Source organism: Fontimonas sp. FW305-C-3 (assembly GCF_058783185.1).
Map to the genome: position 1 here is coordinate 746,825 of NZ_JBYSYK010000002.1, position 111,191 is coordinate 858,015.

Sequence of the window (111,191 nt, forward strand, 5' to 3'; positions counted from 1 at the left end):
GCCAGCCGCCTCGCTGCATCGGGCAACGCCAGCCGCCTCGCTGCATCGGGCTACGACAGCCGCCTCGCTGCATCGGGCAACGACAGCCGCCTCGCTGCATCGGGCAACGCCAGCCGCCTCGCTGCATCGGGCAACGACAGCCGCCTCGCTGCATCGGGGGCCAAGTCCACCGTTATCTCCGCAGGCCGCGGCAGCCATGCATCGGCGGCTGAAGGTGGCGCGATCGCCCTTGCCTGGTGGGATCACAACGCAGATCGTCCGCGAGTCTCCGTGGCCTACGTCGGCGAGAACGGCATCAAGCCGAACGTCGCGTACTGCCTCGATGGCGACGGCAAGTTCTTGGAGGTCCGCTAATGAGCGCCCTCGCCTGCCGAGTCACCTCTGACGAAGCCGCCCACGACGCCGCTGTCATGGCGCACGAGGTCAAGGCCAAATCGGCAATGTCGGACTACGGCCACGACGCCCGTCACAAGGCGCTCGACAGGGCGCTGGACAAGAACGGCGAGAACATCGTGGCCGATGCGCTGAGCGAAGACGTGTCGCGCGGTGACTGCGCATTGATCGCGCATCACATCCGCAACGGTAACGCTTTCGACCTCGCGTACCTGATGCGCCGCATCCTGATCAGCTCGCTTGGCGACAGCCTTGACGATTCGACCGAAGCAATCGCGCTCGACATGGCGGGCGACGCATGACCGCCGCCCTTGCCTAGCTATTCCGCACGCCGGAAGGCATCGCTCTCGTCGCCATCGTCCTGTTCTGCATCGCTTACGTGATCGTCGCGCTGATCTGCGGCAACCGTCGCTGCGGCTGCAGCGGGGATCGCGTGGAGTGCGATGCGATCGGCACTGACCTTGTAGACCAAATTCGCCGTAACGGAGGTGCGTGATGGTCCGCAAAATTCATTTAGGAGAGATTTCGATGAATCTTCAATTTAAGTCCAAGGAGGCATTGATAGACGCATTGAATGCCCGCCGGAAGTGGGCTGTTGCACTCGATGCCAAGAACTCCGCACAGCACATGCGCGCCGAGGCTGCATTCCTTGGCGCCTTCCGCAAGGCCTGCAGCGCAGCATCCAAGTGGTCATACAAGACAGCCAAAGATCACTTCTTCCAGTTGGACTTCAGAAAACATGACCGGCCGCAGTGCCCCGAGCCTCTGGCTCCGATGATCGATCGCTTCATAGAGACGATCCAGCGCGATGGCCGAACCCGTTACACGATCACCTCTGACGGGACGTTCCATCGCATTCATCACCTGCTGACTCATGACGAGAAGGCAAAGCCGACTGTTTGCGATTAGCCCATGCCCCCGCTCAGCTACCGCCCCCACTTCCCCGCCGGCACCCGCGGGATCGACGCGCATCTGCACTTGCGCCCCGGATACCGGCTGACCCTTCCGCGCTTCGGCTTCCTCGCCGTGCGCAACCGTGACAAGTCGCCGCCGCCGATGGCGGCATAGATCAGGAGATTCAGATGAGTGCAGTCGCAACTATTCAGGCACAGCCTGCAGGCCCGTCACTGACGTCCAGGTTCGGTAATCGCTACGGCGTGGACCCGACGAAGGTTCTCGCCACGCTACGCGCAACCTGCTTCAACGTGCGCGGTGTCGAGGTCACCAACGAGCAGATGATGGCTCTGCTGATCGTTGCCGACCAGTACAAGCTGAATCCGTTCACGAAGGAAATCTTCGCCTTTCCGGACAAGGGCGGGATCGTTCCAGTCGTCGGCGTAGATGGCTGGTCGCGGATCATCAATGAGCACGCCCAGTTCGACGGCCTTGATTTCGAGACGGACCCCGAAGGCACGTACTGCACCTGCATCATCCATCGCAAGGACCGGGCGCATCCGATCAAAGTCACGGAGTACATGGCCGAGGTCAAGCGGCAGACCCAGCCGTGGCAATCGCACCCGCGCCGCATGCTGCGTCACAAGACACTGATCCAGTGCGCCCGCATCGCGTTCGGCTTCGCTGGCATCTACGACGAGGACGAGGCGCAGCGGATCATCGAAGCTGATGCCGCGCCCCTTGATGCGAAGGCCGAAAAGGAAGAACGCAAGACGCTGACTCAGGCGATTCTCGCGCACGCCGATTCGATCAAGGCCATCAAGGATGGCATTGCCAGAGGCGATCTGTCGCGGGCCTCCGAAGCCTGGGCCGAACTCGACATGGAAGAACAGCAATCTCTGTGGGTCGCTCCGACGAAGGGCGGGCCGTTCACCACGCAGGAACGCGAGGTGATGAAGACCAGCGAGTTCCGACTGGCTAACGGCAACATCGAAACGGCTGTCGTCGTGGAGGCTCAGTAATGGCTCGCGGCGTAAACAAGGTCATCTTGATCGGCAACCTCGGCAAAGACCCCGAGACACGCTCCTTCCCCAGTGGCGGCAGTGTCACGAACGCCACGCTGGCGACTTCCGATTCCTGGAAGGACAAGGACGGCCAGCAGCAGGAACGTACCGAATGGCACTCGCTCGTGTTCCACAACCGGCTGGGCGAGATCGCCGCGCAGTACCTGCGCAAGGGCAGCAAGGTCTACATCGAGGGGTCGATCCGCACCCGCAAGTGGCAGGACAAGGCGACCGGCGCGGACAAGTACACGACCGAGATCCATGTCAACGAAATGCAGATGCTTGACGGCAAGCAGGACGGCGGTTCGCCGTCACGCGCTGCGCCTGCCGCAGCGGCAGATGCTCCGTTCGACGATTCGGACATTGGGTTCTGACCAGTGACCGCCCGCCTCATCTCCGACGCCCTCACTGGCTCTGAATCACGCGAAGTCTGCGATGCGTTCCTGCACGCAGCAGAGCGATTGGACGAGTCAGGCAACGTCGCTTAGTTCGTCCGCGACTTTCGGATCGCGATCGATCTGGCCGAGCGACTGGCGGGGATGGAGGTGGGTTCATTCGAGCGGCGCGTACTGGTTCGTCGGAGAGATGACCAGATCGCGCCTTACATGAGATTGATGGAGCAAGCCGCATGAAAAAGCAAATCGAGACGCCGCATATCGAAGGCGTGCTGGCTGACGTAAATCTGAACATGGTTGATCGCATCGCCTTGGTCTGCGCCAAGCGTGATGTTCGCTACTACCTCGAAGGCGTGGCGATTCAGCCCCATCCTCTGGGCGCCGCGGTCATCGGAACCGATGGGCATCGGATGATCGTTGGCATCGACAAGAAGGGCAAATGCACCGAGTCAATGATCATCGGTGTAGCGCGCAGCTCCTTCAAGAAGATCGGCGAGTCTGATCGGATGCTTGTCACGGAAGCGCCGTTTCAGGACAGCCACTATCTCGCGCTGCACCGTTCGGACCTGACCAAGCAGATCATTGCCACTCAGCTTGCTCCGCGCATCGTCGGGAAGTTCCCAGACTGGCAGAAGGTGATTTGCCCGGAGCAGATCGCTGCGTCGACCAAGATGTTTCTGAATCCCGCCTATCTGGCAGACATGACCAAGGCGCTGAGTTTCGGCAAGTACAACGGCGTGCGAGTCTGGTCGTCGCGCGCAAGTGACACCGCAGAGGAAGGCTCGGGGTCTATCTACATGATGCCGGGCGGATCACAGCCCGATGGCGTCGAGATGATTGGCCTCGTGATGCCGATGCGTGACATCGCTACCGCCAAGCTGCCCGAGTGGGCCTACATGGGTAACGGCAAGAAAGCCGCCGCCGAGCCAGAGCGGAAAGCCGCATGAATTGCCCGAACTGCAACCTACCCATCACCGGCCCGTCCCTCCCCGTAGACGGCGAACCGTTCCACCTCTCCTGCGCCGAATCGCTCCTGCGCGAGATCAAGGAAGTGCCGCAGCAGGAGGTGTTGGGGCTGGATGATCTTTTGGAGATGAGTCATGTCTGAGAACGCACACGACCTGATGCGTCGAGCGCTGTACGAGGCCAAGGAGTTCAACCGCGCCGCTGACAACTCTGCAGGCACGATGGCTCAGTTACTCGAAGGCCGTCTGCGCCATGTGCCGAGCCATCTGCTGGCGAAGCTCAAGCGCGAACTGCGCGACTTCAACATCCATGCCGGAGCGTGGAAGCCATGAGCAAGAAACGCGAACGGCGCCAGGCTCGGCGCATCAAGGAAAAGTTCAAGCGGGGAGCGATGTGAATGTGGCTTCACGTTCCATCGCCAACATCAGCCTGTGCTCCGGAGTCGCCATGCTCGACGAAGGTGCGCGAGCTGCATTCGACCTACTCGGATTCGACTTTCGCACTGTCTGCTACGTCGAAAGGGAAATCCCTGCAGCCAGCCAGCTTGTCACGCTTATGGAAGCGGGCCTCATCGACTCAGCGCCTATCTGGTCTGACCTTGTCACCTTCAGAGGCGCAGATTGGCGCGGACGCGTGGATTGCATCACTGCCGGTTTCCCCTGCCAGCCGCATAGCGTTGCCGGGAAAGGCAAAGGCCTCGAAGACGATCGCTGGATATGGCCCGACATCGTTCGGATCATTCGCGATGTGGGACCCGAGTTCGTCATCTTGGAGAACGTCCCAGGCCTCGCTTCTACAGGAGGACTCGATGCCTGCATCGGCGATCTTGCCTCGCTGGGGTTCGCTGCGGAATGGGCGTGCCTATCCGCGGCAGCCGTTGGCGCTTCGCATCAGCGCGAGCGGCTGTTCATCGTGGGCTACGCCGGACTGCAACACGGCGACTTACAGCAACGGGCGATTCGGACAGAACATTGGCGAGCAGGCCGCGACCTGGCCGACCCCAACCGCGGTGAATCGCGTCCGCGACGAAGAGACGATGCAGAAATGCGCGGACTTCCGGAAGCGCAACGCGAACCAGAACACGGTGCCTCTGTACCTGGCGGAGGTTGTAGCAATGTGGCCGACGCCGGCGGCACGCGACATGAAGGGCGCGAATTCGGAGCAGCACTGCATGGTCACTGGGGGGCAGGAAGCACATGGATCAGCTAGCCAACTTCGTGGCCTATTCGCCCCAGGCCCAGACGATCCACGGTGGGCAGCAATCCTCGAACGATGGCCCTGGCTCGCCCCGGCGACTGAACCCGGCGTTCGGATGCTGGTTGATGGGCATTCCCTGCTGGTGGACACATCCCGAACTGAGCAGCTTCGCGCAATCGGAAATGGCGTTGTACCGCTCTGCGCTGCGGCAGCAATTGTTGAACTTGTGCGGAGACTCGCAAATGGATGAAGCCGCATGACCCCCACTCACCGCGCCGACCTCGAAACCGCCCTAGACGTAATGGACGCGCTGATCCGCGAGCGAGGCGGTCACACGAAGCAGAGCCGGGCTGCTTTCCTTCGCGGCATTCGATTGGTACGCGAAACCCCACCCGGCTTCCGTCGCCTGCGCTCTGACTTTGCAACGAGTGCTCCGACGCCGCAGATGGAGATTGAGGCATGACCGACCTATCCGCAAAGGTAGCGATGAATCTGGAGATGCATTGCCACTACTGCTGCAAGTCGTCGAATGATGTTCCGGCGATGGTTCGCAGCGAGGAAGGCGTCTGCATCTGCAATGAGTGCGTCGGCGTCTGCGAGGACATCATGCTCGCTGGGAAGCATCCGTGTCGCGCAGTCGAAATGGCCTCCCTGATTGCAGAGCAGGCGAAGCGGATTGGGGAGTTGGAGCGGGCTATGTCTGACGTGCTGCCCGGCCCCTACTACATGGACCCGCCAGACGGCGGCGATGTCACGATCATCGAGCAGCTGTCGCGCATGGCGAAGGATGCGGCGCGGTGGCGAGCCCTTGAGTTACGCACCAATGTGGAATCGTTTTCAGCAGATGGCAGATGGGTCCTATTAGTCCGGCTGCCGTGGGCGCATTCGTTTATTGCCGCTATCGACGCCGCCCTCTCTGCCGTGCAGGCGAAGGAGAAGGGGGAATGAGCGCTGCATTCAGCCCTTGTCGCACTTACCGCTATTCGCTGACCCGCTGGTGGGCCGGCAGCGCGCGCGTTCCCGGCATCGATGTGATGTTCATTGGCCTCAATCCGAGCACGGCGGACGAGACGAACGATGACCCGACCATTCGGCGTTGCATCGGCTTCGCTAAGTCCTGGGGATTTAGCGGACTGGTGATGACAAACCTGTTCGCATTGCGCGCAACTGATCCAAAGGAAATGAAGCGCGCCGCCGACCCTGTTGGCAGCGAGAACGATGAAACGCTTATGAAGCTGTCGGCATGCTGCGGGCTCGTCGTTGCAGCATGGGGCGCGCATGGCGAACACCTTGGCCGCGCTGCCGCAGTGCGCTCGATGATTCCGCGCCTGCACTACCTCAAACTGACAAAGGACGGCCATCCGTCGCACCCGCTGTATCTGAAAGGCGATCTGACTCCGCAGCTTTGGATGCCCCCAGCCGCCCTCCAGAGCCATCAATCCACCGGAGAGGGGAAGGTATGAGCGGCGCAACAGTTGAAGTGAAATGTAGGTGCGGCGTGATGTTCACGGCTCGCGTTGCCGACCGTAAGCGTGGCTGGGCGAGGTCATGTAGCAAGTCCTGCGCCGCATCAAAGCGAGAGAAGCGCTTGAACCGTGGCCGTGTATGGGAGCAGTCCGGCTATGGCTACAAGGACAGCCTTCACAACTATGCCGCCACCGAAAGCGAAGCCGGCTGGGACGGCCATAAGGGAGTTTTCTGAGATGACCAACCCCACCCATGCCCCGGATGCGGATGTTGTGGCAAGGATGTCTGATATCGATGCCAGAGACATCCTGATCGACCACAACCGCTGGCGGCGCGGTGATGACACGGCGCAGCGAGGCGATCCTGCGCGTGTCGGGCGCGCTATCGACACGGCCATCACCGCGCTTTCCACCATCGCCCACCAGTCCGCAGAGCTTGAGCGGATGCGGGAGAGGGTGAAGGTTCTGGAAGGAGCGTTGCGCGGCATCCTGCCTCTGGCCGAGAACGATCATTGCGGCGGTCCCGACACAGGGGCATTGCTCGAAGCCGCCCGTGCCGCCCTCAACCCCGTGCAGAAGGGGGAAGGGTGATGAGCGCCCCAACGTCTGTCGAAAGGATTTACATCGATGGCGTCGATCAGGACCGGGAGTTCTGCCTGCGCTGCGGCTCCACGTTTCTTGATACCGGCTGGGAATGCACCGAATGCGACTACGACAACCGGCCTCACTACTTTCGCGCCCCACCCCAACCACCGACCGCCACCCGCAATGATGAGGGAGAAGTGAGATGAATCTGATCAACAAGCTGAATCTGTGCTGGCGCATTCTGCGTCGCCCGACCGGCGACCTGTATGCGCACGCTGAGCGCGAGCTACCGAAGTCCCAGGCAGCAGACGACATGCAGTTCGACATGAACCGCTGCGTGCTGGAGCTTATCCATGTGTTCTCGACGCAGGGCCACAGCGGATTTAGTGCCAGCTACGCAACGTCGCAGATCGAGAAACTTCTGCGCTACGAACCGCTGGGGCCGCTACTCGGCACCGATGACGAATGGGTCGAGGTCGGACACGGCATCTTCCAGAACAACCGTTGCGGCCGTGTGTTCAAAGAGAACGGCCAAGCCTATGACATCGACGGCAAGGTCTTCCGGGGCGCGGATGGCGCCGGATACACGAATTCCGACAGCCGCGTCAACGTCACATTCCCGTACACGCCTCACACAGAATACGTCGAGGTCGCCCCATGACCCACTCCACCGAGGACGTGGTGAAGGCTCTGGAGCGGGCGATTCGAGAGAACGAGCGAATGATTCGGGCCGGCGCCTGCGCGACTGATCATCGTGAGAGCTTGTGCGTTGCTGACCTCGCCACCCTGCGCGAACTGCGCGAGGCGCTGGCGAAGGGGCCGTTGAAGCGCATCAACCTTACAAACGACTCTGGGGATGTAGTTGGTCATCTGAGCATCCCCTATGGAGTGCACGTCTACGCCCTCACCACGAAGGATTTGCCGGAGCAGAGCGATGCTACCAAAACCAACTAAATGCACGCCGATGGGCGAGTACCGTTGTCAGGTTCCGATGCCGCTGAATGGCCGCACACAAGGAATTGACTACTGCATTGCAGACATCGTCGCTGCGCTCAATGCAGCGAACCTCAAGACCGTAGCTTCATGCTGCGGGCACGGCGACGAATCCCTTGCAGTGATCAGCTTGGAGGACGGCAGGCAGCTGCAAGTTTCCGGACACAAACCGACGCAGGAGCAGAGCGATGTTGTTCTTTGAAGATAAATGCCGGCAGGCACAGAGTATTCTGGAAGTTGTTCAGCTTGCTGGTGAACATCTGCGGGACATTGCCCAAAGAGGATTTGGCGCCATCTTTCCGGCGGCGGTTCGCGATGTCGCAATTCAGTTGGAGTCGGCCACGGCCAGACACCTTCCCAGTGTTCGGGAAGCACTCGGACCGTGGTTGCATGCCGGCGGCAAGCCGTTTGAGTTTGACCCCCCTCTTTCTATTCGAACGACTCACAAGTTGAAGGTCTGGCCGAAGTATTACAACGACTTAGTCGAAGGTCGCAAGCCATATGAAATCCGCCAGAACGACCGGGACTTCAAAGTCGGTGATCGATTGCACCTGTGTGAGTGGTGCCCAGAGGTCAAGATTTTTAGCGGCAGAGAGCATTACCGACAGATCGTATACATGACCGATGGTGGGAGTTGGGGCCTGCCGGAAAGCATGTGCGTTCTCGGGCTCGATCCGTTCTACGCGAGGTATGTGCCGCAGCACGGGGCGATCAAGGTGCAGAGCGATGGGCAGCGTGAATTGAAAACCCTGCCCGGATTCGATTCGCTCCCCGACGATTTTGAAACCGGCGACTACTAAGGAGCAGAGCGATGGATAGTGTTGAGAAGGTGATCGCGGATGGAATGCAGCTTTGCCGAGGTTACGACCAGATTGGTGCTGGGCATGCAGCGCAGCCTGTCCGCGATCTAATGAATCGCCTTGCCGCTATCGCAGCCGCGCAGGGGGAGGTGGTGAGGGACTGCAATTCAGAGCGCCTTGCTTCGCGGATTCGTCAGATCGCCCTGCAAGTGGAGCGCGCAGATCACTCGCTGGAGCTGTATCGCATTGCGGACGATCTGCCAAAGACTGTCCCTGCAACCACGGTGTTCTGCGTTCCGGTCGAGCATGAAGGTCGCATTGTGTACGACCACTCGGACAAGCCAATTCCGATGGCCTGCAACTTCAAGCTCTACACCCACCCTGCGCCCGCTGTCGGCGTGCCGGATGCGCTGAAGGCGATTGCAGCCGAGCGCCGCCGGCAGATCGAAACGAAGGGCTGGACGCCGGAGCATGACGACGCGCACCCGAGTGGCGAGATTGCCGCGTTTGCTGCCGTCTATGCGATGCCGCCAGCAGCCCGCGAATGGCCGGCGAAAGAGACGGGCTATGGTAAGACGTTCGCTGAAGCAATGACGCCGCTTGGCTGGGTGCCGAAGTTCAGCGACGACCGCCGCCGTGAGCTGGTCAAGGCCGGCGCATTGATCGTCGCCGAGATCGAGCGGCTGGGCCGGGAAGCCGCCTCCCCCACCCCTCAGCAGGTGCGCAAGGAGGGGGATGGGTCATGAGCAATTCCATCCGCAGCGCGATGAGCGACATCGAAGATCAGATCGCCGCCAATCAGATGAACGCCGCCCAGGTCTTTACCGCCATGAGGCAGCTTGTTCGTCGGCAGGCGGCTATTCCAGCAGCGAAGTCGCCCAGCGATGGCGCGGGTGACGAGGACAGCTACAACCGGGGCTGGAACGATTACCGCGCAGCCATGCTCTCAGCAGCGCCTGCGCAGGGGAAGGTCTAATGAAAGTATCCCGCAGAGAATTTATGAAATTGGCCTTGGGCGCGGCTGCGGCAGCGGCATTGCCAGCCCCATTGGCCGAGTCCGCATCGCTCATGGACTTTACCGTCGAAGGATTCTGCGCGCCTTTAGCCACACAGGGGCCGTGGGATCACATCGCGGTTTCAAGGATCAACGGCGGGTTCAAGTTCTACGTCAACGCTGTAGAGGTTGTCGAATCCCACCGGCTGATCAGAAACTACGCGCCGACTCTGCTAAGGGAAGCGGTCAACTATCTCCCCCAGCTTGTTGGTGTCGATATTGCCGAATGCGAAGAATTCCTTGTTGATTCTTACAGAATCACAAGTGAAGTGGCGCGGGCGCCGGAGGCAATGCTGACTCAAATGCTGCCTCACACGCCAACCAATCTATTCAACGGATTCATAAGCGATGTCAATGTCGAAACATTCGCTAAGTATCCAGGGCTTTTTGTCGAACCGGATTGTCCTTGGCCTGCGCAGGGGAAGGAGGGGTAGATGACCGAATTCAATCCGCCAGAACTCTGGGACGCGCAGAAGATCGCCGGTTACATCGGCGTGTCGACGAAGACCGTTCTAAATCACCGAGTCCACCAGCAGGGGTTCCCGCCGCCAGTCGCAGCAGGCGGTCGGCGTAAGCTCTGGCTCGCGCAAGACGTTGTGCGCTACCTCACCCGCCGCGCAGCCTAGATGCCAACTCTGTCGCGGTCGGGTTGTAATAGGTCAGCAGCTCGGACAGATTCGAGTGGCCGACCATGCGCGCCAGATCGCGGACGTCGAGAATACGGGCCAGGCGCGTGATTGCCTCGTGTCGCGTGTCGTGGAACGTGTATTGCCCGCCCACTTCGCGGCGCATCTTGCGGAACAGAGCGTCCAGCTGAGCGCCGTTCATCGGGAACGGGACGGCCTTGTCCAGAGAGTCGAGGATCGACACAGCACGCTCAGTCAGCGGAACGTCCCTCCCCGGCCCCGTCTTGCTCTTGTCGATCCTGACGAAGTGCTGCGAGAGGAAGATGCGATCGCCGCGCAGCGCCAGGATTTCCCCGGCGCGCATCCCTGTTTCCAGCGCGAAGTCGAAAGCCGCGGCGACGATCTGAGAGCGCGTCTGCGGTTTGATTCCCCGAACGTAGCCCCACCGCTTGAACAAAGCGTCAGCATCGGCCTCGCTGATGCGCATGATCCGAGGCGCAGGCGCAGCAGGCCGGCGTACATCCCGCATTGGATTGGAGCGCACCCAGCGCCACTCGCGGCGGGCATGCTCGAATACCGACGACAGCAGGCCCATCTCGCGCAGCACGGAGCCGGGCTTGACGGCCTTGAGCCGAGTGTCGCGCCAGTCGGCCAGATCAGTTGCCGTGATCGTGCTCATCGGCTGATGAGCGCATTCAATCTCGCGGGCGATCTTGAGCAGGCGCACTTCCTCCCATTGCCTGCCGCGCTTCGATGGCGTTACTTCCTTGGCGTACTTCTTCAGCCCTTCGGCCAGCGTGTCAGACGAGACAGAGCCGCCCCGGATCTCGTCTTCACGGCGCTTGGCCCATACCTGGGCCGCTGTCTTGGTGTTGAAGCTGGCAGATTCCCGCTTGCCCCTGACGACGACTTCAGCGCGCCAGCGGTCCCCGCGTTTCCTGTACGTCGCCATGCTTGGCGTACCCTTGGCGTAGTCAGACAGGCGGGATTAGGCCATGAGCGGGAACAGGCGGGCTACAGCCGGTGCCGCCGATCCCCGCCAACCCCCTGAGTTATCCCGATATTTACCGCTAACGGATGTGTGCGGGAGCAGGCGGGGAACTAGGGGTGGTGCCGGAGGTGGGACTCGAACCCACACGCTTTTAAGGGCGGCGGATTTTGAGTCCGCTGCGTCTACCAATTCCACCACTCCGGCGCAGGACGCGCATTATATAGAGCGCCCGCCGACCCGCCAGTCCGGTGGAATCGATAGCCGCCAATCAGATGCGGAAATCGACGCGCAGGCCAGCGAAATAGCCCGAAATCTGCGCCGAGTTCTGCGCGCGGAACATCGTGCCGCCGCCACCGAGACGCAGTTCGACCGCATCGCTGGTGTAGACCGGCACTTCGAGATTGACGCCGAAGCTGACGCCGCTGAGGGTTTCCGACCCGGTCGCGGTTTCCAGCTTGGTCTGCGCAACGCCGATCGCCGCGCCGACCTCGAACAGGTCGAACAGCACGCCGGTCGGCACCAGATAGGCGCCGTAGAATTCTTCGGTGCTGTATTCGTCGGCTTCGAGATCGCTGGTGTCGTCGGTGCCGGCACCGATGTGGACTTCGAACCCGATCTTCTGGAACAGGCGCACGCCGAGGCGGGCGCGGACCATGCTGGAATCGAAATCCTCACCGCCGAATTCGGTCTTCAGGCTGTCCTTGCTGAACTTCGCCTGGGTCCAGACGTAGTCGGTGCCGACATACAGTTCCCAGGGATCGGACTCGTCCGCGGCGGTATCGGCTGGCGCCTCCTCGGATTCGGCCACTTCGGAGACGGCTTCAACCTCGACGGTCTCCTCGACCACCACGGCCTCGGCGGTCGCAGCATCGGCAGGCACTTCTTCGGCAACCGCCGCTGCGGCTTCCGCGGCGCCAGCTTCGGCTTCAGCCGTCGCTTCGGCAGTGGCCTCGGCAGCCGCTTCAGCGCCTTCGGTAGCGGCCTCGGCGGCTGCATCGGTGGCTGCATCGGCAGCTTCGGTCGCCCCGGCGGCTGCCGCATCGCCGGCTTCAGCCGTCGCGTCGGCGGCTTCGCCCGCGGCGTCCGCGGCCGCGGGTTCTTCGGTGCCGAAACCGGGCGTTGCCGCGGCCTCGTCCTGGGCTGCAACCGGGCCTGCGGCCAACATCAAAAGGATCAAAACGCCGAGCTTCTTCATATACATCCCCCAATCTCCGGCACGGTAGTCTGCGCAGTCATCGCTGCTTGAGCTGCACGGTAATTTGTTGATCGGTGCAAACGCAACACATCGGGCGGATGTTCGTCGATTTTGACCCTCAAATCCACCGAGATCGCTTCATCCCGCGGCCAAGCCGGTATAGTGCGGGCGCGCCGCGCCCGGACCCTGATCGACCTTCCTGATCGACTCCATGCTCCCTCCCATCCAGTACTGCAACGCCTGTGGCCAGACGGTCGAGCACCGGATTCCGGCGGGCGATCACCTGCCGCGCCATGTGTGCCCGTCCTGCGGCCACATCCAGTACCAGAATCCCAAGGTCATCGTCGGCGTCATTCCCGAGTGGCAAGACGGCCGCATTCTCATGTGCAAGCGCAATATCGAGCCGCGCCTGGGCCTGTGGACCTTCCCGGCCGGCTTCCTCGAGCAGGGCGAGACCACCGCCGCCGGCGCCGCGCGCGAGGCCGAGGAGGAGTCGCTGGCAAAGGTCGAGGTCGGCCAGCTGCTGATGGTCATCAGCGTGCCCTACGTCAGTCAGGTCTACATGGTCCATTGCGGACGCCTGCAGTCGGCCGAATTCGGCCCGACGCCGGAAAGCTCGGAGGTCCGCCTGATGCGCGAGGACGAGATTCCCTGGGACGAAATCGCCTTCCCGACGATCTTCCACAGCCTCAAGCAGTTCTTCGCCGACCGCAGCGCCGGCCAGTTCCAGACCCATGCGATGGACCTGAGCTTCCGCCCGCGCCGACCAGCGGCAGCTGATGCCGTCTGAATGCGTGAAGACTTTTGGGTGGCGCTTCCATAAAATGCGCCCTCGTTTTACCGGACTGGCTTAGAGAACCATGACTTTTGTCGTCACCGAAAACTGCATCAAGTGCAAGTACACCGATTGCGTGGAAGTCTGTCCGGTGGATTGCTTTCACGAAGGTCCGAATTTTCTGGTGATTGATCCGGAAGAATGCATCGACTGCACGCTGTGCGAGCCGGAATGCCCGGCCGAGGCGATTTTTGCGGAAGACGATCTGCCGGAAGCCCAGGCGCAGTTCAAGGAACTCAACGCCGAGCTGACCAAGCTGTGGCCGGTCATCACCGAGCGCAAGGACGCAGTCGAAGGCGCCAAGGAGTGGGACGGCAAGCCGGGCAAGCTGGACCTGCTCGAACGCTAGGCGGCTGCGGCATCGAATACGGCGCGGCACCTGTCATGGGTGCCGCGCTTTTTTGTGGGCTCAGGGAATGTCCGGCAACGGCACCCAGCGCAGCGCCGGGTCGTCGATCAAGGGCAGATACAGCGCAGCGCGGACCGGGCGCTGGTCCAGGCGCCGCATGATCGCGCAGTAGTTCGCCAGCTGCGGCGCGTATCTCTGCTGCTCCTGCGCGACGAAGCCAGCCAGATCGGCACCCTCATGGCTGCTGGTCTTGAAGTCGACGATCCAGCGTATTCCGTCGGCATCGACAAAGGTCCGGTCCAGCACATGGCGGCGCGCCTGGCCGTCGACGATGACGCTCAGCGCCAGCTCGCTCGCCGCTTCGCTGTGCAGCGGATCGAACAGCCAGCGGCCGCGCTCGTCGCCAATCGTGTGCTGCAGCGCGCGCACCACGCGTTCTGCAGCCGCCGCGCTGCGCGCTTCCGGCACGCCTTCGCGCAGCAGATCCTCGGCAATCGCGCCGCTCATCTGCATGCAGCGCGCCGCATCCCAGCCGGCGACACCGGTCTGCGCCAGCGCCTCGACCCAGCGGTGATAGACGACGCCGATGCAGCGCGCCGTCTCGCCGGACCAGTCGAAACGCAGTTCCTCGTTGGCAACCGCGCGCAACGGCGCTGGCGGCGGCAGTCCGGCTTCGCGCTCGGGCGCCTGCCAGTCCTGCAGCCGGCGCAGCGGCGGCGCCTCGAGGCCGGTTTCCGCGGTGATTGCCGGCGTGACCGCTGCCGGCGGCGGCGCGAGACCCGCGAACTCGGCTTCGACCGCCGGCCACAGGCGCGCGAGCAGGCTGCGCGACGGCGGCAGCTGCAGCTGATTCTCCTTCGTGCTCGCGCGCACGGACGCGAACAGGTGCAACTGCTGGCGCGCACGCGTTGCCGCGACGTACAGCAGGCGGCCATCTTCATAGGCCTGCTTCTCGGCCTCGATGCTGCGAACGAATTCGAAGCAGGCATCGGCCTCGTCGCCGCGCGCCTGCACCGGCGCCAGCAGCAGACGGTTCTCGCCCTGCACGTCGGTCAGGTGCGCCCAGACGATCGGCGGCCGGTCGTCCGAACGCGTGCCGCGGCCGAGCGCCGGCACGATGACGACATCGAATTCGAGCCCCTTGGATTTGTGGATCGTCATCAGGCTGACGACGCTGTCGTCGCCCTGCTCCGGCGCCGCCTTGAGCTTGCCGAGCGCGAGATCGAGCTGCGTCAGGTCGTCGAGCAAGGCGCCCGGCGCGATGTTCTGCAGGCACTCGAAGAACGTCGCGGCATCGGCCAGCGCAGTGGGCTGATCGACGCAGGCAGGGCCGCCAAGCGCCAGCCACACGGCTTCGACCCAGCGCCGCAGCGGCTCGCGCCCCTGCACTGCGTAAGCCCGCTCGATGACCGCGAGCGGCACGGCGAGGCGTTGTTGCGCATCGGCGCTCAGCCGCTGCAGGCGCTGCGGATCGCGCAGCGCGGCCAGCAGGCTCTGCTGGCGCGGCAGTTGATCGCACAGCACATTCAGGTCGGCCAGCTTGAGTCCGCACCACGGCGCGCGCAGCACGGCGAGCCAGGCGCTGCGCTCGAGCGGCTGCAGCAGCGCGCGGGTCAGCGCGCGCAGGTCGGCGATCACCGGGCGCTGCGCCAGCGCCTCGATGTCGACCGCGCGATAAGCGATCCCGGCCGCGCGCAGCGCCGGTGCGATCACGTCGAGATGACCGCGGCCGCGTACCAGCACGGCGATGCGGCTCGATGGCTGCGCCTGTCGCCGCTGCCGGACGATCTCGACGACCTGCTGCGCCTCGTCGGCCGCCGACGCATCGATCTGCGCATGCAGCGTCACCGCCGGCCCGTCGTCCGCGCAGCGCGTCGCAATCGCCTCGCTGTACGGCACTGCGCTGCGATTGAGATCGGCCTGTGCGGGAAACACCTGGGCAAAGTGATCGTTGACCCAGTCGACGATGCCGGCCTGCGAACGGAAGTTGCACTTCAGGCTCAGCGGCGTCAGTTGCAGATCGCCGATGCCGTCGCGCTGCGCCCGCAGGAACAGCCCGACATCGGCCTCGCGGAAACGGTAAATGCTCTGCATCGGATCGCCGACGACGAACAGCGTGCGGCTGCCGTCATCGACCCAGCCCGCCGTCAGCTGCAGCAGCAGCCGCCACTGCAATTCCGAAGTGTCCTGGAATTCGTCGATCAGCAGATGGCGGATTTGATAATCGAGGCGCAGCGCGAGCTCGCTGGGATCGCTGGCACCGCCCAGCGCGACGATCGCTTGCGCAGCGATCTCGGCGAAATCGACGGCGCCGTGCTCGGCGAACACCAGGCGCAGATGCGCGGCGGCGAGCAGCAGCGTATCGAGCAGCGCTTCGAGCACCGCCCACTGCGCATCGGCGTACTGCGGCGATGGCAGCAGGCGCAACGACTGCAAACGCGCGAGCAAACCAGGCTCGGCGGCAAGACGCTCGATCAACGCCAGATGCGCTTCCTTGCGCTGCGCGTGCTCGCCCTTGCCCGCTGGAAAGCCATTGTTCTTGGTGACGCTGGCGCGCCAGTCGTCGTCGGCCTTGAGCACCAGCTGCACCAGTGCCTGCCATTGCGGCAGTGCCGCCGGCAGCGGCAGGGGCCAGCCGCCGCGGCTCAGCTGCTGCAGCGGATGCGCCGGATCTTCCGGGCAGAGATTGACCGCGGCCCAGGCCGCCGATTCGATCCATTGTTCGGCGAGCGCCGCGGGCACCGCCTGCGACAGCTGCGCAAGCGCATCGCGGACGACCCAGTCGAGCGTGGCTTCAAGCACCGCGCGCGGTCGCTCGGCGCGACGGTCGCGGGTGACGAGACCCAGCCATTGATCGCGACGGCCGAGCAGGCCGACCAGCTGCGCCTCCAGCAGATCGGCGCGATTGTCGAAATGCTGCAGCACGCGGCGCACCGCGGCGGCATGTTCGCCTTCGCTCTCCAGCGTCGCCAGCACCGCGCGCGCGGCCTCGCGATACAGCGGCTCGGCGGCATCGGTGACCTCGACGCGGCCACCGAAGCCGGCGGTCAACGGCGACTGCTGGGTGATCTGCGCGCACAGCGCATCGATGGTCAGCACGCGCAGACGCTGCGGGCTGTCCTGCAAACGCCAGCCGCGTTCGCGCGAGCGGCGCAGCACGGCGCCGGCCAGCGTCCAGGTCTGGCGCGCGTGCGGCTCCGCGGGCTCCGGTCCGTCGGCCGCGCAGATCGCGACATAGACGCGGTGGCGCATCTCGGCCGCGGCCTTGCGCGTGAAGGTCATCGCGACGACTTCTTCGGGCTCGTCGGCCGTCGCCAGCAGGACCAGCAGGCGCTGGGTCAGCAGCTCGGTCTTGCCCGACCCGGCCGGCGCCTGAATGATGAAGCTGCTCCGCGGATCGAGGGCGGCGCGGCGCTCGGCGGCATCCGCGATGGGCGCAAGCTCGCTCATGGCGAGGCCTCCGCGAACTCGTCGTCGCCATCGTCGGCGGCGGTGTCGGCCACTTCGTTGATGCGGCAAGCGGCCTGCAGATGACAGTCGCGGCAGGACTGCTGCACATTCTTCGGCGTGACGCTGGCGAGGCCGCGCGCGACTTCGCCGGCGAGCGTTTCCAGCCGGCCGCGCCATTGGCCCAGCAGCGCATTCCAGTTCTCGACATCGCGCATGTCGCGATGCTGTGCGAGGGACTTCAGCCCCGGCGCGAGATCCTCCCGCGCGGCAACGCCCTCGAAGCCGAGCCGGCCGGCATCGAGATAGGCAAAGCTCACCGCATCGACGTCCGGCTGCAGCAGCCCATACAGCAGCAGCTGCGGCTCCTCCGGCCGGCCATCGGCCCACGGCGCCTTCTTGCGCGCACCGGACTTGTAGTCGAGCACCAGATGGCCGCCGCCTTCGATGCGATCGATGCGATCCGCGCGCAGGCTCAGCAGGATGTCGCCGAACGCGAACGGCGTCCGCATTGGCGGGGCATCGTCATCCGGACTCGCGCCTTCGAGCTGGACCACCGTGAACGGCACGCGCTGCGCCTCCAGCGCCAACCACTCGAGAATGCGCGCGCTCAGGCGCTGAGCCTCAAGCTGCTGGAAGGCCGGCGTCAGCCGCTGCGGCGCACGCTGCGCCAACTCCTGCACGGTCTGTTCGACGCAAGCCTGCACCCGTGCCGCCAAGGTTTCCGCATCGAGTGCGACCAGACCCGCGTGGTCTTTCAGTTCGCGCCACAGCCGTTCCAGCGCGCGATGCAGCAGGTGGCCGCGATCCGGCAGGCTCGGCCCGTAGCCAGGATCAGGCCAGCGTTGAGCGCCGAGCCGATGCGTCGCGTTGGCGCGGAACGGGCAACGCGCCTGGTCGCCGATCAGGCGTGCGCCACCCGGCACGGCAATCGTTCTATCCGGCGGCGGTGCATAGGCATCCGCCAACTTGATCAGACTGCCGCTCCGTGCACTTCGCAGCCATGACTGCGGCAAGGCCGGTACGGCGTCGACCGTCTCCTCGACGATGTCGGCGATCAGCGGACTCGCCTGCAACGTCTGATCGCCATCGGTAGCCGGCCAGCTGAAAGTCACCTGCGGCGCGGCGCGGCGCCATTGCTCCGTGCAGCGTTGCGCCCATTCGAGTTCCTGCGCCGTCGATGCGTGCGGCATCGCCAGGCTGCGCTGCAGCGCGAACGGAATGAAGGGATTCGGCCGGCCGGTCGGCGGCCAGTGCTGGTCGTCGAGACCGAGCACCCACAAGGCATCGAAGTCCATGCCTTTGGCTTCCAGCGCGCCGAGCACCTGCACCTTGACCGGCGGCGTCTGCGGCTGGAAGACCCGCCGCGAAACCAGCTGCTGCAGTTGCATCAGCGCACCGGAAGCCGGCACCTTGCCCAACACGCGGCCGACGCGACCCAGCTCGTGCAGCAGCTCGCGCCAGACTTCGAGCGCCTGGTATTCGGCGCTGTCGAGCGTGCGCGGCCCCGGCCAGGCTGCCGCGCCGAGCCAATGATTGAAGCGCTCGGCCCAGGTGCCCGCGTCGGTGCGGTCGCGTTGCGCACTCGCCGACGCGAGGCGATCCAGCTGCGCGACCAGCGCGGGATGGCGCCAAGCACGCTGACGCAGCACTGCTACACCGATCTGCCAGTCGGCCTCTTCGCGCAGCTGCCGATCGACGTCGGCGCGGGCGAGCACATCGTCCGCGCTGTCGCCCCAGTACGGCGTGCACAGCAGCGCCGTCGCGCGATCCAGACTCAACCCGCTGACGACCAGCCGCAGCAGATCGAGCGCGGCGGCGACGATGCCGACCTCGCCCAGGCCCTGACCGAGGCTGAGGTTGTAGGGCCGCTCCTGCGCGCTGCCGGCGAGCGCGTCGCGTTGCGGACAGAGGATTTCGTCGAACACTCGCAACAGATCGGCACGCCGCGCACCGAGATCCGGAACGATGACGCCGATCCGCGCATCGGGCCGCGCCAGTGCCGTCGCACGCAGCCACTGCGCCGCCGCGCGCAACTCCTGCTCGGCGCTGGCGGCCGCGACGCGCCGGCACTGTGCGACATGCTGTGTCGCCTGCCAGATCACGGCCTCGCTGCCCGCGGCCGCGAGCGCGGCAACCAGGGCCGCAAGATGCGGAGGCGGCTGCTCGAAGCCGGCCAGCACGACCAGCCGCGGCGCCTTCAGTGCACCCGCGGCCAGTTGCTCGATCACCAACTGCCAGACATCGCCGGCATCCAGGCGCCGCAGTTTGCGCAGGCGTTCGCGGTAGCTGCGCGCCCATTGATTGAAGCGTTCGACGTCCGGCGTGGCGGCCTCCAGCGGCAGCTTCAGCCCGTAATCCTGAGCCAGCTTCCAGGCCTCGGCCGCCTGCCTTGCGGCATCGGCTTCGCGCAGCAACGGCGAATCGGTCCGCGCCTCGGCGACAACGATGCGCCACAGCAGATCCGTCTCGGCCGGGCTCAGACTGCCGGCGGCCGGCGGCGCGCTGAAAGCCTGCTGAGTCGCCGCGCGCGCGGCCAGTTCACGGATGAAGACTTCCGCGGTCGTCATCGACACCGCGGCCCAGGCCGTCACGCCGCGTTGCGCCTGCCAGTCTGCGTAGCGTTCCTGCTGATAGGTCGCCAGACGCGGGCTGGCGCACAGCACGACGCAGTCCGCCGGCAGGGTGGCGGGCAGTGCGGCGAAGCGCTCGAACAGGGCGCTCGAATCTGTGGCCGGAAAGTTCATCGAGGCGCTAGTTTCAATCATTCTTGGCTCATAATCCGAGCCCACCATCCGCCGTTAGCCGCGACACCGGTCCTGCATGATCGCCTGGCAGTCTTTTGTCTTCCTGTTCCTGCTGCCAGCCACGGACCTCGCCCTGCGCCTGTGCGGGCTGTCCGGCTGGCTGGTCGCCGCGGTCGATCTCGGCGTCCTGCTGGTACTGAGCGTGCAGCTGCCGCGGCGGCTCGACGCACGGCCCGGCGCCTTCGATCCCGCTGCGCTGGCGCGCGCAATCGCGGCCTGCGCGCTGCTGCTGCTGGCCTGGTACCTGCTGCGCGTCTCCGGCTACAACTTCGGCGCCTACGGCGAGAACATCTACGACCTGCATTACGTCGCCAGCCTGGTGCGCAGCGACAGCTGGCCGGCGGCGGACCTGTGGAATCCGGGTGCGCGGGTCGATCACTACTACTACTTCGGCTTCTACGTCGTCGCGTTCTACACGCGCCTGCTCGGCCTGGAGATCGGCCAGGGCTACGTGCTGCTGTTGCTGCTGATTCCGCTCGTCGTGTTCGCCAATTTCTGGGCCGTGCTGCGCGGGCCTTTCGTGCTGCGCGCACTCGCGGCGTTCACCGCGACGTTCCCGGCCACCGGGCTGTCGGCGGTGATTGCCGGCCATTTCGTCGAGATCGCCGGCCACCTGCGCGGCATGTCGCATGTACGGCTGACCGAGTGGACCAATGTCGCGCCGCCTTCGGGATTTCTGGCCGACGTCATCCGCGGCTATGCCTATCCGGTCGAAGGGCTCGCACACATCCTCGGTTCGCTCGGCGATCTGCACCCGCCGGTGTTCACCTTCCTGCTGCTGGCGCTGGTGCTGTCCGCCCTGCTCGGATCGGCGGAGCACGGCGACGACGAACCCTTGCCGCGCTTCGGCCGCCTGATCGCCGGCAGTGCGATTCCACTGTCCTTCGTCATCAATCCCTGGACGCTGCCCTGCTTCGGCGTGCTCGGTCTGTATGCGCTGTCGCGGCCGCTGGCACTTCGGTCGGCCGCCTGGGTGCTGCTGGGCGCCGTGGCGACGCTGTCGCTGCTGAGCCCGATGCTGATGCAGCTGCAGCTGCAGACCGGCTCGGTCGGACTGCGCTGGCTCAGTGCGGATCAGCGTTCCACGTTGGCGCTGCTGCTGACCGTGTGGGGCCCCTTGTTCGCGCTGACCGCCTTGCTGATGCTCGGCGCCGGGGTGCGGGTGCGCTGGGTGCTCGTGCTGTGGTTTGTCGCGATGGTCGTCGGTCTGGAAGTCCTGCTGCTCGACGATCCGTATGGCGATCGTTACGAGCGTTTCAATGGCGTGCTCAAGGTCGGCAGTTTCGCCCTCGCCGGCTGGACTGCGGTCCTGCTCCACCAGGCCAGCCGCAGCAATCGGCGCTGGCTGTATCCGGTCGTGCTGGCGCCGCTGCTGTGTCTCGCCGCGGCGCAGCTGTGGGACTCGATCCTGCCGTCGGTGCGCAAGCCCTCCGCCGAGCGCAACTGGACGCTGCAGCCGCAAGGCATGCTGCCGGAAGCCGAACAGCGCGAGATGTATACGGCGTTAAGCCTGCGCTGCGCCGGCACGACGCTGGAGCATCAGACTTCGCAGGCCTACAGCCAGATTCCGCTGGTTTCCACGCTGCTCGGCTGGCCCACGCTCAGCGGCTGGACTTCGCACCTGAGCCAGATCGGTGCCTGGAGCCCGGCAGCGCAGGCGCGCTTCAAACAGGGCCAGCAGTGGTTCGCCAATCCGCAGACCGCGACGCTGCTCGCGGCCGGCGTGCGTTATGTGCTGATCGACAGCGGCCTGGGCTGGGACGAGGCCACGCTGCAACGTCACAGCGCGACGCTGACGCCGCTGTTCCAGTTCGTCCGCCTGGGCGGCGGCGACGGCATACCCGTCAGCGGTTATTTTTCCTGGAACGCGCCCTGCTCCGGCGAGCCTTCCTGACTGACCCGCTGCTCGACCAGATACAGGGGGCGCTGCTTAGACTCGCCGTAGATGCGGCCGACGTACTCGCCGATGATGCCCAGGCATAGCAGCTGCACGCCGCCGATGAACAGGATGCTGGTCACCAGCGTCGGGAAGCCGGCGACCGGATCGCCATGGATCAGCGTCTTGACGACGATGACGATCGCGAACAGGAAAGCGATGACCGAGACGATGAGGCCCATGTAGGTCGCGATGCGCAGCGGCGCCGTGGAGAACGACGTGATGCCGTCGATCGCGAGATTCATCAGCTTGAGGAAATTGAACTTCGACGCGCCGCCGCGCCGCGGATCGCGGTCGTAGAGCAGCTCGGCACTGGGGAAACCGACCCAGGCGAAAATGCCCTTCATGAAACGATGCGACTCGCGCAGCGTATTGACCGCCTGCACCGCGCGCGCCGACATCACGCGATAGTCGCCGGTGTCCGAAGGAATCTGGAACTCCGGATTGAGCGCGCTCATCAGCCGGTAGAACAGATGGGCGAAGAATTTCTTCTGCCAGGTTTCGCCGCGCCGCACATGGCGCCGCGCGTAGACGACGTCGTAACCCTCGCGCGCCTTGGCGAGCAGGTCGGGGATCAGTTCGGGCGGGTCCTGCAGATCGGCGTCGATGACGACGACCCAGTCGGCCCGCGCGTGATCGAGGCCGGCGGTCATTGCCGCTTCCTTGCCGAAATTGCGTGACAGCTTGATGGCGGTGACGCGCGGGTCGCCGAGCGCCATCGCGGCAACCACGGAGTGGCTGCGGTCGCGGCTGCCGTCATCGACGAACACGAAACGGAATGCGTAGTCCGGCGTCGCGTCGGCAACCGCCGTCAGCCGCTGCCAGAGCTTGGGCAGCACCGCTTCCTCGTTGTAGACCGGGACGACGACGCAGACGGTCGGCGGGCTACTGGTTCTGGAATGCGACATATTTTGCGTAGAGGAAATTGAAGATGAAGACCAGCAGGGTCGCCAGCAGCTGCGCCAGCAGATAGTTCAGGTCCAGCGCCAGCAACAGCGTCATCAGCAGCAGATTGAGCACCACCGACACGGCACCGCCGGCAAGGAACAGCGGCAGGGACCGCCGGTGGGCAACGGTACTGACGAAGGTCAGGTGGTAATGCGCGACATAATTGAACAGCATCCCGCAGACCGCGCCAAGCGTGGAGCCCGCCAGGGCCGGCAGGCGCAGCCACTCGACCGTCGCGTACAACACGGCAAAGTGCAGCGCCGTGCCGACGCCGCTCAGGGCACCGAACAGCAGAATCTGCAGCCATAGCCGGCCCTGACGCCCGCTTTGGCCCGGCGGTTGCGCTGAAGCTTGCAAGAGAGTGCTCAAGTTCGTCGCTGAAAGTCTGATTTTGCACGTAAACTTCGCGCTGCCGGGCAGGTTTCCTGTCCACCCGTCACGCAATATCGTCGCCACCGCATCCAGCAGGTTCGCGTTGAATACCACCGCACTCGTCACGCTTTACGGCATCAGCTTCCTGCTCATCGCCGGTCACGTCAGCAAACAACTGCAGCCTGCGCCTGGCCTGGCGCAGCCGGCGCTGGGCCGCTGGCAGATCCTCGCCTGGCTCGCGATCGGCATCGCGATGCGCCTGCCGAGCCTGTGGGATACCGGCTTTCACTACGATACCGGAACCTACAAGAGCTGGGCGATCACGGCGTCGGATCCGGCGAATCTGCTCGGCGTCTACAGCGACGGCCACTATACCGATCATCCCCCGCTGTTCATGTTCGTGCTCGCCGCGATCGGTGCGATTGCGCGCGGGCTGAGCTGGGAAACCTCGACGCATTTCACGGCGCTGATCAAGCTGCCGATGCTGCTCGCGGACATCGCGAGCGCCTGGATGCTGCTGCGCATCCTGCAGCGCGAGGGCTCGCCGTGGCGCGCCCTGGGACTCGCGAGCCTTTACTGGCTCAACCCCGCACTGATCTTCATCAGCTCGCTGTGGGGGCAGACCGACAGCCTGCTGTGCCTGCTGATGCTGCTGGCCTGGGATGCCTGGACCCGCGCGCGGCTGCCGCTCGCGGCGGCCATGCTCGCGCTGGCCGTTGCCTTCAAGCCGCAGGGGGCGGTCTACGCCGGCTTGTTCCTGCTGGCGATCCTCGTCGAACTGCGTCCGCGCCTGGCATTGATTGCCATCGCCTGCGGCTGCGCGGTCTATGCCGCGGTGGTGTTGCCGTTTGCTTGGTCGCATCCGCCGGAATGGCTGCTCGCGCTGTACATCGGCTCCGGCGCGGCAACCGACCCCAACTACATCACGGTCAACGCCTACAACATCTGGGCCCTGTTCGGACTCAACTGGCAGACCGAAGTCGGCAGCCTGCTCGGCTTGCGCACGCAGAGCTGGGCGATCGCGCTCACGGTCGTACTGCTCGCCGCACTGGCGCTGCTGACGGGTTGGCGCCTGCGCAATCAGGCCGATCCGGCAAAGCGCGGCAGCCACATCGCCTGGGCTTTCGTGCTGGCAACGATCGCGTTCTTCATGTTCGCGCCGAAGATGCATGAGCGCTACATCTTCATGCTGATCCCGTTCACGCTGCTGCTCGCGCCGCTACGTGCACGCATACCGCTGATGCTGATCTGGACGATCGCGGCGCTCGCCAACATCGCCTACGTCTACGTCTATTACATCGATCTGAAGTCGATCGCGCCGCATGACACGGCGTTCATCCGCATCAGTTCCGCATTCAATCTGATCGCGACGCTGCTGACGCTGATCTACTGGCTGGCGCCGGAATGGCTGGCGCGTGTCGGCGCCGGCCTGTCCGCGCGCTGGCCGCAGTGGAAGGAGCCCGAGCTGCCGGCGGGCGACCGCTGGAGCCGGCGTCACACGCTGGCCTTGATCGGCCTGACCTCGGCGGCACTCGGCATCGGCCTGTATCGGCTCGGCGCGATCGAGTATCCGGTGCACGGCATTGTCGGCGACGGCTTCACGGTCGAATACCAGTACAACGAACCGGTCGATGCGCGCTTCATGGTTCTGTACGCCGGCGAAAAAGCCAACGTCAACACGCCGGCCAAACTGAGCCTGCAGCGCGAAGACAACGGCAACTGGGTCGATCTCATCGCCGAACGCGAATTCAACGACTTCTATCACCTCTACGACATCAAGCTCGACAACCCTGGCCTGTCGACGCGCTACCGCTTCCGCACCAGCGGCAAGGACTGGCGCATCAACGAACTCGGCCTGCTCGGGCTCGATGGCGCCGCGCTGCTGCCGGCCCAGGTCGTCAACGTCGATGCGCCGCAAGCCGCGGAACAGCCCCTGGAGCCGGCCGACTACAGCGCGCTGACCGACGAGCCGGCGAACTGGCTGCATGGTCGCGGCTACATGGGCGGCACCTACTTCGACGAGATCTATCACCCGCGCACCGGCTACGAGTTCGTCCACAAGATCCGCCTCTACGACCACACCCATCCGCCGCTCGGCAAGTGGCCGATCATGGCCAGCATCGAAGCCTTCGGCATGACGCCGTTCGGCTGGCGCGTCTCGAGCGTGATCGCCTCGGCGCTGACGGTCGGCGTGCTGGCCTGGGGCGGCTGGCTGGTCGCCGGCAGCCTTGGCGGCCTGCTGCTCGCGGGCGGACTCGGCCTGTTCGAATTTTCACGCTTCACGATCGGCCGCTACGGCACCATCGACGGCTGGCTCGGCCTGTACCTGCTGCTGAGCTTCCTGTTCATGTGGCGCGTCTTCATCCGCAGCGCGCATGCCGACTGGCGCGACGGCTGGAAACTGTCGCCCGGCCTGCTCGCCGCCGGCGGCTTTCTCGGCGCCGCCATCGCGGTGAAATGGAGCGCGTTCTACGGCGGCATCGGCGTCTTCCTGCTGTTTGCGGCCAGCCTGCTCAGCACGCGCGCGGCTACGCCATCGGCCTGGCTGCGCAGCAACGCGCCACGAATGACCGGCGCCGCGCTGGCCTTCGGCCTGCTGCCCGCAGTGGTCTACTGGCTGAGCTATCTGCCGTTCATGCGCTGCATGGAAGGCTCGCCGGCCCTGTGGAGCGGGCAAGGCTGGCATGAGTTCATCAAGTCGCAGAAGTACATCTACAACTATCACTCGCAGCTGACGGACTCGCATCCGTTCGCCTCGGCGTTCTGGACCTGGCCGCTGACGCTCAAGCCGCTGTGGATCTTCACCGGCGAAGGCGAGCCGCGCACCGCGATCTCGATCCTCGGCAATCCGCTGATCTGGTGGGGCGGCCTGCTCGCGATCGTGCTCGTGAGCTGGCGCAATCTGCGCAGCAACTCACGCGCAGAGCTGGCACTGCTGATCGCCTGGGCTGCGCTGTTCCTGCCGTGGGCGATGGTCAGCCGCGCTGCCTTCATCTACCACTATTACCCCGCTGCGCTGATCCTGATTTTGCTGCTGACCCGCGAGCTGATGCAGTGGTCGCAGACCCCGCGCCTGCGCGACCTGCCGCTGTATACGCTGCTGTTCGCCGGCGCCCTGTTCAGCTGGTTCTACCCGACGATCTCGGGTCAGCCGGCGCCGTTGGCCTGGTTCGAATCGCTGCGCTGGCTGCCGACCTGGTGGATGCTCTGATTTATTAAGTTATTTTTAATCAATGACTTGAGTTTCATATTTCGAGTGACCTCCGAGGAACTTCACAGACACTCTGGCCGAGCCGCCAGCGCAAAACCTGCTTTTTGTTAGGCGTGACATCCGGGCCAGGATGATGAAGTAGCTCCATCAGTCCACACAGAGACGAGGAGATACGGATATGGACAGCGGTCATCTTGCTGGCACCCGAAACGCGGAGTCCCCGATCCACGGCCATTGGCAGGTCAATGCAGCGGCCGCCGATCGCCGCCTGATCGAACCGCTGACCGATCGCGAGCGGCATTTCCTCGACTGTCTGGCGCATGGCTCGTCGAACAAGGAAATCGCCCGCAAGCTGTGCGTCTCCGAGAACACGGTGAAATTTCACCTCAAGAACGTGTACTCGAAGTTCGCGGTGAAAACACGCATGCAGGCCGTCAGCGCGGCGCTGGAGCTGGGCATGCTGAAGTCGGACGACATCCGCGGCTTCGGTCCTGAAGGGCTGCCGTCGTGAAGAAGCGCTGGCTGGCCAGTTATCCGCCGGGCATGCCGGAGAGCATCGCGACACCGCGCCATCACAGCCTCGGCGAGCTGATGACGGAAGCCTGCGTCACGCACGCCGACCGCATCGCCCTGGTCGGCGGCGCGCATACCCTGAGCTATGCGCAGCTCGATCGTCTCAGCGAACGGTTGGCGGCCTTCCTCGCGGTGGACCTCAGCCTCGCCGCCGGCGAGCGCGTCGCGCTGATGATGCCGAACCTGCTCGCCTACCCGATCGGCATCGGTGGCGTGCTGCGGGCCGGCTGCGTGATCGTCAACGTCAATCCGCTGTACACGCCGCGCGAACTCAAGCACCAGCTGCGCGACTCCGGGGCGCGCGCGATCATCGTCGCGGAGCCCTTCCTGGCGACGGTCAATGCGGTGCTTGCCGATACCGCAGTCGATACCGTCATCAGCGTGCCGATGGAAGGCCTGCCGCAGATCGGGCGCGACAGCTACGACCACAGCGGTGCGACGACGCTGAACACCGCGCTGTCGACCCAGAGCCTGCTGCCTGCGCGAAAGCAGCGTCACAGCGACACCGCCATCCTGCAATACACCGGCGGCACGACCGGCCCCTCCAAGGGCGCTGAACTGACGCACGGCAACATGCTGTCGAACATCGAACAGTTCACGACCTGGCTCGGCAACGCGGCGCAACCGGGACGCGAGGTGGTCATCACCGCGTTGCCGATCTATCACATCTTCGCGTTGATGGTGAACCTGCTCAGCTTCATCCGCCTGGGCGGCAGGAACGTGCTGATCGCCAACGCGCGCGATCTGCCGGCGATGGTGCAGACCCTGCGCCAGGAAGGCTTCAGCATGATCACCGGCGTCAACACGCTGTTCAACGGCCTGCTCAGCACGCCGGGCTTCGCCGATCTGGATTTCGGTCAACTGCGCCTGGCGATGGGTGGCGGCGCCGCGGTGCAGCCGGCGGTTGCAAGACGCTGGGCGGAAGTCACCGGTAAAAAACTGGTCGAAGGCTATGGCCTGTCGGAGACCTCGCCGGTGCTGACGGTGAATCGCATCGACGTCGACGAGTTCCGCCCCGGCATCGGCCTGCCGCTGCCGTCGACCGAGATTTCGATCCGCGACGACAACGGCCGCGAAGTCGCATCCGGCGAAGCCGGCGAACTCTGCGCACGCGGTCCGCAGGTCATGCGCGGTTACTGGAACAAGCCGGAAGAAAATCTGCAGGCCTTCACGACCGACGGCTTTTTCCGCACCGGCGACATGGCGATGCAGGACGACGACGGCTACTTCCACATCGTCGATCGCAAGAAGGACATGGTGCTGGTGTCGGGCTTCAACGTTTATCCGAACGAGATCGAAGCCGTGTGCGCCGAGCATCCGGACGTCCTCGAATCGGCCTGCATCGGCGTCCCGGACGAAAAAAGCGGCGAAGCGGTGAAGGTATTCGTCGTCAAGCGCAATGCGGCGCTGACCGAACAGGGGCTGATGGAACATTGTCGGCAGAACCTCACGGCCTACAAGGTTCCACGCCATATCGAGTTCCTGTCTGAACTGCCGAAGTCTCCGGTCGGCAAGATTCTCCGTCGCGAATTGCGCAGCTAGCTCGCGGAGCAAGCCATGAAGTACGACTACGACTACCTGATCGTCGGATCAGGTTTCGGCGGGAGCGTGTCCGCTTTCCGCCTCAGCGAGAAGGGCTACAAGGTTGCTGTCGTCGAGCAGGGCCGGCGCTGGACGCCGGACAATCTGCCGGCGACGAACTGGAAGTTCTGGGACTACCTGTGGCAGCCGCTGCTCGGCTTGCGCGGCTTTCTGAGCCTGCGCCTGTTCCGCCACGTGATGATCTTGCACGGTAACGCAGTCGGCGGCGGCTCGATCACCTATGCGCAGACCTTGCTGGTGCCGCCGAAGTCGGTCTGGCACGACGGCAGTTGGACCGGCCTCGACGATTGGGATGCCCGCATGCCGGCGCACTACGAGACGGCCAAGCGCATGCTCGGCGTCACGCAGAACCGCCGGCCGGGCCCGGCCGATGCGCGCCTGAAACAGATGGCCGAAGCCGTCGGCGTGGCGGACAGCTTCTACTACACCGACGTCGGCGTGTTCTTCGGCAAGGACGGCGACAAGCCCGGCACGGCTTATCCGGACCCCTATTTCGACGGCGAAGGTCCGGCGCGCAAATCCTGCATGGCCTGCGGCGGCTGCATGGTCGGCTGCCGGCACGGCGCGAAGAACTCGCTCGACCAGAATTATCTGTATCTCGCCGAGAAGCGCGGCGCCGAAGTTCGCGCGCAGACGCGCGTCGTCGATGTACGTCCGCTCAATGGACGCAGCGATGGCGCCGATGGCTACGAAATCTTCACCGAGCCGACGTTCGCGCGCCTATTGCGGCAGCGCACGCGGATCACCGCGCGCAACGTGATCTTCGCCGCCTCTTCGCTCGGTACACAGGAACTGCTGTTCCGCCTGAAGACTGGCGGTTCGCTGCCGAACATCTCCGATGAACTCGGCAAGCGCGTGCGCACCAATGCCGAATCGATCCTTGGCGTGCGCTATCCGGGCTCGACCGCCGACATGTCCAAGGGCATCGCGATCGGCTCGGGCATCTACATCGACGAGCACACGCACATCGAGGCGGTGCGCTATCCGCAGGGCTCGAACCTGATGAAGGGCCTGTTCACCGTGCTGACCGGCGGCCGTCCCGGTCCGTCGCGCATCGCCAGCTGGCTGCTGGCGATCCTCAAGCTGTTCGTCACGCGGCCGCTGGCGACGATCCGCAATGCGCTGCCCTATCGCTGGTCCAGCGAGACGGTGATCTTCCTGGTCATGCAGACGCTCGAAGGCCATCTCAACATGCGCTGGACGCGGCCCTGGTACTGGCCGTTCGGCAAGACGCTGACGACGCATGGCGAGCGCATTCCAACCTTCATTCCGGAGGCCAATGCCTTCACCGAAAAGGCCGCCAAAGCCACCGGCGGCATCGGCCTGAGCACGATCACCGAGATCCTCTTCAACGTGCCGATGACCGCGCATTGCATGGGCGGCTGCGCAATGGGCGCATCGGCCGACCATGGCGTCATCGATGCGCAGAACCGTGTCTTCAACTATCAAAACCTCTACGTCGTCGACGGCTCGATGCTCGCCGCCAATCTCGGCGTCAACCCGAGCCTGACCATCACCGCGCTCGCAGAACGCGCGATGTCCTTCATCCCCGCGGCGGATTCATGCCGCGCCCCGATACCCCCATCGGAGTTCCCGTATGAGCAAGAAGTCCCCGAGTGCAAGCGCCAAGAAGACGGCGGTGAAAAAGGCCGTGCGCAAACCGAGCACCGGCAAATCCGCCAGACCCAAGCCGGCGCCCGCCGCCGCCATTGCCGCAGCCGGCGAAGACATCGCCGCCAAGGCGGTGCGCGGCGCGCTTGGCGATCTGGCCAAGTCCGGCTGGACCCTGCGCGGCGCCGATCCGGCCTACATGAAGAAGATCAAGAAGGCGGTCGACTTTGCGCTCGACAAGTATTTCCGCGTCGACAATCGCGGCTGGGAGCGTCTGCCCGAGGGACCCTGCCTGGTCATCGGCATCCACTCGGGCACCTGGTTGACGATGGATGCCTGGTCCTTGGTCTTCTCTTGGTGGCGCCAGTTCGGCGAGACGCGCCTGCTGCACGGCACCGCGCACGACGCCCTGATGGCGATGCCCGGCCTCGGCCCCTTCTTCAAGAAGGTCGGCGTGATCCCGGCCTCGCGCGAAACGGTGACTGCGGCACTGGCGGCCGGCAACAGCGTCGTCGTCTGGCCGGGTGGCGAACTCGATGCGATGCGTAGCTGGAGGAAGCGCCACGAAGTCCATTTCGGCGGACGCCGCGGCTTCGTCAAGCAAGCCATCCTGTCCGGCGTACCGATCGTGCCGGTCGCGACGGTCGGCGGCACTGAGACCGTATTCGTGCTGTCGGAAGGCCGCTGGCTCGCCAAGGTGCTCGGCTTCAAGCGCTTCCTGCGCGCGGACACTGTGCCGATCGTCGCTGGCTTCCCGTTCGGCATCTGGCCCGAAGTACTGCCGACGCATGTGCCGCTGCCTTCCAAGATCACCAACGAGTTTCTTGAGCCCATCCACGTCGACAGGAATCCGGCACGCGCCAAGGACGACGCCTACGTCAACGAGATTTACGAACTCGTGCAACAACGCATCACCGAAGGTGTCGCCAGGCTGGCTGGCCAGAGACGGCTACCGATCATCGGCTGAACATGCAGACCACCGCCCCTTCCGCCGCGCAACGTCTGTCGATACTGGACGCCAGCTTCCTGAGCATGGAAACCCGCGATACGCCGATGCATGTCGGCGCATTGCAGATTTTCTCGCTGCCGAAGAAGGCGCCGGCAGACTTCGTCAAGTCGATCGTCCAGCGCTATCGCACACCCGGCGCTCTGGCCGCACCGTGGAACCTGAAGCTGGCGGCAGTTCCGCTGGCCCGCCTGCTGCCGGCAATGCAGGAGGCGGACGACGTCGACTTTCACTATCACGTTCGACACTCTGCACTGCCAGATCCGGGCGGTGAACGCGAGCTGGGCGAGCTGATCTCGCACCTGCACAGCCAGCCGCTTGATCGCACGCGACCGCTATGGACCTGTCACATCATCGAGGGTCTGCACGACAATCAGTTTGCGATCTACATCAAGATCCACCACGCACTGACCGATGGGGTAAAGGGGGCACGGATGATCTGCGCCTGCCTCGGCGAGAAGGCCAGCGCCATGCTGGCACCCCCGTGGGAGCGGCGCGAAAGCGCAGCGAAGCCGGCACCAGAGAGCGAGCAGGAAAAGGCTCGTTCCAGGCCACTGAGCTGGGCCAAGGACATGCCACGTGCGTTCAAGCCATTGTTCGTGCGTAAATCCGGCGCGACTGCGGTGACTCGCCCGTTTGAAGCGCCCTACTCCGTGCTGCTCAATGGCCGGGTCACTGGTGCCCGGCGCATCGCGACCCAGCAACTGGAACTCGCTGACGTCAAGCGCGTCGCGAAGCTTGCAGGCGTGTCGGTCAACGACGTGTTTCTCGCGGTCTGCAGTGCGGCGCTACGACGCCACCTGCTCGCCAACGATGCCTTGCCCGAAACCAGTCTCACCGCCGGCGTACCGATGAACATGCGCAGCACAGGCGATCATGGCGGCAACGCCGTTGGCTTCCTGTGGGCGGCTTTGGGCACCGAAATCGCCGATCCGCGCGAGCGGATCAGAGGCATCCGCGCATCGATGGCCGCCTGGAAGGAACACTTGAACTCGCTGCCGCCGGCTGCGCGCCTTCCATTCGCCACCCTTGCCTTCGTGCCTGCCGTTGCCGTTCTCGTCTCCGGACTCGGCGCCAGCATCAAGCCGCCGATGAACGTTGTGATCTCCAATGTGCCAGGGCCGGACCGACCACTCTACCTGGGGAAAGCCCGGATGGAGGCGCTGTATCCGATCTCAATTCCGATCCAGGGCCTCGCGCTCAACATCACTTGCGTCAGTTACGCCGGCAAGCTCAATGTCGGCTTCACCGGCAGCCGCGATCGTCTGCCGAGCCTGCAACGCATCGCGGTTTACGCCAGTGAAGCGCTCACTGAGCTGGAGCAGGTTTTCGCCCATCCACCATAAACACTAAGATTCCGGCTCCGCGGGGGATCGGTCGAGCGATGACAGCGATGCGCAAGCGTGCAGCCAGCCTCATTGAAGCCAAGCTCTATCCGGGCATTGGCACAGGGCAGCCCCTGCGCCGCGCGCAACTCGACCCTCCGCCGGCACTCGCCGATGGCAGTGCTGGCGTGGCACTAATCTGCGCCCCCGCTGGCTACGGAAAGTCCGTGGTGATGGCGCGCTGGCACGAGGCCTTGATGGCCGACGGCGTCCATTGCGCCTGGCTGTCGCTCGACCCCGACGACAACGACACCGCACGTTTCCTGCGTTACCTCGTCGCGGCCTTCCAGAACATCCATGGCGATATCGGCCACGACGTGCTGGCGCAGCTGACCGGCTCACGCGACAGCATCATGCCTCTGCTCGAATCGCTGGCCGCCGATCTGGGTCGTGTCGCCAGTCGCGCCATCCTGTTTATCGACGATCTGCATTTCGTCGAGCAGCCGGAGGTGCTCGAAGTCCTGCACTGGCTGATCAACTACTCGCCGCGCCAGCTGCAGTACGTACTCGGCAGCCGTCTGGCGCCGAAGCTGCAGCTCGGTGGTCTGCGTGTGCGGCGCCGGCTGCTGGAGCTCGGCGTTCGCGATCTCGAATTCAGCGCCGAGGAAGCCCATCAGTTCTTCGAGATCCGCCTCGGCGAGGCGCTGTCGGCCGACGACATCCGGCAGCTGATGGAGAAAACCGAGGGCTGGCCTGCCGCGCTCGAACTGGTCGCCGCCGCGCTGCAGACGCCGACCCGGCGCAGCGCACTGATCGAACAGCTGACCGGCACCGACGTCAGCGTCGTCGACTACCTCGGCGAAGTCGTGCTGGCCGGGCTCGACGAGGAGCTGCGCAGCTTCGTCGAGCGCATCGCGCAGTTCGATCGCGTCAATGCCGCGCTCGCGGCGCGCGTCAGCAACGCACCCGATGCGGCGCGGCTGCTCGCGGAACTGCAGGCGCGCAACCTGTTCCTGATTCCGCTCGACCGCCACGGCGAGTGGTTCCGCTTCCATCATCTGGTCGGGCATTTCTTCCGCGAGCACGCGCGTCGCACCGCGCCGTCGGAGAGCCAGTCGACCCTGATTGCCGGCGCTCACTGGTTGTTCGAGCACGGCTACGTCGAAGAAGCCATCAATGGCGCGCTGCGCGCAAAAGCCTGGGCGCTGGCTGCGGACTGGGTCGCCGCTACGGTCGAGGAAATGATCCACCGGCGCGGTTACCACCAGACGCTGATGCACTGGATGCAGGAATTGCCGGAAGAATGGGTCGACCAGTTTCCGACGATCCGCATCAACTACGCATTCACGCTGGCCTTCGATCCGCGCCAGCGCGAAGTCGAGGCGCAGCTGCACCGGCTCGGCAAGATCGTCGAGCGTCTCGAGAAGGCGAAGCGGCCGGACCTGCAGGCGATTGCCGGCATTCGTTGCGCGATGGAACTGCAGGTCGCGATCTCACATGCGCTGCGCGACGAAGGCATGGTCGCGCGCGAACGCGCGCAGGCCTGGGTCGAACACTGGCCCGACGCGCCCGCGGTGCAGAAGGGGCATATCGCCAACGCGCTCGCCTTCGGCCACAAGACCGCCAGCGATCTGGCGACCGGCCTCGCCGTCGCCGCGCAAGGCCGGCAATGGCACGAGCAGGCCGAGGGTTACTACGGACTCGCCTGGAACGTCTTCGTCGAAGCGATGCTGAACCTGAAACGCGGCGACTACCGCGAAGCGCGCCAGGTCTGCCAGTCCGGTCTCGACATGATCGAGCGTCAGCTCAACGGCCATCGCGGCCATACCAGCCTCTTGCATACGGCGCTCGCGGCGGTGGCCTATGAATTCGACGAACCGGATCAAGCGCAGGCGCATATCGAGCAGGCCATGCACAGCGTCCAGGATTACGGACCGGCCGACGCCGTGATCCTCGCCTACCTGACGCGTGCGCGCCTGCAGATGCTGCAGCACGATGCAAGCTCGGCCTACGCCATCCTGCAAGAAGGCCAGACGCTCGGCCGCCGCCGCGAACTGCCGCGCGTCGTCGTCACGCTGGCAACCGAAGAATGCACCTGGCTCGGCCGTCAGGGACGCTATGACGAAGCGCGCGAGGTTGCGCACCGTTGCGGCATCCTCGGCGAAACCGGCGGCAACATGTCCGGCCTGATTGCCGACAAGGCCTCACGCATCGCCGTGCGCATCGGCCTGCGCGACAGTCCCGAACAGGCCTTGCAGGCGCTGACGCCGGCGATCGAACACAGCGCGTCGCTTGGCCTGCATCATCGCTGGGCGGAGCTGCTCGGGCTCAAGGCGGTGGCGCACAAACTCAACGGCGATCTCGCCCAGGCGCTGGCCTGTCTCAATGAAGCGCTGCTGATCGCGGCACCGCGCCAGTATCTGCGCACCTACCTCGACGAAGGCGAAGCGCTGGGGCCTCTGTTCGAACAGATGGTCGCCGCGGCGGACCGATTCAGCGAGGCCGCGCCGTTCGCACGCCGCCTGCATCGCGCGCATCAGAAGCGGGCACAGACCGCGACTGCGGATGCAGCGCAGGGAAGCCCGGCGGCGGAAACATTCGGTGAACTGACGCGGCGCGAGATCAGCCTGCTCAAGCATCTGGAGTCGGGAATGAGCAATCGCGAGATCGCCGAGTCGATCTTCATCTCCGAAGGCACCCTGCGCTGGCACCTGCACAACATCTACGGCAAGTTGGGCACCAAGAATCGCTCCGGAGCGCTGGTCAAGGCGCGGGCGCTGAAATTGCTCTGAGACGAAAGCCAGCGCCGGATGCCGTCCACAAAAAAACCCGTCACGAAGACGGGCTTTTTTGTGAACCTTGTCGCTGAACGGCGTTGCGTACCGTGTCAGTGTCCAGAATCGCGATGGTGGAGCGAAAGGGGATCGAACCCTCGACCTCTGCATTGCGAACGCAGCGCTCTCCCAGCTGAGCTACCGCCCCACGCGAGGAAGCGTATTCTACGCAAAGGCCTAAAAAACGCCAGCGGCGCGCTACCCGGCAGCCGACAAGACTTGAGGATTCCCCCATGCAAGCACTTCATATCCCGATGCCGGTTCGCCGCCATGCCGCAAGCGCCTTCGCTGCCGGGCTGGCGCTGCTGCTGGCAGCCCCGCAGGCCTTCGCCGTCCGCTATCAGCAGGCGCCGCTGTATGTACCCGGGGAAGTGCTGGTGCAATATCGCTCCGGCGCCGAAGCCGCGCAGGCAAAGAGCAGGCAGCTCAGCCTGGGCCTCGCCAAGAAGCGCGACCTGCGCGACGGCCGCACGCAGTTGCTCAAGCTGCCGGCGATCAGCGACATGCGCTCGATGCTTGCCTTGCTGCAGGCCGATCCGACAGTCGCTTTTGCCGAACCCAATTACCTCCGCCACACCCGTGCGCGGCGCAATCCGAACGACCCGCTCTTCCCCGTCCAGTGGGGTCTGCGCAGCACCGGCCAGCCCAACTTCGTCGAGACCGAGCCGGGGCAGCCGGGCTTCGGCAGCATCCCCGGCGCGGACATGAACATGCTCGCCGCCTGGGACGCCGATGACAACGGGACCTTCGAGCGCGTCGGCAACCGCAATGTGATTGTCGCCATCATCGACGACGCGTTCGACCTGACCCACCCGGATCTGGCCGCAAACTTCGTCCAGGGCCGCGATCTGGTCAACGACGATAACGATCCCAGCTACGACGACGACAAGCTGGACCACGGCACCCTCGTCGCGGGCAGCCTGGGCGCCGTCGGCGACAACGGCATCGGCATTGCCGGCATCGTCTGGAACGCGAGCATGATGCCGCTGCGCATCGGCGACATCAACAGCGACGGTGACGCCGAGCTCAGCAGCGCCGCGATTCTCGACGCCTACGACTACGCGCTGGAAAACGGCGCGCAGATCGTCAACGCGAGCTACGGCGGCCCGAGCTTCCTGAACTCCGAACTGCAGGCACTCACCCGCTTGCGCGACGCCGGCATCCTGTTCGTCACCTCGGCCGGCAACTTCAATTCCAATCTCGACTATTCCGTCGCTGCCTATCCGGCGAACTACGACTTGTCGAACATCGTCTCCGTCGCGGCGACCAATCGTCAGGACAATATCGCCAGCTTCAGCCAATACGGTCCATTGAGCACCGATGTCGCGGCACCAGGCCTGCAGATCGTCACGACCGCCATTGACGGCGAGTACGTGACCGGAGAAACCTGCAACGAGGAAAACGGCAGCTGCGGCGTCAATGGCACCTCATTCTCCGCGCCCCACGTTGCCGGCATTGCCGCGCTGCTCAAGGCGGCATATCCGAATGCCGACTACCGCGAACTCAAGGCTCGCCTGATCGAAGGCGCCGAACCCGGCGCGGCGGACGGCGACGCCGAGAACCTCAGCGCCGGTGGCCGCGTCGATGCCGCGAACAGCCTGGCGCTGACGCCGCGGCCGTCGCTGGTCATCAACAAGTTGCGCCTGCTCGATGATGGCAACGAGCGTCTGGACCCGGGCGAGACGCTGGAGATCGAAGTCACCCTCGAAAATCTCTGGCTCGCCGCGACCAATGTCGAGGCCGAGCTGATCGCGCCGTCGATCATCGACATCGTCGATGGCAGCGCCGAGATCACCAGCATCGCGAAGGGCGGCACGGCAACCGTACGTTTCACGATCCAGGTCGGCAACCCAGCAACGGCTTATAGCGATCTGCCCTTCGCAGTACGCCTGACGGCGGATGGCGGCTACCTGGCACGCCGGCCGTTCCAGCTCGAACTGGCGCAGCTGGAGCTCAACAGCAGCGTCGACGAAACCCTGTCGACCGGCCTGCACGACGAGTTCCACACCTACCACGTCAATATCGACAGCCCGCCGCGGCGCGGCGAGCGCCTGGTCATCCGCACCGATGCGGCTGATGAGGAAGGCGTCGATATCGATCTACTCGTCAAATATGCGCGCCCTGCCGAATACGACATCGATCTGGGCGCCAATCCGGACGATGCTCCGACCTTCTACGTCGACGAGGACGCCCTGGTCAGCGCCGACGAAGGCGGCGACGAGTTCATCAGCATCGACAACCCGAAGGTCGGCACTTACTACATCACCGTCGTCAATTTCGGCCTGACCGAGTCGCTGGAGTATTCGGTGTCGGCCGATCTTGAAGAGGGCGGCAGTGGCGACGGTGGTGGTGGCGGGCCGTTCAGTCCGCTCAGCGCCGCCGGTTTGCTGGCCGCCGCGCTGTGGCGCCGGCGTCGTCAGTGACTCCGGCTGCGCAGAAGTCCGGAACGAGACCTGAAACTGGCATGCACAAGATTGTTTTTGAAGGTTTTGTTGAAAGCCCTTCCCGTCTTCGAAAAAGCCTGATAAAAACGCGCGCGAAAGGGTGGCGTTGTTCTTAGTCACTCGCCCAGGAAGCAGAGCCAATGCCGCGCAAACCGAAGAAGCCGCAGCCGCAAGCAGAAGCCCCCAAGGCCTTCGACGAGTTCGTCGATGACGCCGAAGCCGTAGAGGACGACACCTTCAACGTCGATGAGGCGGTGGCCGCCGCCGACGACAAATCGCGCGACTGGCGCGACGTCGAGAAGTACAAGGAAGAGCGTTTGCTGCGTCGTCTGGTCGACGACGATCTGGACGTCGATCTCTAGGATCGGATTTCCAGTCTGGATTCATCAAGACGGCGCCCCAGAGGCGCCGTCTTTACGCTTCAGGCTTGCGCTGAAGCGCCGCCGTCCACCGGCTTGCCGTCGACACCGGTCCAGATCAGGCGATCGCTGCCGCGTTCGAAATCGACATTGCCGAGGCGCGCAATCGCGCCCTGCAGATCGCTGGAAGAATCGATCGGCGTCGCACGGCCTTCGACCAGATCGGTCGCGAACGCGGTAGCGCGCACGCGCAGGTAACGATCTTCCATGTAGTGGCCGAGCATGACCGCGTTCTGCGTCGGGTAGTAGCCACGCACGCGGACCCAGTGCTTGACCCCGGCGGCGGCGTCCATGACCGTGAACCAGCCGCCCGGCACCAGCAGGATGGACAGCAGCCCCTGCAGCTCCTGCGCCGGCGAAAGCACCGACCGGACTTCTGCCGCCGGCACCGACGGCGCCGGAGACTCGCCCGCCGCGGCAGCAACACCTGCAGGTTCTGCTTCGACGAACGGCGCTTCGGCCTGCTCCAGATAGGCCTGCAGCAGTCCGGAAATCACTTCCTCGAGGCGCTCGTCGGAGAAACCGATACCGGCCAGGCGCCGCGAAATCGATGCGACGATCTCGGCTTCCTCGGCGGCACGCACATCGGCCGAGCCGGCGCGCCGCTGCAGGCTGGCGAGTACGCGATCGACCAGCTCCATCGTCTGGTTCCACGACGCGCCTTCAATGCCGCTGCGGATGTAGTCCAGGCACAGCAACGGACCGAAGCCGGACAGCATCAGGCGCATGATGCCCTGCGCCATCGGCCGCTCGCCGATGCGGCGGCGCAGCTCATGCGAGACGATGCGGCGCACGCGCTCGATGCGCGAACGGTTCTTGCGCTGCTGCTGATTCTGCTGCTCGAGCAGGAAGTCGTCGGCGGTGCGCTCGTCGACGGTCGGCGGGCGCGCCGCCTTGAGCTTGGCCGGATCGAGATGGAAGGCCTGGGCCGCCGCATCGACGAGGCCCTGAACCTCGTTGAGCATCTGCGGCGGCGGCGCATCGGTGCTGCCGAACTGCAGCAGCATCTCGAACAGATCGTTGATCGTGCGTCGCGCCGGATGCTGCGGATCGGCGAAGAAGCGCTTGTCGGCGAGCGCGGCCTTGGTTGCCGGCACCTGCAGCCGCGCAAGCATCGGCTTGAGATCGTCCGAGAGGCGCGCGTCGCGGTAATAGCCGTCGAACATCCGCGCCACGAGGGCAACGTTCTCCGGCGGAATCCAGTCCTGGCGCTGCGGCATGCGCCCCTGCGCGTAGTCGCCGAGGATGTGCGCGATCTCGTGCGCAATCTGCTCGTCGGCCTGCTGAGTGCTGTACATGCCGGCCGGCGCGCCAGCGCCCGGCTGCATCGGCTGCCCATGCGCCGGCGCCCAGGACATCGGCCTGCCAGCAGCCCAGGCGGGCATTTCGTAGTTGCCGCCGGCGGCGGCTCCGGCAGGCGCGTAGCCGGCGGAGGATCCATAACCCTGCGGCGGCAGGAAAGCCTGCGTGCTGCGGCTATCGAGGCCCATCGCCCAAGACGGTACGCCGACCTGATGCGGGCCCTGCGGCATCGGCAACTTCTTGCCGGGCACCTGCGCCGCGGAAGCGGACGGTTCGATGCCGTGCACCGCCAGCAGCTGATTGGCGCCGACAAAGACTTCGGACAGCCGGCCGACCACGACACGGTCGAACAGCTTGTAGATCACCAGCTTGATCGGGAACTCGACCGACAGATCGCGCATCGAGTCCTGGAACGCGCGGATGATGCGTGTCGGCGACATCGACTCGGGCGACATGCCGCCTTCGCCGGCCAGATCGGCCAGCCGCGCGAGCCGCCGCTGCAGCTCGACCAGTTCATGCGCGTGCAGGCTTGCGGCCTTGGTCTGCATGTTGCTGACCGCGATGCGCTCCTCGAGCTCATCGCCGTCCTGCAGCGACCACTGCGACATGTCGTCGAGCTTGCTGAGTTCCGGATCGCCGGAGCCGTCCTCGCTGATGCCGCGCAGCGCCTGCTGCAGCGCATCTTCGAAGGCCTTGATGATCTTGCTGCGCTGGACGCGAACAATCCGCATCGTGTCCATGTACAGGCGCTGCTCGTCGCCGGCGCGCGCCTTCTCGGCCGAATCGAACAGGATGTCGTCGGCCTTGTCGAACATCTCGCGAAGCTTTTCGCCGAGCACCGAAACCGCCATCTGGTGCAGCGCGGTGACAATCGGATTGGCAGCCGATTTCGCGGCCGCGCCGATCCCGGCGGACTCGCTTTTCGCGCTGTGCAATGTGGCAGTGACTGACATTCCGAATGCTGTTCCGCTACTTGCCGACTCCCTCGATAAAGCCAGTTCGACTCTCGTCGCCCCCCGGCCCGACCGCCCGTCGTTCGATGTTACTACTCTTATTACGATGTATACCTAAATGCCTAATCCGACTCAAGTCACTAGACACTCATTCAGGTGAATTTCCTATCGGAAATTCCCTCAGCGGTGGAATGCCGCCGGTCCGACGGTCAGCCGCAGGCCCTTAGGCGGCCCGCCGCTGGCTCGGCGCATGGGCCTGGAGGAACTCCATCTGGTCGGCCAGGATGCGGCGGTTCGACAGAATCAGGTATTCCGCATGATTGGGGATGTAGGGCACCGCCAGCAGGCGCATGCCGGCTTCCTCAGGGGTACGGTCGTCCTTGCGCTGGTTGCAGCTCTTGCAGGCGGTGACGCAGTTCTTCCAGATTGAACGCCCGCCGCGTGACGCCGGCATGACATGGTCGCGCGTCAGCTGGCCCGCCGGCAGGCGGCGCCCGCAATACATGCACAGATGGCCGTCGCGCTCGAACAGCGTGCGGTTGGTGAGTACCGGGGCCATGCCCGGCAAGCGCCGCGAGCGGTCGGTGACGGCAATGATCGACCCGATGCGGATCTCGGACTGCCGGCCGGTCCGCGCATTGATGCCGCCGCGGATCAGAAAGCGCTGCTCACCGGCCTCCCAGCAGACCCGCTGCCGGGCGTACAGCACCACGGCGGCCTGCCAGGGAATCCATGACACCGGCCGACCGCCGGAATCGATCTTGAGGATGGTCGGAAAACTGTCCACGTCCAGTTCAACCTCCGCGTGTGCCCCAGCCCGCAGCTACTGGGCTGCTATATACCCGGACTGTATTACATCCTGACAACCGGAGTCATGACCGGCGATACACGCAGCTACGCCCTGTCCTGCACCGCTCAGTAGGCGTTGCGATCCCGCCAGACGATCAGCAGGGTGCGGAGGATGATGCGGATGTCGAACAGCGGCGACCAGCGGCGGATGTACTCGAGGTCGTACTGCACGCGCTGCTCCATGCGCTCGAGCTGCGCCGTCTCGCCGCGCAGGCCATTGACCTGGGCCCAGCCGGTCAGGCCCGGCTTGACCTTGTGGCGCAGCATGTAATGACGGACCTCGCGGCGATATTGCTCGTTGAGCAGCACCGGATGCGGCCGCGGCCCGACTAGGCTCATGTCGCCGCAGACGATGTTCCACAGCTGCGGCAGTTCATCCAGCGAAGTCCGCCGCAGGAAGGCGCCGGTGCGCGTGACCCGCGAGTCGCCCTTCTGCACCTGCACGACCTTGTCGTCGGCATCGTTGACCCGCATCGTCCTGAACTTGTAGACCTCGAACTGCTGCCCGTTGAGGCCGTAGCGCTTCTGCCGGAACAGGATCGGCCCCGGTGAATCGAGCCGCACCGCAATCGCGATCGCGATCAGCAGCGGCGACAGCAGCAGCAGCGCGATCAACGAGACGATGAAGTCGAACACCAGCTTGTAGAGCCCGTCGATGCCGAACATCGGCGTCTCGGCGACGCGCAGCACCTGCACCCCTTCGACTTCCGAAGGAATGGCGTTGGTGAGTTCGTACAGCGCGATGTCGGGCACCAGATAGATGGACGCCGTGGTGTCGCCGAGCTCGTCGATCAGCTCCATCGAGCGTCCAATGCCCTGATTCGAGAGCATCACGAAAACCACGTCGACCGCGTTTTCCATGATGTACGCCTTGGCGCTGGCGAGCGTCCCCAGCCGCTCCGCGATCGACGCGGCGGGCCCCAGCCTCACCTCGCTACGGTCGTCGAAGTATCCGAGCAACTGGTATTGCTCCGATTCGGTGAGGCTGTTTGCGAGCACCTGCGCGGAGTCGTTGGCGAACATGATCACGGCGCTGCGCCGCGCCAGCATGTGCGGCGCGAACCAGCGCGACACGTTGCGCAGGGTGAAATTGAAGATCAGCAGCGTCACCGGCGTGATCACCGCCCAGGCCGTGAACACGACGCGCGAGAAGGAACTGGACGTCTTCGAGACATAAGCGACCACCAGCAGCAGCGCGATCTCGATCACCCAGGCAGACAGGACCTGCGTGCCCACCGAGCCGCGCCGGCCCATGCGCCAGGGAGCCAGCAGATCGAAGCGGCGCAACAACAGGAACGAGAACATCGCGCCGAGGATCGCGAGTGCCTGGTACTGCGCCGTGAACTCCAGGCCGTAAGCGAGCACGCACAGCTGCAGGACACCGGCAACAACGGTGGCGTAGATGGCGCCCTGGATGATTGAAGAGGTCGCCGACATCCGACCACTGCCGGTCGTCGCGCTGTTCAGTCCCATTCCTGATTCAAGTCTGGATACCCCCACTACCATCCCCATCTGTCACGCATGCGTCAGCGATTTTCGTTCTGGCTTGCCGCGGAGCCAGACCGTGCTGCGGCTTATTCTTAGATGGCCCAGCAAGCATCGGGCCATCGCTTACCTTCACTGTAATCGCTTGCCGACAGGCGGACAAGACGAATCCCTCTGGCGTTGTCGAGTGCGTCACTGTCGGTCTTGAAAGACTCTGGCGGCGTCGCCATTTGAGCGGTCAGATTCGCAAGATTCCCCGGACAAAACCCTATGCGTATGGACAAGTTGACCAGCCGCTTTCAGCAGGCGCTGGCAGAAGCACAATCCCTGGCGGTTGGCCGCGATCACCCGGCGATCGAACCCGCGCACGTACTGCTCGCCCTGCTCGATCAGGACGGCGGCAGTGCGGCGCCGCTATTGCAGAATGCAGGGGCGAATACCGACCTGCTGCGTAGCAAGCTCGGCGCGCAGATCGAGGCCCTGCCGCGCCTGGGCGCGGCAACCGGCGAAGTCGGCGTATCGGCCGATCTCGGTCGCCTGCTCAACCTGACCGACAAGCTGGCACAGCAGCGCAAGGAATCCTTCATTGCGTCTGAGCTGTTCATCCTCGCGGCCGCCGCCGACAAGAGCGCGGTCGGCGAAGCGTTGCGCGCGGCCGGCGTGCGCGCCGAACTGCTCGAGAAGGCGATCGATGCGGTCCGCGGCGGCCGCAAGGTCGACAGCGCGGGCGCCGAGGACCAGCGCCAGTCCCTGGAGAAATACACGATCGACCTGACGGCGCGTGCCGCCAGCGGCAAGCTCGATCCGGTCATCGGCCGCGACGAGGAAATCCGCCGCGTGATCCAGGTGCTGTCGCGCCGCACGAAGAACAATCCGGCGCTGATCGGCGAACCGGGCGTGGGTAAAACCGCGATCGTCGAAGGCCTCGCGCAGCGCATCGTCAACGGCGAGGTGCCGGAATCCCTCAAGGGCCGGCGCCTGCTGAGCCTCGATCTCGGCAGCCTGATCGCCGGCGCCAAGTTCCGCGGCGAATTCGAGGAGCGCCTCAAGGCCGTGCTCAGCGACCTCGCCCACCAGGAAGGCAATGTCATCCTGTTCATCGACGAGATCCATACGCTGGTCGGCGCCGGCAAGGCCGAAGGTGCGATGGATGCCGGCAACATGCTCAAGCCCGCGCTCGCGCGCGGCGAGCTGCACTGCGTGGGCGCGACGACGCTCGACGAGTACCGCAAGTACATCGAGAAAGATGCGGCGCTGGAGCGGCGCTTCCAGAAGGTGCTGGTCGGCGAGCCGTCCGTCGAGGACAGCATCGCGATCCTGCGCGGCCTCAAGGAGCGCTACGAAGTCCATCACGGCGTCGACATCACCGACGGCGCGCTGATCGCCGCGGCCAAGCTGTCGCATCGCTACATCACCGACCGCAATCTGCCGGACAAGGCGATCGACCTGGTCGACGAGGCCGCGTCGCGCATCCGCATCGAGATCGACTCGAAGCCGGAGGCGCTCGATCGCCTGCATCGGCGCCTGATCCAGCTCAAGATCGAGCGCGAGGCGCTGAAGAAGGAAAGCGACGAAGGTGCGAAGCGCTCGCTCGCCGAGCTGGAGAAGTCGATCAGCGCGCTGGAGCGCGAGTACGCCGATCTCGACGAGAAGTGGAAGGCCGAGAAGGCCTCGGTCACCGGCTCGGCCGGCGTCAAGGAAGAACTCGAACGCGCGCGGCAGGATTTCGAAGTCGCACTGCGCGCGGGTGACCATGCACGCGCCTCGCAGATCAAGTACGAGCTGATTCCGGATCTCGAGCGCAAGCTCGCCGTGGCCTCGACCGCGAACGAGGGCGCACCGAAGAAGTTCGAGCTGCTGCGCAACTCGGTCAGCGAAGACGAGATCGCCGAGGTCGTCGCGCGCTGGACCGGCATTCCGGTCTCCAAGCTGCTCGAAGGCGAGCGCGAGAAGCTGCTGCGCATGGAAGAGGCGCTGCACCAGCGCGTTGTGTCGCAGGACGAAGCGATCAGCGCCGTCTCGAACGCGATCCGCCGTTCACGCGCCGGCCTGTCCGACCCGAACCGGCCGATCGGCTCCTTCCTGTTCCTCGGCCCGACCGGCGTCGGCAAGACCGAGCTGTGCAAGGCGCTCGCCGGCTTCCTGTTCGACTCCGGCGACGCGATGGTGCGCATCGACATGTCCGAGTACGGCGAGCGCCACAGCGTCGCGCGCCTGATCGGCGCGCCGCCAGGCTATGTCGGCTTCGAATCGGGCGGCCAGCTGACCGAGGCGGTGCGCCGCCGGCCGTACTCGGTGATCCTGATGGACGAGGTCGAGAAGGCCCATCCGGAAGTCTTCAACGTGCTGCTGCAGGTGCTCGACGACGGCCGCCTGACCGATGGCCAGGGCCGCACAGTCGACTTCCGCAACACGGTCATCGTGATGACCTCCAACCTCGGCTCGAACTTGATCCAGGAAATGATGAGCGGCCATTCGCCGTCGGATTACGCGGCGATCAAGGAAGCCGTGATGGGCGTGGTCGGCTCGCATTTCCGGCCGGAGTTCATCAACCGCATCGACGAGTCGGTCGTGTTCCATCCGCTCGGTTCGGCGCAGATCCGCCAGATCGCCCGCATCCAGACGCAGACGCTGGTGCAGCGGCTGCGCGAGCGCGGCATCGAGCTGCTGCTGAGCGATGCGGCGCTGGACCAGATCGCGGCGATCGGTTTCGATCCGATCTACGGCGCGCGTCCGCTCAAGCGTGCGGTGCAGGCGCAGATCGAGAATCCGCTGGCGCGGATGATCCTCGACGGCCAGTTCGCCAATGGCGACCGGGTGAGCGTGGAGCTGGTGGATGGCCAGCTGGCCTTCAAGCGCATCGCCTGACGCGCGCGTGCCCGCTTCGAGTAGCCCGGGTGCAACCCAGGTTCAGCGGGGCCGCGTGCCAGCCGGCATGCCAGGCGGTATGATGATAACGATTCTTGTCTTCCATACCGCCGATGCTCATGCGCCTAGTCGATCTGCCGCCAGACACCCCCGCAGTCATCCTTGATGTGGAGGACGTGACGGCGCCTGATCCAGTGTCGGTGCGCCTGCGGGAACTGGGCTTTGTCGCCGACGAGCCGGTGCGCATCCTGGCCGCCGGCCCCTTCGGCCGCGATCCGCTGCTGATCCAGATCGGCTACACGCGCTTCGCGCTGCGCCGCGCCGAAGCCGCCCGCGTGCGCATCCGCACCGAGGCGACGGCATGAGCGCCGCGATGCTGAACATCGCCCTCGTTGGCAACCCAAACTGCGGCAAGACCGCGCTGTTCAACCGCCTGACCGGCAGCCGTCAGAAGGTCGCCAACTACGCCGGGGTCACCGTCGAGCGCAAGGAAGGCCGCTTCGTCACCGCCGGCGGCCGCCATGTGCGCGTGCTCGATCTGCCGGGCGCCTACAGCCTCGCCGCGACCAGCCCCGACGAAGCCGTCACCCGCGACGTCGTCACCGGCCAGCTCAGCGACGAGCAGCGCCCCGACCTGCTGGTCTGCGTCGTCGACGCGACCAACCTGCGCCTGCACCTGCGCTTCGTACTGGAACTGCGCGCGCTGGGCCTGCCGATGGTCATGGCGCTGAATCTCAGCGATGCCGCCGCCAAGCGCGGCATCCGCATCGATGTCACCGCGCTGCAGGCCGCGCTCGGCATGCCGGTCGTCGAGACCGTCGCCATCCGCCGCAACGGCATCGCCGGCCTGATCGCCGCGCTCGACCAGCCGGTGCAGGCGCAGGCGGTGAACACCGCGAGCGCCGCCGACCTGCATCGCGAGGTCTCGCAACTGCTGCGCGCGGCGGTCAGCGTGCCGCAGCGCACCGCGAAGATCGACGACGCACTGGATCGCGTCTTCCTGCATCCGGTACTGGGCCTGGCCCTGCTCGCCGTCGTGATGTTCATGATCTTCCAGGCCGTGTTCAGCTGGGCCGGACCAGTCACCGATGCGATCGACGGCGGCTTCGGCGCGCTCGGCGAATGGCTCGCCGCACACATGCCGGACGGCGTGCTGCGCAGCCTGCTCGTCGACGGCCTGATCGCCGGTGTCGGCGGCGTGCTCGTGTTCCTGCCGCAGATCCTGATCCTGTTCCTGTTCATCCTGCTGCTCGAGGAATCCGGCTACCTGCCGCGCGCCGCGTTCCTGCTCGACCGCATGATGGTCGGCGCCGGCCTCACCGGCCGCGCCTTCATTCCGCTGCTGTCGAGCTTCGCCTGCGCGATCCCCGGCATCATGGCCGCACGCACGATCCAGGACCCGCGCGATCGCCTCGCGACGATCCTGATCGCGCCGCTGATGACCTGCTCGGCGCGCCTGCCGGTCTACGCGCTGCTGATTGCCGCGTTCATTCCCGACCAGAAAGTCGGCTGGTTCAATCTGCAGGGGCTGGTGCTGTTCTCGCTGTACGTCGCCGGCATCGTCAGCGCACTGCTCGTCGCCTACGTCATGAAGTGGCTGCAGCGCGATCTGTCGGAGCACGCACTGCTGATGGAACTGCCGTCCTACCGCATGCCCAATCCGATGGACATCGCGATCGGCCTGTGGGAGCGCGCACGCATCTTCATCCGCCGCGTCGGCACGATCATCCTGTCGCTGACCGTGATCCTGTGGTTCCTGTCGAGCTTCCCCGGCGCGCCGGCGGATGCGACCAGCCCGGCGATCGACTACAGCTTCGCGGGCATGCTCGGCCACTGGATCGAGCCGCTGTTCCGCCCGCTCGGCTTCAACTGGCAGATCTGCATCGCACTGATTCCGGCGATGGCGGCGCGCGAAGTCGCGGTCGCCGCGCTCGCCACGGTCTATGCGCTGTCCGGCGAAGGCGTCGAGTCCGCACTGGAGCCGCTGATCGCCGCGCAGTGGTCGCTGCCGACCGCGCTGTCGCTGCTGGTCTGGTTCATCTACGCGCCGCAATGCATCTCGACGCTGGCGGTCATCCGCCGCGAAACCCAGAGCTGGCGCACCGTCGGCATCGCCACCGGCTATCTGTTCGGCCTGGCCTATCTGGCCTCGCTGCTGACCTACCAGATCGCGAAGGCCTGGTAATGAACGCTTACGGCCTGCTGGAGCTGCTGATCGTCGGCCTCGTCGTCGGCATCAGCGCCTGGTCGGTGGTCCGGCCGTGGCTGCGCAAGCGCAAGACCGAAGCTGTGGCCGCGGGTTGCGGCAACAAGACCAGCAGCTGCGGCGGTTGCAGCGGCTGCGGCAATTCGACCTCGAAAGAGCAGCCGATCCGTTTTCACTCCTAGCGGCGGAAGCGGCGATAATCCGCACCCGCGGATCGCCTGATCCCTACTTAAGTCCCGCTGCGCCGGCTTGTCATGAACTCCGCCCCGACCCCGTTCCGCACCGACACTGCCGCTGTTGCGCTGGCGGTCGCGCGCCGCGCGAATGCCCATGCCGGACTGACGGTCGTGCTGGTCGCGAACGAGCAGCACGCCTACCGCCTAGAAGTCGAGCTGCGTTTCTTCCTGCCGCGCGAATTGCCGCTGCTGCACCTGCCCGACGCCGAGGTGCTGCCCTACGACCATTTTTCGCCGCATCAGGAAATCCTGTCGCAGCGCATGGCGGCCCTGCATCGTCTGCCCACCCTGCAGCGCGGTGTGCTGCTGACGACCGCGGATCAACTGATCCAGCGCCTACCGCCGCGCAGCTGGCTCGACAGCCGCGCCTTCCAGCTCGCCGTCGGCGACAAACTGCGCATCGGGCCGTTCCGCGAGCGTCTGGTCGCCGCCGGCTACCAATCCGTCTCCGAGGTCCAGGCGCAGGGCGAGTTCGCGGTGCGCGGCGCGCTGATCGACCTGTTCCCGATGGGCAGCGAATCGGCGTATCGCATCGATCTGTTCGACGACGACATCGAAACGATCCGCACCTTCGATCCGGACAATCAGCGCAGCCAGGACAAGGTGCGGGAAATCCGCCTGCTGCCGGCACGCGAGTTTCCGACCGACAAGGACGGCATCGAATCCTTCCGCCGCAATTACCGCGAAGTGTTCCCGGGCGATCCGGCGCGTTCGCGCATCTATCGCGACGTCACGAAGGCACTGATGCCGGCCGGCATCGAAAGCTGGCTGCCGCTGTTCTTCGGCCTCGGCGGCACGGCGACCCTCGCCGACTATCTGCCGGACGATGCACTGATCGTGTCGGTCGACGATCTGCAAGCCGCGCTGGACGAAGACTGGCGCCAGATCGAAGAACGCTACGAGCGTTACTGCGGCGATATCGAACGGCCGTTGCTGCGGCCGGAGCAGCTGTTCTGCAGACCGGCGCAGGCGCTGTCGACGATCTCGCATCTGCAGCGCGTGATGCTGGAATCGGAAGCCGGCGCCGGCATCGAAATCCTCGAACGCGGTGCCGAGCCGATCCGGGCCGCGCTCACTGCGCACCAGGACCGCGTGCTGTTCGTCGCCGAATCGCCGGGCCGCCGCGAAGCGCTGCTGGCCTGGCTCAAGCCGCTCGGCATCCTGCCGCGCGTCTACGAGAACTGGGCCGAGTTCGAGACCGACAGCAAGCGCTACGGCATCACGCTGGGCCCGATTCACGACAGCTTCCGGCGGCCCGCCGAAGCCCTGTCGCTGATCAGCGAAACCCAGGTGCTCGGCCTGCGTGCGCCGACGCAGCAGATCCGCCGCCGCGCGCGCGTACGCGATCCGGAAACCGTGCTGCGCGATCTGTCGTCGCTGGTCATTGGCTCGCCGGTCGTGCACATCGAACACGGCGTCGGCCGTTACATGGGCCTGCAACGCCTCGATGCCGGCGGCATCCAGGCCGAATACCTGCTGCTCGAGTACGCCGACCAGGGCAAGCTCTATGTGCCGGTCGCGTCGCTGAACCTGATCCACCGCTACACCGGCGGCGAAGCTGAGACGGCGCCGCTGCACAAGCTGGGTTCCGATCGCTGGTCGAAAGCACAGGCCGCCGCGCGCGAGCGGGCACACGATGTCGCCGCCGAGCTGCTGCAGATCCAGGCACGCCGCCTCGCCAAGCCGGGCCTGAGCCTCGAGTTCGACGAAGTCGACTACGCGCGCTTCTGCGAAGGCTTTGCGTTCACGCCGACGCCGGACCAGATCACCGCGATCGATGCCGTGCTCGCCGACCTGCGCAGCGAAAAGACCATGGACCGCGTGGTCTGCGGCGATGTCGGCTTCGGCAAGACCGAGGTCGCGCTGCGCGCCGCCTTCGTCGCCGCGCGCGCCGGCCGCCAGGTCTGCGTGCTGGCGCCGACGACCTTGCTGGTCGAGCAGCACGCGAAGAACTTCGCCGATCGTTTCGCCGGCTTCCCGATCCGCGTCGCCGCGCTGTCGCGCCTGCGCTCGACCAAGGAGCAGAACGCGATTCTCAAGCAGCTCAACGAGGGCAGCCTCGATGTCGTCATCGGCACGCATCGGCTGCTGCAGGACGATGCGACGTTCAAGAATCTCGGTCTGGTCATCGTCGACGAGGAACATCGTTTCGGTGTGCGCCACAAGGAGCGCATGAAGAACCTGCGCGCCGAAGTCGACATGCTGACGCTGACCGCGACGCCGATCCCGCGCACGCTGAACATGAGCCTCGCCGGTCTGCGCGAGCTGTCGATCATCGCGACACCGCCGCCGTCGCGGCTGGCGATCAAGACTTCGGTTTCGGAGTGGAACAACGCGCTGGTGCAGGAAGCCTGCCTGCGCGAGCTGCGCCGCGGCGGTCAGGTCTACATCCTGCACAACGAAGTCAGCAACATCGAAAGCTTCGCGCGCAACATCCAGGAGCTGGTGCCGGAAGGCATGGTGCGCCACGCACATGGCCAGATGCGCGAGCGCGAGCTGGAGCAGGTCATGCTCGACTTCTACCACCAGCGCTTCAACATCCTGGTCTGCACCACGATCATCGAGTCTGGCATCGACGTGCCGAGCGCGAACACGATCATCATCGATCGCGCCGACAAGCTCGGCCTCGCCCAGCTGCACCAGCTGCGCGGCCGCGTCGGCCGCAGCCATCATCGCGGCTACGCCTATCTGATGATTCCGAGCCGGCGCGCATTGAATGCGGATTCGGAAAAGCGTCTGGATGCGATCGAGACGCTCGGCGATCTCGGCTCCGGCTTTGCACTGGCGACACACGATCTGGAAATCCGCGGCGCCGGCGAGCTGCTCGGCGCCGAGCAATCCGGCCAGATTTCCGAAGTCGGCTTCACGATGTATGCGGATCTGCTGGCCCGCGCCGTCAAGGCGATCAAGACCGGCAAGCTCGACGACACGCCGTTCGGCGCCAGCGCCTGCGAGGTCGATCTCGGCAGCGCGGCGTTGATTCCGGACGATTACATTCCCGACGTCCACACGCGCCTGACGCTGTACAAGCGTCTGGCCGAAGCGTCGACCCCGGTGGAACTGCAGGAGCTGAAAGTCGAGATGATCGATCGCTTCGGCCTGTTGCCGCCGCCGGTCGAGCGCATGTTCGAGGCCGCCGAGCTGCGCACCGTCGCGCAGCAGATGGGCCTGACCCGGATTCGCGCCGGCAGCAAATCGGTGACGCTGGACTTCGGCGCGCAACCGAAGGTCAACACGCAGCGCCTGATCCGTCTGATCCAGCAGCAGCCGAAGACCTACAAGCTCGAAGGCCAGAGCCGCCTGCATTGCTACGGCGATTTCGAGGTCATCGAACGCCGCGCGGAGACTGCGGCGCAGCTGTTGGATACACTGCGGATCGTTGAAGCGCCGAAGGAACCCTCATGATGTCGATGCGCGCAAGCCTTGCCGCTGTTCTGCTCGCTCTGTGCAGCCTGCCTGCGCAGGCCGATACCTATCGCGTCGACCTGATCGTCTTCCAGAACCTGTATGCGTCCGCCGCTGGCGGACCGCCGCTGGCCAACCCCGCTGGCGATGCGATTGCATTGACGGATACCGCGCGCCTGAACGCCGCCGGCATCCGCATCCTGCCGGAGGGCGACTTCGCGCTGCAGGACCAATGGGCGCGGCTGCGCAGCTCGCAGCAGTTCCGCCCCCTGGCACGCCTGGCCTGGACCCAGGTCGATCCGCCGGCGGAGCGCGGCCCGAGCCTGCAGCTGCGTCAGGGCACCCCCTTCACGATCTTCGATCCGCAGGGCCAGACCAGCGTTCTGGCCACGCCGCTCGACGGCAGCGTCGCGCTGCGCCTGAGCCGCTTCCTGCATCTCGACGTCGATGCACAGCTCAGCGAACCGCGCGGCGGCGGCGCCGTCTCGTACCGCTTGAACGACCGCCGCCGCATGCGCCGCGACGAACTGCATCATCTCGACAGCCCGAAGCTCGGCGTGCTGGCCAAGGTCACGCGCGTCGACTCCCCAGGCTAAGCGGAGATACCCATGCACCCGCTACGACTGTCCAAAATTCTCCTGGTGGCCGCGATCGCGCTACTGGCTGCCTGCGCCTCGGCGCCGCCGCCGACCACCAAGGCGCCGGCAACACCCTACCCACCTGAAGCCTGCATGCAGGCGATCAAGAACGTCGAGCACCTCAAGCTCAGCCGCACCAAGGAAGGTGATGGCGATCAGCTGTCGAAGGTCATTCGCATCGGCCGCTCGCTGAGCAAGCTCAGCGACTGGTCGGACCGCGCCGACGGCTGGTCGGTATCGACGCTGATGATGACGTCCAGCGGTGCACAGTCGCTGTCAGCGCAGCTCAGCGAACTCGCGCTGCCGCGCGGCGTGCAGGTCTGGCTGTGTTCGACGGATGGCCGCGTCCGTCATGGTCCCTATCGGGCCGACGACGGTGCGTCGGTGTGGACGCCGGTCGTGCCCGGCGACACCGCGATGCTGCAGGTGTGGTCGCCCAGCAACGCGCGGCTGGCGATCAAGGGCAAGCTCGAAAGCGTCCAGGGCGGGTATCGCTGATCCAGTCGGGCGCGCCGCTCAGGCGGGCACGCTGATCAGCTGCGTCAATATCCTGCGCACCTTGCCCATGCCGCGCTCGATCGACTGTTCGATCTGCGCATGTACGTCCGACAGGCCCTGCACGCCGACCGCCCAGTTCACCGACACCGCGAGGCTCGCATAAGGCAGGCCGAGTTCCGCAGCCAGCGCGGCTTCCGGCATGCCGGTCATGCCGATCATGTCGGCGCCGTCGCGCTGCAGGCGGCGGACCTCGGCGGGGCTTTCGAGGCGCGGCCCCTGCGTCACCGCCATCACCCCCGCGCCGGCGATCTGTACGCCAGCCGCAGCAGCGGCGTCCTGCAACTGCTTTCGCAAGGCCGGTGCATACGGATGCCCGAACTCGACGTGCTGCAGCGCACTGCCGTGACGGCCGTCCGAGTAGCTGTGATCGCGGCCCCAGGTGTAGTCGAGCACGTCGTCCGGAATCGCCACTTCGCCCGGCGCGAACCATGACGCAATGCCGCCGACCGCAGCCACCGCAACGATCGCGCTGACCCCGGCGGCCTGCAGAGCCGCGATGTTCGCCCGGTAATTGATCGCATGCGGCGGCAGCTTGTGGCCTTCGCCGTGACGGGCCAGAAACACCGCCTCGGCGCCGCCGACCTTGCCGTAGACCAGCGGCGCACTCGGCATGCCGTAAGGCGTCTGCACGCTCTTGCTGCCGGTGATGGCCAGATCGGCCCACTGATTCAAGCCGGTACCGCCGATGATGGCGATGAGAGTGCCCAAAGGTTTCTCCGAATTGCAGAAGCTGAGCAGCCGCGGCTGCCTACATTCCCTTGACGGCGTAGATCGCCGGCAGCTGGCGCCAGTATTCCTTGTAGTCCATGCCGCAACCGAAAACATAGCGGTCTTCGAGTTGCAGGCCGATGAATTCGGCGTGCGCGCCGGCGGCGCGACGATCATGCAGCTTCTCGGCCAGCACGGCGACGCGCAGCGAAGCCGGCGCCATGGCGTCCAGCGCGGTGCGGATCGCCACCAGCGTATGGCCTTCGTCGAGGATGTCGTCGATGACGAGCACATGGCGCCCCTGCAGGCGCTGCGCGTCCGGCTCGCGCTTCCACACCAGGCCGCCGCCGCTGGTCTGGCTGCGGTAACGCGTGGCATGCAGGTAATCGAGCTCAAAGGCGAAACCGAGGCGCTCTGTGATCGCCGCGGTCGCATGCAGCCCGCCGGTCATCACGCACAGCAGCAGCGGATTGAGGCCTGCGTAAACGCGCTCGATGTCAGCCGCGAGCCGTGCGTAGGCGCGCTGCACGGCGGCGGCGTCATGCAGGCAGTCCGCGTTCTTGAGAACCGCATCGACTTCGGCAGCCAGCGTACTCATCGTCGCTCCGCGCAGACTCAGACCGGGCGCCGATACAGGCGCTTGATGCGATCGGAAGCGGCCTTGCTCGGCTTCAGCGCCTTGAGGCCGTCGAGCAGTGCAATGACGGCGGGACGATCGTTGCACACCGGCAGCATGTCGCAGCCGGCGGCCAGCGCCATGCGCGCACGCTCTTCCATAGTGCCGACAACGGCGGCGCCGCCCATCGACAGATCGTCGCAGAAGATCGCGCCCTTGAACTTGAGCTCCTTGCGCAGTACGCCGCGGATCCACTTGCGCGACAGCGAGGCCGGCGTTTCGTCGACCGTCGTGTAACGCACGTGCGCCATCATGATCGACTCGATGCCGTCGGCGATCAGTTCCTCGAAGGGCTTGAGGTCGAGCGCGCGCAGATCGGCTTCGGAACGACGATCGATCGGCAGTTCGACATGCGAGTCGGCGCGCACGGCGCCGTGACCCGGAAAATGCTTGCCGGTGGCGGCCATGCCCACCGAGTTGAGGCCGGCGCGGAAAGCGCGCGCGAGTTCGATGATGATCTCGCTGCGATCCGACAGTGCACGGTCGCCGATGATGGTGCTGACGCCATAGTCGAGATCGAGCACCGGCGCGAAACAGAGGTCGATGCCGAAGGCCGAAATCTCCTGCGCAATCGTGCGGCCGTGCAACTCGGCATCGGCCAGCGCCGTCGCGGCGTCCTCGAGGTAGCGACCGCCGAGCGTGCGCATGGCCGGCACGCGCGAGAAGCCGACGCGGAAGCGCTGCACGCGACCGCCCTCGTGATCGACCGCGAGCAGCAGGCGCGGATCGCGCAGCTGGAGGATGTCGCTGCACAGGGCCTGCAGCTGTTCGTGATCGCGATAGTTGCGCGTGAACAGGATGACGCCGCCAACCAGCGGATGCGCGAGGATTTCGCGGTCTTCCGCCGTCAGCTCCTGACCGCCGACATCGACCATCAGCGGTCCCAGCGGTGCGGCACTGCCCTTGCTCGTGGAGTTCACTCGTGAATCTCGACTTCTGTGTACGGAGGAATCAGCTCAAAAAGATCGAGCACATCGGCATTGCTCATGCGGATGCACCCTTTCGACTGCGGCGTGCCCAGCGCATCGGCGTAGGGCGTGCCGTGGATGTAGACGTAACGGCGAAACGTATCGACACAACCCAGACGATTGCGGCCGATCTCGCAACCCGACAACCAGAGGATGCGGGTCAGGATCCAATCGCGATCGGGATGGCGTTCCTGCAAGGCAGGACTCCAGACTTCACCGGTCCAGCGACGGCCTTTCAGCACCGCGGCCGCCGGCAGATCGGCGCCTATTTTCGCACGGACGATATGACGTCCGCGCGGCGTGCAACCGGAACCCTGGATTTCGCCGGGCCCGTTGGCCGCCGACGAGATCGGCAACTCTCGGATCAACTGCCCTTCGTGACGTACCCGCAGGCACTGGGCCTGCAGGTCTATGTCAATTTGCATGATTGCGCTCGACTTCCGACCACTGCCGGTAAGGATGCTGCGACAGGCTGTGGTTGTAGTAGCGCCGTTCGTCGGTAATTTCCCGACCCAGCCAGTCCGGCCGCTCAAACGCCTGGTCGGCCGACTTCAGCTCCAGCTCGGCAACGATCAGTCCCGCGTTGTCGCCGCTGAATTCGTCGATCTCCCAGACCAGATCGCCTTGCTCCACGTAGTGGCGGGTCTTCTCGACGCGACCGACGCATAGCGTCGCGAGGATTTCAGCGGCTTCGCCGGCATCGATCGCGTACTCGAACTCCGCGCGCGCGCTGCCGACGACCGCGGCCTTGATGTTCAGATTGGCGCGCTCGCCTTCCAGCCGAACGCGCACCGAGGCCTTGCCGGCTTCCCGGCTCAGATAACCCTGACGCATCTCGACGCTGCGCTGCACCTCGCGGCGCCAGGTGTCGCCGCGCAGCAGGAACTTGCGTTCGATCTCCAGGCCCATGGTCAGCGGACGAACAGCGCCATGCTTTCGACATGGCTGGTATGCGGAAACATGTCCATGACGCCGACGCGCTCGAGCTTGTAGCCGAATTCGTTGACGAGGATGCCGGCATCGCGCGCCAGCGTACCCGGATGGCAGGACACGTAGACGATGCGCTGCGGCTTGCGCGCGGCGACGATCGGCAGGATTTCCTTCGCGCCGGCACGCGGCGGATCGAGCAACACCTTGTTGAACTCGGGCTGCATCCAGGCCACGTCGGCACCCGCGGTGAACAGGTCGGCGCGTTCGAAGCGGATGTCGAGACCGTTGCGAGCGGCGTTGTCGCGCGCGCGCTGGACCAGGCCGTCCTCGCCTTCGACGCCGATCACGCTGGCGCCGCGGCGGGCCAGCGGCAACGAGAAATTGCCGAGGCCGCAGAACAGCTCCAGCACCTTGTCGCCCGGCTCCACCGCCAGCCAGTCCAGCGCCTGCCGCACGGTGTGCTGGCTGATCGTGCCGTTGATCTGGATGAAATCGCTGGGCCGGAACTGCAGGCGCAGATCGGAACCGTCGGGCGAATACTCCTGCACCGGCGCATCGGGATTCAGCGGACGGATGCTGTCGGGCCCGCCGCTCTGCAGATAGATCTCGAAACCTTCGGCGCGACCGAAGGCGCCAAGCCGTTCAAGATCCTCCGCAGTCGGTGTTTCCAGCACGCGGAACACCAGGGCGACGGTATCCGCGCAGGCGACTTCGATCTGCGGCATGCGGTTGGCGATCGACAGACCGTCGATCAGCGCACCGAGCGCCCGCAGCTTCAGACCCACGCGCGGATCGAGCACCTCGCACTGCTGGAGCGCGGCAAGAAAGCTCGACTCGCGCTCACGGAAACCGACCAGCACCCCGCCCTTCTTCGGCACGCGCTTGGCGCCGAGCCGCGCGCGCCGGCGGTAACCCCAGACATCATCGGGATTCGGCCCCACCAATGGCGCCGCAACTTCCTTCGATTCGACCTTGCCGATGCGCGTCAGCTGATCGAGCAACTGCTTCTGCTTGAACAGGATCTGCTGCTCCGGCGCGAGATGCTGCATCGAACAGCCGCCGCACAGGCCAAAGTGCGCGCAACGCGGATCGACGCGGTGCGGGCTTGCGACATCGACGGCAACGCATTGCGCCTCGTCGGCATCCTTGCCGATGCGCAGATACTTGAAGCGGACCTGCTCGCCCGGCAAGGCGTCGGCGATGAAGGTCGCCTTGCCGTTGACGCGCGCGAAGCCGCGGCCGTCCTGGTCGAGGTCGATGATTTCGGCCGCGAACTCGCCGGCCGGAGGGGGTTTTTTCTTGCGGTGGGCCACGAGGGCAATAATCTCAGGGGTGAAGGATCAACCGACCCAGGCGTCGAGGAACTCGGACCAGTGCGCGGCGCTGCTGGCTTCGAGGAATTCGCGAACGCGATCTTCCTCGTTCTGCTGCGTCGCGTGATCGAGCCGACCGCGCATCAGTTCGAAGCGCAGGTAGACGAGATAAGTGTTCAGCACATCGGTTTCGCAGTAGGCACGGATCGCCGGCAGCTGGCCGTTCAGGTAGGCATCGAAGACCTTGGAGCCGTCCATGCCGAGCTTGCCGGGAAAACCCAGCAGCATCGCGATCTCGGTGAGCGGCGCGTTGTTGCGACCGTTGTACAAGGCCAGCACGTCCATCAGGTCGGTGTGACGGAACTGGTAGCGGGCGATGTAGTTGTCCCACTTCGATTCGCGATCGATGGTCCCGGTGTCCCAGTAGCGCGGTGCGACACAGCCGTGCAGCAGGCCGCGGTAATGCAGCACCGGCAGATCGAAACCGCCGCCGTTCCAGGACACCAGCACCGGCCGGTACTTCTCGACGCCGTCGAAGAAGCGCTGCACCAGTTCGCCTTCGGTCGCGTCTTCGTCGCCGATCGACCAGACCTTGAAATTGTCGCCGTGGCGCAGCGCCACCGAGATCGCGACGATGCGCTGCAGGTGCGGCGGCATGAAGTCGTTGCCTTTTTCGGCAAGGCGCTTGGCCTTCATCGCCGACCAGACGTCGGCATCGTTGTGGCCGTCGAGGCCGAGCAGCCGCCGGCCGCCGTCGACGTCCGGCACGGTTTCGATGTCGAAGACCAGGATCGGTTCAGGCATGCGCCGTACTCAGGACGGAAACACGCCGGTGGAAATGTAGCGATCGCCGCGATCCGGAATGATCGTCACGATCGTCGCATTCTCGGACTGCTTGCACAGCTGCAGCGCGACCCACAACGCGCCGCCGCCGCTGGGGCCGCAGAACAGGCCTTCGATGCGGCCCGCGTCGCGCATCGTGTTCTCGGCGTTCGATGCGGTGACCTCGATGACGCGGTCGACGCGCTGCGCATCGAAGATCGACGGCAGATAGGCCTCCGGCCACTTGCGGATTCCGGGAATCGAAGACTCGCCGTCCGGCTGCACGCCGATGACCTGCACGTCCGCGCTCTGTTCCTTGAAGTACCGCGAACAGCCCATGATCGTGCCGGTGGTGCCCATCGATGACACGAAATGCGTCATGCGGCCCTGGGTCGCCTGCCAGATCTCCGGCGCGGTCGTCTCGTAATGCGCGCGCGGGTTGTCTGGATTGGCGAACTGGTCGAGCACCTTGCCCTTGCCGTCGGCCTGCATCTGCAGCGCGAGATCGCGGGCGCCTTCCATGCCCTGCTCCTTCGTCACCAGGATCAGCTCGGCGCCGTAGGCCTTCATCGACGCGCGGCGCTCGACCGACAGGTGCTCCGGCATGATCAGCACCATCTTGTAGCCCTTGACCGCGGCGGCCATCGCCAGCGCGATGCCGGTGTTGCCGCTGGTCGCCTCAATCAGCACGTCGCCCGGCTTGATCTCCCCGCGCTCCTCGGCGCGGCGGATCATTGAATAAGCCGGCCGGTCCTTGACCGAACCCGCCGGGTTGTTTCCTTCCAGCTTGACGAGCAAGGTGTTGCTGCCGATACCGGGCAGCCGGCGCAGCTGGGCAAGCGGCGTGTTGCCGATAGAATCGGCTAGCGTTGGATAGGTCATCCGCGAATTCTACCGGGCGGGGGTACCGAACGGGAGACGAGACTCTGGACATGAATGGATGCAGACCCAGCTGAACCGCCGCATGGACCGCTGGCCGCCGGGCGGCGTGACGACGCTTGCCCTGGGTCTGGTCGCGGCGGCGCTCGCCAGTCTCGCCGCGGTGCTGCTGGCCGGCAGCCTGCCGGCCTGGCAGTGCCTGGCGCTCGCCGGCGCGGGCTGGCTCGCGTTCGCGCTCGGCCTGTGGTCGGTGCTGCACAGCGGCCGTGCACTGGACCAGGCGACGCAAACCCTGCGGCGCCTTCGCGACGGCCGCGGCGGCAGCCGTCTGGATGCCTCGGCCGGCGGCGCACTCGGCGCGCTCGCGGAAGCCGTCAACCAGCTCGCCGGACAGGTCGAAACCCTGCAGGCGCAACGCGAAGGCCAGGCCAGCGACCTGCTGCGTCAGCTGCGTACCGACCGCAGCGCGCTGACCGAACAGAACCAGGCACTGCGCAGCGCGGCCGCCGCGGCACAGGACGAAGCCCGTTCACACAGCGAGATGCTGTCGAGCCTGTCGCACGAGCTGCGCACGCCGCTGACCGGCATTCTCGGTTACGCCAAGCTGCTCGGCCGTTCCGGCCTGAATCCCGACCAGACCGCGCAGCTCGACACCCTGGAGAAATCCGCGCGCTCGCTGCTCGGCATGATCAACGACCTGCTCGACTGGAGCCGCATCGACGCCGGCCGCCTGCGCCTCAATGAAGACAGTCTCGGCATCAGCGAACTGACCGAGGACACCTGCACGCTGCTCGCACCGCTGGCCTACGACAAGGGCCTGGAGCTGGTCACGATCGTCTATCACGACGTTCCGCCGCAGGTGCGCGGCGACAGCCAGCGCCTGCAGCAGATCCTGACCAACCTGCTGTCGAATGCCATCAAGTTCACCCAGCGCGGCGAAGTCGTCCTGCGCGTCATGCACGAGCGCGAGGAAGCCGGGCGCAGCTGGATCCGCTTCTCGGTCAGCGACAGCGGCATCGGCATCTCCAGCGAGCAGCTCGCGCGTCTGTTCAAGCCGTACCACCAGATCAGTCACGAGTTCAATCGCTCGCGCCACGAAGGCACCGGCCTGGGCTTGTCGATCGCGCGCAAGCTTGCCGAACTGATGGGCGGCAAGATCGAAGTCAGCAGCGAACCGGGGCGCGGCTCGACGTTCAGCCTGCTGGCGCCGTTCACGCTGATCGCGCAGATCGGTCGCACCGGCAGTCACGACGCACGCCTGGCGGGCCGCTCTGTGTGGTTGCTCGAATCGCACAGCACGGCGCGCCTGGCGCTGGTGCACTGGCTCGAGTTCTGGGGCATGCAGGTGCGCAGCTTCGAACACCCCGAAAACCTGCAGCAGGCGCTCGGGCGCCAGGGCGCGCCGGCGGCGCCCGATCTGGTCATCGCCGGCTGCACGCTGGCGCAGCGCGAACAACCTGCCTTCCAGACCCTGCTGCAGCGCTGCGCCGGCGCGACGCCGCCGCTGTTCGTGCTGATCGGCAGCGGCGCATCGTCGGTGCATGCCGAGCTCATCGCCGCCGGGGCGGCGGCCTGCAGGCCGAAGTGGCTGGCGCGGCAGACACTGCACGATGACATCCTGCGTCTGCTGACCCGCGGCGAGAACGCCCAAGCACCGACGCTCGCCGGCCAGCGCGCACTGGTGGCCGACAACAATCCGGTCAACCGGCGTTACCTTGCCGAGCTGTGCCGCGCCTGCGGCCTGCAGACGCTCGAGGCCGAAGACGGCCGCATCGCCTTCGAGATCTGGCAGCGCGAACGACCGCAGCATGTGCTGCTCGACGCGCGCATGCCGAACATGGACGGCGCCAGCTGCGCCCGGCAGATTCGTGCCGCGGAAGGCCATCAGTACGGTGCCGTGCGCTGCAACATCCTCGCCGTCAGTGCCCACCTGGAGCCGGAGGAACGTGAGGCATTCATCGAAGCCGGCGCCAACGCGGTGCTGATCAAGCCCTTCGACGAGCAGGAACTGCTGCGCCGTCTGAACCCACAGGTCCGCGGCAACTCACCGACCGCGACCCGGCTCGCCAGCGATCCGGAAATGCTCGCCCTGCTGCAGGACGAACTGCCCAAGCAGTTCGCCGATCTGGAAGCGGCGTTCGGCACCCACGATCTCGCCCGCGCCTGCGACGCGGCGCACACGCTGCGCGGCACTGCGGCGTTCTACAAGATGTCGCGCCTGCGGCAGACCACGACCGCGCTGGAAGACTGGCTCAAGGCCGCGCCGAAACTGCAGGAAGGCCCGCAAAGCCGGCGTGAGCTGGAACATGTACGCCGCGCGGTCGAGGACACGCTGGCCGCGCTCAGATCGAACTAGGGTTTGCGGGCTGCCGGCAGACCTCGTTCCAGCACGACGTAAGCGCAGACCATGCCGCCATCGTCGCTCAAGGAAACATGCGCAGCGCCGATGCCGAGCGCCTTGAGTTGCGCTTTCATGCGCCGGCTGAAAATCAGCTGCGGCTTGCCGCCAGGCTGACGCACCACGCCCGCGTCCTTGTAGCTCACGCCGGTAAAGCCGGTGCCCAGTGCCTTGACGAAGGCTTCCTTGGCGGCAAAGCACATGGCCAGCGCGCGCGCCGTGTTCTTGCGCTGCCGCACTTCGCGGATCTCCGCGGCGCACAGCAGCTTCGCCAGCACCTTGCGACCGTGCCGCGCCAGCAGCTTCTCCATGCGCTCGATGCGCAGGATGTCGACGCCGATGCCATGCAAGGCGCCGCCGACACCGGGCGAGCCAGCTACCATCCGCGCGCGTCGGTCATCGCGCGGCGCATTTCGGCGACGGCGGCCGGCAAGCCGACGAACAGCGCGCGGGCGACGATGCTGTGGCCGATGTTGAGCTCGACGATCGGTGCGACCTTGGCAATCGCCGCGACGTTGTCGAGATGCAGGCCATGGCCGGCATGGACTTCGACGCCCGCGGCGTCCGCCTGCTTGGCGAATGCCGCGATGCGCTTGAGCTCGGCCTGCTGCTTGCGACCGCGCGCCTCGGCATAGCCGCCGGTATGAATCTCGATATGCGGCGCGCCGCTGGACAGCGTTGCCGCCAACTGCTTGCGGTCCGGGTCGATGAACAGCGCCACTTCGATGCCGGCCTTGGCAAGCTTCGCGCAGGCGTCGGTCACGGCGCGCAGATTCGAGGCGACATCAAGACCGCCCTCGGTCGTCAGTTCGGCGCGACGCTCGGGAACCAGGCAGACATAGCGCGGCTTGATGCGGCAGGCGAACGCCAGCATTTCGTCGGTGACCGCCATCTCCAGATTGATCGGCACCGGGCAGCGCGCCTTGAGCCGGCGCACATCGTGCTCCTGGATGTGACGGCGGTCTTCGCGCAGATGAATCGTGATGCTGTGCGCGCCCGCCGCCGCCGCAACTAGCCCGGCCTCGACCGGATCCGGATACTCGGTGCCGCGCGCCTGGCGCACGGTTGCGACGTGGTCGACGTTGACGCCGAGACGGATGGGAGTCGGCGCGGACTTGGCGGGCTGGCGTGGCATGGGCTTATCGCTGGGTTTGCTGTGCGCGCACGATAAACCAGACGGCGCGCCTAATCACGCCTCGCCTGCGCACGCATGTCGCGCAGCAGGGTCGCGGTCTGCAGCTCACGGCCACCGAGCTGGCGACGCAGGGCATCGCGCAACAGCCGTCGTGCATCCTGTCGCGCCGTGTCGTCCTCCAGCCGCTCGTCGCGCAGCGCGATCAGGCTGGCGCCGGCAATGCCCTTCGGATCGGCAACCGGCCCGCGCTCCGGATCGTAGCGATAGCGGCGATCGGCTTCGATCGAATCCGGCAGCATCAGCCCATAGCCCAGCTCGGACAGCAGCCGTTTCTCGAACACCCGCAGCGCCGCCTGCGCACTGGCCTCGCTGCCCGTCAGCTCCGGCAGCAGCGTGGCGTAGATGGCATACAGCGCCGGATGCGGGTCATGGCGCTGCAGCAGGCGCAGCAGCAGCTCGTTGAGGTACCAGCCGTAGAAGATGCGCTCGCCGCTTAGGGTCACCGGCGGCGCCTGCGCCTCGGCGCCGGTCAGACTGCCGAGCTCGCCGCGCTGGCTCCAGGACAGCAGCAACGGCACGAAGGGCTGGAGGACGCCGCGCAGGCGCGATTTGGGTCCGCGCGCGCCGCGCGCAACCAGCCCGATCCGCCCCTGGGTGACGCCGTAGGCTTCGATCAGCTGGCTGCTGTCGCGGTAAGGCCGCAGCGACAGCAGATAGGCGGGTTCCAGCGCGATCGTCTGCGGCATGGGCGCCCGCCGCGGCGCTAGTCGTTGTTGCTCAAACCGAAGCGCTTGAGGGCCTTCGGGTCATCGCTCCAGTTCTCGCGCACCTTGCACCACAGCTGCAGAAACACCTTGCGACCGAGCACGTACTCCAGCTCACGGCGCGCGGTGGTGCCGACTTTCTTCAGCGTCTCGCCGCCTTCGCCGATGACGATCTTCTTCTGGCCTTCGCGCTCGACCCAGACCACGGCGCTGATGCGATCCATCTCGCCTTCGCGCTCGTAGTGCTCGACCTCGACGGTGAGCGCGTACGGCAGCTCCTCGTGGAGGTTGCGGATCAGCTTCTCGCGCACCAGCTCGGAGACCGTGAACGCATCGTCATGACCGATGACCTGGCCCGGCGGATAGAACGGCGGCCCCTCCGGCATGTACTTGATGATTTCCTTGCGCAGCTGGAGGATGTTGTCGCGCTTGGTGGCCGACACCGGCATGATGAAGGCGTATTCCTGCATCGCCGCAAGCTTCTGCAACTCCGGGAACAGCTTTTCGCGATCCTTGATGCGATCGACCTTGTTGACGATCAGGCCGACCGGGCAGTTGGCCTTGGCCATGCGTTCCTGCACCGCCTTGTCTTCCGGCGTCCAGTAGCAGGCTTCGACGACGAACAGCAGCAGGTCGACATCGCGCAGTGCGCCGATCGCGGCCTCGTTCATGACGCGGTTGAGCGCCTTCTTGTTGATGCTGTGGATGCCGGGCGTGTCGACAAAGACGACCTGGTCCGGCTCCTGATGCAGCACGCCCTGGATGCGATGGCGCGTCGTCTGCGGCTTGTGCGAGACGATGCTGACCTTGTGACCGACCAGGGCATTGAGCAACGACGATTTGCCGACATTCGGTCGACCGGCAATGGCCGCGAATCCGCTACGCATGGGCGGCCTCCAATCCTTTCAACATGGTATCGGCCGCCTGCTGCTCGGCATAACGGCGACTGGCCGCCTCGGCTTCGGTGCGCATTTCTTCATCGGTCAGCGCACAGCAGACGCGGAAACGCCGCGCATGCGGCGGACCTTCTTCCTGCAGCACCTCGTACCGCGGCAGCGGCCGCGAACGTGCCTGCAGCCACTCCTGCAGCCGGGTCTTCGGGTCCTTCAGACGTTCCGGATCGGGCAGATTGGCCAGCAGGTTCGCGAACAGCTGGCGGCCGACGGTCTGCGCCGCGGCGAAACCGCCGTCGAGGAACACCGCGCCGAGCAGGGCTTCAAAGGCATCGGCCAGGATCGAATCTCGCCGGAAACCGCCGGATTTCAGCTCGCTCTCGCCCAGGCGGATGAACTCGCCGAGGTCCAGGTCGCGCGCCAGCTGCGCCAGAGATTCCTCGCGCACCAGGCTCGCGCGCAGGCGCGACAGCGCACCTTCTTCGGCAACCGGCTTCACCTCATACAGCGCCGCACCGATGACGAAGTTCAGCAGCGCGTCGCCCAGGTACTCCAGGCGCTCGTTGTTGCGTCCGCTCAGGCTGCGGTGCGTCAGCGCCTGATCCAGCAGCGCCTGATCGTCGAACTGATAACCCAGGCGTTTTTGAAGCGTAACGAGCGGATCGATCACTACTGGGTATTCGGCAACTGCACGTCGTCGGCGAAATCAAGCAGGATGGAAATATTGTAGAACAGATGCTCGGTCGCCTCGTACTCGTAGCTGAGGAAGCGACCGTCCTGCGTGCGCTTGACGTTGATGTCGCGCGGCTCGAGATACTTGATGTCTTCGATGTCCCAGTAACGCTGCAGGTCCTTGCGCAGCTGACCCACTTCGAGCTTGCCGCTCTCCGGATCGGTGGCGACCTTGTAGACCGAGCTCGCGACCTTCATCTGGTTCAGATACATCGGCCCGACCTTGACGACGATGATCGCGACGAACGCGATCGTGCCCAGCACGAACAGCATGCCAAACCAGCCCAGACCCAACTGACGGCTACGAAGATTCATTGTTGTGCTCCCCATTGTTCCGACGTTCGGCCGACGGCTTACTTGATCCGGGTTCCGATGCGCGACACATCGACGCGCGTATTCGCACTGTCCCAGGACATCCAGATCAGGAATGCCTTACCGACCAGATTCTTCTCCGGCACTGTACCCCAGCGGCGGCTGTCATCCGAGCCGTCGCGGTTGTCGCCCATGGCGAAATACTGCCCTTCCGGAACGACAAACTCAAAATCGTCGGCCGGCCGGGCCGGATTGACCAGCACATGATGATCGACGCCCATCAGGTCTTCTTCGAGCCGGTAGACGACCCCCGGCGGCGGCAAGCCGGGCGCGGTGAACACGCCCGCCGGCTGCTGCTTGGCCGGCTCGCCGTTCACGAACAGCTGCTTGTCGCGGTAGGCGATGCGGTCGCCGGGCAGGCCAACCAGGCGCTTGATGAAATCCTTGCTCGGATCGACCGGCCAGCGGAACACCACGACGTCGCCGCGCTGCGGCTGGTCGAAATCCATGAACTTGTGGTTCAGCACCGGATCGCGCAGGCCGTAGGACCACTTGTTGACGAGGATGAAGTCGCCGACCAGCAGGGTCGGGATCATCGAGCCCGACGGAATCCGGAACGGCTCGACGATGAACGAGCGCAGCATCAGGACGATGAAGATGACCGGGAAGAACGAGCGGCAGAAATCGATGAAGGCGCCCGGCTTGTCGTCGCCGATCAGGCGGCTGCGGCGCGGTCCCAGCCACCACTTGTCGAGCGCCCAGAAAACGCCGGTGCCGGCGGTGAGGGCCGTCAGGATGACTGCGAAATCGACATGAAAATCCGACATGGTGCTTGCCGCTCCGGTGCTGCGCCGCTGCGTTGCTGACTACTTCTTTCTGTCCACGCCGAGCACCGCGAGGAAGGCTTCCTGCGGAATCTCGACCGACCCGACCTGCTTCATGCGCTTCTTGCCCTCTTTCTGCTTTTCCAGCAGCTTCTTCTTGCGCGAGGTGTCGCCACCGTAGCACTTGGCCGTGACATCCTTGCGCAATGCCTTGACCGTCGTGCGGGCAATGATCTTGGCGCCAATGGCCGCCTGGATCGCGATGTCGAACATCTGCCGGTGAATCACTTCCTGCATGCGTTCGCACAGGTCGCGGCCGCGCGGATACGAGCTGTCACGATGCACAATGCTTGCCAGCGCGTCGACCTTGTCGCCGTTGACCAGCACGTCGAGCTTGACCAGATCGCCGGCGCGGAATTCGAGGAACTCGTACTCGAACGACGCATAGCCGCGCGACACGCTCTTCAGGCGGTCGAAGAAATCGACGACAACCTCGGCCAGCGGCATCTCGACTTCCATCTGCACCTGCGAACCCAGATAGCGCAGATTGCGCTGCACGCCGCGCTTTTCCATGCACAGCTGCATCACCGAGCCGACGTAATCGGGCGGCATCAGCACGCGGGCGACGATGATCGGCTCGCGGATTTCCTGCAGCGAACCGGGTTCCGGCAGCTCGGCCGGGTTGTCGACCTTCTTGACCTCGCCCTGCGTGGTCACCACTTCGTAGATCACCGACGGCGCCGTCGTGATCAGATTCAGGTTGTACTCGCGCTCCAGGCGTTCCTGGACGATTTCCATGTGCAGCATGCCGAGGAAGCCGATGCGGAAGCCGAAGCCGAGCGCGGTCGAATTCTCCGGCTCGAACTGCAGCGCCGAGTCGTTGAGGCGCAGCTTCTGCAGCGACTCGCGGAAATCCTCGAAGTCCTCGGCGTCGATCGGGAACATGCCGGCGTAGACGCGCGGCTGGACCTGGCGGAAACCCGGCAGCTGCTCGACGCTGGCATTCGAAGCGCGGGTCAGCGTGTCACCGACCGGGGCGCCAAAGATGTCTTTGATGCCGGCGATGATGAAGCCGACTTCGCCGGTCTCGAGCTGCTCCTTGAACAGGCGCTTGGGCGTGTGCACGCCCATCATGGTGATTTCGTAGTCCTTGCCGGTCGACAGCACGCGGATCTTCTCGCCCTTTCGGATCGAGCCGTTCATGACCCGCACCAGCGACACGACGCCGAGGTAGTTGTCGAACCAGGAATCGACGATCAGCGCCTGCAGCTGGCCGTCCGGATTGCCCTTGGGCGCCGGCAGCTGATGGACCACCGCCTCGAGCACGTCCGGCACATTGAGGCCGGTCTTCGCCGAGATGCGCAGCGCATCGACCGCGCTGATGCCGATGACCTGCTCGATCTCGTCGGCGACGCGTTCCGGTTCGGCGTTCTGCAGGTCGACCTTGTTCAGCACCGGCAGCACTTCGAGACGCTGTTCCAGCGCGGTATAGCAGTTGGCGACCGACTGCGCCTCGACACCCTGCGAGGCATCGACGACCAGCAGCGCGCCTTCGCAGGCGGCCAGCGAGCGCGAAACTTCATAGGAGAAATCGACATGCCCAGGCGTGTCGATGATGTTGAACTGGTAGATCTCGCCGTCTTTCGCGCGGTAGTGCAGCTGCACGGCCTGCGCCTTGATCGTGATGCCGCGCTCGCGCTCGATCGGATTGTTATCGAGGATCTGAGCGGTCATCTCGCGCAGTTCCAGTCCACCGGTGAGCTGGATGAAACGATCGGCCAGCGTCGACTTGCCGTGGTCGATGTGCGCGATGATGCAGAAATTGCGGATGTTGGCTTGCTTCATGGGATCACGCGGGGGATATGGCTTCCCGCGATCTGACTGCGGCGAAAAGGCCGCGCAGTATATAGCCTTGCCGGGGGCCGAGCGCGCTAGGTCAAACTGCCCGGCGCCAACGTCGCCGGGTCGAAGCGGCCCTCGGCGATCACCTCGCCGGCCTCGTCGAGCAGCACCGGGATGCGGGTGCCGAAGCGCATCCGCCATTCGCCGCGGTCATCGACGCAGGCATGCTCGATGTGGACCGCCGCGCCGCCCAAGAAGGCGCGCAGCCCGGCCTCGAATTCCTCGCAGAGATGGCATTCCGGCCGCCCCAGCAGCAGCAAACTGCGCATCCCGGTTACTCGGTCGTCGTCGGCACCGGCACGTCCAGCGACAGGAACAGCGGGGCGCCGTTGCGCTGGACCAGTACCGCAACCGTCTGGCCCGGCGTCAGGCGGCCGACCACCTCATCGAACCGCCGCAGGCTGTCGACTTCCTGCCCAGCCAGCTGCATCAGGATGTCACCGCCGCGTATGCCGGCCTTGGACGCGGCGCCCTCGGCCACCTGGGTCACCATCAGTCCGCCGCTGACGACCTGCAGCGCGCGACGTTCCTCTGGATTCAGCGGACGGACCTGCAAGCCGAGCAAGGTCGGGCGCTGGGCCGGAGCGGCCGTCGCCGGTGCCGGCGATGCGGCGGAAGCCGAAGCTGCCGAGGTCTCCGCCAGCAGGGCCCCGACATCGATCCGGAACGACTGGGTCTTGCCGGCGCGATTGACGTCGAGGGTCGCGACTTCGCCCGGATCGGTGATGCCGACCATGTGCGGCAGGCTCGACGAACTGGGCAAAGCCTCGCCGTTGTAGCGCAGGATGATGTCGCCTTCCTGCAGGCCGGCGCGTGCCGCCGGGCTGTCGGGCAACACGCGGGCCACCAGCGCGCCTTCGGCCTTGTCCATGCCGAGTTGCTGGGCCAGATCGCGGTCGACTTCCTGGACGACGACGCCGAGCCAGCCGCGGGTGACCTTGCCGGAATCGCGCAGCTGGCGTGCAACCTTGGCGGCGACGTCGATCGGAATCGAGAAAGACACGCCCATGTAGCCGCCGGACTGCGAATAAATCTGCGAATTCACGCCGATGACTTCACCCGCCAGGTTGAACAGCGGCCCGCCCGAATTGCCCGGGTTGATCGCGACGTCGGTCTGGATGAACGGCACATACTGCTCGGTCACCAGCGCACGGCCCTTGGCCGAGACGATGCCGGCGGTCACCGAGTAGTCGAAGCCGAACGGCGAACCGATCGCCAGCACCCATTGGCCCGGTCGCAGCTTGTTGGTGTTGCCGAGCTTGACGACCGGCAGGTCGGTCGCCTCGATCTTCAGCAGCGCAAGATCGCTGGCTTCGTCGCTGCCGACCACCTGCGCCGAGAACTGGCGGCGGTCGAGCAGGCGCACGATGACTTCGCGCGCACCGCGCACGACGTGGAAGTTGGTGATGATGTAGCCATCGTTCCAGAGAATGAAGCCGGAACCCAGCGACTGCTGCTCCGGGAACAGGCCATCGCCATCCGGCAGCTGCGGCTCGATCTGCTGGTCGAAGAAGCGGCGGAACCATTCCGGCGTTTCCTCCAGTGCTTCGGCATCCGGCGACTGCGACTCCTCCGGATTGATCGCATCGGCTGCCGGCGGCTCGGCTTCCTGCGCGACGGTGCTGATATTGACGACTGCCGGCGAGACCTGCTCGACCAGATCGGCGAAGTCCGGATACGCCCCCATCGCCGTCTGCGGACTGCGGTTGCAGGCGGCCAGCAGCACGACCGCAGCAGGGATCAAGCACCGCAAAGAGCGGGCGACAGGCGACATAGGGGCTCCGACCAGCGCAGGTCCGGGAAATCAGACGCGGATTTCAATGGATTCGCCGCAGAAACACAAACCGGCGCCGCAGCGCCGGTTGTTTGCCGTCAGACAAAACTACGGTCCGACGCTGGGTTCCTGGCTGTCGGCCGCCTTGTCGACCGCCGTGGCGTCGGCAGCGTTCTGCACGCTGTCGCCGATCATCCGGACGGTTTCCTGCGGAGCCTCGCCAACCACGGTGATGTGGATGGTGCCGACCGTGCGGCCGAAGGCGTGGACCGCGCCAATGCGCGAATCGCCGGTAAAACCAGCCGCCGGATCGGGGCGGCGGGCGTTGAAGACCGAAATGGCCGACAGACCATCGGACAGCAGCACATGCTCGATGACACCGCCATCCGGCGTCTGGCGGATGCTGCGCATGGTCACCCGGTAGCCCGGCGGCAACTGGCGGAAGCGTCCGATCTGCTGCATATCCGCCTGCAGCTTGGCCTGAGCAACGGCCGGCGGCAGCGGCGCCTGCGGCTGCACCCGGGCGACTTCGGCGGAACCGCCGGTGATCTCGAACGCGGACTCGGCAATCTTCTCCGGGAAGCGCACTGAGGTGAACATCATCTGTTCAAGCACCGCGCCGTTGGGCGCCGTCAGATCGACCTTGAGCGGCACGCCGGTCTCGGCATCGGCCCAGATCCGGTACCCGTAGCGGTACTTGTCCTTCGGCGCGATCGCCAGGCCCTTGCAGTCGCGGCCGGCGACGCGTGCGGCGTCGAATTCCTTGAACGTATAGACCGTCGACAGCTTGTCGACCTGCTCGGGCGACAACTCGGGAAACAGGCTCTGCGGGGTGCTGCGATCCATCGTCACCCGGCGATCCTGCGACAGCAGGGCAACAACCTTGCCGTCGCGCTTGACGATCTCGCGCGGGGTGCCGGTCAGCGCCTGGATGCGCTCCATCTCGACGCCGGCGTTGACACCGTGGACGACCTTCAGCGTCTCCAGGCGATTCTGCGCCTGGTAGACGATCTCGCCTTCGTAATTCGCCTTGCGCGCCGCTTCGCTGAGGCGCATCAACATCTCACCGGCTTCACCGGCAGCCCAGACCACCGTGCAGGCCGATGAACCGGCCAGGCCGAGCACCGCCAGCAGCAACCTGCCTTGCGGGGTTCGACTCACGGTTGGGCCTCGCTGGCAGCCGGCTGGACTTCAACCTGATCGCCGATGCTGTGCGCCGCAAAACGCGCATACGACAGGGTGGCGCCCATGCCGCGCTCGGCCATCGAATTGCTGTGTTCCAGCAGGTAATTGCGCAGCTCTTCCTCGTTGGCCGACACCGCGCGCAGATTGGCCGGGCGGCGTCCGGTCGTGTTGCTCGCCGGCATGACGGCTTGGAGGACGACCGGCGGCGCCATCTGCGCCTCGGCCAGCGTGTTGGCCGGATCCTGCGTCCCGCCCAGATTCATGGTCAGCGCGACGGCGGCGACCGACGCCGCCGCAGCCAAGCCGGCCAGCGGCTTCCACAGCGTCGGCAGGCGCCGCGGCTTGAGCGCGGTGACCCGGCTCGGCAGCGGCTTGTCCTGGGCATCCAGGCCAGCCATCACGCCGGCGCAGATGCAGGGCTGTTCCTTGCGCATGCGCACGCCCTCGACGGCGTCGCGGGCCATGCATTGCCGGCTCCACTCCGCGCCCAGCGCGGGCGAGCGCGCCATCTCTTCGAGAATGCGGTCGATCTCGGCGGGCGTACATTCGCCATCGAGCAATGCGGAAATGGAGTCTTTAGCCATGACAGGTACCAGCGAAATCCAATACAGGCATTACCGCAAACAAGGGAAAAAGTTCCCCGGTCCGCAGACCCAGTGCATCTACAACGTCATTCTTGTTCATGACCGGCCTCAGTCCAGCAGCGGCTTGAGGGCCAGGTCGATCGCCTCGCGGGCCCGGAAGATCCGCGAGCGCACGGTACCGATCGGACAATCCATGACCTCGGCGATCTCTTCATAGGACAGGCCTTCGAGTTCGCGCAAGGTGATCGCCTGACGCAGATCCGGCGGCAGGGCGGTAATCGTCTCGGTGACGCATTGCCGGATTTCCTCCGTCAGTAACTCCGCCTCGGGCGTATCGATGTCACTTAGATGTTCGGTATGGCCGAAAAGTTCGGCGTCGGCCATATCGATATCCTGGTCGGCAGGACGGCGCGAACGCGAGACGAGGTAGTTCTTGGCGGTATTGATGCCGATGCGGTACAGCCAGGTATAGAAGGCCGATTGGCCGCGGAAGCCCGGCAATGCGCGCCAGGCGCGGATGAAGGTCTCCTGCGCGACGTCCGGCGCCTCGCCCTCGCCGACCAGGCGGCTGACCAGCTGGATGATCTTGTACTGGTACTTTCTGACCAGCAGCTCGAACGCGCGCTCGTCTCCCGCCTGCGCGCGTTCTACCAACTGGATATCGGTGCTGTCAGTCATGCCCGCGTCGATGATGTCCGCCAGCAAACTGGCAATGGGGAAAAGGTTCTAGAATTCCGGGCCGCCGTTTGCTTGCGGGCCGGAAATGCCGGCAAGCTTCGCGCGATTCGGCGGTAATTCTAACAGCCCCACCCTCATTCTCGCCCCCCACGATGCTCGAAACCGAAGTGCTGGTCATCGGTAGCGGTGCCGCCGGCCTGTCCTGCGCCCTGCGCCTCGCCGCCGCCGGCCGCCGCGTCACCGTCGTGTCGAAGAGCTCGCTATCCAGTGGCAGCACGCTGTGGGCCCAAGGCGGCATCTCCGCCGTGCTCGACGCCGAGGACTCGCTGGAAAATCACGTCCAGGACACCCTGGTCGCCGGCGGCGGACTCTGCGACCAGGCTGCCGTGCGCTTCACCGTCGAGCGCGGCCCGGCCTGCATCGATTGGCTGCTGCAGCAGGGCGTGGCCTTTACCGAGGCCGAAGGCGAAAACCGCGGCCAGCGTCTGCATCTGACCCGCGAAGGCGGCCATTCGCACCGGCGCATCGTGCATGCGGCCGATGCCACCGGCCGGGCCGTCGAAACCACCCTGGCGTCGCTGGCCGCCGAACACCCGCAGATCCGCGTGCTGGAACGGACGATGGCGCTCGACCTGATCGTCGATCGCAACGCGCGTCGCGTGCAGGGGGCTTACCTTTTTGACCGTGATGCCGACCGCGTCGTGGCCGTCGCCGCCAAGGCCGTCGTGCTCGCCACCGGCGGTGCCAACCAGGTCTATCTGTATTCGAGCAACCCGTTCGGCGCTTCCGGCGACGGCATCGCGATGGCCTGGCGCGCCGGCTGCCGCGTCGCGAACATGGAATTCATGCAGTTCCATCCGACGACGCTCTATCACAAGGACTCGCGCAACTTCCTGATCAGCGAAGCCCTGCGCGGCGAAGGTGCGCAGCTGCGCCTGCCCAATGCCGACGGCTCGGCCGGCGAGCGCTTCATGCCGCGCTTCGATGCGCGCGAGGAACTGGCGCCGCGCGACATCGTCGCCCGCGCGATCGACCACGAGATGAAGCGCCTGGGTCTCAAGCACGTGCTGCTCGACATCACCCACAAGCCGGCGACGTTCATCCTCCATCACTTTCCGAGCATCCACGCGCACTGCCTGACGCTGGGCATCGACATCACGCGCCAGCCGATCCCGGTCGTGCCGTCGGCGCACTTCACTTGCGGCGGTGTCGCCACCGATCTCGCGGCGCGCACCGATGTCGACGGTCTCTATGCGATCGGCGAAGTCGCCTGCACCGGTCTGCACGGCGCCAACCGTCTGGCCTCGAACTCGCTGCTGGAATGCCTGGTGTTCGCGGAGGCCGCCGCCGAGGACCTGCTCGGCACGCTCGATGCGCGGCCGACGCCGCCCGCGCCGAAGATCTGGGACGAAAGCCGCGTGACCGACTCCGACGAAGACGTCGTCGTCGCGCACAACTGGCTGGAGCTGCGCACCTTCATGTGGGACTACGTCGGCATCGTCCGCACGACCAAGCGCCTGCAGCGCGCCCAGCATCGTGTCGAGTTGCTGCTGCGCGAAATCCAGGAGTTCTACGGCGTGCATCGCATCACCGCGCACCTGCTGGAGCTGCGCAACCTCGCGGTCTGCGCGGACCTGATCGTGCGCTCGGCCCTCGCCCGTCAGGAAAGCCGCGGGCTGCATTACACGCTGGATTACCCGCAAACGCTCGACGAGGCGCAGCCGACCGTGTTGCCGGGGCGGACTTAAGCGACGGAGAGTCGCGCGCGCAGCTGACGCAGCGCTTCGGCGTCGATCTCGTCGCCGGTGATCAGACGCGACGCGCGCGGCGCCGCTTCAATCCGGAAACGCAGCAGCAACGCCGGACCGCGCACGATCGAGCCCGGATCGAGCACCGCTTCGGTGGACTGGCCGTTGCCGCGATGCAGCGTCCAGCTGCCATCCGCATGCCAGACGATGCGCTGAATCGCCTTCGGTCCGTAACCGAAGGCCGGGTGCCGTCGCAGCTTGAACCAGGACAGGCCGAATGCGGCCGCGAAGCCAACCATCACCGCGGTCGGCGGTTGCGCCAGCAACAGCAGGATCAGGCAGAGCACATGCAGGCCGTAGGCCCACAGCACGGCGCGCACCGACGGCTTCAGGGTCATGTCCAGGGTCATGCCGAATTCGTTTGTCACGACCGCGCCCTCACAGCACTGCAGCTCACCGGTAGATTCGAAGCTGCTCGACGATGTCCAGGTATTCCGCCGGCGTCGGCTCGTAGTCCATGACCCAGGTCCAGATGTCCGGATCTTCGGCCAAGGTCACCATCCGCAGGAACTGCGCTTTCTCGATCGGCGGCGCAGCGGCGAAACGGCCCGCGTAGTAGCGCTCGAACAGCACGTCGAGCTCCTTCATGCCCCGCCGCAACAACCAGCGCAGGCGGCCGTCGTTCTGCACGCCTGCGCTCGCCACCGTCATCAGACCGTGCGCTCGACCATCATCTGCTTGATGCCGGCGATCGCCTTGGCCGGGCTCAGGCCCTTCGGGCAGGTCTTCGCGCAGTTCATGATCGTGTGGCAGCGATACAGCTTGAACGGATCTTCCAGCGCGTCGAGACGCTCGCCGATGGACTCGTCGCGCGAGTCGACCAGCCAGCGGTAAGCCTGCAGCAGAATCGCCGGACCGAGGAAGCGGTCAGAGTTCCACCAGTAGCTCGGGCAGCTCGTCGAGCAGCAGGCGCAGAGGATGCACTCATAGAGGCCGTCGAGCTTGGCGCGATCGTCTTCCGACTGCAGGCGCTCGCGGGTCGGTGCCGGCGAGTCGGTCTTCAACCAGGGTTCGATGGATGCCAGCTGCGCATAGAAATGCGTCATGTCCGGCACCAGGTCCTTGACGACCGGCATGTGCGGCAGCGGATAGACGCGCGCGTCGCCCTTGATCTCGTCGCAGGGCTTGATGCAGGCCAGCGTATTGGTGCCGTCGATGTTCATCGCGCAGGAACCGCAGATGCCTTCGCGGCAGGAGCGGCGGAACGTGACGCTGGCATCCATCTCGTTCTTGATCTTGATGAGCGCGTCGAGAACCATCGGCCCGCAGGTCGCCATGTCGACTTCATACGTGTCGACGCGCGGATTCGCGGTGCTGTCCGGATCGTAGCGATACAGCTGGAATTTCTGGATCTTCGTCGCGCCGGCGGGCGCCTTGAAGGTCTTGCCGGCCTTCTTGTCGATCTTCGAATTCTGCGGAAGGGTGAACTGTGCCATTGGGGTGAGCTCCGGATTCCGTTATCAGCCAGCGATCAATACTTGCGCGCAACAGGCGGGATGTGGTCGACCTCGTTGTCGAGCGGCTGCATGTGCACCGGTCGATAGTCGATCTTCACGTCCTTGTCGCCCGTGCGCCACGCAATGGTGTGCTTGATCCAGTTCGTGTCGTCGCGATCCTTGATGTCGTCGCGTGCATGCGCGCCGCGCGACTCCTTGCGGTTCTCCGCGCCGACGATCGTCAGCAGCGCCTGGCCCAGCAGGTTGTCGAGTTCCAGCGTCTCCGCCAGATCCGAATTCCAGATCATCGAGCGATCCGACACGCCGACGTCGTTGGTGAAGGTATCGATGACGCCCTTCAGCTTGTCGACACCGGCCTGCATGATCTCGCCGTCGCGGAACACGGCGCAGTGCTTCTGCATCGTCTTCTGCATGTCGAGACGGATGCTCGCCGTCGTGGTCTTGCCGTTGGCATTGCGGAAATGGTCGAGACGCGCGAGCGCCTTGTCTTCCGAGGCATTCGAAATCCGCTTGTGCGGCTGGCCCGGCTTGACCAGCTCGGCAGCACGGATCGCGGCAGCGCGACCGAAAACGACGAGGTCGAGCAGCGAATTGGAACCCAGGCGGTTCGCGCCATGCACCGACACGCAGGCCGCTTCACCGACCGCCATCAGACCCGGCACGACCGAATCCGGATCGCCGTTCTTCAGCGTCACCGCTTCGCCGGTCCACAGCGTCGGGATGCCGCCCATGTTGTAGTGCACCGTCGGCACGACCGGGATCGGCTGCTTGGTGACATCCACACCGGCGAAAATCTTCGCCGACTCGGAAATGCCCGGCAGCTTCGCATGCAGCACTTCGGGGCCGAGGTGCTCGAGATGCAGGAAGATGTGATCGGCTTCGGCACCGACGCCGCGGCCTTCGCGGATTTCGGTCGCCATCGCGCGGCTGACCATGTCGCGCGGCGCGAGATCCTTCACGCTCGGCGCATAGCGTTCCATGAAACGCTCGCCGTTCTTGTTGGTCAGATAACCGCCTTCGCCACGTGCGCCTTCGGTGATCAGGCAACCCGAACCGTAGATGCCGGTCGGGTGGAACTGCACGAACTCCAGATCCTGCAGCGGCAGACCGGCGCGCAGCACCATGCCGCCACCGTCGCCAGTGCAGGTATGCGCGGACGTCGCCGAGAAGTACGCGCGGCCGTAGCCGCCGGTTGCGAGAATGACCATGTGCGCGCGGAAGCGATGCAGCTGGCCGGTTGCCAGATCCCAGGCGAGCACGCCCTTGCAGGAACCGTCCTCGTCCATCAGCAGGTCGAGCGCGAAGTACTCGATGTAGAACTGCGCCTTGCACTTCAGCGACTGCTGATAGAGCGTGTGCAGCATTGCGTGGCCGGTACGGTCGGCGGCGGCGCAGGTGCGCTGTGCCGGCGGACCCTTGCCGAATTCGGTCGTCATGCCACCGAACGGACGCTGGTAGATCTTGCCTTCCGGCGTGCGCGAGAACGGCACGCCGTAGTGTTCAAGCTCGATGATCGCGGGAATCGCCTCGCGCGTCATGTACTGGATGGCGTCCTGGTCGCCGAGCCAGTCGGAACCCTTGACGGTGTCGTAGAAGTGCCAGCGCCAGTCGTCGCGGCCCATGTTCGACAGTGCCGCCGAGATGCCGCCCTGCGCCGCCACGGTGTGCGAACGGGTCGGGAACAGCTTGGTGATGTTGGCGGTCTTCAACCCCGCCTCGGCCAGACCCAGCGTCGCGCGCAGACCGGCGCCGCCGGCGCCAACCACGATGGCGTCGTATTCGTGGTGGATGATTTCGTAAGCAGCCATGGATTTCTGATTCCTTGTGTCTGGGTTCGGCGGGCTTAAGCCAGCGCTACCTTGAGTACGGCGAAGATGCCGGCGGCGGCAACGACGACGTGCAGAAACTTCGACAGCACCAGCGCCGTCAGCTTGGCCGCCTCGCCATGCACGTAGTCTTCAATCACGACCTGGATGCCAAGCGCCGAGTGGTACAGCGCGGCACCGAGGAACAGCGCCAGCGTCACCGCGACCGACGGCGCCGAAACCCAATGCTCGACCGCGGCATAGCCGGTGCCGAACTTGCTGAGCTGGGCGACCGAGAAGACGAACCACAGTGCCAGCGGCACCAGCGCGACGGCCGACAGGCGCTGGACCCAGAAGTGATGCACGCCATCCTTGGCCGAACCGAGGCCACGGGCGCGCGACAGCGGAGAACGAAGATTGCTCATGATCCGATCTCCTTAGCGCAGGTAAGCCAGGGCCCAGGCAGCGGCCGTCAGCAGCAGGGACACGACGATGACCGCATAGCCCGAACGTTCGGCGGTCTTCAGATCGAAGCCCTTGCCGATATCCCAGAACAGATGGCGGATGCCGTTGCCGAGGTGATACATCAGCGCCCAGGCCCAGCAGAACAGCAGCACCTGGCCGTACCAGGCGCCAAGCTGCGCGCTATACAGATTGAACCACTGCGGACCGCCGGCCAGCGCGACCAGCCAACCGACCAGCAGCACCGTGCCGATGGTGAGGCCGATGCCGGTCAGGCGGTGGGCAAAGGAGAGGACCGAAGTCCACTGGAACCGGTAATAAGGCCCCAGCATGAAGGGCGATAGCGGACGCTGGTCCGCGGGCGATTTGCTGCTCATTCCGGCTCCCCAAAACGTTGAAACGGGACGTGAAGTCTGCAGGCCACTGGATTGCTGGCCCGGCGAAAACTCGGCTTAAAAATCGATGCAGCGACCATTCTTTTCCCAGTCGCCGTAGCGGGTCGGCTCGGGGCCGTCGCTGCGGCCACCGATCTCCCTGACGACGGCGGTCTCGGCAGGCGGCGGTGGCTGCGCGAGCGGTGCCTGCTGCCTGAGCAATTCCGCCAAAGGCACGACCGGCTGGACACGGACGGTGCCGGTTGCGGGTGCCTTGGGCTTGGAATCGGTCATCGGGAGGCAGGCGAGGGAGATTTATGGTCTGCTTAGCCGCAATAGTGTGACAAAGTTTGCAGGTTGAGGGCAATGAATCATTTGAAAATCGGACGCTTGGGCGGCGTCCACTACCTGCGGGCCGGCGGCGCCGACGCCGACGGTTTCTTGCAGGGCCAGCTCAGCAGCGATCTGCGCCTGCTCAGCGAATCGCGTGCGCAGATCAGCAGTTACAACAGCCCGAAAGGCCGCATGCTGGCGCTGCCGCATCTGATCCGGCGCAACGGCGACGTGCTGATTGAGATTCATTCTTCCGTGGCGGCGGCAACCCTCAAGCGCCTGCGCATGTTCGTGCTGCGCGCAAAAGTCGTTCTGGAAGACGCCTCGCCGGCGTTGCAGGCCGTTGCGATCATCGGAGCCGGCGCCGAACGACTGTTGAGTGAGCACGGAATGCCCACGCCGTCCGCGCCGCTCGAGACCGCTTTCGACGTCCATCGTCGGATCAGCATCGTCCGCCGCCTGGGCAGCGCCCCGCGCTACAGCCTGATCGGCAGTCCGGATCAGCTCGATGCCTTGCCCTTCGCTGCGAGCGGCGACGACATCGACAGCGCCTGGCGCCGCGCGGATATCGAGGCCGGCGTGCCGGTCGTCAGCGCCGAGACCAGCGATCATTTCGTGCCGCAGATGGCCAATCTCGACCTGCTCGGCGGCATCAGCTTCGACAAGGGCTGCTACACCGGACAAGAGATCGTTGCGCGACTGCACTATCTCGGCCAGCTCAAGCGGCGCCTGTTCGTCGTGCATTTCGAAGGCCCACCCATCGCGCCCGGCAGTGAAATCCGCAGCGCCGACAGCAGCAGCGCGGTCGGCGAGCTGGTCGATGCGGTGCCGGACGGCGCCGGCAGCATCGCCAGCATCGTCCTGCAACTTGCCCATGCGCAGCGCGACGACCTGCAGCTTGCGGACGGCAGGAAGATCGTCATTGTCGACAGACCCGCGGATATCGAACCGCCGGTCGGCGCACAGCCGCCAATAGAGACCTGAAGCACAGGACGCAGGCCCGGTGTAAGGCTAGACTCCTCCATCACTATTCAGACAGCTCCGGCTCGCGCATGAGTCGGCGCTCAGGAGATTCCAGATGCGCCGTATTGCGTTGCCGGTCAAGACCCTGCTGCCTTCCCTTTTCGCGCTGTGCTGCCTGCCCACCGCCGCCCTGGCTTTGACGCCGGATCTGAAACAGCTGGACAGCGTGCCCCTGCACGCGGTGCCCACCACCGTGACGACGAAAGCGCTGGCTGACGTCAACCAACGCAAGGGCAGCGGTCCGGCCATCTTCGCGGTCACCGCCGCGCTGCCGGTCAGCCTCGATGGCGGCGTCTGGGACCGCGTCGATGCGCAGACCGAGCGCTGGCGCGCGCGCGTCTACTCCGCCGGCGCGCTGTCGCTGCTGATGGAATTCGGTGAGTTCCAGCTGCCGGAAGGCGCGGAGCTGTGGATCTACGACACCGACGGCAAGGCCGTGCAGGGCCCCTACTCCGCGCGCAATCATTCGCCCGAAGGCAGCCTGTGGACCGCCAAGGTTCCCGGCGAAATGGCCGTCATCGAATTGCGCACGCCGGCCGGCACGCGAGATCAGGTCGATCTGAAACTGGCGCGCCTCGGCCACGGCTTCAAGAACGAACGCGACCTCGGCGACAGCGGCTCCTGCAACATCAACACCGCCTGCAGCCTCGGCAACGACTGGCGCAACGAAATCCGCGCGACGGTCAAGCTGCAGATTCCGTTCGGCAACAGCGTCGGCGTCTGCTCGGGCACGCTGGTTAACAATCTGGCGCAGAACAACAAGCCCTACATTCTCACCGCCGATCACTGCGGCATCGGCGAAAGCGGCAGTCCGGCCTCCGGCGTCGTCGTCTACTGGAACTTCCAGAACAGCTCCTGCAGTGGCGCCGACAATGCCAGCGACGCGCAGAACCAGACCGGTACGATCCTGCGTGCCGACGACAGAAACACCGACATGACGCTGCTTGAGCTGAGCAATCCGCCGAGCGGCTCGTTCAATGTCTACTACGCCGGCTGGGACAGCTCGGGCACGGGCGGCAACACCGGCGTCAGCATCCATCATCCGTCCGGCGACGCGAAAAAGATCAGCGCCTACGTGACGCCGCTGACTCAGAGCACCGTCATGATCGAAGACGGCGGCCCGAACATTCCGGCCTGGCGAGTCCTGCGCTGGGATCAGGGCACGACCGAGCAGGGTTCCTCCGGCTCGGGCCTGTGGAATCAGGATCACCTGATCGTCGGCACGCTGTCCGGCGGCAGCGCAGCCTGCAGCGGCTTCGGCTCCAACGACAACGATCTGCCGGACTTCTACGCGCGCCTCGATACCCAGTGGCAGGCGCGCACGAACAGCCAGCTGAAGACCTGGCTCGACCCGAACAACACCGGTCTGCGCAAGGTTGGCGGCAAGAACCCGAACGCAACAGCGACGCCGTTGCCGACCTCCACGCCGACGCCGACCCCTGGCCCTACGCCCACGCTGTCGCCCACACCGACCCCGACGCCTGATGACGAAGACGACGGCAGTGGCGGCGGTGCGTTCAATCCGTTGATGCTGCTGACCCTGCTGTCGCTGCGCGCATTGGCCCTGGGCCGTCGCCGCCCGGCGGCGTAAACCCCGAGGGAGCGCGGGCATTGCCCGCGCTCCCTGCGCATCAGTTCACGCCGTGCATCGCGCGCTTCAGCAGCGGCGTCAGCAGCAGGATCACGAGGCCTGAACCCAGGCCGGTCCACAACATGATCGAGAACAGATGCTCGTACTTGGCGGCAGCGACCGCCATGTCGAGTGTCGCGCCTTCGGCAATCTCCAATGACGCCAGCTTGCCGAACTGCGCGGCGAGCACTTCCGAATAGGCCGTCGCGAGCCAGAACGCGCCCATCATGACGCCGACGACGCGCGCGACCGACAGCTTGGTCACCGCGGACAGACCGATCGGCGACAGACAGACTTCGGCAATCTCGAGCACCAGATAGGCCAGCACCAGCCACCAGACACTGGCCATGACGCCGGTGCTGGCGATCTCGGCGGCAGCGATCAGCGGCAGAAACGAGAGTCCGGCAACCGCCAGGCCGATCGCCATCTTCACCGGCGTGCTTGGGTTGAGCTTGCGCCGCGCGAGCCAGGGCCACAGCCAGGCGAAGACCGGCGCCAGCACGACGATGAAGAACGCGCCGAGAAAGGTCAGCGAACCGGCGGTCTGCGGTACGAGCACGACATCGTGCACCAGAGCCACGGAGAGTCCCAGCGCCATGGCGATGAACATGCCGCGCGCGAGCGGCACGCGGCCACGGTCCGCAAAGACCAGTGCGGCCACCATCAGCACCGGACTCGCGGCAAGCGCGAACGCGGCCCACGGCAGGGTCGCCTGCGAAGCGGCCGGAATCGCGCCGAACAGCTCCTTGGTCATCAGGCGATCGGTAAACGTGATCCAGGAACCATAGGTCTGCTCGTACAGCGTGAAGAACACCAGCACCGCCATGATCAGCACGACCAGAGAAATCATCTGGCCGCGCTCCGCCGCCGTGCACTTGGCCCACAGGAACCAGACGAACCACAGCACGAAGGCCAGGGCGATCAGATGCATCGCGCCGTGCACGGTCCAGGTCCGCTGGATCAGCTGCCAGACGACGAGCACGCCGGCCACGCCGCCGGCGTAGATCAGCCATTCGCGCGGCAGGCCGAACACACGCTCGCGCAGCAGCGCCGGATCGTTCGGCTCCGCATGGCCGTCCAGATACTTCTGCCCCCACAGGAATACAGCCAGGCCGGCGACCATGCCGATGCCTGCCGCACCGAAGCCGTACTTCCAGCCGTAGGTCTCGCCGAGGAAGGCGCAGATCAGACTGGCAAACAGCGCACCGACGTTGATGCCGGCATAGAACACCGTGAAGCCCGAATCGCGGCGCGGATCGTTTTCCGGGTAAAGCTTGCCGACGATCGTCGAGATGTTCGGCTTGAGAAAACCGACGCCCATGATGATCAGCGCCAGCGACAGATAGAACACCTGCATCGCCGGCTCGTCGCGGACGACCTGGCCGTCGACGATCGTTGCCGCATGCCCTTCGAAGGCCATGCCGAGGTGACCCAGCACCAGCAGTACCGCACCGAACACCACCGCCTTGCGCATGCCCAGATAGCGATCGGCCAGCAGGCCGCCGATCACCGGCACCGCATAAACCAGGCCGCCATAGGCCCCCAGCAGGTCATAGCCGGCGTCATCGGTAAACAGGTGGTACTTGAGCAGGTACAGCAGCAGCAGCGCCTTCATGCCGTAGAAGGAGAATCGCTCCCACATCTCGGTGAAGAAGCACACGTACAGACCCTTGGGATGGCCGAGGAAATCTGTCGATCTGGCGGTACTGGCGGCAACGGGAGCGGTCATTGTCGATAGCCTGGCGGGTATGCGGCGAGTATAGGCATGGCCCGATCGGCGAGGCTGAGGCATTTTCCCCAGTCGCGGCCCTGGCCGATCCGATTACCATGCGGGGCTAAAGAATACGGAGGAGCCTTGTTCCCGTGATTTTCTCCACCAAGCCACTGCTTGCCGGCGTGTTGCTCGCGCTCGCCTCGACTACCGCCATGTCCACATCCGAGTCCACCGCTCCCCGCGCGTTCAGCGCCGCAGACCTTGTGCGCCTCGAGCGCGTTTCCGGCCCCGTGCTGTCGCCGGACGGCCAGCTCGTGGTGTACGCGGTGCGGCGCACCGACTACGAAGAGAACAAGGGCGTCATGGATCTGTGGCTGCTCGACCTGCAGACGCGCCAGACGCGCCAGCTGACGCGCGCCAAGGGCAATCACAGCGATCCGCGCTGGGCGGCCGACGGCAAGTCGATCTATTTTCTGTCGACGCGCAGCGGCAGCTCGCAGATCTGGCGCCTCGAACTCGACGAAGGCGGCGAAGCCAAGCCGGTGACCGAACTGCCGGAATCGGTCGGCAACTTCACGCTGTCTCCGGACGGCCAGCGCATTGCGCTGTCCCTCGAGGTCTATCCGGACTGCGCCGATCTCGCCTGCAGCCGCGAACGAGACGAGAAGAAGGCCGAGAGCAAGTCCAGCGGCATGCTGTTCGACAAGCTCTTCATCCGCCACTGGGATACCTGGAAGGACGGCAAGCGCGCACAGCTGTTCACGATGACGCTGAGCGCCGAGGGCACCGCGAGCGATCCGGTCTGGATCAGCAAGGGCATCGACGGCGATGTGCCGTCCAAGCCCTTCGGCGACGCCACCGAGTACACGTTCTCGCCGGACAGCAAGACCATCGTCTTCACCGCCCGCATCGCCGGCCGCACCGAAGCCTGGAGCACGAACCTCGATCTGTGGTCGGTGCCGGCCGACGGCTCGGCCGCGCCCAGCAATCTGACCGCGCCGAATCAGGCGACGGACGTCGGCCCGGTGTTTTCGCCGGACGGCAAGCAGCTCGCCTGGCGTGCGATGAAGCGTCCGGCCTTCGAGGCGGATCGCCTGGCGATCATGCTGCGCGACCTGAAGAGCGGCGAGACGCGCGAAGTCGCGCCGCAGTGGGATCGCTCGGCCAACGATCTGGCGTTCTCCAAGGACGGCAAGACGCTCTATGCGAGCGCCGACGATCTCGGACGCCATCGCCTGTTCGCGATCGACATCGCCAGCGGCGCGGCGACCGCGCTGACCGGCGATGGTGCCGTCAGCGCCTACTCGATCAGCGGCGACACGCTGGTCTATGCGTTCAATACGCTGACCAGTCCCGACGACCTGTTCCGCACGACGCTTTCCAGCGGCAAGTCGGAGCAGCTGACCCGGCACAACGAGGAAGCGCTCGCCAACGTGCGTTTCGGCGAATACGAGCAGTTCAGCTTCGACGGCTGGAACAAGGAAACCGTCCACGGCTATGTGATGAAGCCCTGGAACTACGAGAAGGGCAAGAAGTATCCGGTCGCCCTCATCATCCACGGCGGCCCGCAGGGCAGCATGGGCAACGACTGGCACTACCGCTGGAACCCGGCGGTGTACTCGGCCTGGGGCTACGCGGTGGTCTTCATCGATTTCCACGGCTCGACCGGCTACGGCCAGAAGTTCACCGATGCGATCTCCGGCGACTGGGGCGGCAAGCCGCTCGAGGACCTGCAAAAAGGCTGGGCCTATGCACTGAAGTCCTACGACTTCCTCGACGGCAACCGCGCCGCCGCGCTCGGCGCCAGCTACGGCGGCTTCATGATCAACTGGATCGCCGGCCACTGGCAGGATACGTTCAAGGCGCTGGTCAACCACGACGGCATCTTCGACAACCGCGCCATGTACTACTCGACCGAAGAGATGTGGTTCGACGAGTGGGAGCACCAGGGCACCTACTTCGATGTGCCGGCCAACTACGAGAAGCACAATCCCGCCAACTTCGTGAAGCAGTGGAAGACGCCGATGCTCGTCATCCATGGCGAGAAGGACTATCGAGTGCCGCCGGAACAGGGCATCGCCACGTTCACCGCGCTGCAGCGCCGCAACATTCCGAGCCAGCTGCTGATCTTCCCGGATGAGAACCATTGGGTGCTCAAGCCGCAGAACAGCCAGCGCTGGCATGACACGGTGCAGGCCTGGCTCAAACGCTGGATCGGCTGAGACGCTGGATCAACTGCTGCGCTGCTTCAGCGTTTCGACAAGAACTGGATGACGGAGATTCCGATGACCAAGCTGATTCCCTTCGCGCTCGCGACCGCTTTGCTGGGCGCCTGTGCGGTGCCGGCCGTGGCCCCCGCGCCCGTTGCGCCCAGCGCGCCGGACAACAGCGCGGCACTCGCCAGCATCACGGCCGAGGATCTGCTGCGCCATATCAAGGTGCTGTCGTCGGATGACTTCGAAGGCCGTTCGCCCGGCACGATCGGCGAAGAGAAAACCGTGGCCTATCTGATCGAGCAGTTCAAGGCGATGGGTCTGGCGCCAGGCAATCCGGACGGCAGTTACGTGCAGGCGGTGCCGCTGGTCGGCATCACCGGCGAGCCGACGATGAAATTGACCATCGGCAAGGCCAAGCCGCAGACGCTGAAGCCCGGCACCGATTTCGTCGCGACGACGTCGCGCTTCGTGCCGCAGGTTGCGGTTGGCAACAGCGAGATGGTTTTCGTCGGCTACGGCGTGCAGGCTCCCGAGTACGATTGGGACGACTACAAGGGTCTCGACGTCAAGGGCAAGACGATCGTCATGCTGATCAACGATCCGGCCGTCACCCAGTCCGGCAGCGATCAACTCGACGACAGCCTGTTCCGCGGCAAGGCGATGACCTACTACGGCCGCTGGACCTACAAGTACGAGATCGCCTCCAAGCTCGGTGCCGCCGCCGCGATCGTCATTCACGAGACCGGCCCGGCCGGCTATCCCTGGGCCGTCGTCGAGCATAGCTGGACCGGCGAGCAGTTCGAACTCGCCGCCGCCGACAAGAACATGAAGCGCGTGCCGGTGCAGGCCTGGATCAGCAATGAAAAAGCCCGCGAGCTGTTTGCCGGCAGCGGCCAGGACTTCGACGCCCTGCGCAAGGCGGCGACGCAGCGCGACTTCAAGCCGGTGGCATTGGACGCCCGCGTCGACTTCAGCATCCGCAACAAGGTGCGCGAGGCGCAATCGCAGAACGTCGTCGCGCGCCTGCCCGGTTCCAATCCGGCGCATGCTGACGAATGGGTCGTGTACACCGCGCACTGGGATCATCTGGGTGTCGACACGCACCTGAGCGGCGATCAGATCTTCAACGGAGCGCTCGACAACGCCACGGGTACCGCCGGCGTGCTCGAGATCGCCGAAGCCTATTCGAAGATGACCCAGGCGCCGCAACGCTCGACGCTGTTCATGCTTGTCACCGCCGAGGAACAGGGCCTGCTCGGTTCGCGCCACTACGCGACGCATCCGCTCTACCCGCTCGACAAGACGCTGGCGATGATCAACATGGACGGTCTCAATCCTTACGGCCCGACCAGCGACATGCAGGTCATCGGCGGCGGCCAGAACAGCCTCGAAGACGTCATTGCCAGCGTGCTGGCGGAGAGCGGCCGTGTGACGGTGCCGGATACCGAAACCGAGAAGGGCTTCTACTTCCGCTCCGACCAGTTCGAGTTCGCCAAGCGCGGCGTGCCGGCGCTGTACTCGGACAGCGGCAGCCTGATGATCGGCAAGCCGGAAGGCTACGGCGCGCAGAAGCGCCGCGAGTACACCGCCAACGACTATCACAAGCCGTCCGACGAAGTGAAAGCGGACTGGGATCTCAGCGGCGCCGCACAGGACATGCAGGTACTGACCAAGGTCGGCCTGCGCGTCTCCAACGGCAAGGACTGGCCGCAGTGGAAGGACGGCTCGGAGTTCAAGGCCGTGCGCGACGCGGAGATGGCCGCGCCTTGAGGCGCGGCGGCGGCTCAGGCCGCCAGCAGCCCCAGCGACTCGCGGTAGTGCGACGCCAGCGGACCGCCCTCGCCCAGTTCGAAATCGGCGGCAAGATCGAGCTTGGCGAAGGTCGGCAGGCGTTCGGCCGTGGTCTGCCGCTCGTACTCGGCACGCAGGCGCGCCACCGCGACGATGACGACATCCGCGTAATCGGCCGCGGCGCTGTGGTCACGATCGAACTGCGGCCAGACCATCGGCAGTTCGACCAGTTCCGGCGGGAAATGCCAGGCGCGCAAGACCATGCGGCCGACCTTCGGCCCCAGTTCGGTAATGACTTCGTCGAGCACTTCGGGCGTCGACACGGCATCGGCGTGGATTTCGGCCATGCGCAGGATCGGCAAGGTACCGATGCGGTGAACCAGGCCGCCGAGCATCGCCATCTCCGGTTGCAGCAGCGTGCAGTGGGCTGCAACGGCGCGCGCCAGCGCGGCCACCTCGACGCTGTCGCACCAGCAGCGGCGCAGACGCTCGCGTAGCGAGGCGTTGTTGCTACGGAACATCTGCTCCAACACCAGGCCGTTGACGAGCAGGCGGGTGTATTCGAGACCCAGCCGCGTCACCGCCTGCTGGATGCTGTCGACGTTGCGACCGCCGCGCACGGCGGCACTGTTAGCGACGCGGATCAGGCGCACGGTCAACGCCGGATCGGACTGGATTTCCTTGACGATGCGCGCAATCGAGACCTCATCGCTGCGCAGCAGATCCTGGATGCGCAGTGCGACCTCGGGCAAGGTCGGCAAGGTCAGCCGGTCGTGCGTGACGGCGTCGACAACGATGCGGTAGAAACGGTCGGCAATCGCCATGCGCGGGCATCCGGTGGGTCTTGCCGCATCCTGCGCCAAGCCCACCGCGACCGCCGATGCCGCGCGACAGACGCGGCGAATGACCGCCTGAACGGATCAGGCGGCGACGGCGACCGCCGCGCCGGCTTCGTGCTGGCGATCCAGCAGCACGCGGCCGAACCGCTCGCGGCCGTAGATGCCGGTGTAGCCGCCTTCGCGCCAGGCGATCTTGCCGCCGATCATGACCAGCGCCACGACGCCCTGCGGCCGGTTGACCAGCTGATGATGGGCGAAGGCCTCGCGATAGACGTAATCGACGCTGGCATCCGGGTTGTAGGCCTTCAGCGCCTGCGGATCGACCAGCACCAGATCGGCCTGCGCGCCCGGCGCCAGACGGCCCACGTCGAGGCCGAAGAAGTCCGCGGGCTCGGAGGTCAGCCGCCGCACGGCCTGGCCGACGCGCTCGAGACCGTCTTCCTGCGCAAACTTCAGCATGCGCAGGTTGCCGTCGTAATAAGCCATATTGGTCAGATGCGCGCCGCTGTCGTTGAAGCCCGGCAGCAGCTTCGGATTGAACAGCAGTTCCTTGGTCTTCGCCGGATCGCGGTTCGCGGTGACCGTCCACCAGCGCAGGCCGGTGTCGTAGCGACGCAGCAGATGCACGAAGAAATCGCAGTCGTCGCCCGCCGGCTTCGGGAAGCTGGCAAAGGCCTCGTGCTCCTCATTCGTGCGCGCCGCGCTGGCGTCGCCCGCCTGCCAGCGCTGCAGGCGCTCGTAGACGGACTGCATCGTCTCGTTGCCCCAGACGGCGACCGGGCAACGGTCGATCGTCATGTCGCGCAGGTCGCGGGTCAGGACGTTGTCGTCCATGCGCAGGACGCGCTTGAGGTGCGCCAGATTCCAGCCCTGCTTGCCGCGCATCCACATGCGGCGGAAGTCCGCCTGCCAGCCCGGATCGGCCATGATCTTCGCGCGCGCAGCCGCATCTTCCAGATCGCATTCGTTGAGACGGCGCAGCACCGGCACTTCTTCGGCCAGCGGCGTGACGACGCCATCGCTCCAGGTCTTGAACGGTGCGGACAGCGCCTGGAAGCGGAAATGGCCGCCGAGGAATTTCGAGTTGAGCATGCGCGACAGCAGCAGGCCGAGCCGTACGAGCATGCGATTGGTCGTGATGTCGATCGCCGCCACCGCGGTGACCTTCAGCGTCTTGCCGTACAGCCGCGCCGAGGTCAGCAAGAAGTTGCGGAAGATCGCCAGCTTGTCGTCCTTCGGCGGCGTCGCCTGCCAGACGCGGTCCCAGCGGCGGACCACGGCGGTCAGGCGCTTGAGTTCGGAAAACGGCGCGAACTGGGTCGGGATCTGCTTGTGCGTGTTCGGCGCGTTGGCGAGGAAGTGGAACGGCAGCGCATCGGTCGAGAAACCGACATAGCCCTCGCGCATGCCCTTGTCGACCAGCGCCTCCATCTGCACCAGCTCGGCTTCGGTTGGATTGCGCGTCACCGATGCCTGCATGCCCATGACCTCGATGCGCAGCATCGAATGCGGAATCATCGGCACGATGTTCGGGCCGAGCGGCAGCTTGTCGAAGTGCCGCAGGTACGCCGCCGAATCGTTCCAGTCGACCTTGTCGGCCACCTTGCGCAGCACCGGCTTGGGCACGTTCTCGACGCGCGCGAAGCAATCGACGATCGGATCGGCGCCGTCGCGCCGCTGCGCGCCGTACGCCAGACCGAGGCTGCAGTTGGCGACGACGACCGTCGTCGTGCCGTGGCGCACGGCCTCGGGCAGTTGCGGCTCGATCTCGACCTCGAGGTCGAAGTGCGTATGGATATCGAGCAGGCCGGGCATCAGCCAGCGGCCCTGGGCGTCGACCAGCTGCGCCGCATCGCTGCGCGACAGATCTGCACCGATCGCCGCGATGCGGCCGTTGCTGACGGCCACATCGACCTGGCGCGGCGCGGAGCCGCTGCCGTCAAACATCAGCGCGTTGTGGAACAGGGCGTCCCAGCGCGGCTTTCCTCCTTCCACGACCACTCTCCGCTTTTTATGTACCCAAGGATCATAGGCGCGGGATGGTCGACGGCGGATGGGAAAATCTGCTCCTGAACAGGGTCTGCGTAGGAAAATTCGCCCTACCCGTCAGGGGCTTGCATCGTGACGACAAGCACCACCCCGGCCAGCGCAACAAACACACCGAGCGCCTGACGCGGCTGGATGCGCTCGTGCAGGAAGATCGCCGCCAGCGGCAGGATGAAAGCGGCGGCCAGTTCGTTGAGCACCGCGGCGATCGAGGCCTGGGTGTACTTGTAGCCGGCGAGCCAGAACATCATCGACACATAGGTGCCGATGAAGCCGCCGAGCACGATGATGTGCCAGTGCGTCACCCCGCGCCACGCGCGCCACAGCGTGGCGAACTCGCGCCGCGCCGCTGCCATCCCCAACATGCCGAGCAGGCCACCGACGATGCGCAGCGTCACGACCCACAGGAAGCTGTGCTGCTCGAGCATCGGCTTGGCCATGACGACGCCGACCGCCATCATCAGCACCGCCAGCACCGCCCAGGCGACGCCGGTCCACAGGACGCGCCGGTCGGCGATCGACTGCGCGGGGCTCCAGGTCACCAGGCCGATGCCGCCGAGCACCAGCGCGACGCCGGCGAACTGCAACCCGCCGAGGCGCTCGCCCAGCACCGTCAGCGACAGCAAGATCACGAACGGCGAGTACAGGGCCTGCGCGGCTGCCATCCGGCTCGCGCCGATCGCATTGAGCGCGCGGAAGTACAGCGTATCGCCCATCGCGATGCCGAGAATGCCGGAGACCAGCAGCACAGCTACATGCGATGCGGGCATTTCTGGCCACCGCATATCCTCGAACGCCAACAACGTCAGCAGAAACATCGGCAGCACGATCGCGTTCTTGATCAGGTTCAGCGCGAAGGGCGGCAGATGCTCGCCGGACTTCTTGAAGACGATGACCGCGCTGGCCCAGGTAAAGGCACAGATCAGCGAATAGAGTTCGCCGAGGCCGAACTGCAGGTTCATGCGCGCTCCCGCTGCGCGCGCGCCCAGCTCTCGGACCAGCGGCCGATCGGCTCGAACAGCACGACCAGTTCGCGCCCGCGCGGCGTCAGCGCGTAGCCCTGCTCGCCGGCGTCGACAATCAGGGCTTCGCGCAACTCGGCCAGGCGCTGGTTCAGCACCGATGGCGACATGCCTTCGCAGGCGCCCTGCAGCGCGCGAAACGACAGCGGTTCTCCACGCAACTCCCACAGCACGCGCATCGTCCAGCGCCGCCCGAGCAGATCGAGCAGCGCCATGATCGGGCGCCCCGTCTTTGAACCGCGAACCGGCTTGTCGACCGCACTCATGATCAGGCCTTTATCTTGCGCTACTGATTTAGAAGCAATATGCTTCGATTATCGTAGCATCCGGAGCGTCTCATGTCGCCGTCCATTCCCCGCATCGCAGCCGTCGCGCCGCCCTACGGCGCTGAGGTCCAGGCGGCTTTCGATGTCGTCATGCGCGGCGCGCCGCCGCTGCAGCTGTTCCGCTGCGTCGCGCAGAACCCGCGCGTCCTGCAGCGCATGATGGCTGGCGGCCTGCTCGACCGCGGCAGCATCCCGATCCGCATCCGCGAGCTGATGATCCTGCGCACGACGGCGCGCTGCGGCGCCGAGTACGAATGGGGCGTGCACGTCGCGGCGTTCGCCGGCAAATCGCCCTGGACGTCCGCGGAGCTGTACGCCGGGGTGCATGGCAATGCCGGTTCGGTCTGCTGGAATCCGCAGGAGGCGCTGACGATCCGCCTCGCCGACGCACTGCACGAGCGGCATGACATCGACGATGCGCTGTGGGCCGAGCTGCGCGGCCAATTTGCCGAAAACCAGCTGATCGAACTGATCATGCTGGCCGGGCTTTATCACGCGGTGTCCTATCTGGTGAACGGCCTGCGCATTCCGCATGAGGCGTTCGCGCCCCGATTTCCCGTCGCCGCCTGAAGCGCGCCTGCTCGAAGCGGCATCGGAAATGAAAAAGCCCTGCCCGCGCGAGCGGACAGGGCTTCCAAGGCCTGACGGCGACGCGCCTCAGATGTGCGCGAGCCACTCCGGATACTGGCTGCTCTGCCCCTTGACCAGATCAAGGTAGGCCTTCTGCAGCTTTTCGGTCACCGGTCCACGGCTGCCGTTGCCGATCGGGCGGTTGTCGACTTCGCGGATCGGCGTGACCTCGGCGGCGGTGCCGGTGAAGAACGCCTCGTCGGCGACATAGACCTCGTCACGCGTGATGCGGCGTTCGCGCACTTCGTAGCCGAAGTCCTGCGCCAGCTGCATGACCGTGCGGCGGGTGATGCCGTCCAGGGCGGACGTCACGTCCGGCGTGCTGATCACGCCGTTGCTGACGACGAAGATGTTCTCGGCGCTGCCTTCGGCAACGAAGCCGCTGGGATCCAGCATCAGCGCTTCGTCGTAACCGTCCTTGAGGGCCTCGCTGAGCGCCATCGACGAATTCAGATAGTTTGCGTTGGCCTTCGCGCGGCACATCGACGCATTGACGTGGTGACGCGAGAACGAGCTGGTCTTGATGCGGATGCCGCGCTCCATGTTCTCGGCGCCCAGATACGCGCCCCAGGCCCAGGCGGCAACGATCACGTGCGTCTTCAGGCCGGTGGCACGCAGGCCCATACCCTCGGACCCGTAGAACACCATCGGCCGCAGATAGGCTTCTTCGAGCTTGTTCGCACGCAGCACTTCCTTCTGCGCAACGTTGAGCTGCTCCGCCGTCCAGGGCATCGGCATGCCGAGGATCTTCGCCGAATTGAACAGACGCTTGGTGTGCTCCTCAAGACGGAAGATCGCGGTGCCCTTCGGCGTCTTGTAGGCGCGCACGCCTTCGAAGCAGCCGACGCCGTAGTGCAGCGAATAGGTCAGCACGTGAGTCGTGCATTCGCGCCAGGGCTTGAGCTCGCCGTCGTACCAGATAAACCCGTCGCGATCGGAAAATGACGTCATGACACCAGTTCAGTTGAGGTGGGAACGGGGCGAATTATAGGACTGTGCGCCTGGCTCCGCTGCCCGGGATTGCACTCAAGGGAAGACCGCTTTGCGGATGGCCCCGGACGATCCGACGACCTCAGGCGCCGAGAATGACCTTGCGCAGGCGGATCACCTCGGCACGTTCGTCGGCGAACTGCGCCTGCGGCGCCAGACTGCCCTCGGCACGCAGCGACTGCGCATGGGCCCAGGTCCGCAGGCGCCGGTAGCAATGGATCAGCTGGTCCTTGTCCTCCGCGGCAATCCTGCCGGCCGTCGCGAGGGCTTCGAGCTGCCGCCAGTTGTCGCTCCAATGGGCGATCTGCGCATCGGCATGGGCATCGCGCAGGACCAGATACTGCGTCATGAACTCGAGGTCGATCAGGCCGCCGTCGCCCTGCTTGATGTCCCACAGCTCGGCGGTCGACTTGTCCAGATTGCTGTGCATCTTGGCGCGCATGTCGACGATCTCGGTGCGCAGCTTTTCGACCTCCCGCGGGCGCATCAGCAACTGGCTGCGAATCCGCTCGAACGCCGCACCCACCGACGGATCGCCGGCCACATAACGGGCGCGGGTGAGCGCCTGATGCTCCCAGGTCCAGGCCGAATTGAGCTGGTAGTCCTCGAAACTCCGCAGGCTGCTGACCAGCATGCCCGAGCGGCCATTGGGCCGCAGTTCCATGTCGACCTCGTAGGCGCGCCCCGCGGGCGTCTGGGTCGCCAGCCAGTTGATCGCGCGCTGGGCCAGTCGCGCCAGATACGCCGCGTTGTTGATCGCGCGCGGACCGCCGGCGCTGTCCTCGTCCGGCGTATCGCAGTCGTGCAGGAAAACCAGATCGAGGTCCGAGCCGTAGCCGAGTTCAATGCCGCCGAACTTGCCGTAGCCGATCACCGCGAATCCCGCCGGCTCGCCGTCCTTCTTGAGCGGCGAGCCGTACTGCGAGCGCATCTCGGCCCAGGCGAACTGCAGCGCCTGGTCGACGATCGCTTCCGCGAGCCAGGTCAGGCGGTCGCTGACCTGCACCAGCGGCAGGGCTTCCAGCAGATCGGCGGCGGCCACGCGCAGCGTGATCTCGCGCTGGTAGTGACGCAGCGCATCCATCGCACGTTCGGTATCTTCCGGCACCTTGAACAGCTCGCAGCGGCGGCTCAGCTCGGAGAACAGTTCCGCGCGCAGCGGCGGCGCGTACAAGCTGCGCGGATCGAGCAGATTGTCGAGCACGATCGGCGCGCGCGCGATGAACTCGGTCAGCCAGGGGCTGGCCGCGCAGAGCCGGGCCAAGCTGCCGCGCGCGGCAGTCGACTCGCGCAGCAGCGTCAGATAGTTGCTGCGGCCGGCAACCGCCTCGATCACGCGCAGCATGCGCACTAGCGTCAGCTCGGGTTCCGCCTGCTTGATCGCCTCGTCGAACAGCTGCGCTAGCAGTACCTGCAGCTGCTGCGCGGTTTCCTCGCGCATCGCGCGCACCAGGCGCACCGACCGCAGCGCCTCGATTTGCGCAAGCACCGTCTTCGGCGATGCCTTGAAGCCAGCGCCGTACAGCGCTTCGAGCGCCCCATCGCCGCTCAGCGTCGCATTCCACAGCGCGGCGACCAGCGGCTGGCGCGGGCTCGCTTCGGCTTCGCGGTCGGTCGCGAAAATCTGCGCGAACTGCGCGCGCACGAAGCTGCGCACTTGCCCCAGCTGTTGCATCAGCAGGTCCCAGCTCGCGACGTCGAGTGCAGAGAGCAAGGCGGCGCGTCCCTCGGCGGACGCCGGCAAGGCGTGAGTCTGCTGATCGTCGTACATCTGGATCGCGTTTTCGACGCGGCGCAGAAAAACATAGGCGGCGTCCAGTTCAGCAGCCACTTCGGCGCCGAGAAAACCGTTCGCACCGAGAACCGCGAGCGTCGGCCGCAGGCGGTTGTCGCGCAGGCGAGGGTCGGCACCGCCGCGCACCAACTGGAACGACTGCACGATGAACTCGATCTCGCGGATACCGCCTGCGCCGACCTTGATGTTGTCTTCAAGACCCTTGCGCGCCACCTCGTCCTCGATCAGCTTTTTCAGGCCGCGCAGAGAACCGATCGCATTGAAATCGAGATAACGCCGGTAGACGAAGGGCCGCAGCATCTGCAGCAGGCGCTCGCCGGCCTGCAGATCGCCGGCGATCGGCCGCGCCTTGATCAGCGCATAGCGTTCCCATTCGCGGCCATGGGTCTGGTAGTAGTCCTCAAGCGCCGCGAAGGACGCCGACAAGGCGCCCGCCGAGCCGAAGGGCCGCAACATGGTGTCGACGCGAAAGACGAAACCGTCCTCGGTCTGCGCCAGCAGCAGGCGCGTGGTTTCCTGCGCCAGCTTGATGAAGTATTCGTCGGAACTGATCGGGCGCGCGCCGTCGGTCTCGCCCGCATCGGTGTGGCAGAAGATCAGATCGATGTCGGAAGAGAAGTTCAGCTCGCGTCCGCCAAGCTTGCCCATGCCGAGCACAACCGGCCGGATGATCTCACCGCTTTCACTGCGCGGCATGCCGTGCCGCTGCTGCAGGCGCCTTTCGACCTGGGCCAGCGCCGCGCTGGTGCAAGCGTCCGCCAGATCGGACAGGTCGGCGAGCGTCTCGTCGAGCGGCACGCCCATCGCCAGATCGCGCCAGCTGATCCGCGCCATGTAGCGGCGGCGGCTGTCGCGCAGCGCTTTCATCACCACCGCACTGTCGTCGCCTGCCTGCATCACCGCCGCTTCGATCTGCGCGGCCATCTCGCCAGCCTGCAGGCTGCGCTCGAAGCCATCGAGGCGATCTTCGCGCCCCAGCAGGACGCTCAGTGCCTTGCTGAGAAAGCGGCTGCCTGCCAGCACCCGTGGCGCCGCTGCGGCGCTCTGCGGCAATAGCGCCTGCAACCGCGCCGGATCGATTTCGGCCGTCATGCCAAAGCCACAGCCGCTGACAGGGGTACGTTCAGGTTCCGCGGGTAGGTCATTCGGGTAATCCTCAAGGCTGATCGACGGCGATAGAGTAGCCGGACAAGCTACGGCAGCTTCGCGGTGATGGTCTGGCACTGGATTCCAGTGCTGTGCTCGCCTGGCTGTGGATCGCGCTATTCGCGGTCAACGTGCTGCTCAAGGAAACCAGCATGTCGTGCTATCCGGGATGGGCGGCCCACAAGAAGCGCAGCGGGTGGTTGCTGCCTTACATTTTCTGACGTCAATGCAGGCCGCACAGCGCCGGCTGAGCCTGGATCTGCGGTGTTGATCCCGCGCGCGCCCACAACTTTTCGTGAATGTGGAAGGCCACCGTGTTGACGCAAGGCTCGACCAGCGCAACCAGGCCGCCGGTCAGCAGGTCGCCCGTCATCAGGTAGACCACGGCGAATGCCACACTGATGTGCATCGCGCCGAAACTGAGGGTCTTGGTCATGGGTTTCTCCTGGCCTTGCTGCAACGAGGCCTTGATGATAACCATTCTCAACAAAATCCAGCGATAATTCTTCCTATCCCGCTCATTGGCGCTTTCTATTCGCACCCCATGCATTCTGTCCTGTCCGCCGTCCGAGGTTCCGTCGTCGTCAGTCTTGTCCTGCTGCTGGGCGCTTGCGCCAGCACCTACGATCCCAACGAACCGGTCGCGTTCTACACCGAGGTAGCGGTCCCCGTGGACCGGGCGGTGCCGCATCTCAGCGAAGTGGTCGGCCAGCGCATCACGATCCGCGGCGTGCCGCGTCAGAACGAAGGCAGCTGCAGCGGCGTGCAGCCGCTCGCGCGCAAGGACTGGATGCTGACCGGCAAAACCCAGTGCCTGTGGGTCAATGGTCAGACCGAAGAGGTCCGCCTGCTCGATCTGCGCGGCAGCCGCAGCAACGACGAGGTCGAGGTCACCGGCGAGCTGGTGCGCACCGACAACGGCGTCTTCGTGCTGAAAGTGGATCGCCCTTAGGACCTGAAGATGAAGTACACCGCGCCCAGCATGCACAGCGCGGCCCACAGATAATCGAGCTTGATCGGCTGCTTCATGTAGAGGATCACAAACGGCACGAAGACCGCGAGCGTGATCACTTCCTGCAGGATCTTCAGCTGCGGAAGGCTCAGCGCGGTGTAGCCGATGCGGTTGGCCGGCACCTGCAGCAGGTATTCAAACAGCGCGATACCCCAGCTGATCAGCGCAGCGACGATCCAGGCCTTGCCGCGCAGGTCGCGCAAGTGTGCATACCAAGCGATCGTCATGAAGATGTTCGACAGCACCAGCAAGCCGGTGGTCTGTCCGAGTACGACCCAGTTCATCCCGCCACCCTCCAATGAAAAAGCCCCGCAATGCGGGGCTTTGTACACGGTGCATCGTACCGCTGGCTATCACTCGTCGCTGGAGGCGAAGCCGAGGATATGCAACAGGCTGGTGAAGAGGTTGTAGATCGACACGTACAGCGACACGGTCGCCAGCACGTAGTTGGTTTCGCCGCCGTTGATGATCTCGCTGGTCTGGTAGAGGATAATGCCGCACATCAGCAGCGCCACGATGCTGGAAAACGCCACCGCCACCAGCGGGAAGCTGTAGCCCAGCATCGAGGAAATGAGCAGGCCGACCATCACGACCAGCATCAGGATCATGCCGGCTGCGAGGAAACCCCGCATGAAACTGAAGTCGCGCTTGGTGTTGATCGCGTAAGCGGACAAGCCGACGAAGATCGCGCCCGTCAAGCCGAACGCCATCGTGACGATCTGCGCACCATTGGCCATGCCCTTCAGGTACATGTTGATGACCGGGCCGAGGCCAAAGCCGAGCAGGCCGGTGACCGCGAAGACCACCCAGATGCCGGCTTCGGAGTTGGCCGTGCGCGGCACGACGAACCACAGCAGGCCCATCGAAACCAGCGAACAGATCAGGCCGATGCCATACGGCGCGCCAATCGCCATCGAGACGCCGGCCATCGCGGCGCTGAACAGCAGCGTCATCGACAGCAGCATGTAGGTGTTGCGCAGCACGGAATTGCTGCTCAGCAGCGAGGGCTCCGCCCGTCCGCCGTAGACTGCGGGTCGGCGCGCGTCGTTACGCACGGGGACCGGTTGCAGCTTTTCGTTCCAGCTCATCGGTGAACTCCATGTTCCTTACGGTGTGTCGGGATTCTAAAGCGAAAATCAGGTCGCCGCCGAAGCCGTCATCGTTGCGTCAAATCAGTGCAATCCGCCGGCCGCGGCCGCTATATTGGGGCGGTGACCGGGCCTTTCAAGCCGGTCCCGACCGATTCGCTGGCTCAGCAATGGAGCAAACCTTGGCCCTGCAGCTCATCGAAGTGACGCACGTCTCCGGCACGGTCGATGAGCCGGCCTGGCTGGCAGCGGCGGAAACGGTGCATCGGCAGCTTCGCCCGCAGCTGCCGGCCGATTACATCGCGACGATGCTGAACATCTTCAGCCAGGGCGGTCGCATGGTGATTGCCGCCGAGGCGGGCGTTACCGTCGGCGTCGCGGTGTTCCGCATCTTCGACAACACGCATCTGGGCCGCCAGCTCTACGTCGACGATCTGGTCAGCGCAGAAACCTCGCGCTCGCTGGGCGTCGGGCGCGCGCTGATGGCCTGGCTCGAAGCGCATGCACGCGCCAACGGCGCCCGCGAGCTGACGCTGGATTCCGGCGTGCAGCGCCATCGCGCCCATCGCTTCTACTTCCGCGAGGGCATGCAGATCAGCTCGTACCACTTCTCGAAATCGCTGAAGTAAAACCGCCCCGTGAGCCTAAAGACGCATTTCGCGCGGGTTCTTGCCGGACTGGGGACGCGCCAGCATTTCTGCGCGCACAGCCATCATCCCTGGCCGGACGTTTCATTCGCCGCCCAGCAGGAGGCCTGGCTCGACGCGGCAACGCTGCTCGATGCCAAGTGGGACAAGGTATTCGGCGAGATCGTGCCGACCGCGCAGAGCCATCTCGCGCGTCTGCTCAACCTGCCCGACCCGGCGACGCTTTGCTTCGCGACCAACACGCATGAGCTGCTGATGCGCCTGCTGTCCTGCATCGATGCGCGACCGTTTCGCGTGCTGACGACCGACAGCGAGTTCCACAGCTTCTCGCGTCAGATGCGCCGGCTCGAGGAAGCCGGCCGTGCGCAGGTCACGCGCATTCCCGTCGAGCCGTTTCCGACCTTCACGCAACGCTTCATGCAGGCGATGGCGGCCGACAGCCATCACCTCGTCTACTTCAGCCAGGTGTTCTACAACTCGGGCTACTGTATCGAGGACCTCAACGCGCTCGTCGCTGCGGTGCCGAATGCGCGCACGCTGGTCGTGGTCGACGGCTATCACGGCTTCATGGCCGTACCCACCGATATCGGCCGGCTTGCGGCGCGCGCGTTTTATCTGGCTGGCGGCTACAAGTACGCCATGAGCGGCGAAGGCGCCGCGTTCATCCACTGCCCGCCGGGCCAGGCACTGCAGCCCCTGAACACCGGCTGGTATGCCGGCTTCGACGATCTCACGCAGGTCGGCGGTGGCGGTGTTCATTTCCCGACCGATGGCCGGCGGTTTCTCGGGGCGACCTTCGATCCCACCGCGCTCTATCGCTTCAACGCGGTCATGAGTTGGGCCCGAGCCCATCAGATCAGCCCGGCGACGGTGCGCACCCATGTAACGGAGTTACAGCGCAGCTTCCTTGCGAGCCTCGACGATCTCAATCATCCGATCCTCGCGCGCCGGCATCTGATTCCGTCCGAGCCGCTGCCGCGCGGTAATTTCCTGACCTTCCGACACCCCGACGCCACCAGTCTGCAGCAGCAGCTGCAGCGCGCGCAGGTCGAAACCGATATCCGACACTGCAATCTGCGCATCGGCTTCGGCATCTACCACGATCGCAGCGACATCGCGGAACTGCTGAGGCGCCTCGCCCAGCTGCCGAACAAGCACTGACGCTAGAACGGAATGACCGACATCTTGCGCGTGTAGTGGATGTAGCCGAGGTTCGCGCCGGCGCGCAGACCGACGCCGGAGCGGATCGGCGCCAGGGTGACGTCGCCGCTACGCTGGTAGTTCACGCCGAAGCCGGCGACGACATACAGGCTGCCTTCCACCGCCGGGAAACGCTGGAACAGCTGGTCGGTCTCGTTGAGGTTATAGACCAGCGTGAACACCTTCGACGCGTTGCCGCCGAAATCCCAACCGACACTCGGCCCCTGCCAGTAGATCGGCATGCTGCCGCCACCCTTGTATTGCAGCGTGCCCTGGCCATAACGCAGACCGACGACAAGCGCGCCGCCGCCCTCGTTGCCGAAAATGTACGCCGTGGGCCGGCCATGATCGGACATCGTGCGCTCGATCGCCTTGGCCAGCGCTTCGCTGGTTTCACCGAAGAATGCCGACGCCGCGCGACCGACTTCCTCGGAAGAGTAGGTCTGATCGGATTGCGGTTCCGGTAGCGGCTGCCCGCTGTCGGCGGTTGCCACAGGAGCGTCTGCCGGGGTCGCCGCCGGTGCCGGACTGTCGCTCTGGCTGATGATGCTGCGCGGCGGTTGCGCATCCTGGGACTGCACGCGTTCGGCATAGCAGCCCGCGATGACGACAGAGGCGACCGTCAGGCTGGTGGTGAGAATTCTGTACATGCGGCACTCCTTCGGAACGGCTGAATCTCGATCGCGGCAGGATGCAGACGCCCGCGCGGTCGTCGATGGTTGACGCTGCAGCCTATCGGCATCAGCTGAATCGGTGCTGACGCCTGCACGCCGAGCTACGCGTGCTCGGCACCGTTGGTGCTGACGTGGCCGCTGTCTTCGACGACCTTGAGCTTGGTACGGATATAGTCGCTGTGCGGCACAAACAGCCACTCCGCGATCTGTCGGATGCGCGCTTCTTCCATCGGATCGAGGTGGCCATCGGCATAGGCGATGCGCCACAGCCACTCCAGCAGCTGGGTCTTCGCCGCGGCGTCCAACTCGCCATTGAGCGTCGCCAGAAACTCGTGCAGCGAGATCGCCGCCCGCGAACGGTCGAAGGCCCGCTCGACCAGCGCATCGACTTCAGACGCCGGCAACGCAAGCGCGGATACCAGCAGCTTGCGCATCACTTCGCGCTCCGCGGCCTGATCCGAAAAATCCGCGCGCGCGGTTTCCGCCAGCAATACCGCCATCGCCAGATGCCGGCGCATCGGGTCCGGCATCGGCGGCGGCCGGCGCGCAGCCAGCCGCGCGAGCTTGTCGAACAGCATTGCTTAGAAAGAGAAGCCGAGGCGCAGGTTGTAGGCGTTGTTGTCGCCGATACGCTCGTATTCCGGCGTGATCTCGAGCAGTACTGCCGTGATCCGCATGCCGACGTAGAAGCGTTCGTTGTCAACTTCGACTTCCTGCAGGTTGAGCGGCGCCCCGGTCACGCTGCCGGACGGCGTCGCCGTCGCCCAGACATAGCCGGCGCCGATGTACGGCGTCACGAACGTGAAGCCCTTCGACAGCGAGACGTCGGCGCTGTAGGAGTCATAGTCGAAATCGTCGATGCCCGCCGTGGCGGTATAGGCGCCGCGCAGCGCCAGCGCCGGCTGGGCGATGCCGCCTTCGAGAATCGCGTAGCGCAGCTCGGCACCATAGGCCTTGGCATCGGTGCCCGGCACGGCGGTATAGAACGCGCCGATGTCGATGCCGAACGGCAAACCCTTGTGCGCCGAGATGCCGGCCATCGCGACGGCGTCGACATCGCTGCCGGTCAGCGTGCGCCAGGCCTGTTCGTTCTGCACTGGCGTATAGCTGACGAAGGCGCCGACGCCGAAGCCGAGCAGGCCGGTCGCTTCCGCAGGTCCGAGCGCCTTGTAGTTCAGCGCGGCACTGATGTCGGTGACGACGCCCTCGAACGCCGCCTGACAACCGGTGAGGCAATCGATATCGAAATCCGATCCCCGCGCGACCGGCGCAAACGCGAGCATGGAAGCAAGCAACAGGTGATGACGCATGGTCTGCTCCTTATCGATTCGATGTTGTGCTTCGCAGAATAACAGAGCGTGTTGTCGTGGCCATGCCGCGGCGAAAGTAACGATTAAAGGTGCTGCTGCAAAAACGGCTGGATGATCGATCCGACTTCGGTCAGACGACCATGGAAAAAATGGCCGACGCCGTCGAGCGTGACCAGATCCGGCGGCGGCGTGTAGCCATCGAGCACGGCCTTGGTCTGCGCATAATCGACCACCTCGTCATCAAGGCCGTGGACGACCAGCCAGGGACAGTCGGGGCGCGGCGGAATCGCGCTGTCGCCGACATACTTGCCGAACGGCGGCGCGATGCTGACCTGCGCGACTGGCCGCACGGTGGCGGCGGCACGAACGCTGACCCAGGCGCCGAACGAGAAGCCCATCAGCACGACGGGGGCGTCGGCCAGCAGTGCAGGAAATTGCTGACGCATCCACTCGACCAGGAACTCGGTGTCGGTGGTTTCGCCCAAGCCCTTGTCATGCTGCCCTTCGCTGCGCCCGACCCCGCGGAAGTTGAACCGCAATACATGCAGGCCGGCCTTCTGGGCGCTCGCGGCCAACTGGTACGCAACCTTGTTGCTCATCGCGCCGCCGAACAGCGGATGGGGGTGACAGACCACGGCGAACGCCGGCTTCGCCGAGACGCTGGCGGGAGCGCCAAGCAGCGCCTCGATGTTCCCGGCCGGGCCGGGAATCAGCAGGTCCTGGGTGGCGCCGGAGGCTGGCATTTCTATCACGGGTAAGGCGAATCCTGACGGGGTGCAAGCACGATTGTGCCGGAATTGTCGGGGAGGTCATTGGATCGCTTGCGAGGCCGCTTCAGCCCCCCTATAGTCCGGACACAGCTAACTCGACCGTTAGCCCGGGATTCTTGTAACTCTGAGGGGAACACAATGCGAAACTTCGTCACGGCGCTTGCTTCAGGTGCTGCCCTGCTCGGCTTGAGCGCGATTGCTTTGGCCGCGGCGCCGGAAGATCGTCAGCCGGAGGCTCGTGCTTACGTCAACTTCAAGTTTGGCGGCTCGCAGAAGCCGGTCGAATCGTTCTTCTACGGCCTGCGCCTGGATCACGATTCGCGCTACACCGATTTTGTCGCTCCGCCGATGATGGGCGTCGAGTTCGACAGTCAGGGTTTCTCCTCCGCCTCGGTCAACGGCCTGAAGTTCGCGCAGACCCTGCGCGTCAACCAGGCTGAAGCTGCCGCGGTGTGGACGGTTGCTGATTGGGGCCTGCTCGCAGCGGGTGTCGTCGGCCTCGGCTTCGTCGCCGTTGAAGTGTCCGACAGCGACAGCTCCTCGGGCGGCACCACGGGTGGCGGTTCGACCGGCGGTGGCAGCACCGGCGGCACGACGGGCGGCACCACCGGCGGTTCGACGGGTGGCAGCACGGGCGGTTCGACCGGTGGCAGCACCGGCGGCTCGACGGGCGGCAGCACGGGTGGTTCGACCGGCGGCAGCACCGGCGGTTCGACGGGTGGCAGCACCGGTGGTTCGACCGGCGGCAGCACGGGCGGCTCGACGGGCGGTAGCACCGGCGGTTCGACCGGCGGCGGCACCGGCGGCCTGCTCGGCGGCTTCACCGAGAGCGGCAACCGCGGCGAGTTCGGCGACGACGCAATGGACGCCATCATGAAGCAGCGCGCCCTCGACGGCGGCACGGGCCAGATGGGCGACCTCATCGCCGAGTAAGACCAGCTTCTGATGCACGAGTACAAGGGGAGCCTTTTGGCTCCCCTTCTCGTTTCGGCGTCCGAAAACATTCAAACTATCGCCCTGCCATCCGCCCCAGCCATCGCTCATGGATCTGACCAGACGTTTTCCGCGACTCAGTGAAGTCGTCGGCATTGATCTGCGCACGCTCGCACTGTTCCGCTTCGCGCTCGGCGCCGTCATCTTCTGCAATCTGCTGACGGCGTTCGGCGATGTAACGGCGTTCTGGTCCGACTTCGGCGTGATGCCGCGCAGCTGGTTGATCGAGGATCAGTATCCGCAGCGCCTGTCGCTCTACATGATCGGCGGCCAGACCTGGTTCGTCGGCCTGATGCTCGTCGTGCAGGCAGTGCTGGCACTGATGTTCGCGCTCGGCTGGCGCACGCGACTGGCGACGGTACTCACGTTCCTGCTGTGGGCTTCGCTGCTCAATCGCAATCCGATGACGGTGATCGGCGGCGACCTGCTGATCTGCTGCCTGCTGTTCTGGGCCATGTTCCTGCCGCTGGGCGCGCGCTTCTCGGTCGACGCCGGGCTCGCCAACAATCCGCCGCCGCAGCAGAACCTGCACGTGTCCTGGGCTTCGCTGGGCCTGCTGATGCAGGTCATGTCGGTGTATTTCTTCAGCGCGCTGCTGAAGACCGGCCCGGAGTGGCGGCCGGACTACACCGGCGTCTACTACGCGCTGTCGCTCGATCGCCATGTATTGCCGCTCGGCAAGCTGCTCAACGAATTCCTGCCGTTGACCAAGCTGCTGAGCTGGTACGTCTGGTGGCTGGAACTGATCGGACCGATCCTGATCTTCACACCGTTCTTCCTCAAGCCGGTGCGCTTCGCGCTGATGCTGTGTTTCATGCTCATGCACGTCGGCTTCCTGCTGTGCCTGGAGCTCGGCCACTTCCCCTATGTCAGCCTGTCCTCGCTGACTGTGTTCTGGGGCGGCTGGATCTGGGACGCGCTGGCGAAGCGCCATGCGCAGAAGCATCCAATCGCGCCGAAGGTCTATTACGACCGGGACTGCGGTTTCTGCATCAAGAGCGTCCAGCTGTTCCAGCAGTTCCTGATCCTGCCGCGCACGCCGATCGCCCCGGCGCAGGACACGCCGCGTGCGCGCACGCTGATGGACGCGAACTTTTCGTGGGTCGTCATCGACAGCGACGAGCAGGCCTACCTGAAGTGGCCGGCCTTCACGATCCTCGTCAAGCACTCGCCGTTGTTCGGCTGGCTGTGGCCGCTGCTGAGCAAGCCATTCTTCGTCAAGCCGGGCAACGCCGCCTATGACTTCGTCGCGCATCGGCGCGGCGCCTTCGGCACGCTGAGCGCACTGCTGTGGCCGCGCCAGACCATCCGCTGGGAGATCGGCAAGGCCTGGCAGGGCTTCGTGGCGGTCATGGTCGGTCTGGTGCTGCTGTGGAATCTGCATACCGTTGGCGCACCGCCGCAGTGGAGCTACACGGCGCTGACGCCGGTCTTCCGCACCATGCGCATCGATCAGCTGTGGAACATGTTCGCGCCCTATCCGCTCAAGGAGGATGGCTGGCTGGTGATCCCCGGCAAGCTCGGCGACGGCAGCGAGATCGACGTGCTGCACCCGGAGCGCGGCGCGCCAAGCTTCGACAAGCCGCGGCTCGCCTCTCAGGAGCAGGGCGGCATCCGCTGGCTGACCTATCGCGGCCGCCTGATCGACACGCCGAAGAGTCCGCAGCGCATGTACTACGGCAAGTATCTGTGCCGCGAGTGGAACAAGGACAAGTACCAGGTCGAGGACGCGAACCGTCGCCTGATCAGTTTCAAGATGATCTACATGCTGGAAGTCACGCCGCCACCGGGTCAGACGCCGACCATCGAGCAGCGCGTGATCTGGCGGCATGAGTGCTTCGGCAACAACAGCAACGCTCAACCCTGAGCGGCGCTCATGGAGCTGGTCGACATCGGCGCGAACCTCGCGCATGACAGTTTTGCCGACGACTTGCCGGACGTGCTGCAACGCGCGCGTTCCGCAGGTGTCGCGCAGATCGTCGTCACCGGCAGCTGCGCCGACAGCAATCTGCGCGCACTGGCGCTGGCACGCGAGCATCGCGGCCAGCTCTACGCCAGCGCCGGCCTGCATCCGCATCACGCCAGCCAGTGGAATGCCGCACTGGAGGCGCAGATCCGCGAGCATGCGAGCCAGCCGGAAGTCGTGTCGCTCGGCGAATGCGGGCTCGATTACTTTCGCGATCTGTCGCCGCGCGACGAACAGCGCCGTGCATTCGCGGCACAGCTGGCAATTGCGGCGGACACCGGCAAGCCGCTGTTCCTGCATCAGCGCGATGCGCACACGGACTTCCACGCGATGCTGCGCGAACATCGCCCGCAGCTTGGTGCCATCGTCGTCCATTGCTTCACCGATACGCGGGAAGCGCTGCAGGATTACCTGGCGCTGGACTGCCACGTCGGCATCACCGGCTGGATCTGCGACGAGCGGCGCGGCGCGCACCTGATCGAGGCCGTACGGCTGATCCCCGATCAGCGCCTGATGGCCGAAACCGATGCGCCGTATCTGCTGCCGAGAACCGCGCCGAAAGCCGCGAACCGGCGCAATGAGCCCTGCACGCTGCCCTGGGTCATCCGCGCCCTGGCTGCCGCGCGCGGCAGCAGCGAAGAACAGCTTGCGGCCACAACGACGGCGACCGCCAGAGCGTTCTTCGGCCTGCCGGCCTGATCAGCGCACTTCGATCCGTAGACGTCCGCCCTGGCGCTCGATGACTGGCGCCGCGCCGCTGTTGTCGCGCACCTGGAAGACGACGCGGAGAAACTTGTCGTGCTGCTCGACGCGCAGCTGCTTCAGATTGGTCTGGCCGAAATCGCGGCTTGGCTGCACAGTGCTCCCCACCGTCCAGGCCCCCGGCAAATCGAGCACATAGCCCTTGATGTAGCGGCTTTTGGTCAGCGTGTACTTCAGATTCTCGGCATCCGACTCAAGCACGATCTCAACCATCTCGCCTTGGGTCGTGGCCTCCACGCCGCTCAAGCTCAGCTTGCCCTTCGCCTTCGCGGCTGCGGCGGAGCTGGCCGGCTTCGCCGTCGGTTGAGCCGTGACGGTCGGCAGCGCAGTTGGTTTGACGGTCGGTTCAGCAGTCGGCACGGCGCTGGGCGCTGCCGTCGCGGCGGCCTCCGGCTCGGCGGTCGGCGCCGTCGTCGGTGTTGCAGCCGGCAGCACGCTGGGCAACGGATCCGCAGTCGGGGTCGAGCGACGTGCCGCCACGGGCGGATCGGCCGGCGGGGACATCTCGCCCTGCGGTCCGCGGATGGCGAGCCAGAGCACCAACAGCCCGACACTCCAGATCGTCAGGCTCGAGATCCACGGTGCGAGGCCATCGCCCGCCTGCAGGAAAGACCAGCTGCGTGCGTCGCAGTTGGCGCAGATCTGCGGCCGCAGCGGCACCACGTACGCCAGCGTCTTCATCCAGGACGCACGACGTTCGCGCCGGACCTCGGCTTCACCACAACGGCTGCAGACCTTGTCAGCCATGCGCCCGCCCCTGACCTGGGCCCTGGCCTTGGCTCATGCTGCGCGTCGCACCCCGCATTCCTGCTCCCGTCTCTGCCGCGGCCCTCCCGCGTGCGCCGGGAAGTCAGTCGGTCACTGCTCCCTTGGACGCCGAACTGGCCAGCTTCGCAAACTTGGCCAGAACACCCCGAGTGTAGCGCGGCGGCGGCTGTTTCCACCGGCTGCGTCGCTGCGCGAGTTCCGCGTCGTCGACATTGAGCTGGATCAACTGGCGATGCGCATCGATCGTGATGCTGTCGCCCTCCTCGACGAGCGCGATGTTGCCGCCGACGAAGGCCTCAGGTGCCACGTGACCGACGACCATGCCCCAGGTGCCGCCCGAGAAGCGGCCGTCGGTGATCAGGCCGACGCTTTCGCCGAGGCCCTGACCGACCAGCGCGCTGGTCGGCGCCAGCATTTCCGGCATGCCGGGGCCGCCGCGCGGACCGATGTAGCGGATGACGACGACGTCGCCGGCCTTGATCTTGCCGGCCATGATCGCGTCCATGCATTCCGGCTCGGAGTTGAACACGCGCGCCGGGCCGGTGATCGCCGGGTTCTTCAGGCCGGTGATCTTGGCGACCGCGCCTTCCGGCGACAGGTTGCCTTTGAGCACGGCCAGATGGCCCTGCGCGTACATCGGCTTGTCGAACGGACGGATGACGTCCTGGTCGGCACGCGGCGCGTCCGGAACGTTCTTCAGCGCCTCGGCCATCGTCTCGCCGGTGATCGTCAGCGCGTCGCCGTGCAGCAGGCCGTTGACCAGCAGCATCTTCAGCACCTGCGGCACGCCGCCGGCATTGTGGAAATCGACGGCGACGTACTTGCCCGAAGGCTTGAGATCGCACAGCACCGGCGTGCGCAGGCGAATCGCCTCGATGTCGTCAAGCGTGAACGGTACTTCTGCGGAGTGGGCGATCGCGAGGAAGTGCAGCACGCCGTTGGTCGAGCCGCCGGTCGCCATGATCAGAGCCATCGCGTTCTCGATCGCCTTGCGGGTGACGATGTCGCGCGGCTTGATGTCGCGACGGATCGCCTCGACGAGCACGCGCGCCGAGTCGGCGGCGGAGTCGGCCTTCTCGGGATCCGGCGAGGCCATCTGGCTGGAGCCCATCAGCGACATGCCAAGCGCCTCGAAGGCACTCGACATCGTGTTCGCGGTGTACATGCCGCCGCAGGCGCCGACGCTCGGGCAAGCGTTCTTCTCGACGCCCTCGAAATCTTCCTGCGACATTTTCCCGGCCTGGAACGAACCGACCGCCTCGAAGGCCGAGACGATCGTCAGCGGCACGCCTTTCCAGTTGCCCGGCTTGATCGTGCCGGCGTAGACGAACACCGACGGGATGTTCATGCGCACCATGCCGATCATCGCGCCCGGCATGTTCTTGTCGCAGCCGCCGACGACGAGTACGCCGTCCATGCACTGCGACGACACCGCGGTCTCGATGCTGTCCGCGATGACCTCGCGCGAGACCAGCGAGAACTTCATGCCCTCGGTGCCCATCGAGATGCCGTCGGTGACGGTCGGAATGCCGAAGGTCTGCGGCATCGCGCCCGCCGCCTTGACCGCGGCAGCGGCGCGGTCCGTCAGCGGCTGGATGCCGGCGTTGCAGGGGTTCATCGTCGAATGCGCGTTGGCGACGCCGACGATCGGCTTCTCGAAATCGGTGTCACCGAATCCGACGGCGCGCAGCATGGCGCGGTTCGGCGAGCGTGCGACGCCCTGGGTGATGGTCTTGGAGCGCCGGTTGAGCGGTTCGGACATGATTTCTCGCATTGGCTGGAAACGCGCCATCCCGGGGGACGGCTGCAGGGGGCGCTATTGTACGCAGCCCGCGCGCCGCCGGCCGCCGGGCCGGGATCGGCACGGATCGGCCTAGCCGGGCAGCATCTCCGCGAGCGCCGACGCCGGCCGACGCCAGGAGAAATCGAACAGGGCCGAACCGTCGGTGGCTTCCGGATTGATCTCGACCAGCAACGGCCGCGGATGCGCCCGGAACGGGATCAGACCGGCAGCCGGCCAGACCACGGCGGAAGTGCCGATGCAGACGAACAGATCGCAGGCATCGATCAGGTCGCGCGCCCGGTCGAACACCCGTTCGTCGATCGGATCCTCGAACCAGGTGATGTCCGGCCGCAGCGGCGCGCCGCAGTCCTTGCAGGTCCGCGTGACGAAATCGCCGGAGGCCTTGTCTTCATGGATGCCGTGGCGCGGGCAGCGCAGGCGCCAGAGGCTGCCATGCAGTTCCGCGGCGACGTCGACACCGGCACGCTGCAGCATGCCGTCGATGTTCTGCGTGATCACGGCAAGCGCCGGATGCGCCTTCTGCAATTCGGCGAGATGGAAGTGGCCCGCATGCGGCTGACAGGACAGCACATGCCGGCGCCGCACTTCGTGGAAACCCATGACCTTGCCGGAGTCGCGTCGAAAGGCCATCTCGCAGGCGTACTCGCGGTAGTCGTATTGGCCCCAGATGCCGCCTTTGCCGCGATAGGTCGGCACGCCGCTTTCGGCGGACATCCCCGCGCCGGTGAAGACGACCACCCGCGCATGCCGGGTCAGATCGATCGTGCCGGACATCGCCGCGCTCAGCTGCGCTCAGCTGCGCTCAGCTGCGCTCCAGCGTGCGGAATTCCTGCTTGAGACTGTAGCCGTGATCGCTGACGACTGCTTCCAGCGCCTTGACGCGCTCCTCGAGCTGCGCGATGCGCGCATCACGCTCGCCCCAGGTCTTGCCGCTGTCGCCGCGGTGGCGGAAATAGCGCTCGGCAAACCTGGCGCCGACCGACACAACGACGATCAGCACCACCATCGTGAAGACATCCATGACCGCCCCCGTCGAAATCAGAACAGGGCCTAGTCTAGCGAGACCGGCGGCTCCCGCGCTGCCGGATAGGGCCTACAGCAGACCGCAGCGAAAGCAGCAGCAGAAACAGTGCGAGTGCCGCGATATCGACGCTGCCACCACCGCCGGCCGCCGGCGCGGCCGCCTTGTCGCAGCCCGGCGGGCCGTCCGCGTCGTACTGATCGAGGAAGAAGTCGTAGGCGACCTCGCGCATGTTCGGCGCGTTCGGATCCGCGGTGATGTCGTAGATCGCCGCCGGCGCACCGCCGGCATACGCGTGGAACATGCCCTGGATCAGCCAGCGCTCGACGAGCACGCAGCCCTGCGAATCGACGTAACTGTCGACGCTGTAGTTCTTGCCGTCGCGCCCGGTGCGCGTTGCAGCCGGCGTCAGCGCGATCGAACCGTTGGCGGCGCCGTCGTCCATCCAGTCGTGCGCGATCAGCCAGTGGCGGACGACGCTGTTCGTGTTGGTCGTCAGGCCGAAGGGATCGAGCGTGCCGATCGACAGCATCATCGGAATCCTTCGCGCGCGGCTGCCCATCGCGTCGTAGATCATCCGCCCGGAGACTTCCTCGTTCTGGAACGGCGTGCCGTAGCGATCGCCGCCCTCGGCCTGGACGCCGCTGTACAGATCGGGATACTGCGCGCCCATCACGATCGACATGCCGCTGCCGGCCGAGATGCCGCCGACGAACACGCGTTGCGGATCGATCGGATACATCTGCATGACCTCGCGGGTGATCTGGGCGATCAGCGAGGTCATGCGACCGTCGCGGCCCTCGCGCGCCGCGACCTCGTGATCCCAGATGCCGGCGCCGTGGCGCGGATCTTCCTGCGGGTAGACGACAACGAAGCCGCGCTCGCTCGCCAGCTCGTTGAGCCGCGACTGGTTCTGCACGTCGGCGGTGTCGATGTTGCCGCCGTGGATATGCACGAACAGCGGCACCCGGCCCTGCAGGCCCGGCGGCGCGTAGACGCGGTATTCCATGCTGCCGAGCGCATTGCTCGTCTCGTACAGCTCCGACGGATATTGCGTCTGCTGCGCGAAGCCGGCGACGGCCCACCCCGCGGCGACAATGCCGGCCAGCCAGCGCGCCCGGCGCATCACAGCACCTTGCCCGGATTGAGGATGCCCTTGGGGTCCAGCGACTGTTTCAGCACGCGCATCAGCGCAATCTCGTCGTCCGAGCGCGAAACCGGCAGATGGCCGCGCTTCTCGGTGCCGATGCCGTGTTCGGCCGAGATCGAACCGCCGATCGCCTTGAGCGGCGTGTAGACATCCTCGTCCGATGCAGCATGCTGATGCTCGCCGTCGCAACCCGGCGTCACGAAGAAATGCAGGTTGCCGTCGCCGATATGGCCGATGACGTCGCAACGGCTGTCCGGCCAGCGCTGCTTCAGGCGCGCCTGCACCGCCTTCACATAGCTGTCCA

General features: G+C 65.5%; 111 protein-coding genes, 2 tRNA genes and 1 pseudogene (1 of these 114 cut by a window edge). 55 read left to right on the plus strand and 59 right to left on the minus strand.

Translation table 11 applies throughout. The features are described from left to right. The 22 genes from AC3WUF_RS09720 to AC3WUF_RS09825 all read left to right on the plus strand — a co-directional run. Positions 1-354: YdhT family protein (locus tag AC3WUF_RS09720; RefSeq protein ID WP_492424915.1), on the plus strand; the 354-nt coding region annotated here is incomplete at its 5' end. Next, positions 354-695: a hypothetical protein gene (locus tag AC3WUF_RS09725; protein WP_492424917.1), complete on the plus strand. Its 342-nt coding sequence runs from the start codon at positions 354-356 to the stop codon at positions 693-695. The genes AC3WUF_RS09720 and AC3WUF_RS09725, both read left to right, overlap by 1 nt. Positions 696-888: 193 nt before the next feature. Next, on the plus strand, positions 889-1,302 hold the full coding sequence (locus tag AC3WUF_RS09730; RefSeq protein ID WP_492424919.1) for a hypothetical protein: 414 nt from the start codon (positions 889-891) through the stop codon (positions 1,300-1,302). Between the two features lie 3 nt (positions 1,303-1,305). Next, complete coding sequence (locus tag AC3WUF_RS09735; RefSeq protein WP_492424920.1) at positions 1,306-1,461, plus strand: hypothetical protein; 156 nt, start codon at positions 1,306-1,308, stop codon at positions 1,459-1,461. 14 nt (positions 1,462-1,475) lie between these two features. Beyond that, positions 1,476-2,309 (plus strand): phage recombination protein Bet, encoded by an 834-nt coding sequence (bet, locus tag AC3WUF_RS09740; protein WP_492424922.1) that lies wholly within the window; start codon positions 1,476-1,478, stop codon positions 2,307-2,309. Then, the gene (gene ssb / locus AC3WUF_RS09745) at positions 2,309-2,725 is read left to right on the plus strand and encodes a single-stranded DNA-binding protein (RefSeq protein WP_492424924.1); all 417 of its coding nucleotides are present in this window, start codon (positions 2,309-2,311) and stop codon (positions 2,723-2,725) included. Before bet ends, ssb begins: the two co-directional genes overlap by 1 nt. A 254-nt stretch (positions 2,726-2,979) precedes the next feature. Then, on the plus strand, positions 2,980-3,693 hold the full coding sequence (locus AC3WUF_RS09750; RefSeq protein ID WP_492424926.1) for a hypothetical protein: 714 nt from the start codon (positions 2,980-2,982) through the stop codon (positions 3,691-3,693). Further along, positions 3,690-3,854, plus strand: a complete 165-nt coding sequence (locus AC3WUF_RS09755) for a hypothetical protein (RefSeq protein WP_492424928.1) — start codon at positions 3,690-3,692, stop codon at positions 3,852-3,854. Before AC3WUF_RS09750 ends, AC3WUF_RS09755 begins: the two co-directional genes overlap by 4 nt. After that, on the plus strand, positions 3,847-4,044 hold the full coding sequence (locus AC3WUF_RS09760) for a hypothetical protein (RefSeq protein WP_492424930.1): 198 nt from the start codon (positions 3,847-3,849) through the stop codon (positions 4,042-4,044). Before AC3WUF_RS09755 ends, AC3WUF_RS09760 begins: the two co-directional genes overlap by 8 nt. Continuing rightward, the gene (locus AC3WUF_RS09765) at positions 4,022-4,921 is read left to right on the plus strand and encodes a DNA cytosine methyltransferase (protein ID WP_492424932.1); all 900 of its coding nucleotides are present in this window, start codon (positions 4,022-4,024) and stop codon (positions 4,919-4,921) included. Before AC3WUF_RS09760 ends, AC3WUF_RS09765 begins: the two co-directional genes overlap by 23 nt. Beyond that, a complete protein-coding gene (locus AC3WUF_RS09770; protein WP_492424934.1) occupies positions 4,909-5,169 on the plus strand; it encodes a hypothetical protein in 261 nt (86 codons plus the stop codon). Before AC3WUF_RS09765 ends, AC3WUF_RS09770 begins: the two co-directional genes overlap by 13 nt. 199 nt (positions 5,170-5,368) lie before the next feature. Continuing rightward, positions 5,369-5,857, plus strand: coding sequence for a ClpX C4-type zinc finger protein (locus tag AC3WUF_RS09775; RefSeq protein WP_492424936.1), 489 nt, complete (start codon positions 5,369-5,371; stop codon positions 5,855-5,857). Continuing rightward, the gene (locus AC3WUF_RS09780) at positions 5,854-6,372 is read left to right on the plus strand and encodes a DUF1643 domain-containing protein (protein WP_492424937.1); all 519 of its coding nucleotides are present in this window, start codon (positions 5,854-5,856) and stop codon (positions 6,370-6,372) included. The genes AC3WUF_RS09775 and AC3WUF_RS09780 overlap by 4 nt, the downstream gene beginning before the upstream one ends. Positions 6,373-6,612: 240 nt before the next feature. Next, positions 6,613-6,966, plus strand: a complete 354-nt coding sequence (locus AC3WUF_RS09785) for a hypothetical protein (protein WP_492424939.1) — start codon at positions 6,613-6,615, stop codon at positions 6,964-6,966. Between the two features lie 196 nt (positions 6,967-7,162). Next, the gene (locus AC3WUF_RS09790) at positions 7,163-7,621 is read left to right on the plus strand and encodes a hypothetical protein (RefSeq protein WP_492424941.1); all 459 of its coding nucleotides are present in this window, start codon (positions 7,163-7,165) and stop codon (positions 7,619-7,621) included. Continuing rightward, complete coding sequence (locus AC3WUF_RS09795) at positions 7,618-7,914, plus strand: hypothetical protein (protein ID WP_492424943.1); 297 nt, start codon at positions 7,618-7,620, stop codon at positions 7,912-7,914. The genes AC3WUF_RS09790 and AC3WUF_RS09795 overlap by 4 nt, the downstream gene beginning before the upstream one ends. A gap of 10 nt (positions 7,915-7,924) precedes the next feature. After that, positions 7,925-8,155 carry a hypothetical protein gene (locus AC3WUF_RS09800; protein WP_492424945.1) on the plus strand — a complete coding sequence of 77 codons (231 nt, stop codon included), beginning with the start codon at positions 7,925-7,927 and terminating at the stop codon, positions 8,153-8,155. Continuing rightward, the gene (locus tag AC3WUF_RS09805) at positions 8,142-8,753 is read left to right on the plus strand and encodes an ASCH/PUA domain-containing protein (RefSeq protein WP_492424947.1); all 612 of its coding nucleotides are present in this window, start codon (positions 8,142-8,144) and stop codon (positions 8,751-8,753) included. Before AC3WUF_RS09800 ends, AC3WUF_RS09805 begins: the two co-directional genes overlap by 14 nt. An 11-nt stretch (positions 8,754-8,764) precedes the next feature. Continuing rightward, a complete protein-coding gene (locus AC3WUF_RS09810; protein ID WP_492424949.1) occupies positions 8,765-9,499 on the plus strand; it encodes a hypothetical protein in 735 nt (244 codons plus the stop codon). Then, positions 9,496-9,729, plus strand: coding sequence for a hypothetical protein (locus tag AC3WUF_RS09815; protein WP_492424951.1), 234 nt, complete (start codon positions 9,496-9,498; stop codon positions 9,727-9,729). The genes AC3WUF_RS09810 and AC3WUF_RS09815 overlap by 4 nt, the downstream gene beginning before the upstream one ends. Then, a complete protein-coding gene (locus AC3WUF_RS09820) occupies positions 9,729-10,241 on the plus strand; it encodes a twin-arginine translocation signal domain-containing protein (RefSeq protein ID WP_492424953.1) in 513 nt (170 codons plus the stop codon). The genes AC3WUF_RS09815 and AC3WUF_RS09820 overlap by 1 nt, the downstream gene beginning before the upstream one ends. Next, positions 10,242-10,433, plus strand: a complete 192-nt coding sequence (locus AC3WUF_RS09825; RefSeq protein ID WP_492424955.1) for a helix-turn-helix transcriptional regulator — start codon at positions 10,242-10,244, stop codon at positions 10,431-10,433. It abuts the gene before it with no gap. Here the strand turns inward: AC3WUF_RS09825 and AC3WUF_RS09830 are convergent. The 3 genes from AC3WUF_RS09830 to AC3WUF_RS09840 form a co-directional block, all read right to left on the minus strand. Continuing rightward, entirely contained in the window at positions 10,414-11,385 is a 972-nt protein-coding gene (locus AC3WUF_RS09830; RefSeq protein WP_492424957.1) for a tyrosine-type recombinase/integrase, read from the minus strand. The two genes, AC3WUF_RS09825 and AC3WUF_RS09830, sit on opposite strands and share 20 nt — an antisense overlap. Positions 11,386-11,541: 156 nt before the next feature. Further along, a tRNA-Leu gene (locus AC3WUF_RS09835) sits at positions 11,542-11,628 on the minus strand. Between the two features lie 64 nt (positions 11,629-11,692). After that, the gene (locus tag AC3WUF_RS09840) at positions 11,693-12,589 is read right to left on the minus strand and encodes a hypothetical protein (protein WP_492424959.1); all 897 of its coding nucleotides are present in this window, start codon (positions 12,587-12,589) and stop codon (positions 11,693-11,695) included. A gap of 241 nt (positions 12,590-12,830) precedes the next feature. Between AC3WUF_RS09840 and AC3WUF_RS09845 the strand changes: the two genes are divergently transcribed. Further along, positions 12,831-13,409, plus strand: a complete 579-nt coding sequence (locus AC3WUF_RS09845; RefSeq protein WP_492424961.1) for an NUDIX hydrolase — start codon at positions 12,831-12,833, stop codon at positions 13,407-13,409. A gap of 70 nt (positions 13,410-13,479) precedes the next feature. Continuing rightward, positions 13,480-13,803 carry a ferredoxin FdxA gene (fdxA, locus tag AC3WUF_RS09850; protein WP_492424963.1) on the plus strand — a complete coding sequence of 108 codons (324 nt, stop codon included), beginning with the start codon at positions 13,480-13,482 and terminating at the stop codon, positions 13,801-13,803. Between the two features lie 60 nt (positions 13,804-13,863). On the opposite strand, the gene AC3WUF_RS09855 is transcribed toward fdxA, so the two are convergent. After that, a complete protein-coding gene (locus AC3WUF_RS09855; RefSeq protein ID WP_492424965.1) occupies positions 13,864-17,253 on the minus strand; it encodes a UvrD-helicase domain-containing protein in 3,390 nt (1,129 codons plus the stop codon). Beyond that, on the minus strand, positions 17,250-20,018 hold the full coding sequence (locus tag AC3WUF_RS09860; protein ID WP_492424967.1) for a PD-(D/E)XK nuclease family protein: 2,769 nt from the start codon (positions 20,016-20,018) through the stop codon (positions 17,250-17,252). The genes AC3WUF_RS09855 and AC3WUF_RS09860 overlap by 4 nt, the downstream gene beginning before the upstream one ends. Positions 20,019-20,073: 55 nt before the next feature. Here AC3WUF_RS09860 and AC3WUF_RS09865 point away from each other — a divergent pair, with 55 nt between their 5' ends. After that, on the plus strand, positions 20,074-21,951 hold the full coding sequence (locus tag AC3WUF_RS09865; protein WP_492424969.1) for a DUF2298 domain-containing protein: 1,878 nt from the start codon (positions 20,074-20,076) through the stop codon (positions 21,949-21,951). On the opposite strand, the gene AC3WUF_RS09870 is transcribed toward AC3WUF_RS09865, so the two are convergent. Beyond that, positions 21,909-22,901: a glycosyltransferase family 2 protein gene (locus AC3WUF_RS09870; RefSeq protein WP_492424971.1), complete on the minus strand. Its 993-nt coding sequence runs from the start codon at positions 22,899-22,901 to the stop codon at positions 21,909-21,911. The genes AC3WUF_RS09865 and AC3WUF_RS09870 overlap by 43 nt on opposite strands. After that, positions 22,879-23,427: a GtrA family protein gene (locus AC3WUF_RS09875; RefSeq protein ID WP_492424973.1), complete on the minus strand. Its 549-nt coding sequence runs from the start codon at positions 23,425-23,427 to the stop codon at positions 22,879-22,881. The genes AC3WUF_RS09870 and AC3WUF_RS09875 overlap by 23 nt, the downstream gene beginning before the upstream one ends. Between AC3WUF_RS09875 and AC3WUF_RS09880 the strand changes: the two genes are divergently transcribed. The 7 genes and pseudogenes from AC3WUF_RS09880 (at position 23,417) to AC3WUF_RS09910 (ending at position 35,433) form a co-directional block, all read left to right on the plus strand. Next, on the plus strand, positions 23,417-26,524 hold the full coding sequence (locus AC3WUF_RS09880) for a phospholipid carrier-dependent glycosyltransferase (RefSeq protein WP_492424975.1): 3,108 nt from the start codon (positions 23,417-23,419) through the stop codon (positions 26,522-26,524). The genes AC3WUF_RS09875 and AC3WUF_RS09880 overlap by 11 nt on opposite strands. 178 nt (positions 26,525-26,702) lie before the next feature. Beyond that, entirely contained in the window at positions 26,703-27,035 is a 333-nt protein-coding gene (locus AC3WUF_RS09885; protein WP_492424977.1) for a response regulator transcription factor, read from the plus strand. Continuing rightward, on the plus strand, positions 27,032-28,639 hold the full coding sequence (locus tag AC3WUF_RS09890) for an AMP-binding protein (RefSeq protein ID WP_492424979.1): 1,608 nt from the start codon (positions 27,032-27,034) through the stop codon (positions 28,637-28,639). The genes AC3WUF_RS09885 and AC3WUF_RS09890 overlap by 4 nt, the downstream gene beginning before the upstream one ends. A gap of 15 nt (positions 28,640-28,654) precedes the next feature. Continuing rightward, positions 28,655-30,256 (plus strand): annotated as a pseudogene (choxAB, locus tag AC3WUF_RS09895) (cholesterol oxidase); the annotation flags it as partial. A gap of 253 nt (positions 30,257-30,509) precedes the next feature. Then, entirely contained in the window at positions 30,510-31,277 is a 768-nt protein-coding gene (locus tag AC3WUF_RS09900) for a lysophospholipid acyltransferase family protein (RefSeq protein WP_492424981.1), read from the plus strand. A gap of 2 nt (positions 31,278-31,279) precedes the next feature. Beyond that, a complete protein-coding gene (locus tag AC3WUF_RS09905; RefSeq protein WP_492424983.1) occupies positions 31,280-32,662 on the plus strand; it encodes a WS/DGAT/MGAT family O-acyltransferase in 1,383 nt (460 codons plus the stop codon). Positions 32,663-32,709: 47 nt separating this feature from the next. Then, entirely contained in the window at positions 32,710-35,433 is a 2,724-nt protein-coding gene (locus tag AC3WUF_RS09910) for a winged helix-turn-helix domain-containing protein (RefSeq protein ID WP_492424985.1), read from the plus strand. A gap of 114 nt (positions 35,434-35,547) precedes the next feature. Here the strand turns inward: AC3WUF_RS09910 and AC3WUF_RS09915 are convergent. Continuing rightward, positions 35,548-35,623 (minus strand) — tRNA-Ala (locus tag AC3WUF_RS09915). 85 nt (positions 35,624-35,708) lie between these two features. On the opposite strand from AC3WUF_RS09915, the gene AC3WUF_RS09920 reads away from it, so the two are divergent. Together AC3WUF_RS09920 and AC3WUF_RS09925 are read left to right on the plus strand one after the other, a co-directional pair. Continuing rightward, positions 35,709-37,898, plus strand: a complete 2,190-nt coding sequence (locus AC3WUF_RS09920) for a S8 family serine peptidase (protein WP_492424987.1) — start codon at positions 35,709-35,711, stop codon at positions 37,896-37,898. 161 nt (positions 37,899-38,059) lie between these two features. Then, positions 38,060-38,281 (plus strand): hypothetical protein, encoded by a 222-nt coding sequence (locus AC3WUF_RS09925; RefSeq protein ID WP_492424989.1) that lies wholly within the window; start codon positions 38,060-38,062, stop codon positions 38,279-38,281. Positions 38,282-38,340: 59 nt separating this feature from the next. Here AC3WUF_RS09925 and AC3WUF_RS09930 read toward each other — a convergent pair whose 3' ends face one another. From AC3WUF_RS09930 to AC3WUF_RS09940, 3 genes are all read right to left on the minus strand, one after another. Beyond that, on the minus strand, positions 38,341-40,593 hold the full coding sequence (locus AC3WUF_RS09930) for a DUF1631 family protein (protein WP_492424991.1): 2,253 nt from the start codon (positions 40,591-40,593) through the stop codon (positions 38,341-38,343). 223 nt (positions 40,594-40,816) lie between these two features. Continuing rightward, entirely contained in the window at positions 40,817-41,380 is a 564-nt protein-coding gene (locus tag AC3WUF_RS09935) for an HNH endonuclease (protein WP_492424993.1), read from the minus strand. Between the two features lie 128 nt (positions 41,381-41,508). Further along, a complete protein-coding gene (locus AC3WUF_RS09940; RefSeq protein ID WP_492424995.1) occupies positions 41,509-42,915 on the minus strand; it encodes an undecaprenyl-phosphate glucose phosphotransferase in 1,407 nt (468 codons plus the stop codon). Between the two features lie 282 nt (positions 42,916-43,197). Here AC3WUF_RS09940 and clpB point away from each other — a divergent pair, with 282 nt between their 5' ends. The 7 genes from clpB to AC3WUF_RS09975 all read left to right on the plus strand — a co-directional run bounded on the left by clpB (position 43,198) and on the right by AC3WUF_RS09975 (position 52,778). Next, on the plus strand, positions 43,198-45,795 hold the full coding sequence (clpB, locus tag AC3WUF_RS09945; RefSeq protein WP_492424997.1) for an ATP-dependent chaperone ClpB: 2,598 nt from the start codon (positions 43,198-43,200) through the stop codon (positions 45,793-45,795). A gap of 119 nt (positions 45,796-45,914) precedes the next feature. Further along, complete coding sequence (locus AC3WUF_RS09950; RefSeq protein ID WP_492425610.1) at positions 45,915-46,160, plus strand: FeoA family protein; 246 nt, start codon at positions 45,915-45,917, stop codon at positions 46,158-46,160. After that, positions 46,157-47,980 carry a ferrous iron transport protein B gene (gene feoB, locus AC3WUF_RS09955; protein WP_492424999.1) on the plus strand — a complete coding sequence of 608 codons (1,824 nt, stop codon included), beginning with the start codon at positions 46,157-46,159 and terminating at the stop codon, positions 47,978-47,980. Before AC3WUF_RS09950 ends, feoB begins: the two co-directional genes overlap by 4 nt. Beyond that, on the plus strand, positions 47,980-48,183 hold the full coding sequence (locus AC3WUF_RS09960; RefSeq protein ID WP_492425001.1) for a hypothetical protein: 204 nt from the start codon (positions 47,980-47,982) through the stop codon (positions 48,181-48,183). Before feoB ends, AC3WUF_RS09960 begins: the two co-directional genes overlap by 1 nt. A 72-nt stretch (positions 48,184-48,255) precedes the next feature. Further along, positions 48,256-51,642: a transcription-repair coupling factor gene (gene mfd / locus AC3WUF_RS09965; RefSeq protein WP_492425003.1), complete on the plus strand. Its 3,387-nt coding sequence runs from the start codon at positions 48,256-48,258 to the stop codon at positions 51,640-51,642. Beyond that, on the plus strand, positions 51,642-52,238 hold the full coding sequence (locus AC3WUF_RS09970; protein ID WP_492425005.1) for a CsiV family protein: 597 nt from the start codon (positions 51,642-51,644) through the stop codon (positions 52,236-52,238). Before mfd ends, AC3WUF_RS09970 begins: the two co-directional genes overlap by 1 nt. 12 nt (positions 52,239-52,250) lie before the next feature. Then, positions 52,251-52,778, plus strand: a complete 528-nt coding sequence (locus tag AC3WUF_RS09975) for a hypothetical protein (RefSeq protein ID WP_492425007.1) — start codon at positions 52,251-52,253, stop codon at positions 52,776-52,778. 18 nt (positions 52,779-52,796) lie between these two features. On the opposite strand, the gene AC3WUF_RS09980 is transcribed toward AC3WUF_RS09975, so the two are convergent. From AC3WUF_RS09980 to cysM, 8 genes are read right to left on the minus strand one after another with little or no spacing between them, the layout of a single operon-like run. After that, on the minus strand, positions 52,797-53,546 hold the full coding sequence (locus AC3WUF_RS09980; protein ID WP_492425009.1) for an S-methyl-5'-thioinosine phosphorylase: 750 nt from the start codon (positions 53,544-53,546) through the stop codon (positions 52,797-52,799). Between the two features lie 40 nt (positions 53,547-53,586). Continuing rightward, positions 53,587-54,144 (minus strand): hypoxanthine-guanine phosphoribosyltransferase, encoded by a 558-nt coding sequence (locus tag AC3WUF_RS09985; protein WP_492425011.1) that lies wholly within the window; start codon positions 54,142-54,144, stop codon positions 53,587-53,589. Between the two features lie 17 nt (positions 54,145-54,161). Next, positions 54,162-55,142, minus strand: coding sequence for a beta-N-acetylhexosaminidase (nagZ, locus tag AC3WUF_RS09990; protein WP_492425013.1), 981 nt, complete (start codon positions 55,140-55,142; stop codon positions 54,162-54,164). Then, complete coding sequence (locus tag AC3WUF_RS09995) at positions 55,139-55,615, minus strand: L,D-transpeptidase family protein (protein WP_492425015.1); 477 nt, start codon at positions 55,613-55,615, stop codon at positions 55,139-55,141. Before AC3WUF_RS09995 ends, nagZ begins: the two co-directional genes overlap by 4 nt. Then, positions 55,605-56,099, minus strand: coding sequence for a CYTH domain-containing protein (locus AC3WUF_RS10000; protein WP_492425017.1), 495 nt, complete (start codon positions 56,097-56,099; stop codon positions 55,605-55,607). The genes AC3WUF_RS09995 and AC3WUF_RS10000 overlap by 11 nt, the downstream gene beginning before the upstream one ends. A gap of 2 nt (positions 56,100-56,101) precedes the next feature. Further along, positions 56,102-57,433: a 23S rRNA (uracil(1939)-C(5))-methyltransferase RlmD gene (rlmD, locus tag AC3WUF_RS10005; protein ID WP_492425019.1), complete on the minus strand. Its 1,332-nt coding sequence runs from the start codon at positions 57,431-57,433 to the stop codon at positions 56,102-56,104. A gap of 27 nt (positions 57,434-57,460) precedes the next feature. Continuing rightward, on the minus strand, positions 57,461-58,237 hold the full coding sequence (locus tag AC3WUF_RS10010) for a 3'-5' exonuclease (protein WP_492425021.1): 777 nt from the start codon (positions 58,235-58,237) through the stop codon (positions 57,461-57,463). Positions 58,238-58,246: 9 nt separating this feature from the next. Then, entirely contained in the window at positions 58,247-59,137 is an 891-nt protein-coding gene (gene cysM, locus AC3WUF_RS10015; RefSeq protein WP_492425023.1) for a cysteine synthase CysM, read from the minus strand. A gap of 58 nt (positions 59,138-59,195) precedes the next feature. On the opposite strand from cysM, the gene AC3WUF_RS10020 reads away from it, so the two are divergent. Continuing rightward, a complete protein-coding gene (locus AC3WUF_RS10020) occupies positions 59,196-61,490 on the plus strand; it encodes an ATP-binding protein (protein WP_492425025.1) in 2,295 nt (764 codons plus the stop codon). Here AC3WUF_RS10020 and acpS read toward each other — a convergent pair. The 13 genes from acpS to rpoE form a co-directional block, all read right to left on the minus strand. After that, positions 61,487-61,915 (minus strand): holo-ACP synthase, encoded by a 429-nt coding sequence (gene acpS / locus AC3WUF_RS10025; RefSeq protein ID WP_492425027.1) that lies wholly within the window; start codon positions 61,913-61,915, stop codon positions 61,487-61,489. The two genes, AC3WUF_RS10020 and acpS, sit on opposite strands and share 4 nt — an antisense overlap. Continuing rightward, positions 61,909-62,667, minus strand: coding sequence for a pyridoxine 5'-phosphate synthase (pdxJ, locus tag AC3WUF_RS10030; protein ID WP_492425029.1), 759 nt, complete (start codon positions 62,665-62,667; stop codon positions 61,909-61,911). The genes acpS and pdxJ overlap by 7 nt, the downstream gene beginning before the upstream one ends. Before the next feature lie 50 nt (positions 62,668-62,717). After that, positions 62,718-63,413 carry a DNA repair protein RecO gene (gene recO / locus AC3WUF_RS10035; protein ID WP_492425031.1) on the minus strand — a complete coding sequence of 232 codons (696 nt, stop codon included), beginning with the start codon at positions 63,411-63,413 and terminating at the stop codon, positions 62,718-62,720. Positions 63,414-63,430: 17 nt separating this feature from the next. Continuing rightward, positions 63,431-64,318, minus strand: a complete 888-nt coding sequence (era, locus tag AC3WUF_RS10040; protein ID WP_492425033.1) for a GTPase Era — start codon at positions 64,316-64,318, stop codon at positions 63,431-63,433. Continuing rightward, positions 64,311-64,994: a ribonuclease III gene (gene rnc, locus AC3WUF_RS10045; RefSeq protein ID WP_492425035.1), complete on the minus strand. Its 684-nt coding sequence runs from the start codon at positions 64,992-64,994 to the stop codon at positions 64,311-64,313. The genes era and rnc overlap by 8 nt, the downstream gene beginning before the upstream one ends. Beyond that, complete coding sequence (locus AC3WUF_RS10050) at positions 64,994-65,371, minus strand: DUF4845 domain-containing protein (protein ID WP_492425037.1); 378 nt, start codon at positions 65,369-65,371, stop codon at positions 64,994-64,996. The genes rnc and AC3WUF_RS10050 overlap by 1 nt, the downstream gene beginning before the upstream one ends. Before the next feature lie 38 nt (positions 65,372-65,409). Further along, complete coding sequence (lepB, locus tag AC3WUF_RS10055; RefSeq protein WP_492425039.1) at positions 65,410-66,195, minus strand: signal peptidase I; 786 nt, start codon at positions 66,193-66,195, stop codon at positions 65,410-65,412. A gap of 39 nt (positions 66,196-66,234) precedes the next feature. Continuing rightward, positions 66,235-68,037 carry a translation elongation factor 4 gene (gene lepA, locus AC3WUF_RS10060; protein ID WP_492425041.1) on the minus strand — a complete coding sequence of 601 codons (1,803 nt, stop codon included), beginning with the start codon at positions 68,035-68,037 and terminating at the stop codon, positions 66,235-66,237. 86 nt (positions 68,038-68,123) lie between these two features. Next, positions 68,124-68,363: a glutaredoxin family protein gene (locus tag AC3WUF_RS10065; protein ID WP_492425043.1), complete on the minus strand. Its 240-nt coding sequence runs from the start codon at positions 68,361-68,363 to the stop codon at positions 68,124-68,126. A gap of 5 nt (positions 68,364-68,368) precedes the next feature. Next, on the minus strand, positions 68,369-69,838 hold the full coding sequence (locus AC3WUF_RS10070; RefSeq protein WP_492425045.1) for a Do family serine endopeptidase: 1,470 nt from the start codon (positions 69,836-69,838) through the stop codon (positions 68,369-68,371). 138 nt (positions 69,839-69,976) lie between these two features. After that, positions 69,977-71,029, minus strand: coding sequence for a MucB/RseB C-terminal domain-containing protein (locus tag AC3WUF_RS10075; RefSeq protein WP_492425047.1), 1,053 nt, complete (start codon positions 71,027-71,029; stop codon positions 69,977-69,979). Then, the gene (locus AC3WUF_RS10080) at positions 71,026-71,637 is read right to left on the minus strand and encodes a sigma-E factor negative regulatory protein (protein WP_492425049.1); all 612 of its coding nucleotides are present in this window, start codon (positions 71,635-71,637) and stop codon (positions 71,026-71,028) included. Before AC3WUF_RS10080 ends, AC3WUF_RS10075 begins: the two co-directional genes overlap by 4 nt. A gap of 108 nt (positions 71,638-71,745) precedes the next feature. Continuing rightward, positions 71,746-72,315: an RNA polymerase sigma factor RpoE gene (gene rpoE / locus AC3WUF_RS10085; RefSeq protein ID WP_492425612.1), complete on the minus strand. Its 570-nt coding sequence runs from the start codon at positions 72,313-72,315 to the stop codon at positions 71,746-71,748. A 152-nt stretch (positions 72,316-72,467) separates the two neighbouring features. On the opposite strand from rpoE, the gene nadB reads away from it, so the two are divergent. Next, positions 72,468-74,063, plus strand: a complete 1,596-nt coding sequence (nadB, locus tag AC3WUF_RS10090) for an L-aspartate oxidase (protein WP_492425051.1) — start codon at positions 72,468-72,470, stop codon at positions 74,061-74,063. Here the strand turns inward: nadB and AC3WUF_RS10095 are convergent. From AC3WUF_RS10095 to AC3WUF_RS10125, 7 genes are all read right to left on the minus strand, one after another. Beyond that, on the minus strand, positions 74,060-74,473 hold the full coding sequence (locus AC3WUF_RS10095; protein WP_492425053.1) for a protein YgfX: 414 nt from the start codon (positions 74,471-74,473) through the stop codon (positions 74,060-74,062). The two genes, nadB and AC3WUF_RS10095, sit on opposite strands and share 4 nt — an antisense overlap. A gap of 43 nt (positions 74,474-74,516) precedes the next feature. Continuing rightward, a complete protein-coding gene (locus AC3WUF_RS10100) occupies positions 74,517-74,774 on the minus strand; it encodes an FAD assembly factor SdhE (RefSeq protein WP_492425055.1) in 258 nt (85 codons plus the stop codon). After that, on the minus strand, positions 74,774-75,559 hold the full coding sequence (locus AC3WUF_RS10105) for a succinate dehydrogenase iron-sulfur subunit (RefSeq protein ID WP_492425057.1): 786 nt from the start codon (positions 75,557-75,559) through the stop codon (positions 74,774-74,776). Before AC3WUF_RS10105 ends, AC3WUF_RS10100 begins: the two co-directional genes overlap by 1 nt. A gap of 35 nt (positions 75,560-75,594) precedes the next feature. Then, positions 75,595-77,388, minus strand: a complete 1,794-nt coding sequence (gene sdhA / locus AC3WUF_RS10110; protein WP_492425059.1) for a succinate dehydrogenase flavoprotein subunit — start codon at positions 77,386-77,388, stop codon at positions 75,595-75,597. A 35-nt stretch (positions 77,389-77,423) separates the two neighbouring features. Further along, positions 77,424-77,810 carry a succinate dehydrogenase, hydrophobic membrane anchor protein gene (gene sdhD, locus AC3WUF_RS10115; protein WP_492425061.1) on the minus strand — a complete coding sequence of 129 codons (387 nt, stop codon included), beginning with the start codon at positions 77,808-77,810 and terminating at the stop codon, positions 77,424-77,426. 12 nt (positions 77,811-77,822) lie between these two features. Continuing rightward, positions 77,823-78,224 carry a succinate dehydrogenase, cytochrome b556 subunit gene (gene sdhC / locus AC3WUF_RS10120; protein WP_492425063.1) on the minus strand — a complete coding sequence of 134 codons (402 nt, stop codon included), beginning with the start codon at positions 78,222-78,224 and terminating at the stop codon, positions 77,823-77,825. A gap of 75 nt (positions 78,225-78,299) precedes the next feature. After that, positions 78,300-78,515: a DUF1674 domain-containing protein gene (locus tag AC3WUF_RS10125; protein ID WP_492425065.1), complete on the minus strand. Its 216-nt coding sequence runs from the start codon at positions 78,513-78,515 to the stop codon at positions 78,300-78,302. A 72-nt stretch (positions 78,516-78,587) separates the two neighbouring features. Here AC3WUF_RS10125 and ygfZ point away from each other — a divergent pair, with 72 nt between their 5' ends. Continuing rightward, the gene (ygfZ, locus tag AC3WUF_RS10130; protein WP_492425067.1) at positions 78,588-79,538 is read left to right on the plus strand and encodes a CAF17-like 4Fe-4S cluster assembly/insertion protein YgfZ; all 951 of its coding nucleotides are present in this window, start codon (positions 78,588-78,590) and stop codon (positions 79,536-79,538) included. A 94-nt stretch (positions 79,539-79,632) separates the two neighbouring features. Beyond that, positions 79,633-81,168, plus strand: a complete 1,536-nt coding sequence (locus AC3WUF_RS10135) for a trypsin-like serine peptidase (RefSeq protein WP_492425069.1) — start codon at positions 79,633-79,635, stop codon at positions 81,166-81,168. A gap of 40 nt (positions 81,169-81,208) precedes the next feature. Here AC3WUF_RS10135 and AC3WUF_RS10140 read toward each other — a convergent pair whose 3' ends face one another. Then, positions 81,209-82,936 (minus strand): peptide MFS transporter, encoded by a 1,728-nt coding sequence (locus AC3WUF_RS10140; RefSeq protein WP_492425071.1) that lies wholly within the window; start codon positions 82,934-82,936, stop codon positions 81,209-81,211. Positions 82,937-83,133: 197 nt separating this feature from the next. Here AC3WUF_RS10140 and AC3WUF_RS10145 point away from each other — a divergent pair, with 197 nt between their 5' ends. Together AC3WUF_RS10145 and AC3WUF_RS10150 are read left to right on the plus strand one after the other, a co-directional pair. Next, the gene (locus AC3WUF_RS10145; protein ID WP_492425614.1) at positions 83,134-85,143 is read left to right on the plus strand and encodes a S9 family peptidase; all 2,010 of its coding nucleotides are present in this window, start codon (positions 83,134-83,136) and stop codon (positions 85,141-85,143) included. A 63-nt stretch (positions 85,144-85,206) separates the two neighbouring features. Beyond that, positions 85,207-86,907, plus strand: coding sequence for a M28 family metallopeptidase (locus AC3WUF_RS10150; RefSeq protein ID WP_492425073.1), 1,701 nt, complete (start codon positions 85,207-85,209; stop codon positions 86,905-86,907). A gap of 14 nt (positions 86,908-86,921) precedes the next feature. Here the strand turns inward: AC3WUF_RS10150 and AC3WUF_RS10155 are convergent, their stop codons facing one another. The 4 genes from AC3WUF_RS10155 to AC3WUF_RS10170 form a co-directional block, all read right to left on the minus strand. Beyond that, a complete protein-coding gene (locus tag AC3WUF_RS10155) occupies positions 86,922-87,752 on the minus strand; it encodes an HDOD domain-containing protein (protein WP_492425075.1) in 831 nt (276 codons plus the stop codon). 96 nt (positions 87,753-87,848) lie between these two features. Beyond that, on the minus strand, positions 87,849-89,762 hold the full coding sequence (locus AC3WUF_RS10160) for an N-acyl-D-amino-acid deacylase family protein (protein ID WP_492425077.1): 1,914 nt from the start codon (positions 89,760-89,762) through the stop codon (positions 87,849-87,851). 104 nt (positions 89,763-89,866) lie between these two features. Further along, entirely contained in the window at positions 89,867-90,775 is a 909-nt protein-coding gene (locus AC3WUF_RS10165; RefSeq protein WP_492425079.1) for a DMT family transporter, read from the minus strand. Next, a complete protein-coding gene (locus AC3WUF_RS10170) occupies positions 90,772-91,101 on the minus strand; it encodes a winged helix-turn-helix transcriptional regulator (RefSeq protein ID WP_492425081.1) in 330 nt (109 codons plus the stop codon). Before AC3WUF_RS10170 ends, AC3WUF_RS10165 begins: the two co-directional genes overlap by 4 nt. A 72-nt stretch (positions 91,102-91,173) precedes the next feature. Here AC3WUF_RS10170 and AC3WUF_RS10175 point away from each other — a divergent pair, with 72 nt between their 5' ends. Further along, positions 91,174-91,731, plus strand: a complete 558-nt coding sequence (locus AC3WUF_RS10175) for a carboxymuconolactone decarboxylase family protein (RefSeq protein ID WP_492425083.1) — start codon at positions 91,174-91,176, stop codon at positions 91,729-91,731. A gap of 87 nt (positions 91,732-91,818) precedes the next feature. Here the strand turns inward: AC3WUF_RS10175 and AC3WUF_RS10180 are convergent, their stop codons facing one another. Both AC3WUF_RS10180 and glnE read right to left on the minus strand, forming a co-directional pair. Then, a complete protein-coding gene (locus AC3WUF_RS10180; protein WP_492425085.1) occupies positions 91,819-92,742 on the minus strand; it encodes a branched-chain amino acid transaminase in 924 nt (307 codons plus the stop codon). Between the two features lie 121 nt (positions 92,743-92,863). Next, entirely contained in the window at positions 92,864-95,668 is a 2,805-nt protein-coding gene (glnE, locus tag AC3WUF_RS10185) for a bifunctional [glutamate--ammonia ligase]-adenylyl-L-tyrosine phosphorylase/[glutamate--ammonia-ligase] adenylyltransferase (protein WP_492425087.1), read from the minus strand. Between the two features lie 146 nt (positions 95,669-95,814). On the opposite strand from glnE, the gene AC3WUF_RS10190 reads away from it, so the two are divergent. Continuing rightward, positions 95,815-95,943, plus strand: a complete 129-nt coding sequence (locus AC3WUF_RS10190; protein ID WP_492425089.1) for a hypothetical protein — start codon at positions 95,815-95,817, stop codon at positions 95,941-95,943. Between the two features lie 2 nt (positions 95,944-95,945). Here the strand turns inward: AC3WUF_RS10190 and AC3WUF_RS10195 are convergent, their stop codons facing one another. Next, positions 95,946-96,158 carry a DUF2061 domain-containing protein gene (locus AC3WUF_RS10195; protein WP_492425091.1) on the minus strand — a complete coding sequence of 71 codons (213 nt, stop codon included), beginning with the start codon at positions 96,156-96,158 and terminating at the stop codon, positions 95,946-95,948. A 108-nt stretch (positions 96,159-96,266) separates the two neighbouring features. Here AC3WUF_RS10195 and AC3WUF_RS10200 point away from each other — a divergent pair, with 108 nt between their 5' ends. Next, on the plus strand, positions 96,267-96,674 hold the full coding sequence (locus AC3WUF_RS10200; RefSeq protein WP_492425093.1) for a hypothetical protein: 408 nt from the start codon (positions 96,267-96,269) through the stop codon (positions 96,672-96,674). On the opposite strand, the gene AC3WUF_RS10205 is transcribed toward AC3WUF_RS10200, so the two are convergent. Both AC3WUF_RS10205 and AC3WUF_RS10210 read right to left on the minus strand, forming a co-directional pair. Further along, positions 96,671-97,018: a DMT family protein gene (locus tag AC3WUF_RS10205; RefSeq protein WP_492425095.1), complete on the minus strand. Its 348-nt coding sequence runs from the start codon at positions 97,016-97,018 to the stop codon at positions 96,671-96,673. The two genes, AC3WUF_RS10200 and AC3WUF_RS10205, sit on opposite strands and share 4 nt — an antisense overlap. Positions 97,019-97,087: 69 nt before the next feature. Continuing rightward, a complete protein-coding gene (locus tag AC3WUF_RS10210) occupies positions 97,088-97,822 on the minus strand; it encodes a Bax inhibitor-1/YccA family protein (RefSeq protein WP_492425097.1) in 735 nt (244 codons plus the stop codon). Between the two features lie 182 nt (positions 97,823-98,004). On the opposite strand from AC3WUF_RS10210, the gene AC3WUF_RS10215 reads away from it, so the two are divergent. Then, positions 98,005-98,451 carry a GNAT family N-acetyltransferase gene (locus AC3WUF_RS10215; protein ID WP_492425099.1) on the plus strand — a complete coding sequence of 149 codons (447 nt, stop codon included), beginning with the start codon at positions 98,005-98,007 and terminating at the stop codon, positions 98,449-98,451. A gap of 9 nt (positions 98,452-98,460) precedes the next feature. After that, complete coding sequence (locus AC3WUF_RS10220; RefSeq protein ID WP_492425101.1) at positions 98,461-99,630, plus strand: aminotransferase class V-fold PLP-dependent enzyme; 1,170 nt, start codon at positions 98,461-98,463, stop codon at positions 99,628-99,630. Positions 99,631-99,632: 2 nt separating this feature from the next. Here the strand turns inward: AC3WUF_RS10220 and AC3WUF_RS10225 are convergent, their stop codons facing one another. The 4 genes from AC3WUF_RS10225 to AC3WUF_RS10240 form a co-directional block, all read right to left on the minus strand. Then, positions 99,633-100,319 (minus strand): DUF1134 domain-containing protein, encoded by a 687-nt coding sequence (locus tag AC3WUF_RS10225; protein WP_492425103.1) that lies wholly within the window; start codon positions 100,317-100,319, stop codon positions 99,633-99,635. Between the two features lie 125 nt (positions 100,320-100,444). Next, the gene (locus AC3WUF_RS10230) at positions 100,445-100,921 is read right to left on the minus strand and encodes a tellurite resistance TerB family protein (protein WP_492425105.1); all 477 of its coding nucleotides are present in this window, start codon (positions 100,919-100,921) and stop codon (positions 100,445-100,447) included. 3 nt (positions 100,922-100,924) lie between these two features. Further along, positions 100,925-101,653, minus strand: coding sequence for a hypothetical protein (locus AC3WUF_RS10235; RefSeq protein WP_492425107.1), 729 nt, complete (start codon positions 101,651-101,653; stop codon positions 100,925-100,927). Positions 101,654-101,736: 83 nt separating this feature from the next. After that, positions 101,737-102,396, minus strand: a complete 660-nt coding sequence (locus AC3WUF_RS10240; protein ID WP_492425109.1) for an alpha/beta hydrolase — start codon at positions 102,394-102,396, stop codon at positions 101,737-101,739. 165 nt (positions 102,397-102,561) lie between these two features. On the opposite strand from AC3WUF_RS10240, the gene AC3WUF_RS10245 reads away from it, so the two are divergent. From AC3WUF_RS10245 to AC3WUF_RS10255, 3 genes are all read left to right on the plus strand, one after another. Then, entirely contained in the window at positions 102,562-103,356 is a 795-nt protein-coding gene (locus AC3WUF_RS10245; RefSeq protein WP_492425111.1) for a hypothetical protein, read from the plus strand. A 109-nt stretch (positions 103,357-103,465) separates the two neighbouring features. After that, a complete protein-coding gene (locus tag AC3WUF_RS10250) occupies positions 103,466-105,283 on the plus strand; it encodes a DCC1-like thiol-disulfide oxidoreductase family protein (RefSeq protein ID WP_492425113.1) in 1,818 nt (605 codons plus the stop codon). A 9-nt stretch (positions 105,284-105,292) separates the two neighbouring features. Further along, a complete protein-coding gene (locus AC3WUF_RS10255; RefSeq protein WP_492425115.1) occupies positions 105,293-106,081 on the plus strand; it encodes a TatD family hydrolase in 789 nt (262 codons plus the stop codon). On the opposite strand, the gene AC3WUF_RS10260 is transcribed toward AC3WUF_RS10255, so the two are convergent. The 6 genes from AC3WUF_RS10260 to AC3WUF_RS10285 form a co-directional block, all read right to left on the minus strand. Next, entirely contained in the window at positions 106,082-106,891 is an 810-nt protein-coding gene (locus AC3WUF_RS10260; protein ID WP_492425117.1) for a hypothetical protein, read from the minus strand. Positions 106,892-106,994: 103 nt separating this feature from the next. After that, complete coding sequence (gene ilvD / locus AC3WUF_RS10265; protein ID WP_492425119.1) at positions 106,995-108,674, minus strand: dihydroxy-acid dehydratase; 1,680 nt, start codon at positions 108,672-108,674, stop codon at positions 106,995-106,997. Between the two features lie 111 nt (positions 108,675-108,785). Further along, entirely contained in the window at positions 108,786-109,490 is a 705-nt protein-coding gene (locus AC3WUF_RS10270) for an SIR2 family NAD-dependent protein deacylase (RefSeq protein ID WP_492425121.1), read from the minus strand. Positions 109,491-109,518: 28 nt separating this feature from the next. Beyond that, positions 109,519-109,737: a hypothetical protein gene (locus AC3WUF_RS10275; protein WP_492425123.1), complete on the minus strand. Its 219-nt coding sequence runs from the start codon at positions 109,735-109,737 to the stop codon at positions 109,519-109,521. A gap of 34 nt (positions 109,738-109,771) precedes the next feature. Further along, entirely contained in the window at positions 109,772-110,863 is a 1,092-nt protein-coding gene (locus AC3WUF_RS10280; protein WP_492425125.1) for an extracellular catalytic domain type 1 short-chain-length polyhydroxyalkanoate depolymerase, read from the minus strand. Beyond that, positions 110,863-111,191: the 3' end of an FAD-binding oxidoreductase gene (locus AC3WUF_RS10285; protein WP_492425126.1), read on the minus strand. Its footprint extends 1,045 nt past the window's final position; only the last 329 of its 1,374 coding nucleotides appear in the window; its start codon lies off the right edge, out of view; its stop codon occupies positions 110,863-110,865. The genes AC3WUF_RS10280 and AC3WUF_RS10285 overlap by 1 nt, the downstream gene beginning before the upstream one ends.

What these genes read in the sequence shown, in the direction of transcription:
- AC3WUF_RS09725 (WP_492424917.1), top strand. Translation starts at nt 354, where the DNA reads ATGAGCGCCCTCGCCTGCCGAGTCACCTCTGACGAAGCCGCCCACGAC.
- AC3WUF_RS09730 (WP_492424919.1), top strand. Translation starts at nt 889, where the DNA reads ATGGTCCGCAAAATTCATTTAGGAGAGATTTCGATGAATCTTCAATTT.
- AC3WUF_RS09735 (WP_492424920.1), top strand. Translation starts at nt 1,306, where the DNA reads ATGCCCCCGCTCAGCTACCGCCCCCACTTCCCCGCCGGCACCCGCGGG.
- bet (WP_492424922.1), top strand. Translation starts at nt 1,476, where the DNA reads ATGAGTGCAGTCGCAACTATTCAGGCACAGCCTGCAGGCCCGTCACTG.
- ssb (WP_492424924.1), top strand. Translation starts at nt 2,309, where the DNA reads ATGGCTCGCGGCGTAAACAAGGTCATCTTGATCGGCAACCTCGGCAAA.
- AC3WUF_RS09750 (WP_492424926.1), top strand. Translation starts at nt 2,980, where the DNA reads ATGAAAAAGCAAATCGAGACGCCGCATATCGAAGGCGTGCTGGCTGAC.
- AC3WUF_RS09755 (WP_492424928.1), top strand. Translation starts at nt 3,690, where the DNA reads ATGAATTGCCCGAACTGCAACCTACCCATCACCGGCCCGTCCCTCCCC.
- AC3WUF_RS09760 (WP_492424930.1), top strand. Translation starts at nt 3,847, where the DNA reads ATGTCTGAGAACGCACACGACCTGATGCGTCGAGCGCTGTACGAGGCC.
- AC3WUF_RS09765 (WP_492424932.1), top strand. Translation starts at nt 4,022, where the DNA reads ATGCCGGAGCGTGGAAGCCATGAGCAAGAAACGCGAACGGCGCCAGGC.
- AC3WUF_RS09770 (WP_492424934.1), top strand. Translation starts at nt 4,909, where the DNA reads ATGGATCAGCTAGCCAACTTCGTGGCCTATTCGCCCCAGGCCCAGACG.
- AC3WUF_RS09775 (WP_492424936.1), top strand. Translation starts at nt 5,369, where the DNA reads ATGACCGACCTATCCGCAAAGGTAGCGATGAATCTGGAGATGCATTGC.
- AC3WUF_RS09780 (WP_492424937.1), top strand. Translation starts at nt 5,854, where the DNA reads ATGAGCGCTGCATTCAGCCCTTGTCGCACTTACCGCTATTCGCTGACC.
- AC3WUF_RS09785 (WP_492424939.1), top strand. Translation starts at nt 6,613, where the DNA reads ATGACCAACCCCACCCATGCCCCGGATGCGGATGTTGTGGCAAGGATG.
- AC3WUF_RS09790 (WP_492424941.1), top strand. Translation starts at nt 7,163, where the DNA reads ATGAATCTGATCAACAAGCTGAATCTGTGCTGGCGCATTCTGCGTCGC.
- AC3WUF_RS09795 (WP_492424943.1), top strand. Translation starts at nt 7,618, where the DNA reads ATGACCCACTCCACCGAGGACGTGGTGAAGGCTCTGGAGCGGGCGATT.
- AC3WUF_RS09800 (WP_492424945.1), top strand. Translation starts at nt 7,925, where the DNA reads ATGGGCGAGTACCGTTGTCAGGTTCCGATGCCGCTGAATGGCCGCACA.
- AC3WUF_RS09805 (WP_492424947.1), top strand. Translation starts at nt 8,142, where the DNA reads ATGTTGTTCTTTGAAGATAAATGCCGGCAGGCACAGAGTATTCTGGAA.
- AC3WUF_RS09810 (WP_492424949.1), top strand. Translation starts at nt 8,765, where the DNA reads ATGGATAGTGTTGAGAAGGTGATCGCGGATGGAATGCAGCTTTGCCGA.
- AC3WUF_RS09815 (WP_492424951.1), top strand. Translation starts at nt 9,496, where the DNA reads ATGAGCAATTCCATCCGCAGCGCGATGAGCGACATCGAAGATCAGATC.
- AC3WUF_RS09820 (WP_492424953.1), top strand. Translation starts at nt 9,729, where the DNA reads ATGAAAGTATCCCGCAGAGAATTTATGAAATTGGCCTTGGGCGCGGCT.
- AC3WUF_RS09825 (WP_492424955.1), top strand. Translation starts at nt 10,242, where the DNA reads ATGACCGAATTCAATCCGCCAGAACTCTGGGACGCGCAGAAGATCGCC.
- AC3WUF_RS09830 (WP_492424957.1), bottom strand. Translation starts at nt 11,385, where the DNA reads ATGGCGACGTACAGGAAACGCGGGGACCGCTGGCGCGCTGAAGTCGTC.
- AC3WUF_RS09840 (WP_492424959.1), bottom strand. Translation starts at nt 12,589, where the DNA reads ATGTTGGCCGCAGGCCCGGTTGCAGCCCAGGACGAGGCCGCGGCAACG.
- AC3WUF_RS09845 (WP_492424961.1), top strand. Translation starts at nt 12,831, where the DNA reads ATGCTCCCTCCCATCCAGTACTGCAACGCCTGTGGCCAGACGGTCGAG.
- fdxA (WP_492424963.1), top strand. Translation starts at nt 13,480, where the DNA reads ATGACTTTTGTCGTCACCGAAAACTGCATCAAGTGCAAGTACACCGAT.
- AC3WUF_RS09855 (WP_492424965.1), bottom strand. Translation starts at nt 17,253, where the DNA reads ATGAGCGAGCTTGCGCCCATCGCGGATGCCGCCGAGCGCCGCGCCGCC.
- AC3WUF_RS09860 (WP_492424967.1), bottom strand. Translation starts at nt 20,018, where the DNA reads ATGATTGAAACTAGCGCCTCGATGAACTTTCCGGCCACAGATTCGAGC.
- AC3WUF_RS09865 (WP_492424969.1), top strand. Translation starts at nt 20,074, where the DNA reads ATGATCGCCTGGCAGTCTTTTGTCTTCCTGTTCCTGCTGCCAGCCACG.
- AC3WUF_RS09870 (WP_492424971.1), bottom strand. Translation starts at nt 22,901, where the DNA reads ATGTCGCATTCCAGAACCAGTAGCCCGCCGACCGTCTGCGTCGTCGTC.
- AC3WUF_RS09885 (WP_492424977.1), top strand. Translation starts at nt 26,703, where the DNA reads ATGGACAGCGGTCATCTTGCTGGCACCCGAAACGCGGAGTCCCCGATC.
- AC3WUF_RS09900 (WP_492424981.1), top strand. Translation starts at nt 30,510, where the DNA reads ATGAAGAAGATCAAGAAGGCGGTCGACTTTGCGCTCGACAAGTATTTC.
- AC3WUF_RS09905 (WP_492424983.1), top strand. Translation starts at nt 31,280, where the DNA reads ATGCAGACCACCGCCCCTTCCGCCGCGCAACGTCTGTCGATACTGGAC.
- AC3WUF_RS09910 (WP_492424985.1), top strand. Translation starts at nt 32,710, where the DNA reads ATGCGCAAGCGTGCAGCCAGCCTCATTGAAGCCAAGCTCTATCCGGGC.
- AC3WUF_RS09920 (WP_492424987.1), top strand. Translation starts at nt 35,709, where the DNA reads ATGCAAGCACTTCATATCCCGATGCCGGTTCGCCGCCATGCCGCAAGC.
- AC3WUF_RS09925 (WP_492424989.1), top strand. Translation starts at nt 38,060, where the DNA reads ATGCCGCGCAAACCGAAGAAGCCGCAGCCGCAAGCAGAAGCCCCCAAG.
- AC3WUF_RS09930 (WP_492424991.1), bottom strand. Translation starts at nt 40,593, where the DNA reads ATGTCAGTCACTGCCACATTGCACAGCGCGAAAAGCGAGTCCGCCGGG.
- AC3WUF_RS09940 (WP_492424995.1), bottom strand. Translation starts at nt 42,915, where the DNA reads ATGGGACTGAACAGCGCGACGACCGGCAGTGGTCGGATGTCGGCGACC.
- clpB (WP_492424997.1), top strand. Translation starts at nt 43,198, where the DNA reads ATGCGTATGGACAAGTTGACCAGCCGCTTTCAGCAGGCGCTGGCAGAA.
- AC3WUF_RS09950 (WP_492425610.1), top strand. Translation starts at nt 45,915, where the DNA reads ATGCGCCTAGTCGATCTGCCGCCAGACACCCCCGCAGTCATCCTTGAT.
- feoB (WP_492424999.1), top strand. Translation starts at nt 46,157, where the DNA reads ATGAGCGCCGCGATGCTGAACATCGCCCTCGTTGGCAACCCAAACTGC.
- AC3WUF_RS09960 (WP_492425001.1), top strand. Translation starts at nt 47,980, where the DNA reads ATGAACGCTTACGGCCTGCTGGAGCTGCTGATCGTCGGCCTCGTCGTC.
- mfd (WP_492425003.1), top strand. Translation starts at nt 48,256, where the DNA reads ATGAACTCCGCCCCGACCCCGTTCCGCACCGACACTGCCGCTGTTGCG.
- AC3WUF_RS09970 (WP_492425005.1), top strand. Translation starts at nt 51,642, where the DNA reads ATGTCGATGCGCGCAAGCCTTGCCGCTGTTCTGCTCGCTCTGTGCAGC.
- AC3WUF_RS09975 (WP_492425007.1), top strand. Translation starts at nt 52,251, where the DNA reads ATGCACCCGCTACGACTGTCCAAAATTCTCCTGGTGGCCGCGATCGCG.
- AC3WUF_RS09985 (WP_492425011.1), bottom strand. Translation starts at nt 54,144, where the DNA reads ATGAGTACGCTGGCTGCCGAAGTCGATGCGGTTCTCAAGAACGCGGAC.
- AC3WUF_RS09995 (WP_492425015.1), bottom strand. Translation starts at nt 55,615, where the DNA reads ATGCAAATTGACATAGACCTGCAGGCCCAGTGCCTGCGGGTACGTCAC.
- AC3WUF_RS10000 (WP_492425017.1), bottom strand. Translation starts at nt 56,099, where the DNA reads ATGGGCCTGGAGATCGAACGCAAGTTCCTGCTGCGCGGCGACACCTGG.
- AC3WUF_RS10010 (WP_492425021.1), bottom strand. Translation starts at nt 58,237, where the DNA reads ATGCCTGAACCGATCCTGGTCTTCGACATCGAAACCGTGCCGGACGTC.
- cysM (WP_492425023.1), bottom strand. Translation starts at nt 59,137, where the DNA reads ATGACCTATCCAACGCTAGCCGATTCTATCGGCAACACGCCGCTTGCC.
- AC3WUF_RS10020 (WP_492425025.1), top strand. Translation starts at nt 59,196, where the DNA reads ATGCAGACCCAGCTGAACCGCCGCATGGACCGCTGGCCGCCGGGCGGC.
- acpS (WP_492425027.1), bottom strand. Translation starts at nt 61,915, where the DNA reads ATGGTAGCTGGCTCGCCCGGTGTCGGCGGCGCCTTGCATGGCATCGGC.
- pdxJ (WP_492425029.1), bottom strand. Translation starts at nt 62,667, where the DNA reads ATGCCACGCCAGCCCGCCAAGTCCGCGCCGACTCCCATCCGTCTCGGC.
- recO (WP_492425031.1), bottom strand. Translation starts at nt 63,413, where the DNA reads ATGCCGCAGACGATCGCGCTGGAACCCGCCTATCTGCTGTCGCTGCGG.
- era (WP_492425033.1), bottom strand. Translation starts at nt 64,318, where the DNA reads ATGCGTAGCGGATTCGCGGCCATTGCCGGTCGACCGAATGTCGGCAAA.
- AC3WUF_RS10050 (WP_492425037.1), bottom strand. Translation starts at nt 65,371, where the DNA reads ATGAATCTTCGTAGCCGTCAGTTGGGTCTGGGCTGGTTTGGCATGCTG.
- lepB (WP_492425039.1), bottom strand. Translation starts at nt 66,195, where the DNA reads ATGTCGGATTTTCATGTCGATTTCGCAGTCATCCTGACGGCCCTCACC.
- lepA (WP_492425041.1), bottom strand. Translation starts at nt 68,037, where the DNA reads ATGAAGCAAGCCAACATCCGCAATTTCTGCATCATCGCGCACATCGAC.
- AC3WUF_RS10065 (WP_492425043.1), bottom strand. Translation starts at nt 68,363, where the DNA reads ATGCGCAGTTTGCTGCTGCTGGGGCGGCCGGAATGCCATCTCTGCGAG.
- AC3WUF_RS10080 (WP_492425049.1), bottom strand. Translation starts at nt 71,637, where the DNA reads ATGGCTAAAGACTCCATTTCCGCATTGCTCGATGGCGAATGTACGCCC.
- rpoE (WP_492425612.1), bottom strand. Translation starts at nt 72,315, where the DNA reads ATGACTGACAGCACCGATATCCAGTTGGTAGAACGCGCGCAGGCGGGA.
- nadB (WP_492425051.1), top strand. Translation starts at nt 72,468, where the DNA reads ATGCTCGAAACCGAAGTGCTGGTCATCGGTAGCGGTGCCGCCGGCCTG.
- AC3WUF_RS10095 (WP_492425053.1), bottom strand. Translation starts at nt 74,473, where the DNA reads ATGACCCTGGACATGACCCTGAAGCCGTCGGTGCGCGCCGTGCTGTGG.
- AC3WUF_RS10100 (WP_492425055.1), bottom strand. Translation starts at nt 74,774, where the DNA reads ATGACGGTGGCGAGCGCAGGCGTGCAGAACGACGGCCGCCTGCGCTGG.
- AC3WUF_RS10105 (WP_492425057.1), bottom strand. Translation starts at nt 75,559, where the DNA reads ATGGCACAGTTCACCCTTCCGCAGAATTCGAAGATCGACAAGAAGGCC.
- sdhA (WP_492425059.1), bottom strand. Translation starts at nt 77,388, where the DNA reads ATGGCTGCTTACGAAATCATCCACCACGAATACGACGCCATCGTGGTT.
- sdhD (WP_492425061.1), bottom strand. Translation starts at nt 77,810, where the DNA reads ATGAGCAATCTTCGTTCTCCGCTGTCGCGCGCCCGTGGCCTCGGTTCG.
- sdhC (WP_492425063.1), bottom strand. Translation starts at nt 78,224, where the DNA reads ATGAGCAGCAAATCGCCCGCGGACCAGCGTCCGCTATCGCCCTTCATG.
- AC3WUF_RS10125 (WP_492425065.1), bottom strand. Translation starts at nt 78,515, where the DNA reads ATGACCGATTCCAAGCCCAAGGCACCCGCAACCGGCACCGTCCGTGTC.
- ygfZ (WP_492425067.1), top strand. Translation starts at nt 78,588, where the DNA reads ATGAATCATTTGAAAATCGGACGCTTGGGCGGCGTCCACTACCTGCGG.
- AC3WUF_RS10135 (WP_492425069.1), top strand. Translation starts at nt 79,633, where the DNA reads ATGCGCCGTATTGCGTTGCCGGTCAAGACCCTGCTGCCTTCCCTTTTC.
- AC3WUF_RS10140 (WP_492425071.1), bottom strand. Translation starts at nt 82,936, where the DNA reads ATGACCGCTCCCGTTGCCGCCAGTACCGCCAGATCGACAGATTTCCTC.
- AC3WUF_RS10145 (WP_492425614.1), top strand. Translation starts at nt 83,134, where the DNA reads ATGTCCACATCCGAGTCCACCGCTCCCCGCGCGTTCAGCGCCGCAGAC.
- AC3WUF_RS10150 (WP_492425073.1), top strand. Translation starts at nt 85,207, where the DNA reads ATGACCAAGCTGATTCCCTTCGCGCTCGCGACCGCTTTGCTGGGCGCC.
- AC3WUF_RS10155 (WP_492425075.1), bottom strand. Translation starts at nt 87,752, where the DNA reads ATGGCGATTGCCGACCGTTTCTACCGCATCGTTGTCGACGCCGTCACG.
- AC3WUF_RS10165 (WP_492425079.1), bottom strand. Translation starts at nt 90,775, where the DNA reads ATGAACCTGCAGTTCGGCCTCGGCGAACTCTATTCGCTGATCTGTGCC.
- AC3WUF_RS10170 (WP_492425081.1), bottom strand. Translation starts at nt 91,101, where the DNA reads ATGAGTGCGGTCGACAAGCCGGTTCGCGGTTCAAAGACGGGGCGCCCG.
- AC3WUF_RS10175 (WP_492425083.1), top strand. Translation starts at nt 91,174, where the DNA reads ATGTCGCCGTCCATTCCCCGCATCGCAGCCGTCGCGCCGCCCTACGGC.
- AC3WUF_RS10180 (WP_492425085.1), bottom strand. Translation starts at nt 92,742, where the DNA reads ATGACGTCATTTTCCGATCGCGACGGGTTTATCTGGTACGACGGCGAG.
- glnE (WP_492425087.1), bottom strand. Translation starts at nt 95,668, where the DNA reads ATGACGGCCGAAATCGATCCGGCGCGGTTGCAGGCGCTATTGCCGCAG.
- AC3WUF_RS10195 (WP_492425091.1), bottom strand. Translation starts at nt 96,158, where the DNA reads ATGACCAAGACCCTCAGTTTCGGCGCGATGCACATCAGTGTGGCATTC.
- AC3WUF_RS10200 (WP_492425093.1), top strand. Translation starts at nt 96,267, where the DNA reads ATGCATTCTGTCCTGTCCGCCGTCCGAGGTTCCGTCGTCGTCAGTCTT.
- AC3WUF_RS10205 (WP_492425095.1), bottom strand. Translation starts at nt 97,018, where the DNA reads ATGAACTGGGTCGTACTCGGACAGACCACCGGCTTGCTGGTGCTGTCG.
- AC3WUF_RS10210 (WP_492425097.1), bottom strand. Translation starts at nt 97,822, where the DNA reads ATGAGCTGGAACGAAAAGCTGCAACCGGTCCCCGTGCGTAACGACGCG.
- AC3WUF_RS10225 (WP_492425103.1), bottom strand. Translation starts at nt 100,319, where the DNA reads ATGTACAGAATTCTCACCACCAGCCTGACGGTCGCCTCTGTCGTCATC.
- AC3WUF_RS10230 (WP_492425105.1), bottom strand. Translation starts at nt 100,921, where the DNA reads ATGCTGTTCGACAAGCTCGCGCGGCTGGCTGCGCGCCGGCCGCCGCCG.
- AC3WUF_RS10235 (WP_492425107.1), bottom strand. Translation starts at nt 101,653, where the DNA reads ATGCGTCATCACCTGTTGCTTGCTTCCATGCTCGCGTTTGCGCCGGTC.
- AC3WUF_RS10240 (WP_492425109.1), bottom strand. Translation starts at nt 102,396, where the DNA reads ATGCCAGCCTCCGGCGCCACCCAGGACCTGCTGATTCCCGGCCCGGCC.
- AC3WUF_RS10245 (WP_492425111.1), top strand. Translation starts at nt 102,562, where the DNA reads ATGCGAAACTTCGTCACGGCGCTTGCTTCAGGTGCTGCCCTGCTCGGC.
- AC3WUF_RS10250 (WP_492425113.1), top strand. Translation starts at nt 103,466, where the DNA reads ATGGATCTGACCAGACGTTTTCCGCGACTCAGTGAAGTCGTCGGCATT.
- AC3WUF_RS10255 (WP_492425115.1), top strand. Translation starts at nt 105,293, where the DNA reads ATGGAGCTGGTCGACATCGGCGCGAACCTCGCGCATGACAGTTTTGCC.
- AC3WUF_RS10260 (WP_492425117.1), bottom strand. Translation starts at nt 106,891, where the DNA reads ATGGCTGACAAGGTCTGCAGCCGTTGTGGTGAAGCCGAGGTCCGGCGC.
- ilvD (WP_492425119.1), bottom strand. Translation starts at nt 108,674, where the DNA reads ATGTCCGAACCGCTCAACCGGCGCTCCAAGACCATCACCCAGGGCGTC.
- AC3WUF_RS10270 (WP_492425121.1), bottom strand. Translation starts at nt 109,490, where the DNA reads ATGTCCGGCACGATCGATCTGACCCGGCATGCGCGGGTGGTCGTCTTC.
- AC3WUF_RS10275 (WP_492425123.1), bottom strand. Translation starts at nt 109,737, where the DNA reads ATGGATGTCTTCACGATGGTGGTGCTGATCGTCGTTGTGTCGGTCGGC.
- AC3WUF_RS10280 (WP_492425125.1), bottom strand. Translation starts at nt 110,863, where the DNA reads ATGCGCCGGGCGCGCTGGCTGGCCGGCATTGTCGCCGCGGGGTGGGCC.